Consider the following 115,343-nt stretch of genomic DNA (forward strand, 5'->3'; position numbering starts at 1 on the left):
AGTCCATGCTCAAATATAGAATCATAATCATAATAGAATTTCCACAATTCTTCTTCATTCACTTTTTTAAATTTTTCTCTAATATTTCCTGAACCAAAATAACTAGTATCAATATCAATAAATTCTTCATTTTTAAATTCCGACACTAGGGCGTTAATATACTTGAATGGAACGTGGCTTCCCTCAATTGAAGGTTTTTCATCAGCATAACGTCCGTAAATCAATTTGTATTGACCTATACCATAGTCTTGATATTCTCCCCATATATCATCGTGGTTCTGTTCCTCTAATAACAAGTATTTTGTCATCATATAATTTTCAATAATAGACCTCATAATTGTTCGACCAGATATGGTATATTCCAAATTATGATCCACTAATTCGATAAGCCTCTTATAAGAATATGTGGCAATCCCCAGAAGAACGAGCATTCTATTATCTAGTGGCCTTGTTTCTGTAAGTACTTGAGTATAGTAATTCAAAATATTATACACATGTTGTTTATATTTCTCTAAATCAATTGATTCATTTTCAGTAGGTTTAGTATCCACATAAAAGGCCTCACAATCTGTTAACAAACTTAACTTCTTCCAGAAATTCTGAACAAATTCAATGTTTGTCGATTCCTCTGAACCAAATCCTGTACTTATTACCATTTCTGTTGACCGAATACTCGGTCTATATAACTGCATTTTAGGATCTTCATGTGAAGTGAAGGCATAACGAGACATCGCCTCAGTAAAAGTACTGTCACTTTGAACATAGAATTTACCTGACAAAATAAATTTGTACAAAATCAGAAATCTTACATCAGTAGTAAGATTGCTATGTTGATCAGAAAGATCTTCAAGAATCTTATTTAGTATCTTAACGCGCTCTTGTATAGGGATATTATATCCCTTGATAGCTCTTAAGAATTCATCCGACTGATTCGAAAAAACTACCGAGAGCGGTTTTAATGATTCTATAACCTGTAACTCTTCCAATAACTTAAAAAAGGCTTTTTGCTTCTCATCAGATATAGTGAAAATTAATGATATTTTAGGATGATCAATTTCTTTTTCTTCATCCAATTCATGAAGATAGTCCAAAATCCTAAGACACTTTTCCATTTGAACTTTCCTATCTCCATTATTTACTATTAAGCCTAACCATATATACTCTGGCATCCGACCATAATACCATGATTCCTCCTTTAATAAATCTTGAAAATGCTGATTGAATGGAGCAATTAATTTTCCCTTTTCGAATTTATGCTCCGATAATTTACTTCGTTCTATCAACCCTTTTCTCCTCCCATTAATTCTTATTCTATAAATACATTGAAGTCCTTTTACCTTGCATGGTTAAATTACTTCGATATCCCAATCTTCGTCACTAAAACCAAGCTCATCTTGTTCTTTCTCCGTAAACAGCGATTCTTCATCATTTGTAAACATTCGCAAGTCTGCACCAACCTTAAGTGCGTCATATATTCCTTGTTCACTTGCCTCAACAACAATAGCATCGGTCTTTGCCTCTTTAAATGTTTTCCCCACTTTTCTCAGCAGATTCTCCGTTTCAACTAAGTTCAGCTTCATTGACAATGCAATACTAAATATTATATATGCTGGCACCTTTCTTGAACCATTAATATATCTACTAAGGGCAGATTCCTTGATTAAGCTCCGTATTTTAAAGTAGTGTGTTATATCTTTTTCAAACTTCAATTTACTCAAATAATGCCGAAAGCCTTCAACTTGATCATTGGTTTGTCATTTAATGGCCTCTTCAAATCTCATAAAACTCACTCTTGAAAATGTATGGCCAAACCCTGAATGTACATCCATTTCTGATTCAGTATTCCTTTTATATTCTGCACGATTTTTTCTACTTTTCTGCTAAATTCACCATTTTCAAAGATGGATTTGGCATTTAAGAGAATCTTTTTCAATTCCTTATTCATTGCTATTCCCCCAAGTATTCTTAGCTAAAAAGTATTGAAAACCACATTAAAGAATATCTACTGAATAGAACACATTTATAGTTTCTCACCAAGTAGGTTGCACGTTGAACCATCTTTTTTTAGATTGAATAAACTATTAATTTATTCTACCATCCCTGCTCAAAGTATTTCCTCATTTCTTTCTGATTAAGTACTTCAGTGCAACTTTCCCAATCAACTTTCCCCACTGAGCTATTATATCTATTTTCAAAAGGGTGTTTTTCTGGAACTTCATTAATCCGCTGTTTTGCCTTTTCAATATCGTTTAATGCAATATCCACCCACACATCTTCTAGGACATCTGGAAGTTGTCCAAACACTCCATGGATGTTTTTAAACCGTTCAGATAGCAGACTGTGTACTCTATCTTCAACTGAATCTTTATATCTAAGATTATAAATGTGAACAACATCATTTACTTGTCCAATACGTTGAATACGCCCTTTTCTTTGTTCTAATCTTGTTGGATTCCAAGGCAAGTCAAGATTTATTAAGGAACCTAACGTCTGTAGATTAAGACCTTCACTCGCTGAGTCAGTACCAATTAATAGTCTTAATTTACGTTGCTTTACTAATAATTTTATTTCCTCTTTTTCCTTTTTAGTAAAACTACCGTCTAAAAATACTCCTGATTTTTCTCCTCCTGCGTATAAACCAACGCTTTCACCTGGGAATGTTTCCGATAGCTTTTGAGCAACCCATTTAGCTGTATCAAAGTATTGAGAGAATATGATACATCCCTTTTCGAGCCATTTCCAATCAGTTAAAATTTCTACTACCTTTTCAAACTTCGGATCAGAGTTTTCATTAGTTTCTAAAGCCTTTACATACTTTACAAGCAGTTCTTCTTCATCAAAAGTGAGGTTTTTAATACCTTCTTCTATATATTGGCCATCCTCTTCTTCAGCCCAATCCGAATAAGATGTATTCCATTCATTAAGCATCTTTCTTCCTGTACTTAAACCCGCTACAACGGAGCTACCTATTCTCTTCAACAGTAGAGTTTTAAGAAAACCGCTACTTTTGCTTCTCTTCCCTAATAAATCACAAAATTCTTCTGCGAAATTATAAGCCTGTTTTAGATAGCCTTTTAGCGGAAGAGAATCATCATCAGATTCACCATGTAATTCCACTTCGATTTTCTGCAAATAAGGCTCGCCAGTTTCAGGGTTAATTTTGTTTTCTAAGTAGCTTCTCTCTCTTCTGACTACATGCCGAATATATGGATTAAATTTCTGGTAGAAGTCCTTGTCTAAAATATTTCCTATTCTTTTCTGATCTGGTTTTGAAAGGTCAAGTAAATTAGTATTTATAACAAATTGATCCTCTTTTAGTCCAAGTCTTCTCCTAATCATTCCAAAATTCATTTCATCTTCATGGGATGGTGGAAAAGGATTGCGTATCCACTCCCAATTTTCAGGATTGAAGAATTCCATCTTTTCTTCACCCATTATCAGCTTTAAACTTCTTGGAATTTGCTCTCTTTTACGCCACAACGAATATTTATTTCCAAGAACACTATCATTTTTTTGGCTTAAAATGTTCATTAAATCCCATAATTCGATTGGATAAAGCTGAATAGGTGTTGCAGTTGCTAGTAACATGCTTTTTGTACGCTTTGAGAGACTTAATAAAAAGTCGTAAAGATTATTCGGTTCAGGACTTTGATTTTCTTTCTTTTCACCTAAGTTTTTTCTTCTTGCTCTATGAGCTTCATCAACAATTACGCACTCGTATTCTTTAGATAGCAACTCTTCGATTATAGGAGATTTAGAAACAATAAGTCCCTGCGATATTATACCAATCTTCCTTGGACACTTCTTGATATCCTCTATTCCTCTATTCGGATAACTAAAGCCATTTTCATCTATCCACTCTTTTCCATCCCATACAGCGGAAGGTATGTTAAGTAATGTATTTAATTCATCTTGCCACTGCCATAAAAGTGCCTTAGGAACAATTACTAAAACTGGTTTTTCACCGTACAAAGCCATAAGCTGTGCTGACATCGCAAGTTGAATAGTTTTACCAAGTCCAACTTGATCAGCAAGAATATATCTTGCTCCATAACTTCGTTGGTGATCCCTAAAAGCTAAATTTACAAAATACTTTTGATGCTCCCATAATCCAAATTCTCCTCTGATTACTGGAGATTCTACTGTGGTTGATGCAGGATCAGGGTTTTCTTTCCATTTTTCTACTGTATCTATTACTTTGCGTTCTGAAATCCTTTTAATGTCCTCAACAATCACTTCTGGTAAAGGAACTGCTGTTTCATCATTCCAAAGTGCATCAAATTCTTCTTGTACCCATTCTACTGCATCTTTAGAGTCATCTTCCCAAATTAATTCGTAGTTAAGCTTCCAACCATTATAAGTTTCGTTTGCACTCCCTAAAAAGGTCGTTTGGCTCCCGTTTTCCAGTGTAATAATACCTGCTTTACCATGAATTAGACCAAACTTTTCATCTGGTACAACCCGTACTTCAAGTTTTCTACAAGAGAGTAATTCATATAGTTTTCTAAATCTCCTGGATGAATCAGGTAACTCTTCAGGCTTAAAATCAAACCATTCTTTTTTTATTGATGAGTGAGCAAGCCTGGCAGTTTCAACATCCTTTATGTCAAGGCTAGAATTACATATGACTCTTACTTTTCCCTCTATTTGTTCAATAGCCTCGCCCGCAACTTCTAAAATGGAGGAACTGAAGTATCCTGCAATTCTATCGTATCTTTTAGCATTCTTTAGTTTATTGTTCAAAAGAGAGGCATTTACAGCCTCTCTCCTTGTTGAATACCTTCGTATCATTTATTTTCCGCACCTACCTTAAATACCATCATTTCTCACTGCCCCTTGTAATAATCGTGCGTAGTATGCGTCATTCTGCCAATGCTTCATGTGTGAAATATTTTCAAACCTGGAAATAAACCCGAGAATTTCCATTATCGCAGAACGTTTATCCCAATACTCATTATCCTGATCATATTTTGCTTTCAAATAATTAATACCTTCTACTGTCGATTCTGCTTGAACACATTGATATAATGAAACTAAAACATGTCTCATTAAAGAACTTCCAAACACATCATTATCAACGCCTCTTGTTCGGTATTCTGTAGCAGTTTTCAGTCTAACTGAATTTGCCTTGAAGTTTTCAAACATATCTTTGTAATCCTTTACTCCAAAACCTCTTGCAAGCTCCTGGTAAGCACTCACTTGATATATATTACCCATTTCTAATTCAAGTCCTCGAATGAAGAAACGTTCTTCTGGAAGTAAATCCCTCCATACAAGACTATCCACTCCCTCTGGGATCAGATAATCATAGGCGATTTTAACTGCCTTATTAATTAAAGCTTCAATGGGATTTTCTTCATCAGAGTTCCTTGACTTGGATAATTCATATTGTACGTCAATACCTTCAATATCTTTATATGCTGTCAGGACCTTTAATGATGAAGCGTAAGCAGCTAATAAATAATCTGCATCTGTAAAGTTTGGATCTTCCTTATCATCAAGGTTTCTCATACTATCAATTTGAAATTGAACTTCTTTCTTTATCTTTCTATAAAGTTCATCCTGGAAAGCAATATCCTCAGAAGTTTGCTTTTTAAGAATTAACAATACTGTCCCTTTTACATAATTCCCTCCATCTTTTAATCCTCCTGATTCTGTTTCAGTGGCAATGTTCCATGCAGATACTACTCTTAAACCTGATGACCATAAGATCATCGCTAATTCAGCCCAAACTTTTGTATCTTGATGTGTAAACATGACAACTTGTGTACCATTGTCAGGCATTTTTTTAGAAAGGTTCTTGTATATATATATCATACTTTTATTAAATGATTCTCCAGTTCCTTTTACAGCCAAAACCCTTTTAGAATCTGAATACCATTCTGGAAAAATGTTTCTTATCATGTTTTTATCCCATGCTAAAAATAGCTCTGCTAATTCATGATAATGAACGGCATCCGCATATGGGGGATCAGTAATCCAAATATCACTTTCATATTCTACTTCGCTAGCATTAAGGGGTTTTATTATGGATTTTGAATTTATAGGATAACTATTAATGTTAAAAAACCAAATTGACTTGTAAAGTGTTAATCCTCTACATCCATAGTTAAACAACGTATTAAATGATTGATTATAAAATATATCTTTAACCGAAGGGCTTTTTCCTTTGTCCCATCTTGATAGTTTAGAGTTCCAATTAGCACATTTATTTATTCCTAGTAATGCAATAACTTTTTCCTTTCGATTCTCAGCAAATCTATCTGCAACTTCAAATAATAAGCCAGTTAGTAATAATTGCCTTGGATTGTACAAATTACTCCAATTAGTCCAACCCTTTTCATAAGTTAATTGATTGGTATTCCATCCTTTCTCTATTAAAGAATTAGGAAGATAACCTTTTTCCCTCCACTGGTTGAACCTTTCCCTTAGCAAAGCTTCAACTTTATGCTCATTTTCAATATCTTTTTCGTTTGGCTCTACAAAATGCCTTATTATTTTTTCGTTACCATTTGAATCGGTTATTACTTCCTCATATCTGATACAATAGAGCCTTTCTGTAAAAATATCAGTATCCTGATTCTTAAAATCAGTATTGTCCCATTTTCTTAATTCATTTGGTGTATTATACCTGTAATCTCTTAAAATCCCATCATCTTTATCTTTCCTTATACTTGGAATTGGAGTAGAGTTCATGCAATTCGGGCACTTCAACGAGTAATCATTAATAGTTACATTTTTTTCAGCTTGTTTTAACTCCTCGTTGGACACATTCTCTATAATTTTAATTTTATAATTCTTATTAATTGAGTCCTTTTCTAATCTTGCAATAGTATTGGTTGGTCCCCTTCCAATAATTAGTGTAGGAAGTAACGGTATTTTATACCTACACTCAGGGCAAGTTGTCTCATTACAATATAGATATGCATTACCTCTCCAACCCTGTTCGTTCTCTTCTATACCCCAAGATAAAATAATATTGTTTGTTTCCTCATAAACTTTATGTTGAAATTCTTGTAATTTAGCAATTTCCTCATGATTCGCACCAGCAATATTTAATGAGGCCCAAGTTAACAAAGAAGCCACTGGATTCAAGTCAGATGCATAAATATCAGCACCCATTCGACCTGCTTCAAAGGGTATGCTTCCACCACCAGCGAAGCAGTCGCCAATTCTTGGTACATGACCATATCTTTTTTCACCAAGTTGTCTTGTAAGTTCTTGAAGATTCGAAGCTGTTGTTTCTAAATGGTCATTGATTTCTTGCCATGCACTTTCTGGTAAATTTTTTATGTGTTCTGGTCTGTCACTGTATTTAAGCTTATCATCATAAGATAATCTATTGAAAACTAATTGTTGCAAATGATCCTTTTCTGTCTTCTTTATCTCTTTTCTGTAAGTTGGCTTATCTACAGTAGAGTTCGTTGAAAAATACTTTTCCTTTTCATTATTAGTTAGCAGTTGAAACACTTGCTTTGTAGGTATATTCTTTGACTTTCTCATTAATAATCCTTCATTATCCATTGTTAGTAATTTCAAGAATATATCCCTATCCTTATTTGGATTTTCGGAAATTGGGAGTAACAATCCTAGTATGGTAGCTCTAACAAGAATAAGAGGCTTTCGACCCCACCACTTTCCAAGTCCTGTTAAAGTTTGTCCTTGAACTGCCTTTCTTTCTTTATAACTTTCCTTCGATACCTTAGATACAGGAAATTGTGTTTCTATAAATGACTTACTATAATCCAACAAAGGATTTCTCCCCCTATTTTACATTTTTATAAAACATCTCAAACATATTTACCTGACTTTTATCTTCATCATCAATTGGGTTTTCTGTTAAAGCAAATCTAATCGCCTTCCTCCAACCTCTTTTATCATCAGCATGACCTGTAATTGCATTTGCCATAGTAAAGAGCCACCATCGCTCTTCTCTACTTAATCCTGACCAATTTTTTATTGCAGTAGATATTAGTTGGGGATCAGAGTCCTCAATTGCCCACATTAACAAAACCATTTCTTTACCTAATAACCTCTCAATTGGAACATGACCAATTTTAAACCTTCCTACTGTAACATCATTCTCTTTCAACCTGTTATTAAAAGAGGTTGTTAAAAAATCTTTTATTGAATTCCATTTATGTCGGTCCAATGTTACTCTCAGGTTGTCTTCAACAATCCCTGTTTCTTGATTTTCAGATTCATCCCAATCAAATCGTTCATAAACCGCAACATCCTCATTGGGGCTTCTAGGCGTTACAAGTAAAAAATGATGTTTAGATTCTTGAGGTAAATAGCCAAAACCTAACGCCCTTTTTTTCGTCATTAAACTGCCTCCTTATTGGCTTATACTATTTCTGTATGACTCCAAACTGCCTTTGTTTTCAGCAACCCAATCCTCAAAATTTTGACCTCTCTCAAAGATACACTTTTCTATATCCATAGAAACTTCAACGTTTTTATCAGTAAAGAATACATTTCTCAATTCATCTAATTGCTTCACAAATGAATTAGTTTCATGGAGAGCATAATTATCAAATGAAAGTTCTAACCAACTTTGTTGCATTGAATCCGTCTTCTCAAATACTTGCAAACTAACTCCTGACACTTTTGCCCTATGTTTGTTTAGTAGCTCCAACTGTTTATATACCTCGGCTGTTGTTGATGCGTTTAAAGTCTTATTTAATGTTAGTTGTTTTTCTTTATCGATTTCAATTTTTGTCTCTGTTATTGGAATTGAGAGTGGTTCCGAAAATATACCTAAATCTTCGTGTACTGCTATTGCTTGTAAAAACTTTGTCCCTTTTGGCACTTCAATAACGTCATTGTATACTCCACCGCTATTCTTCGGGTTTGAACCATCAGTAGTATATTTAATGGTTACTTTAGGTGAGGATGCTTTTAGCTCAATGTAATTACTCCCATTTTTATCAAATGTGTCGTATTGTAATTGAACATTATTTTTCCAATGTGTTATCGCTCCTGTAGCATGTTTCCCTGACGAATCAACACATAAAAATGTTAATGCCAATTCTGTAGTCTTAAATGCGTTAAAATCCTTCACCTCTAATGAACCTGGGGTTGCATCACCATTTATTTCATAATAAACTTTATCCCCATTTTGCTTAGTGATTTTTAATGTTACTTCTCCAGTGTCTTCATCCCTGTCTATTTCACGCACATTTACTGATGTCTCAGGTGCAGGAGGCTCTTTATCGAGATAGCCACCCTCTTCAATCCAAATTCCTTTTTTCAAACATTCATTTTTTAGATCTTCCAATGCTTGTGGATGGTGCCATGACCAAGATGTTGTGGTTGCTGCACGTTCTTTTAAATCTATCCATCTCATTTGCCGAGAAGTAAATATACGTGCTTCAAATTTCCTTCTAAATGTTTCACTTGAAGTATCCTTATCAAATTTCATTACCTCGATAAGCACGTTTCGTATTTGTTCTTCAGCATCAAAGTTATTGTTCTTAAATTCCATTTTGAAATCATTAGATTCAAAACCATCCTCTGTTGGATAGTAAAGAGTAATGAATGTTTCTCTTGATGTTTGTAATAGATTCAGTCCAACTTTATGTAAAATAAACTGTGCTTGTTGGTATTGTGCATCACTCTCTGGAATTTTGTCTTCATTTTCCATTCTATTTATTATAGATTGAATTGCTTTTAACTGTTTTGAAACTTCTAATAAATTTTCCATTGAATTCCTTTGGCCAGTTAAAAACATGACCCTGTTTTTATATTTAACATTGTCATAAAACTCGGTTAAATCTTTTTGCAATCCAACTCCGTTTGGGTTAGGTTCAAACAAAATTAATGTAATTTTATCTTGTTTAATTTCAATTTCGTCAATAGCAGGAAAGACTTCTACTTCCTGATAACAATCTTTTAGTTTAGGTACAAACTTCTCTCCTAACACTTTTTTGATCTCTTGCTTTGCAATTTCGTCTGAATATGTGTCAACTAAGGAAAGTAGTTCAGCATTTACGTTTTTTACATCTTTAAAAAATAAACGATTATCTCGATCGGTATATAAGTACCATGCTTTCACCTTAAACTGTTCTAAAGCACCTTTAATATCAGTAATGTTTCTTCCTGGTTTAGCCATTACCCCGACTGCTTCTTGTAGTGATAAGCCGACTATTGCACCAGTAACATCACCTAATGAAGAAACTAAAAGTAATTTACTTAAGTCTTGCATATCCTGACTACCTGTTACTGAATCAATCTCCTCAGCCGCCGCCTTGCCCTGTTGGGCTATATCATGGGAAATCGCATTTGATAACCTTGGTTTAATACTCCTAACCATTGAAAACATTTCTGAATTATTTAAGTCCATATCAAACGCATTCAGTAAGTAATTGGATTTTGCCTTTGGATTATCACCCTTATATAAATTTTTAACCATGATTCTCGTAAGTCTAATGAATCCTCTAGTTTGTTGAAATCCAGGATTTTCCCTAAACCTAGCAAATAAATCCTTTAAAGAAGGGTGGAATGGGTAAGCATCCATAATTCCTGTATAGAGCTGGTCAGGTGACTGATTTGTATAGTTCATTTGTTTGGCTTCTTTGACTGCTTCTTTATATCCCATTGCGATTTCATGCTTTTCTTCTTCCGTTGCAGTTGTTTCAAACAATCGTTTCCTTAGAATATGGTACAAATCATCGGAGGTAGTTCCAACAGGCTCAATGTTGATGGAACTGCGACCAATTTCATTTTCCAATTCTTTAAAGGACTTTTGTATTAGTGCCGAACCTGTTTCATACGTTGCTTGGAGATCGGAGACTACCAAACAAACATTTGATAATTCTGCTTTTCCAAGAGCATTAAAGAGATTTGATAATGCATTAGTTGTAATATCCGCAAGAGTTCCTGTTCCAGACGGTATTGCCCTTACATATTGCAAATAAGTCGGTAATTCATCAAGTAAAATCAAAGTGGGTTGATCTTTTAGCAAGTTTATCCATGCTGATTGCCCAGGAGCCTTTAATGGTGCATAATAATCCTTAAATAACTCTTCTTTTCCCAGTTGTCTCGCTATCTCTCCCCAAATACCATATGGAATATCACTTTCACGTCCTGTATAAGAAACCACTCTTATTTCCTGTTCAAAACTAAATGAATCACCTAAGATCTCATTTCTCAGAGAAGGGTTTTTTGCCAATAGGCCAAGAGCAACCAAATTATGCGTCTTACCGCCACCCATTGCTTGTGTTAACTTAATAAGACCACTTTGTGACTTTCCCTCAAATCTTTTAAATGCAGTTTCAAATAAGTACTGCATGCCATCTGTTATGTATGTTTCTTTAAAGAATTCCTCCGCATCTATTGAATTATCAATTAAGTTTGCTAAATCCAATGTGTCATCTCTATTTGTTTCCTCAAATACACTTTCTCTCGGTTTACATGCTTCAAAAAGACTTTTCATAATTTGCCTCCTATTTGATAGTTATCAACGCAAAAAGTAATCAATAATCAATATTCAATATCCTTCTTACTATTTCCAGTCTTCTTTTACCACATTGCTGTTGAATAATTGTTGTAAACCTATCCCCTTTTACAAACTTATTTGGGTTGTTTTCATGTAACGCTTTAATGTATTCAATCATTTGTTGTTCAGAAATTTCATCATTCCAATGACTATCGACTATTTGATTTACCGCAGAAGCTAAGTGTCTTTGCGTTCTATAAAACAACTTTACTTCCAAAGATTTGCCCCCCTTTACAGACTATGCTTTTACTCTACTTTTATTTTACTCTTACTCACCGTAAATAACAATCGTAATTAGCTTTATTGTCCAATAAAAAAGGCTACCGATAACCTTTGAGTCTTAGTACAGTAGCCTTTAATATGTTCTATTACTTAGCGTTTTTCCCTTTTTTGCAATATTCCCTAAATAAATATTAATACCCTCTGTTGACCACATTGCCAGTAACATCCTTAGCCTTGTATCCATTTCAGAAACCTCCGATATTTTTCTATTCGAAAAATGTAAGAAGGTGAGTATCCGACTATATCAGACATGTCTTGTAATGTAAGGTTGTTCTGCAATCGATATTCATGTAACAGACCTCCAAAGCCTTATTGATTCTTTTCATTCTTTTCTCCTCAATCATATTTCATTCTCCTCCTATTAATAGTCACTGACAATTTGCCAGTACCTTGTTTTTATGAACCTCTTATTATAAGCACCTATGTTACCCCCTATAACTATAAATTGAAAAACAGTTATATTTCTTGTCTAGGAATCTACTATATAGAAATATTGAAAAAGACATACAAAAGTAAAGGAGTGATAGTGTTGAAAGAAGGAGAATTCATGATTTTATCAATGAAAGAGAAACTAAAAACTGTTAACAAAATGCTGGAGAAGGAGGACTTACTTTAATCTTAAAGGGTTTATATTTTAAACCAAATCTTACCTATTTATGATAAGGTTCCCCCCTAACAATCCTAAACCCCCGATACACCTGCTCCAACAAAACCAACCGCATCAACTGATGAGGAAACGTCAGCTTCGAAAAGGACAGCGCAAAATCACTCCGCTTTCGTACTTCATCACTAATCCCAAGCGACCCACCAATCACAAAAGCAATCTTACTCTTACCATACGTCGCAAGCTCATCCATTTTCGCGGCAAGACCTTCCGATGTCAGCATCTTTCCTTCAATCTCAAGCGTGATGACATACGTATCAGGTTTAATAGCGCCAAGGATTCGTTCGCCTTCCTTACGTTTCACCATGTCCATCTCCGCTTCACTCATCGTTTCCGGTGCTTTCTCATCAGCCAATTCGACAATGGAAACGTCGGCATAGCTCGATAGGCGCTTCAGATATTCCTGAGTGCCTTGCTTGAGGTATTTTTCCTTTAATTTACCGACAGAAATGATTGTTATTTTCATCTTCGTTCTTCCTCTCTATTTCCACGCGTAGTCGCTCTTATTATCTATCATATCCTGTTTCAGCCAAGATAGTAACGCATCCGTTTCATCACGTTTAAAGGTAGGGTACGCAGCCGCTTCCTCTAAAGTAAAAGGAGACACAACTGCTTTTATATTCTTCACTCTATCAAGAAGTAACTGATCCCTTTTCCGAGACAAAAGCACAAGCTTAGGAAGTGACTGATCTTTAAATCCTTCCACGACAAGTACATCTATTTTCATAAAGCAATAGAAATCAATCATCTGCTCCAGCGATAAATCAGGAGCTGAAAATTGAAAAACTCCTTCTCCTTCGACTCCTGCGATAGCCGCTCCGGCCCTGCGATGTTTTTCACTATCGGTATTACTAAATCCAAGGGGGATGCCACCATGTCCATGATGCTTAAGGGAACCCACTTTTAGGCCTGTTTCTGTGAACGTTTCAATTATTTTGGTCGAAAGGGTTGTTTTACCGCTATTTTTGTATCCGGTAATTTGGATGATTTTCATACTGTTTTCCCTCCTGATTCCCGCTGTAGAGCTATTTTCCCTTTATTTAAAGAAGTATTTTGTTTACTTTTATTAAAAACGGTTAATATACATAATATCACTTTAAAGGAGTGATGCGTTTATCACGGACCTGAAAGATAGATTGGTGGTCCAGATTGAGAATAAGCGATTGAAAATGTACGAGGCCTATACGAATGATGCCACTTATGAAAAACTAATAAATATATCACAGGAACTTGACCAATTGCTTAATCAATTAGCGACACTCAATCAAAAGAGAAAATAAGAAAAATAACTTCGTTGTAGGAATCATGTAACAGACTTGAGAATCGACCTACATAGAAACTGAAAACCGAACAAACATCTTGATTTGTTCGGTTTTTTCCTACCTATTTTTCAATCCCATTTGACACATTTGGAAAATTGACAGGTATTTTATTACTATTTTACAATCTGCACTTTCCGAATGGTACGATCTTCTACGTTGAGAATTTTAAAGGTAAGATTATCGCGTTCGAGTGTATCGCCGGCCTTTGGAAAGTCTTTGAACTCACTTAGTAAGTAGGCGGCAAGGACATCTTCTTCCTCTGGGATTTCAGTCTGGAATATCGTATTTAAGCGGTGTAACGTGACTTTCCCGTCACAGATTACTTTCGTCGGTGTGAGCTTTTCAATCAATGCTTCACTTTCCTCATCCATCTCATCATGAATCTCAAGTCCAATCATTCCCTCAATAATATCCTCGTGGGTAATGATGCCCTCTGTTCCGCCATATTCGTCCAGTACGATGGCTAAATGTCTGCGCTCTTTTGTCATCATTCGGAAAATCTCCTCAATCGGCTGAAATTCATAGACGATTAGTGGGTCAGAATCAATAAATTCCTCCAATTTTCGGCTCGGGTTCACGGACCAAGAGAGTAAGTATTTCGTATGCATGATTCCGACAATATTATCGATATCTTCTTCATATACGGGAAAACGGGTAAACCGGTTATCAATTGCAAAATCGCGCACTTCTTCATAGGTGGATGAGATCGGCAAGGCGACAATATCCACACGGGGGGTTTTCATAACGTCACGGACATTTAAATTGTAAAAGTCAAGTACACCTTTAATCCGGTATGATTCATCCGCTCGGAATGTCCCTTCCAGTCCAGCGAGATCCACTAGTGTCCGGAGCTCATCTTTTGACATAGAGACTTCCTCTTCTCCCTCTTTATGAAAACGGTTTGCGATAAGTTGCGAAATTTTCTCAAGTAACCAGATGATTGGTTTTAGTATTTTAATAATGCCTTGAATAATTGGGGATACTGCAGATGAAATTTCTTGCGGGATCGCTCGTGCTATTGTTTTTGGAATGATTTCAGCAAAAATAATAATCGCCAAAATAACAAGCGTTACAGCAAGAATGGTGTTCATGTTCGTATCCAGTGTCCAGTAAACAACAAGGGCAATGATGGAAAGATCGACAATATTATTGCCGATCACGTTCACGATATACAGTTCACCAGGATTTTCAATAATTCGCAGGAGCTTCTGTGCTTTTCGGTCCTCATTTTTTGCCTGGGTCTGTAATTTTACCTGATTTAACGAGGCAAGCGCTGTCTCACTCACAGAGAAGAAAATTGACAGAACGAATAGTAGAACGATGATCGCAATGATCACTTATTTTTCCTCCTTCAAGATACTTAAATCACGTCTAGGTAAAGAAAAGAAAACACGGTCCCGAAGGAATGTGCTTTCTTTTCGATTAAAATAAATTTTGAATGAATAGGCGAATGACATCCGCTCCGGCAACAAATGTACCTAAGGCACTGCCAAGGTTCGCTAATACGATGACGAGCAGGACGCGGGTTACTTTATTATCCCAAAATCCTTTAACACTAGTCACGTCATCCGCTAACGTTTCAAAATCACGGACGATCGGCTTTTTCATCCATGCTTGGACTAATCCGGCAAACCAACCAGCCGCAAGAAGCGGATTTAATGATGTAAATGGTGCTGCAACAATGGCTGTGAGTACGGCAAGTGGATGTCCAAGCGCAATGATCGTCCCAATACCTGCAAGCGACCCATTCCAGAGCAGCCAGCTCCAGACTTGCTGCATACCGGCATCTGGGTTTTGGAAAAAGGTCAACACGACGAGGGCGACAATGACAATTGGGATAGTCCAGCCGATGATTTTTGGAGCCTTTGATTTCGGCGGCCGCTTCGTCAACGCCTTCAGATCTTGATCTTTATGTATTTCTTTTGTAATTCCAGGGACATGTGCCGCTCCTAGCACAGCAACGACCTTGTCACCTGGTGCTTCTTTAATCTTCTGTGCCAAGTATTGGTCGCGTTCATCGATCAATGGTTTTTTAAGTTTCGGGAAGCTCTCGGTAATCTCTTGGAGCATCGCATTGATCGTATCCTGCTGCTTCATCTTCTCCAGTTCTTCTTCGGTAATTGTTTCATTACTGAAGATGCTAAAAATGATTTGGCTAAGCAGAGTTGCTTTTCCTTTGAAGCCGATATTTCCCCAGATTCGTGAAAAGGTGACTTGAATATTTCGATCGGCGAGGACCAATTCCGCTCCGACATCTTTAGCTGATTCAATTCCTTGAATCATTTCCTGACCTGCATTGATGCCAAACTGTTTTGCCATCCGTTTTTGGAAAGAGGAAATGGCTAGGTTCATAAGCAGTAGGGATGCCTTCTTTTGCTTAATGACTTTAAAAATATCCGTTTCCTGCCATTTGTTCCCATCGGATATCGATTGATAGCGCTGTTCGTCCAGTTCAATACAGACGGCGTCGGGTTTTTCTTGTTCAATAACATCTTTTACCTGTTCGGCACTCTGTTTGGAAACATGGGCCGTTCCGATTAGGATGATTTCTTTTCCGTTTATTTCTAATCGCGTTATATTATCCACAAGTATAGATTCCTTCCTTTAATTAATCCTGGGCATGATTATAAAACGAAACTCATTCAGTGGAATTCATTGCTTTTTCCCCTGAATGTTAATGGAGTGAATCAGGGTGTTAGTGGCCGTTTCTTTCGCTAAAATAGATTTGATTTCTTTCCCTATATCATAACGAAAGATTTTTCGGACAATGGCACCGTGAAAAAATGTTTATTACTTCTATAATAAACTAGCGTTGCTTGAAATTGAAATAAAATGTGCTTTTTTAGACGGTTCTTTTTTAAATTAGGTCTTTCTTTTTAAGAAGGAAATTTGTATGATTGAAATTAAACAGATAGCTTGGTAAAGGGTATCGGTATAAAGAGGGGGAGTAAGATGCTTGAATTAGCGTTGGATGAAGAAATTACATTAAGACATATTCAGGAATCAGATGCGGCTGAGTTGTTTAATCTGACGGAGAAATCACGTACGGAGCTCCGGGAGTGGTTACCATGGGTCGACGGGACACAGACAAGGCGAGATAGTTTAAAATTTATTCAGCATACGCTTGACGCATACAATGCAAAACGGGCATTGAACTGTGGAATTATTTATAAGGGAAAGCTTTGCGGGATGATCGGATTTAATTTGGTTGACTGGTCAAACCGGGTCGGTCATATTGGCTACTGGCTCGCTACAGATATGGTAGGGCGTGGAATTATGAGCCGGGCGGTGAGCGGGTTGATGCACTACGGTTTTTATGAGCTTGATTTGAATCGGATGGAGATTCGTGCAGCTGTCGAGAATCGGAGGAGCCGGGCGATTCCGGAACGGCTCGGGTTTAGGGAAGAAGGAACAATTCGTGAGGCTGAGTGGCTATATGATCATTTTGTCCACCATGTTGTCTACGGCATGCTACGATCGGAATGGGAATAAGGAGGTCTAACCCGTCCCAGAGTTTTGTCGATTGTTGTCGAACAGGTTACCGGTCTGTTTCTTGAAATTTGATGTCGATGACTTCCTCTGTTTTTTTCGTATAGCGGATGTCGATATAGACACCGAATTCCCGATCTTTCCCGCGGAGCCAAAGTTTAAATTTCTCCGTTGTCTCGCCATTTCTTGTAATCGCGCCGATATGCAAGTAATCGATGATTTTAGCATCCGGATATTTTTCCTTCGTTTTCTTCATGGCAACTTGGCCCCATTTGGCATAAGAAGGGGCTGGGGCTTCTTCTGCCGTAATAGGTTCGCTTGGCGCTGGATTTGTCACGATACCAATTGAGAAAAGCATGAGGGGAATGGTGAGTAGTAATTTCCACATATCATCAGCTCCTTTTTATATAGGTTGTGTTTTTTAGAGGCAATTTATGAGGAAAAAATAGAAAAAGCATATCCATCTCTATTTAAAGAGGGTGGATATGCTTTTTCTTAATTCATTTGGACGTTATGGAGCCTTGCAAAAATACCATTTTGTGCAATTAATTCGTCATGGGTTCCTTGTTCTTCAATTCCATTTTTCGTAACAACCATGATACGGTCTGCATTTTTAATCGTTGCAAGACGGTGGGCGATAACAAGTGTTGTCCGATTTTCCGCTAACTCATTCAGAGATTCTTGAATAATCCGCTCGGTCTCTGTGTCGAGCGCAGATGTCGCTTCATCGAGAATAAGGATAGGCGGATTTTTGAGGAACATACGAGCAATCGCAATCCGCTGCTTCTGTCCACCAGAAAGCTTGAGTCCACGCTCACCGATTTGTGTTTCATAACCGTTTGGAAGTTCTGCAATGAATTCTTCCATATGAGCACGGCGGGCTGCTTCATAAATTTCCTCATCGCTCGCATCAAGATTACCATAAGCGATATTTTCCTTCAGTGTCCCTGTAAATAGGAAAACATCTTGCTGAACGACACCGATATTCTTACGGAGAGACTCTTTCGTCATATCGCGAATATCAATACCATCTATAAAAATACTGCCGTCATCCACATCGTAGAAACGCGGAATCAAGGAAGATATCGTCGTTTTTCCGGCACCGGACGGACCTACGAAAGCCACAGTTTCTCCTGCGTGTACGTTTAAATTTAAATTATCGAGTACAGCTGGCTTATTTTCCTCATAACCAAATGTCACATTTTTAAATTCAATGTTACCTTGAAGTTTATCGACTTCTACTGCGTCTGGTCTGTTCTTCACATCCGGGTCCACATCAAGCATTTCAGTGAATCGTTTAAAACCAGCCATGCCTTTCGGATACAGCTCAAGAAGGGCAGTTATTTTATTGATCGGGGTCGTGAGTACGTTCGTTAAAAGAATAAAACTGACTAGTTCCCCGTACGTTAAGAGGTTATTGAAAGTGAGCCAAGCGCCAAATACAAGCACAAGCAGCGTCATGAGCCGCATGAGCAGATAGATGTTCGAGTGAACCGTCGCCATCACGCGGTACGCTCCAAGTTTAGCACGGCGGAATTTTTTATTATTTTCATTGAACCGGTTCATTTCAAACTGTTCATTCGTGAACGCTTGAACGACACGCACACCGGAAACAGCATCTTCCACACGTGCATTCACATCCGCAATATCCTCATACATCTTTTTCCACGAACGATTCATGCGAATATTCCCGTATGAAATGAGGAATATGAGGATTGGAATGGTAATTAACACAATAAGTGCGAGCATTGGATTAATCGTGAACATAATAAAGAATGCACCGAGAAATGTCATGATTGAAATGAAAAAGTCCTCTGGTCCATGGTGGGCGAGTTCTCCGAGATCAAAGAGATCTGTCGTAATCCGGCTAATCATATGGCCGGTCTTCGTATTATCGAAAAAGCGGAAAGACTGCTTCTGTACATGATGGAATAATTCATTCCGCATATCCGTTTCGATATTTACTCCTAGCTTATGGCCGAAGTAAGTTACAACATATTGAAGCAGGGTGCTGATGATGTACACAACCAAAAGCAACGCACCAACTGTTAGTATGATATTCCAGTCGTCACCCATCAAGAGGTCATCGATAAACCACTGGACGGCGAGTGGAAAAGCAAGCTCGAGAATAGCCACGATCATCGCTGCCGAGAAGTCGACAATAAATAGCCGTTTATGTGGCTTATAATAAGAGAAAAAACGTCGTATCAACGTGATGCACTTCCTTATCCTTTTTTATTGTATAAGAAACTATAAAGTAAAAATGCTGTGATAACTTTTGTATCGCGGGCTAGCCACGTCCGGCGCAAGCGCCTTTGTTAAAAAGTCTACTTGAAATTATATGCTTTGTTAGGGGGAGATTCAAGAAAGAAGATTATTGGTTGTGAATAAGTGAAAAGTTGTTGCGTGTTATTCACGTTGGGGAAAGTTTTCCCGTGGATAAATCGTGGATAAGCAGTTTTTCTTGTTGAAACTATGTGATTATCCCCAAAGTTATCCACATATGCACAAGTGTTCCTACTTATTTTGTTACGCAGCAAGTTTTCACTACTATATATAGATTCCGTGTGGAATTTTATCCACGGAATGTTAATAAGTTCGCTTTTTCTGTGGATAATGGGGTGTGTTTGACAGAAAGTTCAGTGGATAAGGTGCAGTAATTTGGATTACTGCACCTCTTTTTTCTGGGACAAATGCTCTGACCCCATGTCCCACTACTGAGCGGTGAGGGTTGCTTCGGTTTCGTGTAGCTGGCCGCCGCGGTAATAGGTGATGGTTAGGGTGTCGCCGATTTCTTTTTCTTGGAAGAGGATTTTTCTTAGATCAATGACATTCGTAATTGGTTCGCCGTTTAGTTCAACGATAACATCGAGCCGCTCGAGTCCGCTTTGATCGGCAGGGGACAGTGGCTGGACACTCCAAATATATACACCCCCGGTTACATCACTTGGCAATGATAATGTATTTTCCCATTCTTGATGGGGGATTTCATCTAACGAATAAACTTCAACTCCAAGGAAGGGGCGCTCGACTACTCCCGTTGTTTCAAGCTCTTGCATGATTGGCAAGGCATGGTCAATCGGAATTGCAAATCCAAGTCCTTCTACAGCTGCTTCATTTATCTTCATCGAATTAATGCCAATGAGCTGGCCGTAAATGTTGATAAGTGCGCCTCCACTATTTCCCGGGTTAATCGCGGCATCTGTTTGGATAACCTCTGCTTGCCAGTCAGGGCGCCCGTCCATGTCAAAGTCTTGGGGGATTGTTCGCTCTGTACCGCTAATTACACCTTGCGTAACCGTGCTGGAAAACATAAGCCCAAGAGGGTTGCCAATGGCGATTGCCGGCTCACCAACCTTTACATTGCCGGATACGCCAATTTCAATTGCCTCCTGAACGTTATCACTTGGCATCCGAATTACTGCTAGATCACTGAATAAATCACTGCCAACGACTTCCGCATCGAGATGGGTATCATCATAGAGGACGATCTCAATCTGATCGGCTCCTTCCACGACATGGTGATTCGTTACAATATACGCATTTCCATCTTCTATTTTATAAATAACTCCTGAACCAGTTCCAGCTTCAACGGAACCTTCCTCCAGCCAATAATGATTCTCCTTTTGAATATTTGTTACACCGACAACGGCCGGGGTAACCCGATCCACGACCTCCGTTATTTGGGTGGAGACGTCGACGCTTACAGATGTATTTTGCGGCTGTCCATCTAGCCCGTCATGAATTGTTTCTGTCATTCGGTCTGTTGTTGTTTGGGGAATCAGATTTGCTTTCATTAGTTCGGGAAGCGCGACTGAGACAATTAAAATACCGATAATGACACCTAAAAGCAGGGGAGTGAGCCAGTATAATTTCCTGCGCTCCCTCGATTTATAATAACCCATGCCCTAACCTCCTCTATATCTCTCTTTACTTACATGTAGTATTACCAAAAATCGCTTCTTCATAACGCCTTTTAGACTGGGACATTTGGGGTCAGAGCATTTGTCCCAGTGGGACAAGTGCTCTGACCCCAATGTCCCTGCAAAAAAACAGGCCAAGCAGGGGATTCCTGCTTAGCCTGTTCATATTACACTACATCATATAATTGGGTTGGTTCTTTTGGATCGGTGTCACATAGTTCGATATGGATGCCACGTTCTTCCAATATACGGGAGACGGACATGCGGGCAAGGTCTTTCATATTATTGTCCAAGCTCAAGTGAGCAAGATAGATTCGCTTCGTATTATTGTTAATGACGTCAGCTAGAGCGAGCCCTGAATCTTCATTGGACACATGACCAGAATCGCCTAGGATGCGTTGTTTTACACTCCATGGATATCTTCCCATCCGCAGCATGTCCACGTCATGATTCGCTTCAAAAATATAAGCATCTGCATCTTCCACTATTTTCTTAATCCGTTCCGACACATAACCTAAATCCGTAACAAGCGCTACTTTTTTTCCGCCACTATGAAACGTGTAAAATTGTGGTTCCGCAGCGTCGTGGGAGACACCGAAAGATTCAATGTCCATATCACCAAAGGTTTGAACTTCTTCCCGGTTAAAAACAAACTTTTGGTCAACAGTAAGCTTTCCGATCGAATGCTCCATCGCCTTCCACGTCTTTTCATTTGCATAGATCGGCAAATTATATTTCCGCGCAATTATCCCAAGCCCTTTTATATGATCACTATGTTCATGGGTTACTAAAATGCGGGAAAGCTCGCTCGGGTCAAGATGAGCTTTTTCAAATAACAAATCAATCTGCTTCCCACTCAAACCCGCATCGACAAGGATTTTTTCCTTTTTCGATTCAATATAAAAAGCATTCCCTGTACTCCCTGATGCGAGTACACTAAAGCGTAAACTCATTCTGTTTCACTCCGATTATCTAACTCTAATCTTTCTTCTAGAATAGGTAAGAAATTTTCCCTTAAATCATTTTCCTCATCCAACATATTCACCCGCATCATATGTTCACCAATGACGTTCAGTAAAAATTCCGTCTGATTGCTTTCATAAATGAGGCCTTCTATCGCATTGACAAAATGATCGCGCTCCTCATTCACTGACACTTTCCATGTCGGGGCAAATACTTGAATACCTTCTGCGGTAATCCGAGAATAATAGCCGATTTCTATATCCGACACATTATCTCCACGATGTAAATAATTTGCTTTGAAAAGCTGACCGATTACCTGCGTCGGCTGGTTCAACTGCACTGGCTCACCTTGCACTTCTGCCTTTCCAAGAATCGTCTGGCTATAGTGGGTTACTTCATTATCATCGTTCAGAAAGACGAGTAGCAAGCCATTTTCATTATAGTAAATGGGCCGGTTTTCCTTCTCTTGGAAAAACATCAATATATTCAATTCCTCATTCCACTCGGCAAAAACATATTCGTCCCCGTAAAGCACGTGAGGGAGAACCGCCGCTTCCAGCGCATCTTTGGACTTATTCGGTGAAAGCTTAACCGGACTATCCAATTGACTTATAATTAAATTATTATTAAAAACTTCTATCGTCTGACCTTCTAATTCATCCAATTCCTCAAGATCCTTATCTGATAATTCCCGTTGGACGACCGATATATAGGCAAGTTCGGTTACATCAACCGCTTTTGAATCATCGGTTATTTGTTCTGAAGCGAGCTGGTCTTCAATCGGTAATTCCTGATTGTCGAGATATCCGACATCTTGCTGTCGGTCGATAAAGGCAAAGATCAAATATATATTGAGGATGAGGAAGCTAAGGATGAATAATGTCTTAATATTTCCCCACTGCATCCTTAGTTCCCTCCCATTGGTTGCTTTTCTTCATCAAATATAATTTTTTGCCATGAATTATTTTCCTTTTTGTACCAAGCTGGAACCATCTCAAAGTATTCACTATCCTGTTCATCCTGCTGATATTTCAGTTCATAGCCTATTTTAACATCTTCTATATTCTCCATCGTAACATCCACATCGGATTCTAAAAGGTCAATGATGTTTTCTCCCGATGGCAGTTCATTTTCTCGCAGTTTGAATTCACTATCGAATAAATAAAGCGGCCGGTCATATTCAATCAGCTGCATACCATTTTGATAATTTCCCCATCTTTGCTGGATGGTGGCGAGCTTATGAATATTAAATACGGGATAACTTTTATAATACATTTGGTATGTTACTTGATTGTTATTCAAATTAACATCATCCAAGCGATAATCTTGGTTCAAGCGAGATGCATACGTCCAACCGCTATGATTATTAATATTGTTGATACTGCGATCAAGCAAATCCAGTTCACTAATAACACGATCCGGTTCGTCAGTTGACGGTGAAATATGACTAATATATTCCATCCGTTTGCCATTCTGATAGACACTCATCTGCCGGTTATCCGTAAAATAAGCTTCTCCAATCGTCTGTGAGTTGGTTTCCCGTACAACAGCAGGATTCGTGAATAGGATATTAACGAACAAAGCTGGTTGAATTTGAGTTGGTGTAATAGAATAGGAATCCATTTTTATCTTGCCGGCTGGAATATATACCGGGTTTGTCTGTTCATTTATAACAAGGTATTCCTGATATGTTTCTTTATCCAAGGTCTCCGTGTTGCGCCATAATTGATCATAGATCTCTGCATCATTAATCAAAGCGACGGCACGCTGGTCGGAAGTATCCGAACTAAACTCCAGCTGTAAGGACTTACTGTCATGAATAAAACTAATGTATATCCGCTTCATCGACCAATTCGGAAAAATAATATCATCTGACCCAAAATTAAACAGTGTGCCGAGCACTTTCATAGGAATTTCATCGGCAAATATGAGTTCTATTTTTTCCGGGGAGCGCTCAGTCGCTTCTTCACTATCAAGAACCTCATAATTGGAAATAACCCAATCTTGCATCTGATGAAACATTTGATCTTGGGATTTCGAATCTTGAAATCCAAAATAACCTGCGTCAGTGTGGAAAATAATATCTACAGGTTTAATCAGACTCCGCTTCGTTTCGTCATTTGATCCCCCTGCATCAATCTCACTATTTACAAACTCACTGCTAATCGTTTGGTTGGAGTTCGGTTGATAACTCCATAGCGTGTAAGATAAGAGAATACTGATTCCAATTAAGACAATGAGGATGAATGTTTTTACGGTTTCGAATTTCATCTGACGTCCCTCCGCTTCCTCTTAATGAGTGGGAGTGTAAAGTAAATCGTTGTCCCATGACCTTCTCTGCTTTTCGCCCATATTCGTCCATGGTGAGCTTCGACGAGTTCTTTTGTAATGGCAAGTCCAAGGCCTGTACCACCAAGCTTCCTCGTTCTCGCCCGGTCCGCCCGGTAAAAGCGGTCGAATATTTTTTCCAATCGGTCGTAAGGAATTCCCATCCCTTCGTCTTGCACCGAGATGAGCAAGTAATGGCGTTTATTTTCTACCCGGAGAACAATTTTGCCGCCTTCTGGAGAATACTTAATCGCATTTGAAATAATGTTATCAAGTACTTGAGTCATCTTATCTTTATCAATCCATACTTGATAATTCTTATTCGGCAATTCCCGTTTGATTGTCGTCGTCTCCGGCAAATTCATTTCAAAACGGTCGATGATCTGGTGGAAGTAATCGATAAAATCTGTTTCTTCCTTGTGGAGCTGGTATTCCTCTGCATCCATTCTGGAAAGCTGGAGAAGATCATTCACCATCCGGATCATCCGGTCGGTTTCATTTTGGGTAACTTCAAGGAATTTCGGTGCGATTTCCTTATCTTCCCAAGCTCCGTCCGCCAATGCTTCGAGATAACTTTTCATCGTCGTAAGCGGTGTCCGCAATTCATGAGAAACATTGGAAACAAAATCCCTGCGCTCTTGTTCAACCTTTTCATCTTCCGTTACATCATTCAACACAGTAATAAAACCATTTATTGCATCTTGGTCATCTTTTACTGTGGAAAAGTTAGTTCGGATGAGAAACGGCTGGTGATCATCGCTGAAATCAATAATCATCGAGCTATTCTCCCGGAGTTCAGATATATCGACAAGCTTTTCATCAAGCTGTAAAACATCAAGTAAATCATCACCAATCAAATCGTCCGGATTTTTCCCGAGGAGAATTCCCGCAGCTTCATTGATTAACGTGATTGATCCTTCTTGATCGGTTGCAATAACACCGTCTGACATATTGGATAGCACTGAACTGAGCTTAAAGCGTTCTTCTTCAATTGTTGCATAGGAATGTCTCAGTCGGCTGTTCAAGTCATTGAATGCTTCTGAAAGCTGACCGATTTCGTCTTTTCCATATACATTTACTTTCTGGGTGAAGTCACCTTTCGCCATTGCTTGGGCTTGTCTGCGCATTTCCTTAATCGGCTTCGTGATCGAGCGGGCAACAAGCACCCCAATAATGGCAGAGATTGCAACCGCAAGTAATGCCCCTTGTAAAAAGATTTTATTAATTTCATCCAGCTGCTTATAAACGCCCTCTAAGGACGATTCCAAGTAAATCGCACCGACTACGTTGTTCTCATTATCAAGAATCGGGTCGACGCGAACATAAACATATTCTCCGTTTTCATTGATGAAATCATCTTCCTTTGTCATATCAAAGAAAAGCACCTGTTGGATGATATCTCTCGTAATCCGCTGATTGATTTCCACGAGATTATTGTTCGTACCGATGATTCTACTTTGGCTGTTTACGACAATTACGTTCGTAAGGTCATCGGTGCTGAGCTCATTAACAATATCTTGAACTTCTGCCTCCGGACTCATTCCCTCTTCCGTTTCCGTCTGTTCACGGTTGTAAACACGTTCGAGATTATAGCTAAGAAGTTCCATTCGGCTGGAGACATTGTCCTTAAAGCTTTCTTCCAGGTTTTTGGAAAGCTGCCCGGTAAAAAATGTTCCGATGAGCTGGACAGCAAGTATCAGCAAGAGAATATAAATAATAATGAATTTTAATTGTATCGAACGAAAAAATCCGACTTTATGCATCACAACTACTCCTGATCAGGATTACGTAAATAATAACCAACTCCGCGCCGTGTCACAATCCAGGCCGGGTTACTTGGGTTCTCCTCAATTTTCTCACGCAGTCTTCTCACCGTAACGTCAACCGTACGCACATCTCCGAAATAGTCATAACCCCATACGGTTTCAAGTAAATGTTCTCGGGTCATAACTTGTCCAATGTGACGTGCAAGGTAGTGTAATAATTCGAACTCCCGGTGGGTCAGTTCGATTTGTTCTCCATCACGGGAAACAACGTAAGCATCCGGGTAAACGGTAAGACTTCCGATAACGATGTTTTTCGTCGGTTTCTCGGTTTCTTCCGGTAACTGCTGTCTACGCAAGTTCGCCTTCACCCGGGCAATGAGCTCGCGGTTACTGAATGGTTTCGTCACATAGTCATCCGCACCAAGTTCCAGGCCGAGTACTTTATCGATTTCCGAGTCCTTTGCGGTCAGCATGATAATCGGCATACTCTTTGTTTTCCTTACTTCACGCAGTACTTCATTTCCATCTTTATTTGGCAGCATAATATCGAGGAGGATGAGTTCGGGGTCTTCCTCTTCCGCCATACGTATTGCCTCGTCACCGTCATTGGCGACAATCACTTGGTAGCCTTCCTTTTCTAAATTAAACTTTAATATATCTGCAATTGGTTGTTCATCATCTACAACTAATATTTTTTGATTCATTTTTGCCACATCCTTTTCATGTAACGCTTTCCTCTATTTTAACGTACTTTTGCCAATCTGTCTGTACCTATTTGGTCGGAGAGCGGGGCCAGTGGGGTCAGAGCATTTGTCCCAGTCAAATGGGACAAATGCTCTGACCCCACTGGCCCACTCCAAGTCAAAAAAGCACGAGGCTTGTGCTCGTGCTTTATGCTTGGACGGGTGCTTGGGGAATGTCTTGTTTACTGTAGCGATATTCCAAGTCAACGAATTTGTTGTATTCTTTTACAAAGGCAAGTTCAACGGTACCGGTTGGACCGTTACGTTGCTTGGAAATGATGATTTCGATGATGTTTTGCTTTTCCGATTCCGAGTCATAGTAGTCGTCACGATATAGGAAACCAACAATATCGGCATCTTGCTCAATACTTCCAGATTCCCGGAGGTCGGACATCATCGGGCGTTTATCCTGACGGGATTCGACACCACGGGAAAGCTGCGATAGTGCGATTAAAGGCACTTCCAACTCTCTTGCCAGTCCTTTTAGAGAACGAGATATTTCGGAAACTTCCTGCTGTCTGTTCTCCTGGGAGCCGCTGCTTCCTTGGATAAGCTGTAAATAGTCAATCATAATCATTCCAAGACCATGTTCTTGTTTTAACCGGCGACATTTCGAACGGATTTCACTGACACGAACACCCGGTGTATCATCAATAAAAATCCCGGCATTTGATAGAGAACCCATCGCCATTGTCAGCTTGCCCCAGTCGTCTGCTTGGAGCTGGCCGCTCCTAAGTCGTTGGGAATCAATATTTCCCTCAGCACAGAGCATCCGCTGTACGAGCTGGTCCGCTCCCATCTCAAGACTGAAGATCGCGACATTATTTGCTGTTTTTACCGCAACGTTCTGCGCGACGTTCAGAGCAAAAGCTGTCTTACCAACAGAAGGGCGGGCGGCAATAATAATCAAGTCGTTGCGCTGGAAGCCACTCGTAATTCGGTCCAGTTCCTGATAACCAGTTGGAACACCGGTTATGTCTCCCTGATTTTCATGGAGCTGCTCAATTTTATCGTAAACGTCGATGAGGACGTCTTTAATATTTTTAAAGCCTTCACTGTTTTTTCTTCCGGAAACTTCGAGGATGGTCTTCTCCGCTTCATTTAGAACGTCATCGACCTCGTCCTCCCGCTCGAATCCTGAAGTTACGATATCTGTCGCGGCACGAATGAGTCGGCGCAGCAATGCCTTCTCTTCTACAATACGGCTATAATACTCAATATTCGCAGCGGTCGGTACACTTTCAGCTACTTGGGTGAGATACGTAACTCCACCTGCTTCTTCCAGCTGCTTCCGGTCATTTAAATAAGTGGTAACGGTAATAACGTCTATTGGCTCACCGCGGTCTGCCAGTTGCAACATCGCAGCGAAGATCCGTTGATGGCTTGCCCGGTAAAAGTCTTCCGGCATCAAGATTTCCGAGGCACTGGAGAAGCTTTCAGGCTGCAGAAAAATTGCTCCGATAACCGACTGTTCCGCTTCAATATTATGCGGCGGTGTACGGTCGATTGGTCCTTGATCCATGGTAGTTCCTCCTCTCTTTGTTGATTCATGAAGTAAAAAGGACTCACGTGAGATTCGTGAGTCGCAGGGCCGACTGATCAGAGTTTTCTGGGACAGTAGCTCTGACCCTAGTCCCACTATTTTTGTTCGGTGACGTGGACTTTGATTGAACCGGATACTTCTGGGTGGAGCTTGATTGGTACGGTTGTGTAGCCCAGAGCTCGGATTGGTTCGTCTAGTTCAATTTTTCGTCTGTCGATTTTATGTCCATAGTCTTTTGCTAACTTTTCTGCGATTTGTTTGTTTGTAATTGATCCGAATAGGCGTCCGCCTTCACCAGATTTTGCTTGCAATTCCACTGTTAAATCAGCAAGTTTATCTTTTAATTGAATCGCTTCTTCTTTTTCTTTCTGTTCTTGCTGGGCGTTCTTACGTTTCTTCGCATCAAGCGCCTTTAAATTTCCTGGTGTTGCTTCAATCGCCAATTTATTTTTTAAGAGATAGTTTATTGCATAGCCTTCCGCTACGTCTTTTACTTCCCCTTGCTTTCCTTTACCTTTTACATCTTTTACAAAAATCACTTTCATTTCGTTTCTCTCCCTTCGAAATATTCATCAATGATATCTTTTAACAATAATTCAACGTCTTCAACGCTTGTATCTTCTATTTGGGTTGCGGCATTCGTTAAATGTCCACCGCCATTCATTCGTTCCATAATGATCTGGACATTGATTTGTCCTAGCGAACGGGCGCTAACACCAACCCGGCCGTCCTCCCGCTCGGAAATAACGAAGGAGGCTGTCACCCCTGTCATTGTCAAGAGCGTATCGGCAGCTTGTGCAATCAGTACAGGGCCGTACGTTTCTCCAGGCTCTGCAGCAACAATTGCAATTTTGTCTCGGTAGATTTCGGTCCGTTCGATTAACTTGCTCCGCTGTAAATAAACACGGAGATCTTCTTTAAGTAATTGTTGGACGAGTACCGTATCTGCCCCCTTTGCTCGTAAGTAAGAGGCTGCATCAAACGTACGAGAACCTGTCCTTAACGTAAAGCTTTTCGTATCTACTATAATACCAGATAACAAGGCGGTTGCTTCAAGCATTTTTAATTTAATTGTTTTGGGCTGATATTCCAATAACTCCGTCACAAGCTCGGCGGTAGAAGATGCATATGGTTCCATATAAACAAGTGTCGGATTATCAATAAACTCTTCTCCGCGGCGATGGTGGTCAATAACCACTTTATATTCCGTCTTAGCGAGTAAAGCTGGCTCGGCGACCATAGACGGCTTATGCGTATCGACAATTACAATTAGACTCTGACTTGTAATGATATCTTCCGCTTTATCGGGGTCAATGAATCGTTCCCACAGTTCTTCATCTGCCTGGATCGCTTCGACTAACCGTTGTACACCTGTATCCACATCATCCGGATCAAAGACAATATAACCTTCGACACCATTTGCTTTTGCGATATTTAAAATCCCGATCGCTGCACCGACAGAGTCCATATCCGGTGATTTATGCCCCATAATAATGACTTTGTCGCTCACCTTCACAAGATCTGTCATTGCGTGGGAAATAACTCGCGCGCGGACACGGGTCCGCTTTTCCATTGGATTCGTCTTACCACCATAGAAACGAACCTTACCTGCTTCATCCCGAATTGCTACTTGATCCCCACCTCGGCCGAGTGCTAAGTCAAGACTAGATTGGGCAAGTTCACCAAGCTGTGGCAATGGAACGTCTCCTTGACCGACCCCGATACTTAGCGTGACATTCGTACTCTGTTCCCCGGTAATCTCCCGGATTTCATCCAGAATATCGAATTTCACTTCTTCTATCTGTCTTAAAATCTCTCTCGTTCCAATTGCGAGGAAACGTTCCTGGGAAGTGCGCTTCATATAAAGGCCATTCCGCTTCGCCCAATCATTAATGAGAGAGGTGACTTCTGAATTCAACAGACTTTTTGCCGTGTCATCCATCGGCAAGGTAATATCTTCATAATTATCGAGAAAAATGATAAACAAGACAGTCTTATCATTTTCATAAACGGTACGCAGTTGCTCCCGCTCCGTTTCATCAATGAAATAAACTAAGCGCTCATTTTTATTAATCTTTGTATGAAAATAGTATTCATCTAACTGAACAATCGTATCTTTTCTGTCTTCTTTAATGTCGGTAACTAATTCCTCGGACAAGAAATTAAGTGAAGAACCGATTACTTCGGCTTCATCCGTATTAAATTGTCGCATATAAGGATTCGCCCATTCGATTTTATAGTTCTCATCGTAAAGCACAATCCCAAAAGGAAGCTCACTTAAAGCCTCTTTGCCTACCATTTTTACGCGTGTTGAAATTAGCTTAATTTCATCTTGCAGCTCTTCCATTCGCTTATTTTCTCTTTGTATACTATAAGCTAATGAAGCGAGCAGCAGAACAGCCCCTACTATTCCAATTATCCACTCGTAATAAAAAAGGACGGCAAGCAAAATGGCGGATAGGATATAGATAATCCATATATGATTGTCTAATAATCGCTTCCTTTTCAACTCCGGCATAACTGTTCACTCCAATTTTGCTTCCATTAAAGGTTATTTATTTTTTTGAAGACGAGCCCTCAAATTTAACCCTATATCAATTATACCTAAGATTCTAACGAAATAAAGGAGAAATAATGGAAACAGGATGGTCAGCACAATACTTAAGATAGGAATTACCTTCGACCACTTCTTATAATGCGTAAAGAAGAAGATGAAAGAAAATCCTTGGATTACAAGCAGCATTTCTAAAATAATCAGTGCATTTTGTACACCGACATACATAATACTGTTCGGATCGGAACTGATCAAGGATGCGATAATGACGATTAAATAGAGCCAAATAATCGACGTCGGCAATTTTAAACTTCTAAATGGTGGAAAGTATAATTTTTTATTGTACATTCGGTTCAACAATTTATAACTAATCCACTGTGTTAGAAACGCTAAGAACACCGCGCTGATTGCAATGAAGGCTGGCATGAGCTTAATAAAGTACTGAATCTGCTCGATAAATAATGCCTCCATATCCACGGCTTCCCCTGATTCAAGACCTACCCCTTCCATAAGGGAAATATACCAATCCACTTGATCTGTTGCAATCGTTTCGATTTCCTGGACGAAATTCACACCCAGTAGAACTTGCGTGAAAGCAAGCGTAAATAACAGGCCCCCGATAAATCCTAACGTCCCGTAAGCCCATGTTTCATAAGCAGTCCGCTCTTTATTTATTGCATGTCCTATTAATAAACCTGCCGCTCCCATCATCAGTGTGAGCGGTAAGTAGATTACCGTCAGAATCATACTAATAAGAGAAGCGAAGACAACTACAAGCATTCCAGGCTTCACTCCATGTTTGGACGTATAGATGACAAAGGGAATTGGGAGTAGCACCATCATAAAGGTTGATAGAAAAGGTACTAAGGTACCGAACAGGAGAATAAGATATATTCCTGCTAGGAGTGCTCCTTCTGTCAGTTTTTTTGTATTGTTCATTTCTGGCATACACCTCAATTTTATATCTAATTATCACGGTACAACTATTCTTTAACTGCCCGCATCCAAGTAAGTGGAATCAAATCTACTCAGGCAGTAGAACACGGATAGTAACACCCTGATTAACTCCATTAGCATTCAGCTGGGCAATAAAACGCTCGCTGAATGAAGTTTTATTTTATGCTGTCCTCTTATCATAACATGAAAGCTATTTTTCTTTCGTGGTTAACGGTCGGAAATCTCAAACACGAACGAACAGATTTTTATTATTTTTATTGGGAAATCATTTTGTCACGTATTAACGGTCTGTAATACCCCCCACTTCTAAACATGAGAATAGCCTACATGTGAAGGTGGGGGAGGTACAGTCCGTAAATACCTGATTCGGTTCAACTAACATTCAGTGGGGGGAAGGAACCCCACTGAATGAAGTTTCACTTTATCCAAATGCCTCTATTTATTTCTTGTCGAAATTTCCCGAAATTATTTCCCGGGTAATAATTTACCGCATGATTTAACAGAACATTCATTCTAGTTGGATAGGTTTCCTTGGAAATAATTAATCACAATCAGAGCATTTCCTGCTGATTTCATCTATAATTAAGATGTATAAGTATGTTTAAATAAGGATGGAGCCAATGATTCTCATAGATGCATTTATTAATAGTTTAAAATTACCTAATAAAAATGCGATGTTCAAATTAAATCGAGTCGGAATGGATATCGTCGTATTCTACTTATTTATTTTGATTCTTATCGTCTCAATCCCACATCTTGTTCTGCAACTGCAAATGACAGATGGGCTTGCAGGTGGATTGCCAGTTATATTAAAATTAATCTATTTCTTTATGTTCTATTATTTACCACTGACAATCGCCGTATTCCTATTTATTTCCATCATGGCATATGTTGGGGTTGCAATTGCCAAACTGATGAAAAGGAAATTAAGGTATCAGATTATTTGGAAGCTGCTCGCTTTCACAACAACGATTCCTTTCTTTGCATATATGTTACTTGCATCACTTTTTCCAATCCGTGACAAGTACCTGCTACTAGCAATTGTTTATTCTTTCATTATGCTCATCTTCATGATCCTGAAATATCCAAAACGAAGAATAAGGAAGAAAGCTAAATAGAAATTTCTAGTTGGGGGTGTCCGTAAATTCAACCAAGGCAATTATTTATCTATATTATTTCAGTCTCACTTAATGCGTTAGGAAATAGTTTCATGATTGTAGCAAACTTTGGAAGTGCTCCCTGGACTTCCGCCGGAGAAAACTTAGCATATATCTTACCATTTTCCGTTGGGGTCTGTGTCATTATATTACATATGTTTTCCTTCCTGCTTAGTTACTTGATGAAAGTTAGACTCAGTTTGAAAATGATTGCTCAAAGTCTCATCCTCGCTTTTATATTTGGAGGCTTTATTGATTTATTCTTATACCTTCATCAGTTGGTCTACATTCCGGGTGATATGTTCATGCGTGGTTTGTACTTGTTTGTCGGCCTTAACTTCATTGCAATCGGAGTTAGTATTTATTTTCAAGCTGGATCTATTTACTTACCGACGGATTATTTATTGAAAGCATTCGGCAAGTTAATGAAAAATTATACAGTAGGAAATATCTTTTTTACAGCCGTACCGTTAGTAATTAGTATCGTCATTATTTTATATCGTTCAGAAATGACTGGGATCGGTATTGGTACTTTATTCTTCATGTTTGGGCTCGGATTTTTAATGGATATGTATAACCGGCTAATCCGTATCCGGAACATGGAAGTAAGAAGTAGTGATTAAGAAAGATAAAAACACCTCAAAACGAAGCGAAATCGTTTTGAGGTGTTTATTTTTATCTTACTCCGCAACAAACGGCAGAAGTGCCATTTGGCGAGCACGTTTGATAGCTACTGTTAGTTTACGCTGATATTTTGCAGAAGTTCCAGTTACACGACGAGGAAGAATTTTTCCACGTTCGGAAATGAAACGTCTTAATAAATCAACATCTTTATAGTCGATATGGGTAATACCGTTAGCTGTGAAATAACAAACTTTACGACGTCTACCACCACGTCCACGACGAGCTGCCATGAGCGATTACCTCCTTTGCTTTATTGTTTATTGTATTATTGATGTTCATCACGAACAGTTAAGTTAATTTTACAAGTGATTCTAATTACTATTAAAATGGCAAGTCATCATCCGAAATGTCAATTGGTTCTCCATTATTGCGGAATGGATCTTCCGTTGCTTGACCTTGACTCGGACCCTGGCCTTGATTTTGGTTCGGGCTTGGTTGGAACTGGCCTTGTCCACCAAACTGACTTTGATTTTGATTTTGAAATTGGTTCTGGTTCGGCTGGTATCCTGGTGCACCACCGCCTCTATCTTGAGAAGCATTTTTTGACTCCAGGAATTGAATGCTGTCTGCAACAACTTCAGTTACATAAACGGTTTTACCATCCTGACCTTCATACGTACGTGATTGCAAACGGCCATCAACACCGATCAAACTGCCTTTTCTCATAAAGTTTGCAAGGTTTTCCGCTTGGCGGCGCCACACGACACCATTAATAAAATCTGCCTCACGTTCTCCCTGCTGATTAGAAAAAGGACGGTTCACTGCGATATTGAAGTTAGCCACTGCTATTCCGTTTGGTGTATAACGTAAATCAGGATCCCTTGTTAACCTGCCTACTAATACGACACGATTTAACATCAGAACCACTCCTTATTATTGTTCATCTCGAATTGTCATATGACGGACAATATCATCAGAGAACTTAGCTAGACGGTCGAATTCGTTAACTGCTTCTTCACCGCCAGTGAAGTTAATGACAACATAATATCCATCGCGGTACTCATTGATTTCATAAGCAAGACGACGCTTGCCCATCTCATCAACTTTTGTGATCTCCGCGCCATTATCTGTAAGAATTTTGTTGAAACGCTCAATTAAGTTTGTTTGCGCCTCTTCTTCAATGTCTGGGCGGATGATATACATGGTTTCATATTTGTTCATCCGTTACACCTCCTTTTGGTCTTAGCGGCTTCCAGAATAACTCTGGGAGCAAGGAGCAATTTATAAAATATAATTACTCACAATAAGATATTATACCAAACTATTTTTCATTAAACAAGGTTTCGAGATCCTTTTTTTACGTTTATCCTAGAGCATTACACATTAAAGCGGAAATGGATCACATCGCCGTCCTGAACAATATAATCTTTTCCTTCTAAACGGATTCTCCCGTTTTCTCTTGCAATTGCCATTGAACCTGCTTCTAACAAATCATCATAAGATACCGTCTCAGCACGGATAAATCCTCTCTCAAAGTCTGTATGGATAATTCCTGCTGCTTGCGGTGCTTTAATTCCTTTTCTAAACGTCCAAGCGCGCACTTCCTGCTCACCTGCAGTAAAGTATGTGCCGAAGCCTAATAAATTGTAGGAGGCTTTGATAAGCTTATCAAGGCCTGACTCTGCAATGCCCAGTTCTTCTAGGAACATGTCCTTTTCGTCAGGATCCAGTTCAGCAATCTCTTCTTCAATTTTTGCACAAACGACTATGACTTCTGCATTTTCTTGCGCGGCATATTCTTTCACCTTTTGCACATTTTCATTCGCATCAGGGTCAGCAACTTCATCTTCTTTCACATTTGCAACATATAAGATTGGTTTGTTTGTAAGGAGATGCAGTCCTTTTACAATTTTATCCTGATCTTCATTGAATTCAACTGTACGTGCTGGCTGGTCATTTTCGAGTGCTTCTTTTAGCTTGGACAATACTTCGAATTCCTGTAATGAATCTTTATCCTTCTGTCTAGCTAGCTTTTCCACCCGCTGATAACGTTTCTCTACGGTTTCCAAGTCTGCTAAGATTAACTCTAGGTTAATGATCTCGATATCATCAATCGGATCGATTTTTCCAGATACGTGGGTAATATTCTCATCTTCAAAACAACGGACGACCTGACAAATGGCATCCACTTGACGAATATGGGATAGGAATTGGTTACCAAGTCCCTCTCCCTTACTTGCCCCTTTTACAATTCCAGCGATATCCGTAAATTCAAATGCGGTCGGTACCGTTTTCTTCGGTTTTACAAGTTCAGTTAATTTATCTAGACGCTCATCAGGTACTTCGACTACACCGACGTTTGGATCGATTGTTGCGAACGGATAGTTTGCTGCTTCAACCCCTGCCTGTGTAATAGCGTTGAATAATGTAGATTTTCCAACGTTCGGAAGCCCGACGATTCCTGCTGTAAGGCTCATTAAAATTCCACTCCTTAAGGATTTCTTTCGTGACGAACGCGTTCGTTACTCTAAGTATAGTATAAGTAATAGGAAAAGGAAAAAACTAAAAAAAGAAAAATAGGTAACAAATCGTACCTACTTTTATCATTTGCGTGCAATATTTACGTTTTCCTAGACTACTCTTCTATTATCATACTATCTAATTCAGATATTTATCAAATTTAATTCTTTTTCGGAAAAGTTAGAGGGACAAATGCTCCAATCCGCTGTCCGTGAATTTATTCAGCTTTCTCGAGGACTTTTTTCAGTTTTTTGGTAAATTCCCGGCGGGGGATCATGACGCTGTGATCGCAACCTTGGCATTTGATTCGGATATCCATACCCATACGGATGATCTTCCAGCGGTTTTCTCCACAAGGATGCGGTTTTTTCATTTCGACAATATCATTTAATGCAAACTCTTTATCCGCCAATCTGATGCCTCCTTTTTCATTCGTACAACGTGAAATAGTCTATCTCTATTATACCTATGTTTTAGTGTTTGTTACAATTAATATTCACCTATTATTCTTCCCTATTGGATAAAGGAGTAATTTTACTAATATATATAAATTCAATATTCCGTATAGTGGGTAAATAAAAGCAACAAGTTGGGTAAAGCTGATGAGACTGAATGGGAGCATAATCACTAACATAATCGTAGCCATTTTTAATAAAGAAAAACCGTATTTTTTATTTACTCTAGTAATCATTCCGAGTAAGGTCGCTGCAGCCGTTGTGTATATTGCAAGCCAAAGCATGAGCATCATCACGACGATTACAACTTGTCCATAATTATTAATGATTAAATAAAGCGGGATAGCAGGTAATTCCACTTGTTTGGCAAGCTCCGTTAAGCTTGTATTATAAATAAACGTGATAAACCCAAGAATGAGACCACTTGAAATCGAAGCAATATATATTTCCCCTTTGGATTTAATTCGATTGCCGATTGCCCCCAGAACGGCAATTAACGGTAAAATATTTAATGCAGTAAATGGAAAAGCGGCCGTCCAGTTATCCTGACTATCCCAATTACTTTGAAATGATATCTCTTCTCCTTTTATGAAAACAAGTAAAATAACAAAAAGCGCAATTATCAATAATGGCATTAATAATTGATTAATATTTAATAATTCACCAATTCCTTTACTAAAAATAATCATAAGACCTGCAAAAATAAAGACAGTTCCCCACCAGAACGGGATTCCAAATGACTCAAACGTCGCCCCACTCCCAGCAATCATCACGACAGTTACACAAAAAAGATAAATGAAAATTAAATAATCATAAACAACTGCCAACTTCTTTCCTGTTAATTGATGAAGAACTGGCACATAATTCGTACTCTGTAATTTATAACTGATATTTAAAATCGTTATCGTACATAATATAAAGAAACCCGTGAACAAAAGAATAGCAAGTCCACTTCCCGCACCAAAAAATTGCCAGATTTCCCTCCCAGACGCATAACCAGCCCCCATTACTGCACCTGTTATTAGAAACATATTTTTCATCCCTGCACGAACCATCCTTATTCCTCCGCTCACGATGTATAGTTTTCAGAAAAATGCCATATACTATACCAATATGTTTTTGGAGGATAAGCTATGAATCAGAAACCGTCCGAGCAAAAGAATTTCAACTATCGAATTCACTATAATGAAGAACAAGTTATCGATAAAGTTAGCGAAAAGATTATTTCCTGGTTCCCTAGATTACCGCGCGAATACATTGTCGTCTGTATTGGAACCGACCGTTCGACTGGGGATGCGCTTGGACCTTTAACCGGCACATTACTGACCGCAAAAAAACCACAACACTTTAATATTTATGGCACCCTCCATCAACCGGTTCATGCGACAAATTTAATGGAATATATCGCTGAAATTAAGAATAAGCATCGACATCCATTCATTATTGCAGTCGATGCCTGTTTAGGGAGAAATACGTCGATTGGGCATTTAATAACAGGTATTGGACCTTTAAAGCCTGGTGCAGCTTTAAAGAAAGCACTACCGGAGATTGGGGATATTCATCTTATAGGGGTTGTGAACTCTGGTGGTTTTATGGATCACGCAGTTTTACAAAGCACAAGATTATCGATGGTGATGGACATGGCGGAAACGATCGCTGAATTACTTAATATCATCGATCAACAACTAAGTCCTAGTTTTATCCGCCCTGCTGTACTACGCAATCATCCGGAAAGAAATCAAATGATTTAATATCATTTACCCTACTCTTCCTTGATTTCAACTTTATTTATTTGTATTCTCTTGTTAGAGTCATAGATAATAGTACACTTTATTATCTAAAAAAACTCTGACTGGAGGTTTTATCATCAATATAGAATGGGTAGTTATCGTTTCATTAATCATGAACGGTGTTCTTCTTCTGCTTATTTATGGACAAAGTAAACAAATAAATCGATTGGAGGAGCAGAACAAACAATCGCTTCACATAGAGAATGATGAGGAATTCATTCAATCGGTAAAAGAAAAGATTGCCACGGTTGGCGATGTGAAAACTGTAAAGTATGTACGTGAGGAAAAAGGTCTCTCGTTAATTGATGCTAAAAAATTCGTAGATCAGTTAAAATAGACAAAAAATAGAGCCACATTGTATAGTGACTCTATTTTTGTCTATCTTATGTAATCTAAAACAATTGAAAAGCATAATAAATCAGTACAACAAGTAATAGTGCAGGCATTAAGTTGGCAACTCGGATTTCTTTGATTTTCAATAAATTTAAACCGATTGCAACAATCAGCAAACCCCCGACCGATGTTATTTCAAGTATTAATCCTTCCAGCATAGCTTCTGGCACCCACTTTTCAATCTGGGTAGCAAATAAAGTAATCGCACCTTGGTATAGTATAAGCGGGATAACGGAAAAGAGAACGCCAAATCCTAATGTCGTCGTTAAAACGAGTGCTGTAAAACCATCAATAATACCTTTTGTAATAAGAACTTCATGGTCTCCCCTTATTCCACTATCAAGTGCTCCAATTATCGCCATCGCACCGATACAGAAAATCATCGTTCCTGTAATAAATCCTTGAGAAACACTGATTGTATCATTTTTTGTCGTGAATTTACTTCCTAACCACATACCCAATCTGTTTAAAGCATCCTCTATCCGAAAGAACTCCCCTATTATTGCACCAAACAATAAAGAAATGAGGACAATTACAATATTCTCAGTGGAAAAGGCCATTTGTAAACCAATCAAGATAACAGCAAGCCCAATCCCGTGCATAACCGTTTCTTTATATTTCTCTGGAATGCGAGTAAAAAACATCCCAAAAATACTTCCGATTACAATTAATAATCCATTCACAATTGTTCCAAACAGTACCATCATTTACACCTTCATGTTATTTACTTGTTCCACGTGGAACATAAAAAGAAATGCTTACACCTATCCGAATGTTTCACGTGGAACATCTTTAATGATCAGTTCACTTTTAAAGATTGCCTTTGGGCTGACCGCCTTTGATCCTTACGTGATTTTCATTTAAATGGATAAAGAAGGACCAACAATGGAGTCGTTGGTCCTTCCTCTTATTTTTCAAGAAATTCGATGATGCGTTGCAAATCATCATCATTGTAAAATTCAATTTCAATTTTACCTTTTTTCTTTCCTTGTTTTATCGTGACAGATGTTCCTAACCGATCACGCAGAATTGCTTCTCGTTCTTGAATAAATACGTTTTTCTTCGGTTTTTCCTTGCGCACCTGCTTCTTCTCATTTAATTCTATGACAAGTTTTTCCACTTGCCTTACATTCAGCTTCTCTTTACGGATTTTATCAACAAGCTGCATTAATTTACCTTTATCTTTTAAACCAATTAATGCTTTGCCATGGCCCATGGACAACTCACCATTATTAATATAAGCAACAACTTGTTCCGGCAAAGATAATAATCGAACAGTATTAGCAATGTGGGACCTGCTCTTCCCAAGACGTTTTGACAATTCTTCTTGAGTGATTTTGAGCTCATCCATTAGATTGCGATAAGCATGGGCTTCTTCTATCGGAGTCAAATCTTCCCGCTGCAAGTTCTCTAGCAAAGCAAGTTCCATCATTCGCTCATCGGAAAGTTCTTTTACGACGACTGGAATAGTTTCCATGCCAGCTTCTTTCGCTGCACGAAATCGTCTCTCCCCTACTACGATTTCATAACCTTTGATGCTTTTTCGTACAATTAAAGGCTGGATAATTCCGTATTCTAAAATACTTGTCTTTAACTCTTCAATCGCATCCGCATGAAATGTTTTCCTTGGTTGATACGGATTTGGGCGACATTCACTGATTGCTATTTCTTCGACCCTATGTTCTTCTTGCTCACCCATATCGGGAAAGTACACTTCTAGACCTCTACCCAACCCTTTCGCCACTCTGCATCACTTCCTTTGCTAATTCAAGATACACTTCTGCTCCCTTTGACTTCGGATCATAGTTTATAATTGGCTGGCCGTGACTCGGTGCTTCACTCAATCTTATATTTCGTGGAATGATAGATTTATACACCTTTTCCTGGAAATATTTTTTCACTTCGGCTACGACTTCAATTCCAAGGTTTGTTCGTGCATCAAGCATTGTTAGTAAAACACCTTCAATCATCAAATGCTTGTTTAAATGCTTCTGTACAAGTCTAATGGTGTTTAAGAGCTGACTTAACCCTTCTAAAGCGTAATACTCACATTGTACTGGAATGATGACGGAGTTGGAGGCGGTTAATGCGTTAAGCGTAAGAAGACCTAATGATGGTGGACAATCGATAATGATATAATCATATTCATCTTGAAGTTGTTCTAATGCTTTACTCAACCGCATTTCTCTCGACATAATCTGTACTAACTCTATTTCTGCTCCAGCAAGTTGAATCGTTGCAGGTATTATATCTAAGTTGACCATATCAGTGGAAACAATTACATCTTCTGCAGGAACTTCTTCAACAAGTACGTTATAAATACAGTGCGACACATCGGCTTTATTAACCCCTACCCCACTTGTTGCATTACCTTGTGGGTCTGTATCGATCAGAAGAACTTTATTTCCTAAAGAAGCCAGTCCCGCGCTCAAGTTGACTGAAGATGTAGTTTTTCCGACGCCACCTTTTTGATTTGCGATGGACATTATTTTTCCCATGTTGACACCTACCTAAAAAATATACTATTTATTTTATCATTAAATACTAGAGTTAGACTATTAATTTATTAATCTTATAGAAATTGATTCGAACTTACTAGTGAATAATCGAGTGGATTAAGCTGCTTAAATTCTTGCAGAAATACCCATCTCAAGCGAAAAGATGGGTATTCTAAATGGATACAAGCAATTTACAAGTATCATTACTGATTATTTTTCGGAATTTTAATCGTAATTTGATAGTAGTCATCCATCTCCTGCTCATTCGATTCGACTTTGACTCCGGTATCGGAAACCATCGAGAGGGATTGACGGATCGTGTTCATTGCAATGCGGATATCTTTATTAATTCCTTTTAATTGGGCCCGTTTCCGTTTCGGGGCTTCATTTTTCTCATTCAATGCAGCTATTCTTTCTTCCGTCTGTTTCACATTCAGGTCTTGTTCGATAATCAACTGCAGAATTTCCAATTGCTTTGTTTCGTCTTTCACTTTAATAAGCGCCCGTGCATGTCTTTCAGTTATCACTTTTTGTAAAAGCGCTTTTTGAACAGGTTCAGGTAACTTTAACAATCTTAATTTATTTGCGATCGTTGATTGATTTTTACCTAAACGTTGTGCAAGTGCTTCTTGTGTCAAGGAATGAAGCTCCAATAATTGGGCATATGCCCTTGCCTCCTCAATAACTGTAAGCTCCTCCCGCTGAAGGTTCTCAATTAAAGCTACAGAAGCCGTTTCCGTATCGGACATTTCACGAATGATTGCTGGTATTTGCTCCCATTCCAGGAAAGTTACCGCTCGCCATCTACGCTCACCAGCAATGAGTTCGTATCGTTCCCCATCCAGCTTTCTTACAACAATTGGCTGAATCATTCCATGCGTGTGAATGGTTTGCGCTAATTCTTGTATCTTTTCATCATCGAAAATCGTTCTTGGTTGAAATCGGTTTGGTTCAATTTTTTCAACTTCTAATTCGATGACTTCATTAGGGTGGAATTCTGTTTCTTCAGCCTTCGAATTCGATTTATCCCCTATTCCAAAAAACCGATTAAAAGGACTCACCACTAGTTGACACCACCTTACATACTTTTACGCTAAATTAGTGCATGATGTTAAAATGTTCCACGTGAAACATTTTATCTTACTCTATGAGTCTCTGATCTCTCTATCTTCTAATATTCTACCATAATTACGTAATAAAAGGACCTATTTCGTAATATTTATACGTGTTCCATTAATAAAGTACAATCTAACCGTATCCCTATCTGGAAAAAAAGAATTGCCCACTAATGTTCATCAGCGGGCAAAAGTTTTATTCGATTGGATTTTTATTCGGTGTGCCAGGTTTGCGTGGATATTTCTTCGGTGTTTTTCTACGTTTTTCAATCCAATAGATTGTTCTTTCGCTATCTTCTTGTGGCAATGTGAACGTTTTTTGATCAATTGTTTTGCCACCGAATAATTCAATTGCATTTTTTGCAATTTCGAGTTCCTCTTCAGCCTGAGCTCCTTTTAAAGCAACGAATATACCGTTTTTCTTCACTAGTGGTAAGCAAAGTTCACTTAATACGGACATTCTTGCAACAGCGCGGGCCGTTACAATATCATAATTCTCCCGGAACTTTGCATTCTTCCCGAAACTCTCTGCGCGATCATGGTAAAAAGATACGCCTTCAAGATCTAGCGCAGTAGCAAGATGATTCAGGAAGACAATTCGTTTTTGTAAGGAATCCACGATTGTTACTTTCAATTGCGGGAAGCAAATTTTTAATGGAATGCTGGGAAATCCCGCTCCAGCACCTATATCGCAAATTGTTTGTTCACCGGAAAAATCTTGATAGAATGCAGGAGTAATTGAATCATAAAAATGCTTCAAATAAACCTCCTCTTCAGCGGTAATTGCTGTAAGGTTCACTTTTTCATTCCATTCCACCAAGGTTTCGTAATAAATAGCGAATTGATTCATCTGTTCAGCGGTTAATTCAATCCCCTGCTCCGAGAGTGCTTGTCGAAACTGTTCTGGATTCATCTAAAGATTACGCTCCTTTACACTCGTGTTAACGTGCTTGTTTAGTTAGCAACTCTTGCTATATTCCCTTGTTCAATATAAACAAGCAAAATTGAAATGTCGGCTGGGTTTACGCCGGATATCCGGGATGCTTGCCCAACTGATAATGGCCGAATTCTCTTCAGCTTCTCTTTCGCTTCTGAAGCAAGGCCATTGATTTCGTCATAATCGATATCCTCAGGGATTTTCTTATCTTCCATCTTCATCATTCGCTCGACTTGTTCGTTCGACTTTTTAATATATCCTTCATATTTGATCCGAATATAGACCTGTTCACGTGCTTCTTCATCTAATGCCTCGTTCGATTCAATTATTTGATCGATAAAGTTATAGTTTACTTCCGGACGTTTCAACAAGTCATATGCATTTGTTGCATCTTTTAATGGTGTTGAATGGATTGTCTCAAGTAGATGATTCGCTTGTTCTGGTTTAATAATAATTTTTTTCAATCGTTTCAGCTCTTCTTTTACGAGTCGTTTCTTTTCCATTAATTTGTTATAGCGTTCTTCAGAGATCAAGCCGATTTCATAACCGATTTCTGTTAATCTCATATCCGCATTGTCATGACGGAGAAGCAAGCGATATTCGGCACGGGATGTTAATAAACGGTATGGTTCATTCGTCCCTTTTGTTACGAGGTCGTCAATAAGTACACCGATATAGCCCTGCGAACGGTCAAGAATAACGGGTTCTTTTCCAAGGACCTTTGAAGCAGCGTTAATTCCTGCCATTATTCCTTGACCAGCCGCCTCTTCATATCCGGATGTACCGTTAATTTGCCCAGCGGTAAAGAGACCTGGGATGCTCTTCGTTTCAAGTGTCGGCCATAATTGTGTTGGTGTGACGACATCATACTCAATTGCATAGCCTGGACGCATAATTTCTGCTTTCTCCAGTCCTGGGATTGTTTTAATCATTTCATACTGAATGTTTTCCGGTAGAGAAGTCGATAACCCTTGAACATAAACTTCTTCCGTATCTCTTCCTTCAGGTTCAAGGAAAATTTGATGACGGGGTTTATCGTCAAAACGGACAATTTTATCCTCGATCGATGGACAATAACGTGCACCTGTCCCTCGCTTCACACCAGAATACATGGAGGAAAGTCCTAAATTATTGTTAATGATTCCATGTGTGTTTTCATTCGTGTGTGTTAACCAGCATGGTAGCTGGTCGATAATTTTCGTCGTTGTTTCATAAGAGAAATTACGCGGATTCTCATCTCCTGGTTGAATTTCCGTTTTCGAGTAATCAATCGTATGACTATTTACCCGTGGAGGGGTACCTGTTTTGAATCGCTTCAGTTTAAAACCAAGTTCCTCCAGATTTTCGGAAAGATTCACGGAAACACGCTGATTATTTGGACCACTTTCATATTCCAAATGACCCATTAATACTTTTCCGCGCATAAAAGTTCCTGTTGTAATGATAACTGCTTCAGCACGGTATTCCGCTTCCGTTTCCGTCACAACACCTTTACAAATACCGTCCTCAATGATTAGTGAATCAACCATTCCTTGACGAAGGGTTAAGTTTTCCTGATTCTCTACCAGTTTTCTCATTTCCTTCATGTAGACGGTTTTGTCAGCTTGTGCCCGTAAAGCTTGTACAGCAGGTCCTTTTCTTGTATTTAACATTCGCATTTGAATGGATGCTTTATCAATTACCTTCCCCATGACACCACCGAGGGCATCTATTTCGCGAACAACAATCCCTTTTGCCGGTCCGCCGATGGAAGGATTACATGGCATAAATGCAAGCATATCAATATTAAGAGTTAGCATCAGCGTTTTTGCGCCTCTTTTTGCTGCAGCAACTGCCGCTTCAACCCCGGCATGGCCTGCCCCAACAACGATTATATCGTAATTTCCTGCGTTAAAACTCATTTCATTCACCCTTTCTATGCTCAAAAGTGGAAGCGCCCTTGCAGGCTAAAAACGCGATTCGTTTCGCAACGCCTGGGACTGCGATTACTCGTCCCACCGAAGAGCGTTTGCACTAGCACATCCTGTGCGTCGTAGCGACGTACGGACTTCCTATTTTACCCGTACGAGATAAAGGAAACATGCCCCTTTAGGGGTCTGTTGAGCTTTAGCCCGTAATTAAGCGGCCTTCCTTTAGTTTCGAGCTGATGTTGAATTATCGCGTCATGAGGTGAAGGAAGTCTCGCTAGTCGCTGGGCGCTGGAACTGGACGTGGCCTAAAATATTTTCATCCACAATTGAACATTTATATGATTTTTATACTATCCTCTAAACAAGGTTTTATTTTCCTAAACAGAATTGAGAAAACAACTGGTCGATGAGACTGTCGCTTGCTGTATCTCCAACAATTTCACCTAAAATCTCCCACGTTCTCGTTACATCAATCTGAACAATATCAAGTGGCATTCCTAGTTCAATTCCTTCCATGGCATCCTCAAGCGCCTGCTTTGCTTGCTTAAGGAGCTGGATATGGCGAATATTGGAGACATAAGTCATATCGCCTGTATCGATTTCACCTTCGAAAAAGGTTGACGCAATTGCTTTTTCTAACTTATCTACTCCTTCTTCCACTACTAAAGAAGTCGTAATTACTGGACGGTCTCCTGCTAATTCCTTCACCTTTTCGAGGTCAACTTTTTGTTCCAAATCGGTCTTATTGACGATTACAATATAATCAAGTCCTTGTACCGTTTCGAATAATTTCATATCCTCTTCTGTTAACTCTTCATTGAAGTTTAATACGAAAAGGATTAAATCCGATTCTTGCAATACTTGACGGGAACGCTCGACACCGATTTTTTCAACAATATCTTCTGTCTCTCTAATACCTGCAGTATCAACGAGACGAAGCGGTACACCGCGGACATTCACATATTCTTCAATTATATCACGAGTTGTTCCTGGAACATCGGTGACAATTGCTTTATTTTCCTGAACGAGGGTATTCATCAAAGAGGATTTTCCAACGTTTGGACGGCCTATGATCGCAGTAGCAATCCCTTCACGGAGTATTTTCCCTTGATTGGCCACTTCAAGCAGCTCATTGATCCGCTTGTGGACTTCTCTTGAATTCGTCCGCATCATTTCATGACTCATCTCTTCAACATCATCATATTCCGGATAATCGATATTTACTTCCACATGAGCAACGGTTTCGAGAAGTTCCTGACGTAATTCAGTAATCAGTTTCGATAATCTCCCGTCCATTTGCTTCACTGCAACAGACATTGCTTTATCTGTTTTCGCGCGGATCAAGTCCATGACAGCTTCCGCTTGCGATAAATCTATTCTTCCATTAAGAAAAGCACGTTTTGTAAATTCCCCAGGCTCTGCCAGACGTGCTCCTTTTGACAATATAATATCTAATACTTTATTAACTGCTACCATTCCACCATGGCAATTGATTTCTACTATATCTTCACGCGTAAAAGTTTTCGGTGCCCGCATAACAGAAACCATTACTTCATCTACAATGTCGCGCGTGTCAGGGTCGACAATTCTCCCATAATTAATTGTATGGGTTGCTATCTCACGAAGATCCTTACCTGTAAAAAGTTCATTTGTGATGGTGATTGCTTCCGGCCCGCTCAAACGCACGATCGCAATTGCACCTTCTCCAATTGGTGTTGAAATCGCAGTAATTGTATCTGTCGTCATTGCTACACCTCCAACTAGTTTTATCATTAAATTAGTGCACTATCTAGTAAACGTCACTAACAAAAAAGAATAACACAAATCACCAAGAAAATAAAGTTATCCACATCAACTTTTCTTGGATGATAACGCTTTGAAGTTATTGCATACTATCCACATGTGGATAATCAAATTGGGACAAATGCTCTGACCCCATGTCCCAATTTTTAAGGCATAAAAAAATCACCCTGTTTTCAAGGGTGATTGCAGGTTTATTTATTTATGGTTTGATCACAATATGCCGGTGTGGTTCCTGTCCATCGGAATAGGTTGTGATGCCATCTGATTCTTGGAGTGCGCTATGAATGATTTTTCTTTCAAAAGCTGGCATCGGTTCGAGTGCGACTTTTTTATTTAAGCGTTTCGCTTTATCCGCCATTTTATGGGCGAGCGATTCAAGCGTTTCGCGTCTGCGCTCTCGGTACCCTTCCGCATCCAAGGTTACGGTATAATATGTTTCTTTCTGTTTATTGATTGCAAGATGAGCTAAATACTGTAAGGCATTGAGTGTTTGTCCGCGTTTCCCAATGAGAATTGCGATATTTTCGCCATCCATTTGGAAAGTTACATGATTCTCTTCTACCGTTGATGTAATTTCAACGTTAACATTCATATTTCTTGTAACTTCTTTCAAGAAATTCTCCGTTTCCTTAATTGGATCTAGTTTTACCTTAACTTTAACGATTGCCGGCTTTGCTCCAATTAAACCAAGAATTCCTTTTCTACCTTCATCGATAATCTCAATTTCAACACGGTCCTCAGTCGTGTCTAACTGCTGTAGAGCTGATTGTACAGCTTCTTCAACTGTTGAACCGCTAGCAGTTATTTCTCTCACTTTTTGTCTCCTCCAGTATCGGTATTCGTCATCATTGGTTTATTGATTAGTAATGTTTGTAAAACCATAAAGATATTACCTGTTACCCAGTATAGCGCAAGTGCTGCTGGGAAGAAGAACGACATAACACCAATCATGATTGGCATCATATAAAGCATTAAATTCATTTGCATCGCCATTTGTGGATTCTGCGATGCTGCTGTATTTGTTGACATCATTATCTTTTGCTGGAGGAATGTGAATCCAGCAACGAGAAATGGTAAAACATAGTCTGGTGAACCGAGTTCGAACCATAAGAAATTGTACTGACTGATTTCTGTTGTCCGTCTGATTGCATGGAACATCGCAATTAAGACTGGCATTTGAACAAAAATTGGTAAACACCCTGCCAGCGGATTCACACCATTTCGCTGGAACAGCTCCATCGTTTCCTGCTGTAATTTTTGTTGGGTGTTAGCATCTTTTGAACTGTATTTTTTCTGCAGCTCTTGCAATTTCGGTTGAATTTCCTGCATTGCTTTTGAACTTTTTATTTGTTTTATACTTAATGGTAAAATTAATAGACGAATTAATATAGTAACGATAATAATTGAAAGACCATAACTATTATTGAAGATTTCAGCTAATTTTATGATGACCCATGAAAGCGGATATACAAAAATCGTGTTCCAAATTCCTTCACTTTCTGCAGTGATTGGTTGATCGATTTCATTACAGCCTGCAAGCATCAACGCAAGTCCAATCATGGCAAATAGCAGTATATATTTTTTGCGCAACATTTTTCCTCCTTAGCATGTACGTGAAACTCTATTTGCTATTTTATCCTAATTGCGAATAAGATTCTATGTTTAACTTGTTTTTTATTTATTTTTCAAAAGTCGCTGCTTATATAATAAATGGCTTAAACTTTTCTTCATTTCATAGAAGCCCATATTTTTCGTAGGTTGCCTCGCAATAATGACCATATCTACTGTCGGTTTAATGTCTGCTTCCAGTTCATGGAAGGCTTGGCGCAAATAGCGTTTAATCTGATTTCTTTTCACGGCATTACCGATTTTTTTCCCGACAGATAGGCCAATCCGAAAGTGTTCTTGTCCCGGTTTTTCGGCATAATAAATGACAAGCTGACGGTTTGCGAATGATTTTCCGTGCTTGAATATGTATTGAAATTCGTTATTTTTTTTAATCCGATATGCTTTTTTCATTACACTTCACCTTTATTGCTCTCTAGCTTGTCTTATATTTATGAAGCACTCTTTTAAGGAAGTCCTTAAACGAGCGCTTCCACTTTTCTAATAAAAAAACCACTGATTTGTCAGTGGCTTATGCGGATAATACTTTTCTTCCTTTGCGACGGCGACGTGCTAAAACTTTACGTCCATTTTTTGTAGCCATACGTGCACGGAAGCCATGTACTTTTTTACGCTTACGGTTACTTGGTTGGTATGTTCTTTTCATTTACTGCACCTCCCTAGGGATTCTAATATCTAAAGTTTAATTTTTAACTAATCCAGTAGACGGTCTTACTAATTATACGTAATACATATACCTCATGTCAACATTAAATTTTTCACGCTCTTCCTCACTTCATTTCCACTTGTTATATAACACAAAAAACCGCATTTATAACCTACCAACAACTTATACACACCCTTGATTTTCAACCAACCAGATTATTCGACGACTATCGACAATTTACTCACATGATAAACGCATGTTGATACTTTTTTATAAACATGCAGGGAGTTATGTGGATAACTATCGAAAACCCATTGCACCATTAGTTTTTATTTGGTATTATTATTATGTTTTCTTCTGTGGAAAACTAATTACACTTATTTTTTATTCACAGGCTGTGGATATCTTTGTGGATAGTCATTCACAGCTTCTTTATTATTTTTTCCACAGAATTGTGGATATAGTTTATAAATCATGCTAAACTTTAAGGACTACATATTCATTCATCCACAGGCTTTTTTAGAACAAAGGCGCAAGCGCCCTTGCAGGTTAAAAACGCGACGTCCTGTCGCAACACCTGCACTAGCACATCCTGTGCGTCGTAGCAACGTACAAACTGTGCCTCCTAGGATAGGAGGTAGTTCGATGTTGCCCCAGGACGGGGCGAATTTAATCGGACTTCCCCTTTACCGGAATGAGATAAAGGAAACATGCCCCTTTAGGGGTATGCCGATGTTGGGACTTGGCCCGTTCTTAGTCGGCCTTCCTTTTCTCTCTGAGTGGACGTTGAACTTCACCACAAGGGTATAACGGCGACTAACCCTCACAAAGACCACTCGGCAAGTCTTCTTTATCGATTGGAGGAGTGTGAAGTTTGATAGTTGCTGGGCGCAGAGCGGACGTGGCTAGCTCTGGATATCTAAGTTACCCACAGCCATTATATCTTTTAGTTTCCTATGTATCTAAAAAGATTGGCATTCACCTCCTTTTTTTACTGCCAGTTTGGCAATTAAGGGAGGCTATTTTAACCTGTCTACAAAATCTACTACTATATAACCTATCAACTCAGAAAGGAGTGAATTCCCAATTGGAAAATATTGAAGAGCTGTGGCAAGCTGCGTTAGAAAAAATTGAAGAAAAGGTCAGTAAGCCAAGTTTTGATACATGGTTGAAAAATACAGAAGCCGTAGAGCTAAACCAGACAACTTTGATTGTATCTGCACCGAATGAATTTGCGAGAGATTGGCTAGAAAACCAATATACGAATGTCATTAATGAAGTGTTGGAAGAAGTAACTGGATCAAGACTTGAAACAAAGTTCATTATTCCTGATCCTTCACCACCTGCAGAAGAAGCTAAACAAACAAGACAAGAATCAACTTCACCTTCGAACCACAATGACTTTCCTAACTCCATGCTGAATGAAAAGTATACATTTGATACATTTGTAATTGGAGCTGGGAACCGGTTCGCGCATGCTGCTTCCCTAGCTGTAGCTGAAGCTCCTGCGAAAGCTTATAACCCGCTGTTTATATACGGTGGAGTTGGGCTTGGGAAAACCCATTTAATGCATGCAATTGGCCACTATGTAAGAGAGCATAATCCTGATGCGAAGGTTGCCTATGTCACTTCTGAGAAATTCACGAACGAATTCATCAATGCAATCATGGATAATAAATCGAATGCCTTCCGCAATAAATATCGAAATATTGATGTCCTATTAATAGATGATATTCAATTTATTGCTGGAAAAGAATCAACTCAAGAAGAATTTTTCCATACGTTTAATGCATTACATGAAGAAAGTAAGCAAATTATCATCTCTAGTGACCGTCCACCGAAAGAAATTCCGACATTGGAAGACAGGTTGCGTTCCCGCTTTGAATGGGGCCTCATAACAGATATAACCCCACCGGATCTCGAGACGAGAATCGCAATTCTAAATAAAAAGGCAAAAGCAGAAGGGCTTGAAATACCGAACGAAGTCATGCTTTATATTGCAAATCAAATCAATACGAACATCCGTGAATTAGAAGGTGCATTGATACGTGTCGTTGCCTATTCTTCTCTTGTCAATCAAGATATTGATGCAGCCCTTGCCGCAGAAGCATTGAAAGATATTATTCCTAGCAATAAGCCAAAAGAAATTACCGTAGAAGGAATTCAAGAAATCGTTTCAAGGAAATATAACATTCGTATGGAAGACTTTGCTGCGAAGAAACGGACAAAATCAATCGCTTTTCCAAGGCAAATTGCCATGTATCTCTCAAGAGAAATGACTGATCTTTCTTTACCGAAAATTGGAGACGAGTTTGGGGGGCGTGATCATACAACTGTTATACATGCCCATGAAAAGATTTCAAAAATGATTGCAGATGATACTTCTTTCAGTCAAGAAATCGATGAAATAATAGAAACGATCAAATCAATTTAACGGGATACCTGTGTATACTGTTTATAAGCTTTCACAATTATAAACAGATTGTCAACATGTGCAAAACTATACGAAACAAGATATCAAGATACTTATCCACATATCAACAGGCCTTATTACTATTATTACTGTTTTTTATAATAAATAATATATATAGAGAGAACTTCCGCTAGGAGGATAAATTCATGAAATTTACAATCAAACGAGATTTATTAATAACTGCTGTTCAAGATGTAATGAAAGCAATCTCTGCACGACCTGTCATTCCAATTCTTTCTGGAATGAAAATTGAAGCAAGCATTCACGGTATTACATTAACAGGAAGTGATTCCGATATTTCGATCGAATCTTTTATTCCTAGTGAAGAAAATGGAAATGTAAATGTTGAAAACATTGAACCTGGAATAATTGTGCTTCAAGCGAGATATTTCCCTGATATTGTAAGGAAATTACCACAAGATACAGTAGACTTCATTGTAGAAGAAAACTATCAAGTAAAAATCAGTTCAGGTAAATCAGAATTTACGCTTGTTGGTCAAAATGCAGAAGAATATCCGCATCTTCCAAGACTTGAAGCAGAGACAAGTTTTGAAATGCCGATTCCTTTATTTAAAAATATGATCAAACAGACTGTATTTGCTGTATCAACGATGGAAACACGTCCAATATTAACTGGTGTAAATATTAAATTAGAGAATAATGAACTTACTTTCACGGCAACAGACAGTCACCGCTTAGCAATGCGAAAAACAGCTATTGAAGCGGCTGAAGTTGAGTTTCATAATGTGGTTGTACCTGGAAAAAGTTTAAATGAATTAAATAAAATCTTGGATGATACCGAAGAGACCGTTGAAATCAATGTAACGAATAACCAAATTCTTTTCAGGACGAAGCATTTAAGTTTCCTCTCTCGTTTGCTTGATGGAAATTATCCGGAAACTTCCCGACTTATCCCAGAAGAAAGAAAAACAAGAATCGCCGTGAATACAAAAGAATTATTAAATACAATCGATAGAGCTTCTCTACTTGCAAGAGAAGAAAGAAATAATGTCGTTAAACTTACAACACAAGGAAGTTCCATTGTAGAAATTACAAGTAACTCACCGGAAGTAGGAAATGTTCATGAGGAAATTGTTGTAGAAACGATTGAAGGAGAAGAATTGAAGATCTCTTTCAGCTCGAAATATATGATGGACGCACTAAAATCAATGGAATATGATGAAGTGATTATCGACTTTACTGGAGCTATGCGCCCATTTGTAATCATTCCAAAAGAAGATGACTCGATTTTACAATTAATTTTACCAGTCCGGACCTATTAATTTCATAAAGACTAAGTGAAAAAACTCTTATCCACATGTGGATAAGAGTTTTTTCTAACTTGAACAAAAGCGCAAGTGATGATACAAGCTTTGCGCAGTACCGAACTTTATAATCCTTCAATGGAAAATTTGCCGAACGTCTATGTAAAGCTTAGTGATATTTATAATCTTCGTGAAGAAAGTCAACATCAGCTGAAGAAAAATAAGTTTGTACCTGGATAGACACCCGCACCTTTGTTCAATTTAAAACAAAAAATAAGCCATTTTGAGAAGTTTTTGCCCCTCCCCAGTGGATTACCTTTCAAAATGGTGAAAACTTTAGTAAAATAGGTTTATAGAGTTTTTAACGGTAAATACTAAAACTAACAAGTCTTTTACAGGAAATACTATTCCATTTTTTCCCATAAGACGAAAAGAAAACATGGTGATGAATGATATGCAGGAAAAAGTAAACATAACAACGGAATATATAACGCTTGGTCAGTTGATTAAAGTTCTTAATATCCTTGAATCCGGCGGGATGGTCAAAGCTTATCTAAAAGATGTCGGGGCTAATGTAAACGGAGAATTGGAACATCGCCGCGGCCGGAAACTGTATCCAGGTGACACGGTCGAAATCGAAGGAAATGCTTATATCGTAAGTGCCGAGGACTAGATTGCATGCATATCGAACAGCTAGTCCTTAAAAACTTTAGAAATTATGATGAGCTCACCCTTACATTTGATGATAAGGTCAATGTCATTATCGGGGAGAATGCCCAAGGCAAGACAAATCTCATGGAAGCAATCTATTGTCTAGCCTTTACAAAGTCTCACCGGACAACGAAGGAAAAAGAACTTATTCAATGGGACAAAGAATATGCTAAAATAGAAGGTAGAGTAAAAAAGAAAAGTCAGGTCCTTCCCCTTGAGATGATTATCTCGACGAAGGGAAAGAAAGCAAAACTAAATCATCTGGAGCAACGCAGATTAAGTGATTTCATTGGTGCACTCAATGTCGTCATGTTTGCCCCCGAGGATCTGACGCTTGTAAAAGGTCCTCCCCAAGCCCGCAGACGGTTTATTGATATGGAGCTCGGGCAAATCCAGGCGACATATATTTATCATTTAGCACAGTATCAAAAAATTTTAAAACAGCGCAATTCTCTTCTGAAACAATTACAGCGCCAGGCTAGTACTCAAGTTACCATGCTTGAGATCCTTACCGACCAGTTGATCCAGCATGCTGCGATCATTTTAGCGAAACGGTTCAGCTTTTTAAAACTGTTAAGAAAATGGGCAGCACCGCTTCATCATCAAATCAGTCAAGAACTTGAAGAGCTGGAAATTAAATACGATGCAAGTGTCGATGTATCTGAGCAGGATAGCGAAGAAGAAATCGAAACGGCTTTTCAGAATAAATTCGAAGAGATACAAGAAAAGGAAATCGAACGTGGAACAAGTCTGATTGGTCCCCACCGCGATGATTTAATCTTTTACGTGAATGGGATGGATGTTCAGACTTATGGCTCCCAAGGGCAACAACGTACAACCGCCCTTTCTTTAAAACTCGCAGAAATCGAATTGATTCACCATGAAGTCGGCGAATATCCGATTTTACTGTTAGATGATGTATTAAGTGAGCTGGATGACTTTAGACAATCCCATTTATTAAATACCATTCAAGGAAAAGTACAGACCTTTGTTTCGACAACAAGCGTTGATGGTATTCATCATGAAACATTGAAAGAAGCAGAATTGTTCCGAGTAACAAATGGAACTGTAACTGTAGAAAAGCACTAAAGGAGGTCCTAACTTACCTTATGTTTATTGATATAGGAAATGGGAATGTCATACAATCCTCAACAATTATTGCAATAATTGATTACGAGCTCATCTCCTCATCTGTGCTCTTACAAGAAATGATAGACAATGCCAATCAGGAAAAAACACTAAAGGGACCTACTAACCATGCGAAATCAATGATGGTCACAACAGAAGGAACCTACGTCAGCACCCTATCGGTAGCAACCCTAAAAAAACGCACAAGCATCATAGCAACCATCAAACACATGGAAGACTATTACTAGCATCTTGCTATTTTTATCACGTATTAACGGTATAATTTCTCTTTAAACTGATGTAGTATATAAGCGTTTTTCTGGGAGCATTTCCGATGCCTTGAGAAACCCCAATGGGGACCCTAGAAAGAAAGTCACCATACAGCAAAATAAATTTAAGTAAGCTTTTAAAATAGAAATGAGTGAGAGATTTATGGAAGAAAATGTATCTAATAATCAATCCTATGACGCCGAACAAATTCAGGTCTTGGAAGGCCTCGAAGCGGTTCGTAAACGTCCCGGAATGTACATCGGATCCACAAGTGCAAGAGGACTCCACCACCTTGTCTGGGAAATTGTTGACAACAGTATCGATGAAGCCCTTGCCGGATACTGTGACCACATCCAAGTGATCATTGAAAAAGACAACAGCATCACCGTAAAAGATAACGGTCGTGGAATTCCCGTTGACATCCAAAAGAAAACTGGCCGACCAGCAGTTGAAGTCATTATGACGGTTCTTCATGCCGGCGGTAAATTCGGTGGTGGCGGTTATAAAGTTTCCGGTGGACTCCACGGCGTTGGTGCATCCGTTGTAAATGCTCTTTCCAGTAGTCTTGAAGTATACGTACACCGTGACGGGAAAATCTACTCTATTGAATTTGAAAAAGGTAAAGTCGTGAAAGAACTTGGTGTCGTTGGTGAAACCGAGATTCAAGGAACTGAAATCCACTTCACACCAGACCCGGAGATTTTCACAGATACAACGGAATTTGAATTTGAAATATTAGAGCAGCGTCTCCGTGAACTCGCCTTTTTAAATAAAGGTCTTACAATCACAATAGAAGATAAACGAGAAGACAGAGAGCCTGTCAGCTATTACTACGAAGGCGGAATTAACTCTTACGTTGAATATATTAACCAAAATAAGGATGTACTTCATGAACCGTTTTATGCTAATGGCTCTACCCAAGGTATTGAGGTTGAAATATCGGTCCAGTACAATGACGGATTTGCCTCGAATCTTTATTCTTTCGCTAACAATATTCATACGTATGAAGGTGGAACACATGAAGTTGGTTTCCGTACTGCTTTAACCCGTGTAATTAATGAATATGCCCGTAGAAACGGATTATTAAAAGAAAATGAAACAAACTTGACCGGGGACGATGTTCGTGAAGGAATGACTGCAATTGTGTCGATCAAGCACCCGGACCCGCAATTTGAAGGTCAAACGAAAACCAAGCTAGGAAATAGTGAAGTACGTACAGTTACCGATCAAGTTTTCAGTGAAACGTTCCAAACGTTCCTCCTTGAGAATCCAACGGTTGGCCGTATTATAGTCGATAAAGGACTGATGGCTTCAAGGGCAAGACTTGCTGCGAAAAAGGCAAGAGAGCTTACGAGAAGAAAGAGTGCGCTTGAAGTTTCGAACTTACCAGGTAAACTTGCCGACTGTTCCTCGAAAGATGCATCTATTAGTGAGCTGTATATCGTGGAGGGGAACTCTGCCGGTGGGTCTGCTAAGGCTGGTAGGGACAGACATTTCCAAGCAATCCTGCCACTAAGAGGTAAGATTCTGAACGTGGAAAAAGCAAGACTCGACCGAATCTTATCCAACGCAGAAATCCGTTCGATGATTACTGCGATTGGTACTGGAATTGGTGAAGAATTCGATATTGAAAAAGCACGTTACCATAAAATCGTAATTATGACGGACGCTGATGTGGATGGTGCTCATATCCGCACCTTGCTGCTTACCTTCTTCTTCCGGTATATGCGTCCTTTAATTGATCACGGATATATCTATATTGCACAGCCACCGCTTTTCCAAATTAAACAAGGGAAAAATGTGCAATACGTTTATAGTGACGAGGAATTGCAAGACTCATTGACTGAACTGCCGGAAGCACCAAAGCCAATTATCCAGCGTTATAAAGGACTGGGTGAAATGGATGCAGATCAACTTTGGGAGACAACGATGAATCCAGAAAACCGCACTTTGCTTCAAGTGCAGCTGACAGATGCGATTGAAGCGGATCAGGTCTTTGATATGCTCATGGGCGATAATGTAGAACCACGCCGGAACTATATTGAACAAAATGCAAAATACGTTCAAAACTTGGATATATAGAATTTGGAAATGAAGAGGACTGGGGCAATTTGCTCCCCTCTTTCGTTTCTTCTGTAGATAGAAAACTATAAGAACAAAGTGCTGTGGATAACTATGAACACTGGCATTACCCACGTCCGCTCTGCGCCCACCAACTAGCAAACTTCACACTCCTCCAATCGATAAAGAAGACTTGCCGAGTGGTCTTTGTGAGGCTTAGTCGCCCTTATACCCTTGTGGTGAAAGTCAACATCAACTCACTATCGTCGCCTGAGTTTCCTTTATCTCATTCCGGAGTGCTCCAGTTTGTACGTTGCTACGACGCACAGGATGTGCTAGTGCAGGTGTTGCGACAGGACGTCGCGTTTTTAACCTGCAAGGGCGCTTGCGCCTTTGTTCTACGGGGAAAATGAGTTTTCCCGACTAGGAGGTAACAGAAATGGCTGAAGAACACAGGAATGTACAGGAAATAAATATTAGTCAGGAAATGCGGACATCTTTCCTTGATTATTCAATGAGTGTTATTGTATCGAGGGCTTTACCCGATGTACGCGACGGCATGAAGCCGGTTCACCGCAGGATCATCTATGCGATGAATGATTTAGGCATGACCCCGGATAAAGCATATAAAAAATCCGCCCGTATCGTCGGTGAAGTAATCGGTAAGTATCACCCGCATGGTGACTCTGCCGTTTATGACACGATGGTGCGGATGGCACAGGATTTCAGCTATCGTCATATGCTTGTCGATGGTCATGGGAACTTTGGTTCGGTTGATGGTGACCAAGCTGCGGCAATGCGTTATACTGAGGCAAGACTATCAAAAATATCAATGGAATTAGTCCGTGATTTGAATAAAGATACGGTTGATTTCAGAGATAACTATGATGGTTCAGAGCGGGAACCAGCTGTTTTCCCTGCCCGTTTTCCTAACTTGCTAGTGAATGGAACGTCAGGGATTGCGGTCGGAATGGCAACGAATATCCCGCCTCATAACTTAGGTGAGACAATTGACGCAGTCCTCGCTTTATCGAAGGATGAAGAGATTACAATCGAGGAATTGATGGAATATCTACCGGGACCAGACTTCCCGACAGCGGGAATCATCATTGGCAGAAGCGGTATTCGTAAAGCCTATGAAACAGGCAGAGGCTCGATTACAATGCGAGCAAAAGTTGATATTGAAGAGCATGCGAATGGCAAGTCAACAATCATCGTGACCGAATTGCCATATCAAGTGAATAAAGCGAGACTCGTAGAAAAGATTGCCGAGCTTGTCCGTGATAAACGAATTGACGGCATTACCGATTTACGTGACGAATCAAGCCGTGAAGGTATGCGTATTGTCATGGAAATCCGCCGGGATGCCAATGCGAATGTTATTTTAAACAATTTATATAAATTTACCGCCTTGCAAACGACATTTGGTGTGAACACATTAGCACTTGTCGACGGGCAGCCGCGAATATTAAATATTAAACAGTGTCTCGAGCATTATCTCACCCACCAGGTTGAGGTCATTGAAAGGCGTACTGCTTTTGAATTGAAGAAAGCAGAAGCCCGTGCTCATATTTTAGAAGGGTTGCGGATTGCGCTTGATAATCTTGATGCTGTCATTAACTTGATTCGTAATTCGAAAACAACTGAAATTGCCCGTGAAGGGTTAATGACACAATTCAATTTATCAGAGAAACAGGCCCAGGCCATTCTTGATATGCGACTCCAGCGCTTAACTGGCTTGGAGAGGGAAAAAATTGAAAATGAATATAATGAATTGCTCGCACTGATTGCTGAGTTGAAAGCAATCCTTGCTGATGAAGAGAAAGTACTTGAAATCATCCGTGAAGAATTAACGGAAATTAAAGAGCGTTACAGTAATGAACGTCGTACAGAAATTGTTGCTGGCGGGATTGGCTTTTTCGAGGATGAGGACTTAATTCCGGAAGAAAATATCGTCATCACCCTCACCCATCACGGCTACATTAAACGCTTGCCAGCTTCGACGTATCGTACACAACGCCGGGGCGGCCGAGGTATTCAAGGAATGGGAACGAATGAAGACGACTTTGTTGAACAACTCGTCTCTTGTTCGACCCACGATACGATTCTCTTTTTCACGAATCGTGGAAAGGTTTATCGCTTGAAAGGATATGAAATTCCTGAATTCAGTCGAACTGCAAAAGGAATTCCAATCATCAACTTACTGCAAGTGGAAAATGACGAATGGATCAATGCAGTCATTGCGGTGGAAGAGTATGATAAAGAAGCGTATCTTATTTTTACGACGAAATATGGAATTGCAAAACGTACATCACTTTCCATGTTTGCGAACATCCGTCGTGGCGGTTTGATTGCTGTTCATCTACGTGATGAAGATGAACTGATTTCCGTTCGTTTATCTAATGGGAAGAAAGATATTATGATTGCAACCAAAAATGGTTATCTGATCCGCTTTGAAGAAGAGCAGATTCGCCCGATGGGAAGAACAGCAGCCGGAGTGAAAGGTATTTCCTTACGGGATGATGATGAAGTCGTCTCGATGGAAATCATTGAGCCTGGTGCAAACATTCTTCATGTGACGGAGAATGGTTACGGTAAACAGACGCCTGAAGAAGAGTACCGTAGAATTAATCGTGGCGGTAAAGGTGTCCTGACATGCAGAATTACGGATAAAACTGGTAAAGTCGTGAAGGTGAAAACAGTGACAGGTGAAGAAGACCTGATGCTCATAACGATTGCTGGTGTCTTAATCCGGATCCCAGTTGAAGAGATTTCCGAAACGGGAAGAAATGCAATGGGAGTTCGTCTCATTCGCTTGCAAGATAAGGAGCAGGTTGCGACCGTTGCTAAGATTGATGATGAAGAGGATTTGGAAATTGAAGAAGATGACTCCTCGTCAGAAGGTGAAACGGAGACGGTAATCGACCATGACAGCGACAACGCGGAAACATCAGCAATAGATGAAGATCTAAATGATGAAGATATAGAAGAATAACGGTGTTGAAAGTGACTCGGGATAAACGGATACAACTATACGTTTTAGGCGAGTCACTTTTCCCATTTTAAATTGGAGGCAGGAGTATGCGTGTACATCCAACCCAATTAGTTGCAGGTAACGTGCTTTTACGGGATGTGAAGGGTAAATCTGGTCACCCGATTATGAAAGAGGGTACGATTTTAACGAATGAACATATCACCGTCTTACATAAATTTCTAATTGAATCCGTAGAAGTCTCGAACAGGTTAGAAAACGGTGAAGCATTTATCGCGAAAGAACATGTAAAGTCTAAGGAACAGCCAAAACCCGTGGAAAGGAATATTTACCTTGAAGCAGAAGAGTCTCGCTCCTTCCCTGCCCATTACTTGGAGGTAGTGCGGGATTATAAACAATTCTTCGCAGATTGGAATAACGGTGTTCCCATCGATATGGTAAAGGTAAGACAATCTATTCTGCCGCTGCTTGAACGAATTGGGGAATTAGACATGGAAATATTCACCCTGCATCAATATGGGGCAGCGGAAGATTATATTTATCACCATAGTGTTGCTGTCAGTCTTCTCGCCGCATTTTTAGGAAAAGAGTTAGGCTATCGTAAAGGAGAATGGATTCAGCTTGGAGTTGCCGGCTATCTTGCGGATGCTGGAATGACCCGAATTGATTCTGATATCCTGACAAAAGGTGGACCACTGACCGAGCAGCAAGTACAAGATATGAGAAATCACTCGACGTACTCTTACCGGATGGTGGAAAATTTGACTGGCTTATCGAAAACAGGGAAAATCGCTATTCTTCAACACCATGAACGGATGGACGGGAGCGGTTATCCACTAGGGATACGCAATGAACAGATCAATACCTTTGCCCGGATACTAGCTGTTTGTGATACATATCATGCAATGACAAGTGATCGCATGTTTAAAGCGAAACAATCCATTTTTAAAGCACTGGATGAGCTATTTCAGGAGCGTTATACAAAGTTAGATCTGGAGATTGTCCACTCTTTTATTGAAAGTTTGGCGAAGCGGGCCGTCGGAAAAACCGTCCACCTGACGAATCATAAGACAGGGGAAATTGTGTACTTTGATGACGATCACCCTGCATCTCCTTTAGTGAAATTACATGAAACCGGTGAAATCATTAGCTTACAGATGAATCCTGAATTACAAATTGAGGAGATTATTTTAGATTAGGTGGGTTTGGCGGGGATTAATCCCCGGAGGTAGTATTGTATCTTTGTGGAGCAGCTTGGTGGTAATGGAGAAGGTTTAATCACCTGAAAATCGTAGCATCCAGCCAGCATTCCCGGTAGATAACAGAGTCCCTAATCCTCTAAAAACACTGATTTATAATCATTTCGGTAGGTTAGAGCCCTTATTTATTGTATAAGAAACTATAAAATACTAATATCCAATACAGATAATCTTTACGAATGAAACAGGAGGCACTATGAATAATCAATCTTTTACTCCAGTCATCATTGGAACGGATATTAACGCCTATAATATGGCGATATCCTTCCATGAAGCCTATGATATTCATCCCATTCTTGTTGGCAAACAGGAAATGGGATTTACAAGCTTTAGTACAATCCCAGAGCGGATTGACATACACCCCGATATAACGGATAAAGGGAGATTCGTCCCGATTCTAAAAGAACTCGCGGAAAACTTACAAAATCGCAATCATCCGTTAGTGCTCGTTGGTACGAATGATGCGTACGTCCGCTTGATTATTGAAAATGAAGAAGAACTGAAGAAATATTATCGTTTCAACTATATATCCGAAGACCTGATGAATCGGCTGCAGAAGAAAGCAAACTTCTATAAACTTTGCGAGGAGTATGGAATTGATACACCGACGACATACTTCTATGACTGTAAAGACGATAGCCCGTTCACAGAAGAAATGACATACCCTGTCATTATTAAACCGAGTAATGGAATTGAATATTATAAACATCCGTTCACAGGTCAAGAGAAGGTCTATCGGGTAAATACGCCAGAAGAAACTGATAAGGTCATCCAAATGATTAAGAATAGCGGTTACCGGGATGAACTGATTATTCAGGATTATATTCCGGGAGACGATACGTACATGTGGGATTCAGTTCTTTATTTAAACTCGAAAAGTAAGACTGAACTTGTTACATTTGGACAAGTTGTTTTGCAAGAGCATACGGCAACAGCAATCGGTAATTACACGTCTGTTCTTACCCGTTACAACGAGGAAATGATGAAGAAATTACAGCAATTTCTAGAGACGGTTGGCTATGTCGGTTTTGCCAATTTCGATATAAAGTATGATGAGCGCGACGGGAAATTTAAAATCTTTGAAGTCAATATCCGTCAAGGTCGATCCAGTTATTATGTAACAGCACTCGGACATAATATGGCAACATATATTGTCGATGATGTTCTTCATGATAAGGAAAAACCGACGACTTATTTAAATGAGGAATATCTATTTTCCGTTGTACCACGGATTGTGCTAAATAACTTTGTCGAAAATGAAGCAGTGAAGCAAGATGTTAAGCGGCTTGTTAAGGAGAAAAAATGGGGTAACCCCCTCTTTTACAAAAAGGATAAGAGCTTCAAGCGTAAATTCTATATGCTGCTCAGACAAATTAACTATTACCGGAAATATAAAAATAATAAATGGTAAAATCCCCAGAATACCCTGGGGATTTTTTCTAGCGATAGTACTAAATTCCAGCTGGGAGAATTTCGAATCTACTTACTATTCCTATTAAATTCGAACTGGTTGAAAAACGTCAAGAATTGGCGTAAAGTAAATAAAAATAGCTAAGCTAAACGAGAAAGATTGAAGAATATATTAGGAGGCCAGGACGAATATGCGTGAAGATAAATTTGGGAAAGAAGGCTTAACGTTTGATGATGTGCTGCTTATTCCTGCCCATTCACAAGTACTGCCAAATGAAGTGGAACTAGGAACACAATTATCCGAGACATTGAAGTTGAAGTCCCCTTTCATTAGTGCTGGAATGGATACTGTTACAGAAGCAGAAATGGCAATTGCAATGGCACGTCAAGGCGGTTTCGGAGTCATCCATAAAAATATGTCCATTGAAGAACAAGCGGAAATGGTTGACCGGGTAAAACGTTCCGAGAGTGGAGTAATTACGAATCCATTTTTTTTAACACCAGAGCATCAAGTCTATGACGCTGAACATCTCATGGGTAAATTCCGTATTTCCGGTGTACCGATTGTGAATGATATCGAGGAGCAAAAGCTTGTCGGTATTTTAACGAACCGTGACTTGCGCTTTATCCAGGATTATTCTATCCAGATTTCTAAAGTGATGACTAGTGAAAATCTTGTCACTGCTCCAGTAGGTACAACATTGAACGAAGCAGAAAAGTTACTGCAGCAGCATAAGATTGAGAAGCTTCCACTCGTAGATGAAAATGGTATACTGAAAGGTCTTATCACGATTAAAGATATTGAGAAAGTTATCGAATTTCCGAACTCTGCGAAGGATTCTCAAGGAAGATTGCTTGTAGCAGCTGCAGTTGGAGTAACGGGAGATGCGATGAACCGAATTGAGAAGCTCGTGGAGGCAGGAGCTGACGCCATTGTAATTGATACAGCTCATGGTCACTCAGAAGGTGTACTGGAACAATTGAAAAAGGTGCGAGCAGCTTATCCGGATCTTGACATTATTGCAGGGAACGTTGCAACAGCAGAAGGAACCGTAGCTTTAATTAAAGCTGGTGCATCAATTGTTAAAGTTGGAATTGGACCTGGTTCGATCTGTACAACACGAGTTGTAGCAGGTGTTGGAGTACCACAAATTTCAGCTGTTTATGAATGTGCAAAAGCAGCTCAAGAATACAATGTACCTGTTATTGCCGATGGTGGAATCAAATATTCCGGCGATATTGTAAAAGCAATTGCGGCAGGCGCACATGCGGTAATGCTCGGCAGTATGTTCGCAGGTACAACGGAAAGCCCTGGTGAAACAGAAATTTACCAAGGCAGAAAATATAAAGTTTATCGTGGCATGGGGTCTCTTGGCGCTATGAAAGCAGGTTCCAAAGATCGCTACTTCCAGGGTGATACGGAAGATGCGAAGAAACTTGTACCAGAAGGAATTGAAGGACGTGTCCCTTATAAAGGCGCACTTGCGGATATTTCCCATCAATTAATCGGTGGTTTACGTTCTGGAATGGGTTACTGTGGAACAGCAACGATTGAAGACTTACGCAAGAATGCGCAATTCGTCAAGATCACGAATGCCGGCCTCCGTGAAAGCCATCCACACGATGTGCAAATCACAAAAGAAGCTCCGAACTATTCGGTACAATAACTTTTGATAAAGCAAGCACTTATTTTTCTTGAAGGTCACACGCAAACCTAATAGAAAAATAGGTGCTTTTTTCTATCCTAAATTAGGCAGAATGGATGAAGTAGGTCGGATATAAAAAATGTTAAAATCAGGACAGAGGTCCGTCTATTTTTTTTGATGAAAATATGATAGAATATCTAGGTGCTACAATATAAATTTTTTAATCATGTTGGAGGTAAAATAAGTTGATTCAAGTAACTAAAAAAACTGTGTCAGGAATACTCACCTTTGTACTACTGATCACATCGTTCATGATACAGCCGCTCACAACCCATGCAGAAAGTACCCTCGATTTAAACGCAGAGTCTGCCATCTTAGTTGATGCGGGTACTGGAAAAGTTCTTTATGCGAAAAACGCAGATATTGCCCTTCCTCCAGCAAGTATGACGAAAATGATGACGGAATATCTTGTGCTTGAAGCGATCAATGAAGGAAAGATCGACTGGGATACAACAACTCAAATCAGCGATTATGCATATAAGATTTCAGCTAATGAGCTCTTTTCAGGAGTTGGTTTAACACAAGATAAAGATTATGCCGTACGCGACTTATATAACGCGATGGCCGTCTTCTCTGATAATGCGACAACGATTGCACTTGCTGAATTAATCGCAGGTTCAGAAACAGAATTTGTTAAGATGATGAATGATAAGGCTGAGGAATTAGGCCTTTCCGAATATAAATTTGTAAACAGCTCAGGTTTGGATAATGATTCCTTGGGAGATGACATGCCTAAGGGAACGGACCCGAATGCAAGTAACCTTCTATCTGCGCGCTCTGCAGCTCAGCTTGCCTATCATTTAGTCAATGATTTTCCGGAAGCTTTAGAGATTTCTAGTCAGACAGAAGTGGAATTTGAAGATTACAAGATTGAAAACTTAAACTGGATGCTTCCTCATGAAGCAACATTTCTACAATCCTTCCATTATGAAGGAGTCGACGGATTGAAGACAGGTAATACGGATCTTGCTGGCTATACGTTCACTGGTACAGCTGAAAGAGATGGAACCCGTCTAATTACAGTTGTAATGAAGACTGGTTCAAAAGAAGAGCGCTTCAGAGAAACAGCAAAATTACTCGACTATGGTTTCAATAATTTCGCATCTGAAGAATTATTCCCGGCTGGTCACCAGCTGGAAGATAAAGGAACTCTTCCTGTAGCTAAAGGAAAAGAAAAAGAAGTAAGTGTCTCAATTAGTGAAGGAATTGCTATTCCAATCCAGTCTGAAGAAGCAGAGTTATATAGTTTGGAATACAATATCGATGAAGAGAAATTAAATGATAACGGAGAAATTGTAGCGCCAATTGAGAAGGGTGAAAAACTCGGTACCGCAACACTTGTTTACGAAGGTGAAGCAACCGACCATGGTTATATATTTGATCAGGAATCCGTCGTTGTTGACGTGGTTAGTGATGAAGCAGTTGAAAAAGCGAACTGGTTCATGCTTACTCTAGGTGCAATTGGTGACTTCTTCGGTAATGTCTTTACAACAGCAGTAGATTGGATCAAAGGATTGTTTTAATCGAAGTAAAGTGTATGTGAGCTGCGGATTTAGGATAGGATATGTTATACATGCTTGCTTTTTTAAAGTAAATCAGCTATGATGGTAGCAAATCAGATGGATTAAAGGTACTGACAGGAAATAGTAGCGGTTATTTCTTCTGTAGAGAGTCGATGGTTGGTGTGAATCGACGTTGAAATGCTGTGAATCCATCCTTGAACTGGTTTATCGAACAGGACTCGTTCCAGAGTAAATAAACCCGGGATCTCTGCACCGTTAATGCAGATCAAGCCGGAAGAGATAATCTCTTCAACAAGGGTGGCAACGCGGGAATATAAACTCTCGTCCCTATTATTGGGATGGGAGTTTTTTTGATTTTAAATATTTAATAATAAATAAAAGGAGGAAAAGCAAATGTTGGACATGAAATTTTTACGGAACAATTATGAAGAAGTGAAAGCGAAACTTCAGCACCGAGGTGAAGACTTATCAGAGCTGGATACGTTTGGTGAACTCGATGAAAAACGCCGGAAATTGATTGCTGAAACAGAACAGTTGAAAGCAAAGAGAAATGCTGCGACACAAGAGATAGCTAAGCTAAAGAAAGAGAAAAAAGATGCGGATGCTGCAATTCAGGAAATGCGTCAAGTCGGTGAAGAGATTTCCAAACTTGATAAAGAATTGAGGGAAATAGAAGAAAAGTTGGAACAGGTCATGTATTCCATTCCAAACATCCCTCATGAAAGTGTACCGATTGGCGAGGATGAAGAGGATAATGTCGTCCAGCGTACGTGGGGTGAGCAGCCGGAATTCGATTTCGAGGTGCAGCCGCATTGGGACATTGCGGCGAACTTGAAGATTTTAGATTTTGAACGGGCCGCTAAAGTGACCGGTAGCCGCTTTGTTTTCTACACGGGACTTGGTGCAAGACTTGAGCGTGCATTATTGAACTTCATGATGGACTATCATGCGGATAACCACGGCTATAAAGAGATTCTTCCGCCATATATTGTTAATCGCATGAGTATGATTGGTACAGGACAGCTACCGAAATTTGCAGAGGATGCATTTAAACTAGAGGAATGGGACTATTATTTAATTCCGACTTCAGAGGTACCTGTTACGAACTATCACCGTGATGAGATCATGCTTGATTTACCAAAACAATATGTTGCTTACAGTGCGAATTTCCGGTCAGAAGCGGGCTCAGCCGGGCGTGATACTAGAGGTTTGATACGTCAGCATCAATTTAATAAAGTCGAGCTTGTTCACTTTGTTAAACCTGAAGATTCTTATGACACATTAGAGAAACTAACCGGTCACGCGGAGAAAATTCTACAGGAATTAGAATTACCTTACCGTGTGATGAGCATGTGTACTGGCGATTTAGGTTTTACTGCTGCGAAGAAATACGATATTGAAGTATGGATTCCAAGTCAAGCTACGTACCGTGAGATTTCTTCTTGCTCTAACTTTGAAGATTTCCAAGCAAGACGCGCCGGCATCCGTTTCCGCCGTGATAAGAACGCGAAACCGGAATACGTGCACACATTGAACGGATCTGGGCTGGCTGTTGGCCGTACGGTTACTGCTATTTTAGAAAATAACCAGCAGGAAGATGGCTCTGTTATCGTACCGAAAGCACTCATTCCTTATATGGGTGGAAAAGAAGTTATTAAATAAAGTTTGTTGGCACTGGCTGGCTCTAAAATGTCCAGCTAGTGCTTTTTATCACGGATTAACGGTCTGTAATCCCCCCACTGAATGAGTTTCACTTTATCATAAATTTTACGAAATGGATTGACAAGCATAAAATATTTATGGTATATTATATCTTGTGATTACGGAGGTATACCCAAGTCTGGCTGAAGGGGTCGGTCTTGAAAACCGAAAGGCGGGTCAAACCGCGCGGGGGTTCGAATCCCTCTACCTCCTCCATTTTTTATAAATCTTCAATCCTTTGAAACGCTTGTTCTTACTGAATGAAGCGTTTTTTTGCTATTTTCCGCTCGAGTTCACGATATTATACTTAGGCTAAAAATTGAAATGTTTGAGATCATGATTAACGTTACCTACTTCTGAAATCCCCTCTTGACAAAGCGCGCGATTCACTTTACTATTAACAGAAATAACATACACTCTAGACGATGATCAGACTAGTAGTATGAGAACTGTCCGACAGAAAATGGGATTCACCGGCTGAAAGATCCCTACGCACAAGCTTGTATGAACCTACCTGGGAGTCGTTAGCGATAAACTAACCGCAGGAAACTGTGTTATCAATGAAGAGAGGGCAATTTATTGCCAAAAATAGGTGGTACCGCGGAGCTGATTCCGTCCTTGTTTCAGGGATGGGATCAGCTTTTTTAGTTGTGAGTTTTTATCACGTATTAACGGTCTGTAATCCCCCTCCTCTAAACATGAGGGAAACCCAATATGTGAAGGCTGGGGACAAACAGTCCGTAAATCCCTGATTCTGTTCAACTAACATTCAGTGGGGAGGGAAGGCATTCCCCACTGAATGAAGTTTCACTTTATCAGGAAAAAGAAAAGAAGAGGTGTTCAAATTGTGTAAACGTATTGTTTTTGTAGGCTGTGGTTCAATGGCTGAAGCGATAATGGCTGGTATGCTGCAGACGAAGACAGTAGATAAAAATGATATTTATGTAACGAATAAACAGGATGAGGGGCGATTGGGTAATATCGAGGCTACGTATGGAGTGCAAACTTCTTATGATAAAGAAAAACTTCTTGATCTCGCAGACGTTGTTATTTTAGCAATGAAGCCGAAAGATTTAGCGGAATCCCTCGATGAAATACGTCCATTTATAAGAGAAGAGCAGCTCATCATTTCAGTTCTTGCAGGCATTATGACAGAAACAATAGAGGAGATAATTGGCAAAAGAAATGCTGTCGTCCGAGCAATGCCAAATACATCTGCGCAGATTGGTTATTCGGCTACTGCGATTGCAGCTGGAAAATATGTCGATCAGGAGAAAATCAATATTGCGGAGAGGTTATTTCAGTCGATTGGAGTAACGAAGGTCGTTGCTGAGGACGATATGCATACGGTGACAGCCATTTCCGGGAGCGGCCCAGCGTTTATCTATTACTTTGTCGAAGCGATGACGACAGCAGCGCTAGAAGCCGGTATGGACGAACAGACGGCTGATGCACTTATTACCCAGACCATTATAGGTGCTGGAAAGATGTTGGAACAGTCCGGGGAACCAGCGTCAGTTTTAAGAGAAAATATTACGAGTGTAGGCGGAACAACTGCAGCCGGGTTAGAAACGCTTAAAGCAAATGAATTCGAGAAAATTATTATCGCCTGTATCGAAAGCGCCCGAAATCGCTCCATTGATCTTGGGAGAACGTTTTAAGTATAGAAAAAAGACAGGGAAAAAATTACCCTGTCTTTACTTTCTCCTCTTGGTTTTTCTTCCTAACTTTTGTATAATAATAATGTTAACTATTTTTCTTCACTATGGCTCCGTAGCTCAGGGGATAGAGCGTCAGTTTCCTAAACTGTGCGTCGCAGGTTCGAATCCTGCCGGGGCCGCTTTAACTTTTCATTTATCCACATGTGGATAAATGATTTTTTATTTTGTGACCAAACTCATATCGTAATAATCAATTATTAAAAATCACAGGAGGAATTTTTCCTGTGATTTTCTTCTTTTAGTGGACCGATTCCGAAACTATTCAGCTAAATTACTTTTAAAGTGTCACAAAATGTTCTAAAATGGATGTAAGTTCGTAAAAGATTTACATTATTTTATGTAATAAGAAATGTTAACGGTTACAAATAAAGGAGAGGTGAATGATGGATATGAAACCAATTCCCGCAAGAGAAGGGAACTACAACTTACAGGATTATGAAGCATACAGAGAGAACTTTTCTTGGGAAGATGTGAAGCAGCATCTTAGTATGCAGCAGACGGGAAAGGTAAACATGGCATATGAAGCGCTGGATCGCCATGCAGAAGACCCGGAGAAAAGGGACAAGCTCGCATTAATTTATTCGAGCCCGGACCGGGAGGAAACATTCACATTTCTTGAATTAAGTAAGCACAGTAACAAGTTTGCGAATGTACTTCGAAAATATAACGTACGTAAGGGAGACCGTGTATTTCTTTTCATGCCGCGTAGTCCAGAGTTTTATGCCGCCTTTTTTGGGATTTTAAAAACAGGTGCAGTTGCCGGACCACTCTTTGAAGCATTTATGGAGCAGGCCGTACGCGATCGGTTAGAAGATAGTGAAGCAAGCACACTCATTACAACAGCCGAACTATTGGAGCGTGTCCCTTATACGGAACTCCCTCACTTGGAAAACATTATAATTGTTGGTGAGGATTCGAATAAAGAAGGAAAGTTCATCAGCTTTGAAGAAGAGATGAAAGCTGCACCTGAGGAATTTGAAATGGAATGGGTCAATTTAGAGGACGGGATGCTTCTGCATTATACGTCCGGTTCCACTGGTAGGCCTAAAGGGGTTTATCATGTGCATAACGCAATGATTCAGCATTATGCGACAGCTGAGTGGGTCCTTGATTTGATGCCGGATGATGTTTATTGGTGTACGGCAGACCCAGGCTGGGTGACTGGGACAAGCTATGGTATTTTTGCGCCATGGCTCCACGGGGTGACAAATGTCGTCCGTGGAGGCAGATTTACACCGGAATCTTGGTATGAAACATTGGAAAAATACAAAGTAACGGTTTGGTATACTGCTCCTACAGCACTTCGTATGCTTGTGAGCCATGGGGAAGATAAAGTAAAACAGTATGATTTATCCGCTTTACGTCATATTTTAAGTGTTGGTGAGCCGCTCAACCCGGAAGTGATTACGTGGGGATTGCGTGCCTTTGGTTTACGGATTCATGATACATGGTGGATGACGGAAACGGGCGCACAAATGATTGTGAATCTCCCGTGTAATGAAATTCGCCCAGGCTCTATGGGGAAACCAATTCCTGGCGTTGAAGCGTCAATCATTGATCATGAGGGAAATGAACTGCCGCCGAATCAGATGGGTAACCTTGCTATTAAAGCCGGGTGGCCAGCAATGATGCGCCAAATTTGGAATAACCCGGGTAAATATGAAAGTTATTTTATCAACGGCTGGTATATTTCCGGAGACAGTGCTTACCGGGATGAAGATGGTTATTTCTGGTTCCAAGGGCGTCTAGATGACGTGATTAATACGTCTGGAGAGCGGGTTGGACCATTTGAAGTCGAATCAAAACTTATTGAACATCCTGCCGTCGCGGAAGCTGGAGTTATTGGAAAACCTGACCCAGAACGTGGAGAAATTATTAAAGCATTTATTACACTAAATGACGGGTATGAGGAATCAGAGGATTTACTTCAAGATATCCGCAAATTTGTTAAAACAGGTTTGAGTGCGCATGCCGAGCCAAGGGAAATTGAAATCAAAGATACGATTCCAAAAACGAGAAGCGGAAAAATTATGCGCCGCCTCTTGAAATCATGGGAGCTTGGACTGCCGACTGGAGATACATCTACATTAGAAAGCTAAATAAAGTTAAAAAATCCTGCATAGATAAAGATGCAGGGTTTTTTATTAACTCAACTTTCGTACCTAAAACATTTGATTCGTTCAGATCTGTGAAGCGCTCGTAGCGGATGAAATATATACCTTGACTAGGTCATTCAAACAAGAGAAAACACCTCAACTTTTGGTATAGTCGATTTGACTAGAATTACTACCAAAAAGAAGAGGTGTCTCCTACTCTGATAGCGAATAACAATCAAAATAAGCAACTGCCAAATGAAATAAAATCGACATTTAAAGAATTGAAGGTTTTTTAAATTCTTACGTGATGCCGGTATTGCGAAGTCTTTCGTTTTTTCTTGCGCTTAATTCTCTTAAACTAGGAAATGGATTATTGGAAATCTTAAAACAACAGCTGTCAGCAGATTCTCTTTAATGATATGATAAATATAGAATAAGTACATAAAGAGCAGAGGGAAGGTAACAAAATGATTAAAAAAATCAATGTCTTTCTCTGTATTTTTCTAGTAGGTCTATGTTTTCCCAACACGCTTTCAGCTACGGAAAATACAACACCATCCGGTATCCCGATTGAAGGGTTGGAGGAATTTGTAGACAAGTATGCAGAAGAGTATATAGGAGATACAGTATCAGGCGCAGCAATTATTGCTATCAAAGACAACCAGATCGTCTTATCTAAAGGCTATGGTTACGCTGATGTAGAAAATCAAATACCGATGGATCCAGAGACAACCGTTCTGGAATGGGGCTCTATTACGAAATTATTCGTCTGGGTCTCCGCTATGCAGCTGGCTGAGCAAGGGAAGCTAGATTTAGAGGAGGACGTTAGATCCTATTTGCCAGAGGGCTTTCTGACCAAATTAAACTTTGAAGAGCCTATTACGATGCTAAACTTAATGCATCATAACGCAGGCTTTGAAGAGTATATTTTTGATTTGTTATTTGATTCTCCGGAGCAATTGGAATCTTTGGAGGAATCCTTGAAATTAGCGGAACCGGAGCAGGTTTATAAGCCCGGGGAAGGTTGTTGCCTATTCCAATTATTCTACTTCTCTAGCAGCCTATATTATCGAAGGCATTACTGGTCAGCCATTTTATGAGTATGTTGATGAGCATATTTTTAAAAAATTAGGGATGAACCATTCCACCATGCATTTGCCTGTTGAAGATAATGAAGAAATTACACTTAATAAAGGAAAGAGTTATTTAACAGGAGAGGGCGGTAAATTTACAGAATCAGAGTCTTATTATATTTCCATGTACCCGAGCGGAGGAATAAATGGTACTGCGCTAGATTTAGCGAAGTTTGCACAGGCTTTGATTTCACCTGAATCAGAAAAAACTTCTTTATTCCAAGAAAGTCAAACACAATCCGAGCTGCTTTCAACAAGTTATTCTCCTGAGGAAGGTGTTCCAGGGCTTGCCCACGGTTTTTGGGAATATGATGGTGAATATAGAGGATTAATGCATTCAGGTAATACGGTTGCTTATTCTAGTAACATGCAGATTGTGCCGGAGGATAATTTTGCTATTATCGTTTTAACCAATCAGGCAGATGAACTATACCTTACATTTGGACTAATGGATGAATTAGTGGGAAAGGGATATCAAACCATACAAGAAAATCTTCCTTCAGCATCTGAGGTAGAGGGAACCTATCTAACGGCACGCCGTACATACAATGGGTTTATGAATCTTTATGCATATTTGGCACAATTAGATGTTCAATCTATTAATGACAATGAAATTGCATTAGATTTAGCGGGTTTTAAAGCAACTTATATACAAACAAGTCCTTATGTATATAAGCTAAAAGGCGGAGATGATATCTTTATACCAAACAATGTCATGTTTTTTCACGTGAATGATGAAAAGGCAGAGCAAATTTCAACTACTTATGCCGATTATGTGGCTATGGATAAAAGCAAACCTTTTCTTCTTATAAGCTTGGGGCTGTTTATTTGGTTTATGGTGTATTTCCTGATTTCTCCTTTTGTTTTAATCGTGCTGGCATTTTTGCGAAGGAGACGAAAACAAAAAACAGCGGCAGCTACAAAATGGAACGGAGTATTGACGCTCTCAGGTACAGCATTGGCAGTTAATATAGTGTTATTGATTATACGTATGTTGTCTAAACCAATGCGGACATACTCAGAGATGCTTCTTCACTTTATAGGAAATTATGTTTTTACTGTAATCAGTTTAATCTCCGTTGTCATGTTAATTATATTTTGGAAAAAGGCATCCCTTTCGAAATGGCAAAAGGTTGGATATATACTGACTTGTATCAGCAGCATACTATTTATTGCTTGGCTGATTATTTGGCAAATGTATTCTTGAAACAGCTGATTTATCACGTATGTTAGAAATGCAAAAAACATCCTTTTCTTTGTTTGTGCTGCGTGATATCGTAGGAAACAAAGAAAGGATGAACTTTATTCTGCTATGTTCATTGGACAGAAAGTTGAATGTAATTAAGTTTTTAACTTGAGTGATTATTGCTAAGCATTAAATTTATTACATATAACAATTTTTAAAGAGGTTATGCATTTGAACGAATTAGTAAATGAAATTCTTACTAAATATGATACGAGACGTGCTGAGGCTCCTTATCTTGTTGGTGTCGATGGATTAGGTGGAGCTGGAAAAACAACGTTGGTCCAACAACTGAAAGCGGAACTGGAAAGTACAGCCAAAGTTGTTGTGCTTCATATGGACAATCATATTGTAGAGAGAAATAAACGGTACGACACAGGATATGAAGAATGGTATGAGTATTATTTTCTGCAATGGGATATTGAAATGTTGGAAGAAGAGTTATTTAAAAAAGTTTATAACAACGAATCTAAGCTTACCCTTCCATTTTATGATATATCAGTCGACCAACATAAAAGAAATACAATATCTATCTCAGAAGACTCAATCATCCTAATAGAAGGTATTTTTCTTCAAAGGAAAGAATGGAAACCTTATTTTGACTTTATTGTTTTTGTAAATTGTTCAAAGGAAAAAAGGTTTGCTAGAATTGTAAAAAGGGATACATATCTGGGCGATAACCAAATAATATTGGAAAAATATAAAAAACGCTATTGGTTAGCGGAAGACTATTATCTGGAAACGGAAAATCCGGTGAAATCGGCGGATATCGTATACAATTGCCTGTAACAGTTTCCAAAATATTAAACGGTTGATGAAAAAAAGGAAGATATACATGAATCGTAAAACTAATGATGAAGAAGCTGCCATCTCCCATTACTATCCGGGGACAAATATTAAAATGCAGCCTGGTGACGTGCTCTATTCCCATAAGTATGCCCTTTCTTCATTTTTAGTCGGGCATACCGGAATTGTCGGTATGAATTACCGTATTTATCATGTGAATCGCTGGAAGGAATTTGGCCACGCTGACAGCATGCCAATCTATCTCTCCCGTCACCGGAAGGGCGAATTAATCACCATTCTTCGCCACTCTAATGAACAGGAAGCGATTCACTCGACAAAATGGGCTATGCAGCATTATGACAAGGTACAACGCTATACGTATGTACGCGATTTAACCCGGTTGGACGCTAATTATTGCTCCAAATTCATCTGGCAAGCCTTTTACTTCGGCACGGAAGGACAGGTGGATTTACTGCAGAAAAGAAAAAGAAAGTCTTATAAAAAATTCGTGATGCCTGGTGCAATTTATCGCCGTCTCGAAAAAATTGCAAGCTTTGAAAATACACTGTACCAGTAATATGGGAATGTTTTAGAAATCATGAAATGGGAAAACCTTATTATGTACAATCATAATAAAGGAGTTGCTAATGATGGGTAAAAAAATTGCTACAGTCATTACAGACCTATTTGAGGACTCGGAATATACAGATCCGGCAAAGGAATTTGAAGATGCCGGACATGAAGTAGTTACAATCGGAGCAAAAAAAGGTGATACGGTCATTGGTAAACAGAAGAACGCCAAGGTTGCGATTGAATATGGAATTGATGACGCGGATCCGAATGATTTTGATGCCCTCTTTATTCCGGGTGGTTTCTCACCAGACCAATTACGGGCGGATGATCGATTTGTTAAGTTCGCCAAGCATTTCATGGATGAGAAAAAACCGGTCTTTGCGATCTGCCATGGACCACAGTTACTAATTACGGCAAAAACGCTTGAAGGCCGTGATGCAACAGGCTATAAATCAATTCAAGTCGACATGGAGTATGCAGGTGCAAAAGTAAGAGATGAGGAAGTTGTCGTTTGCCAGAACCAGCTCGTAACAAGCCGACAGCCAGATGATATTCCAGCATTTACTCGAGAATCATTGAATGTATTGAAATAAGTGAAACACTCTCTCAAGTCTTTTTCTTGAGAGAGTGTTTTTCAAATCTTATATCGGTTCAATATTTGCCTTCATGACGGAACGCATTAAATAGAGTGCATAATCATTTGTATCATTCTCCTCAGACGCCATACAGTTCTTCGGAATATGCAAGTTCATTTTGTACATATAAGCATCCTTTGCCGTGAATAAAATACAAATATCCCCTGCTATTCCCGCAAGAATGAGCGAATATCGATTCAGATCGGTTAGCAGCGAATGAAGCGGTGTCTGGAAAAAAGCGGAATGCTGTGGTTTAATCAAGAAATAATCGTCATTATCCGGTTTCAGCGCTTCTATTATTTCTTTACTATTATGATTCGTACACTGTCTAATAATTTTATTAAAATCTGCTTGCCATAATCCATAATGGTCATTAACATAGATGACAGGCAGATCGTTTTCCTTTGCAATTGTCTTTAGCTTGATTAGATTTGGTAAAATCATCTTTGTATTCCTTAATAATTTATCCCCACCGGAAAAATTAAAATCATTAATAATATCAACGAAAACAACCGCCGTATCTTCCAAAGTCTGCATCATCTTTGCCCCTTTGTGAAATAATGTCTAAAATGAATGTTTAATTAATTATTTCCTTATCTGATAAATTCAAACTTATAAAGAAATGTTGGGTTAATTTATGTCTGATGAAAAATTTATGCAAGCAGCGATAAATGAAGCATTAAAAGCCAGAGATGTAGATGAGGTGCCAATTGGTGCAGTAATCGTCCTGAACGGGGAAATTATTGCAAGCGGATATAACCTCCGGGAAACATCACAGCAGACCCTTTCTCATGCTGAGCTTACTGCAATTGAAGCAGCAAATGAAAAAATAGGCAGCTGGCGTCTGGAAGATTGTACACTATACGTCACCTTGGAACCGTGTCCCATGTGTGCAGGGGCAATCGTGCAGTCAAGGATGAAACGTGTTGTATATGGTGCTCCAGATCCGAAAGCAGGTTGTGCGGGAACATTATTCAATCTACTGGACGAACCACGTTTCAATCATCAAGTTGAAGTAACGAGCGGTGTCCTGCAGGAAGAATGTGCGAGCTTGCTTACTGACTTTTTCAAAGCACTTCGGAAGAGGAAAAGTAAGTGATCCTAGCTTTGTTGTTTCATGAAATGTTTTCCATTGCAAATTGAATCGGAAAACGTTATAATGGGACTTACCGTGCTAAGCGGGGAGGTAGCGGTGCCCTGTACTCGCAATCCGCTATAGCGAGGCTGAATCCCTTGCCGAGGTATGGCGACTGTATGGTCTGCCTTAGTGAATTGGTGTTGACGTTCAGGTCCTGCGCAACAGGAACCCACGAACCCTGTCAGGTCCGGAAGGAAGCAGCAGTAAGTGGTCATTCGTGTGTGCCGCGGGGAAGCCTAAGCTGAGCCATGAAGCTAAGAAGCGCATATGGACGTCGTATCGACGTGAGGTGCACGGTATACATATTTCGTGAGCAACGACTTTAGACATCACAAAACGGTGTTGTCTAGAGTCGTTTTTTATTTATCAATCGTATCATGATAAACTAACGGTAGATCTAATACTCCTCCTTGTTGTAGAAACAAATTGTCTGAACAACAAGACGAATAAAGTAATAGAATACACGAAAATTTTATATCGCAGTGATAAATTTACTTATGACACTACTGCAGGTTAACATACGGAATATGTCGCTTATTTCTTCAAGTTAAATCCGGGCAACCGTTGTTAAAATGGTTTCATTATGTATCGTTTAAAATTTAAGGAGGTACTGAAATGGGTAAAATCATTGAATTAAATCAAAGTCACTATGACGAGATATTTTCGTTATCCCAATTTGCATTCCAATATGAATTAACAGAAGAGGAATTACATAGAAAAAAGGAAGAAGCAAAAAGGTATACCATATGGGGAATGATGGATGGGGAAAAGCTCGCTGCCAAGCTGCATTTGATTCCATTATCTGTATCTATTAATAACAGTCCCTTTCAGATGGGAGGGATAGCTTCAGTCGCTACATGGCCGGAATATCGCAGGAAGGGAATGGTAAAGGAACTTCTCCTTCATGCATTGCAGACAATGAAAGCACAAGGACAGACCATTTCTTTCCTCCATCCATTTTCTGCTCCATTCTACCGTCAATACGGCTGGGAGATGGCTTTTGCAGAAAAGCATTACGAAATACCAATGAAAAATTTAAAACAGAATTGGGATGGGAAAGGCTATGTCAGAAGAACGAATAGCGACATACCTTTATTGGACTCTATTTACCGCAAGTATATAAAGAATTATAATGGCGCCATCCTGCGAGATGAAAAATGGTGGAAACAACGAGTACTAAAAGGTCAGCGTATGATTGCAGTCTCCTATAATGAAGAGAACCAAGCAGAAGGATATATTATTTATCAGCTAAAAGACCGGGTGTTCAAGGCCGATGAGGTTGTCTACTGTACAACGAATGGACTTAAGGTTTTATTGCAATTTATCGCAAATCATGACTCCATGGCTGAAAAGGTAGAAATGGTTGTTCCAGAAAATGATTTATTACCATTACTCGTGAATGAACCGCGCTTCCAGCAAAACATTATACCGTACTTCATGGCAAGAATTGTTGATGTGGAAGCTTTTTTAAAACAATACATGCGTAGTATTCAGGAAGAATTTGGTACTTTATCTATTAGACTTGAAGATTCTTTTATAAAAGAGAACACAGGAATATATATTCTTCATGAGGTGGATGGGGAAATTGATATCGTCTACGAGCCAATCATGAATAATATAAAAGATCCGGGGATAAGCTGTTCGGTACAACAACTTTCTTCAATGCTCTTAGGTTACCAACGACCGGAAGATCTATACAATTTGGGGCTCATTAGTGGAAATGCTCAAGCAGTTGAATTGTTGGAACAGATTATTCCAAGAAAACAGACGTATTTTCCGGATTTTTTCTAAATGAATGATTGGAAGACTATTTTACAAGCAATAGAATAAATAGTTCGGTTGTAAAGTAAAAATTGAGTGTACAAGCTTAAAATCAAGGTAAATCGTATACTGTTAGGTAACAAAAAACATATAAAAACCGTAAAGGGTCTAGCTTCCCTCTACGGTTTTTATAATCTGATGTCTCATTATTCAATAACCGTTATGATAAGTACATTTTATCACAAAGTTGATTACCTTTTTCTTAACTCGTTTAAATCTGGAATACTATTGTAAATATCTGATACCTTTTGTAAAATCTCTAACTTTGCCTTATCCCCGCCATTTCCCGTCACAGCAGTATTGACAAATCCGTAAATTAAACTTAACAAAGATTTAGCATTTCTTCTGTAAGCTGATTAACAGCAACCGTAAAAATATGAAGCAGAACAAACAATAAATACACTAGCGAATGATTTCCCGTACATATTCCTAATTGTTCCACATGGGACAATTCTTTTAAGGATGCTGCAATAATGACAACAAACCCCTGTGAATCGCCCCTCTTTTTATTAAAGTGTTTTCGTCATAATTAAATCTACTTGCTCATCACCGCCCATAAAAAAAGAATGAACGCCAGTTTTAACGAATCCTAATCTTTTATAAAAAGCAATCGCATTTTCATTCTTTTCCCATACACCTAACCAAATTTTATTTTTATGGAGGGATTCCGCAATTTCTAAAGCTTTATTGAATAAATACTTTCCTAGGCCATTTCGATGGAATGCCTTTTTTATGTAGATTCTTTCAATTTCAAGTGTATCTTCCCCCATTTCCTCCGTTTGGGCATCATCGATATTCACCTTTAAATACCCGGCAAGGTCTCCGTGAAAATAAAGGAAAAAGAATTGTGAGGAAGGGTTCAATAGTTCTTTTTTCAATTGTGCCGGATGATAAGCTTGATCCATATAAGCTTTCATATTTTCTGGCGTATTGTGATCTTTAAAAGTATCATTAAATGTTTCATAACTAATTTCTCGAAGCTCCTGCAGATTCTCTATACTGCATGGTTGTAGGTGTATTATCATCGTAAAATTCAGCTCCTATCTTTTTATCGAGATTTTTCCTCGAATCATTTGAAAACTAATGATCGCAATCCAGATTGTAAATAACAGACCGATCACTTCATTAAAATTGTGCATATTTTGTTTTGCTTGCATTAGGAAGAACCAAGCGACGAAATAACCAAATGCCTGGATTGCTCCAACGATACACCCAAATATACCAAGCTTTTTAAAGGAATTAAATGAAAATAGACCAAGTGAATGAATAATGATCCAGCAGCTTAAGCAAAGGTTGGCTAGAATATACATACTGACCGAAAGTCCGCCTTCTAGCATGGCCCATTCATACAACAAGACAGCAAAAGAATGGGTCACCGTATCTTCCGTTGTGCGGTACAAGTTAAAAGCATATTCGACGGTCACTGCTTGAAGCATCAAGGATAAGCCATACAATATAAATCCGGAACATCCTGCAACTAATGCGATAGTATTTTTTAATCGAAACTCTTTCAATTCTTTAAAATGGACGTACAGACCAATCGGTAAAAGGACGGATAGCAACATGACTAAGGCTTTACTTCCATGGTCCAAGCCTAAAAGTCCTGGAAAACGACTGTAATATGCGATGCCTGTCTGTGCCATCGTGGCTTTATCCGTGATGGCCACAGGATTTAACTGATTAAATATAAGATGAATGACCATCCAAATTATTAGAATGGAAACGTGTATGAAACCAGCCCAACCAATTGCCTTCAAGATTCCTCCTCCTATGTCGCTTGTCTATCGCGAGTTGTATTTATTAAATATAATAGAATATCCATTAAATAAAAAAGTCCTGTAAGAAGCTTTTTATTTAATGGATATGTTAAGCTGTTCTAAATCAATTACCAAACCAAGGTTTTTCATTAAATCATAGCCAATGATTCCGTCCATCTCCACCCCATAATCCATGGAACTTAATTCAATTAATACGTTCTCTAACTTTAGGCTCTTACCTCTAAAGATTACAAATGCTTCTATAAACGGCAATTCAGCAATTTCCATAATTTTAATCATACTTATCTTATTCCCGCCCGTGTTTTTTCTTGAATATTAAGTTTCTTTCTGGAAGTATGAAAAAAAATATAATTCGCGTCTTGGTTTTTGCTTTTGTAGTTCTGCATGCCTCCGGAAAGCTTCCATCGAATCGTCAAAGTAGTCAATTACAGCTATATCATCAATCATCCGGTAGTTATTGTCTGAATGAGCCTTAATCGCTTCAAAAACAACCCATTTATTTGGATAAGTTAACCTAACCTCTTCCCATAACATGCTTTAACCTCCTTAAACAATTCATTCCTAATCATAATATTATCAGGTAATAGATAAAACTTTAAGATGAATTAATAGTTTATCAAATAATATATTTTAACTTTTGAATTCCTTTGAATTAGCATTGAGTATCTTCTTTAAAGTCGAATGGATATTTTGCAAGGTTAATAAAATAAACCCGAGCATAACAAATGTGACGATTTCTCCCGTAACGATCGAAAGTCCTGCTAATAGCACAGCATATATAACGTAAAACCAGTTATTCAAGTGCAATCACCTCCCTAATACTTTAATTATCTACAAAATGCTCTTGATTTATTAGAATTAATCAAACATCCTATTTTGAATGTATTGGGTGGACACAGTGTTCACTCGGTATCGGAGTACTAGCTACAAGTGGTCGTATCGCACTTCTTTTTGGATATTTAATAAAGCTTGTGTATCTTCTAGTTTTCCTGTTCTAACCCTGGCCTTTCCCGTTACAGCCATAGACTATTCCCCTTTTATCCATGTCTTCTTAATCTACAAGACTAGCTATTAATTCCGTATAAGTTGCTGCCCATTCTGAAAAGGATAAAGAATTATCCCAAGTAGCTGTTTTCGTTGCCTTTCCATTACCCCAATCTAAAACTCTCTGGTGTAGCATATGTACCTTTAAGCGACTCTTTATGAAATTCCTACCACTCCATCCTTCAAAATATTTGTTTAGCATATGCTTTGCAATCCCTGTTTCATTATGGTTGAGGTAATAGGTCACCATTTTAATTAAATCTGAAACCGGATCTGCAAAATAAGAATTTGTAAAGTCAAATACACCACTAATGCGCCAGCCGCTTTCCCCCGAATTTACAAGGAAGTTACCAGGCTTGAAATCTCCCATTATAAAAGTTGGTGAGTCCAGGCTATGAAAGGCTTCCTCAGCTTCGGCTAGTAGTGACCGAGACCACTCTATATCCTCATCGGTGATTGTTGAATATTTTTTCGCGTCTTCCAGCCAGAACATTATCCGCTGGAAAATCCAGTCAGTATAGGTAGGCTTAAAAGGAGTAATCTTCATTGTTTCTGTATGAAGCTCACCGAAGTCAGCTACTTTCCATTTATGGAAGATAGCTAATGTGCTAGCGATTGATTCAGCTATTTGTAATTTGTTTTCTTTCGTGAGTGTATTTTTCAGCAGTTTAGAATCAATATGCTCCCCAGGTAAGTGTGGCATAAGGGCGTAACTCCAACCGAAAATATCAGAAGAATTATCGATGAGGTAAGGGATTGGAACCGGCGTATCTGTTCTTTTCACGATATTTTCAATAAAAAACTTTTCCTCTTCCAATTGTCCGTGATAAAGCGGATTTCCTTTTAAAATAAAATCCCCTTTTGTAGAGGAAACGAACATCGTTTGCCCCATTGCACCTAGCTCTGTTTTTCTGGATGAAATGAGAGTGCCTAGATTAAATCGATCAAGCATTGCTTGAAGCTGGTTATGATGTATGGTACCGAGCTTTTTGGATGCAAAAATTATTTTAGACGTCATGTTCACTCACCTGTTATTTATTTTGTTTAAATTCCCTAGGATGGAGGGTATTTCCTGCAAATCATCGATAATAAAGTCTGCTTGCGGATGATTCCATTGATCGTCTCATTTCCAAATCGCCTTCATACCGACATATTGAGCAGCTTTCACGTCGTTTTCCGGATGATCCCCGACAAAAATACTTTCATCCGGCAAGACGTTCAGTGCCTTGAGTTTCTATTCTTTCTCTTTCCAATTCAAATTCTCGCTCCCACTCTTCCGACCACGGAATTAAATAGACTTCCCCTTTTGGTAGTCCGAGCATAGGCTCCCTCCTTACTTGGATTCGACTGTATACTCTATTTCTTCTTCAAATAACTCACCAGTCACTGTTTCCCATGCTACTGTAATTGTTATATTGCTAATCTCATCACGCAATTTGTCAACATCAAAATCAGGCAGATTGATAATTAATGGAAAAGAAGTGAAAGACTCATCTAAATCCCTGCGTTCACCGGATGCTCCAATACGAAATGATTTAGGAAAATTTATTTCATATGAAAAGTTCCGTAGTTGATCGCTGCCTAGATATTCCAACGTCCCATTCCCAATCTTTTCATGTTCACCTAGTTCATAATTTATTGTAGACTCCCATGTATCACTACTTCCTTCAGCCTTTGTAATTTGTTGTCCAGAACAACCTGTGAGCAACATTATAGTGATAAACAGTATTAAATTGAATCTGCTTTTTACCATTTTTTCTCCTTTCTTTTCCGGTCAAAAAGTCTTTGCTGGCTTAAGCGTATCTGTCCATGCTCTCAAACAGATGATTATATTCATAGGCATCATATATTACAGCGGGATATTGGTTAGTATTGTAATCGATCTTCACGGCATAATGAGAATAACTGCATTACTTGTTTCCTTATCTTGGCATCCCCCCGGATAATTATTGCTTTTTCTCTAACTCTTGCACCCTACTTTCCAATTCCATTATCTTTTCGCTTAATTCATCTGTTGGTTTTTTCATTCGTTGAGTCAATCCTCCAATTATGCCAAGTACAGCTATAATCACGATGACTAACCCTATTGCAAACATAAGGATGATCTCCATTTTATTAACTCCTTTCTGATTGAACACAATTGTTTCATGTATTCGGTAATTTCAGTCTACATGAAATGATCGTTTAAAGGAATAGTTTCTAAATGGAAAGAAAACAGAAAATGAATTTCCTCATCTAAGTTTTTCAGGATGTTACCCTTCATCAGTTCACAATCACCCCCTAAATCGGGTATAATTAGAAGTAGAATGTAGAGGAGAGTCTGTATCATGAGCTATCAAGCTTTATATCGCGTTTGGCGGCCTCAAGTCTTCGAGGACGTTGTTGGACAAACACATATTACACGTACCCTGAAGAATGCTATCCGTGAGCAGAAGTTTTCGCATGCTTATTTATTCACCGGACCTCGTGGAACAGGAAAAACGAGTGCAGCGAAGATTTTTGCGAAAACGATTAACTGTGAACAAAATCCAGATGGAGAGCCGTGCAATGAATGTAATGCATGTCGCGGGATTCAGGATGGGTCAATTTCCGATATTATTGAGATTGACGCTGCGTCGAACACGAGTGTCGATGATATTCGAGAAATCCGTGATAAAGTAAAATATGCACCGAGTGCCGTTTCCTATAAGGTTTATATTATTGATGAGGTTCATATGATCTCTGTGAACGCATTTAATGCGCTCTTAAAAACTTTGGAGGAGCCACCACAGCATGTCGTGTTTATTTTGGCGACGACCGAACCACATAAAATTCCACTGACAATCATTTCCCGCTGTCAACGTTTTGATTTTAAACCAATATCCAATGAAGCAATTGTCGGCCGGATGAAAACAATCGTTCAAACAGATGAACAGAACGTGACTGACGAAGCACTGGATGCGATTGCCCGGACGGCAGAAGGTGGGATGCGTGATGCGCTAAGTATTCTAGACCAGGCGATTTCCTATAGTAGTGAAGAGGTTACGTTAGAGGATGTGCTCGCTGTAACAGGCGGGGTTTCTCAAGGAATTTTAACGGAAATTACAAAAGCAATGGTAGAAAAGGATGTACAGCATGCAATCAAGCTGCTCGATACGATCATCCAGGAAGGGAAAGACCCTGGACGTTTCGTGTACGATCTCATCTACTTCATGCGTGATCTGCTGCTCTATAAGAGTAATCCGGACTTGGAAGGAATGCTTGAGCGCGCCCGGGTCGATGAAGCTTTCCGTGAATTGGCAGAACTAGCACCGGTTGACTGGATTCAAGAGGCGATCACCCGTCTGAACACATGCCAGCAGGAAATCAAGTGGAGCAACAGTCCGAAAGTATATATTGAAATTGCGATTTTAACGATTACGAATGGGTCTGATGCTGTAGGGAATCAAACTGCAGTGGCAAGTGATGAAGTACTTCGTTTAACCGAGAAGCTTGCACAGGTTGAGAAGCAACTTGCCCGCATGAAGGAACAGCCGCCGGTCGCTGCAAGTGAGCCGGTACCGCAGCGCGAGCAAAGACGTGCTCCGTCCCGTGGATCAAAGAGCAGCTTTAAAGTTCCAACTGAACAGATCTATGCTGTTTTAAGGGCAGCAGAGAAGCAGGAGTTACGCCAAGTACAAGGAAACTGGGCGAACTTTTTAGAAAGGCTTAAAGGCACGAATGCCCCGGCCCATGCAACGATTCAGGACAGTAAGCCAGTTGCAGCTTCACCGGACGCGCTCGTTGTTGCATTTAAATATGAGATTCACTGTAATCTTTTCCTCGATAATAGGGAATTGGTTGAATCTGTTCTCGCAAGTGTCGTAGGAAAACAGCTGCAAATTATTCCAATCCCTGAGGCAAATTGGCTGGAGGTCAGGCAAGCATTTCTCGATTCTCATGAAAAGGATAAGCCTGAGGAAAATGAAGTGAAACAAAGTGACCCGCTCGTTGAAGAAGCAAGGAAACTTGTCGGTGATGATTTATTAGAAATAGAAGAGTAAGACTCTTTTTTAAAAAATATAAGAAATGATAATGAGGAGGTATTTCCATGAGAGGAAATATGAATAATATGATGAAACAAATGCAGAAAATGCAGAAGAAAATGATGAAGGCGCAAGAAGAACTACATGAAATGACGTTTGAGGCTTCTGCCGGCGGTGGTATGGTAACTGTAACGGCAAACGGCAAGAAAGAAGTCACAGATGTAGAAATTAAAGAAGAAGTAGTCGATCCAGATGATGTTGAAATGCTGCAAGATTTAATCATCGCTGCAACGAATGATGTGTTGAAGCAAATCGATGATAAAACAGAAGCAACGATGGGACAGTTTACAAAAGGCTTAAATATGCCTGGAATGTTTTAATAAACGCGTTTCGACGGGTAATCCCACTCGTATGAATCGCTTTCGGCTTTGAAGTACCTGTTTTTACACGTCCGGCCAAGCGCCCAGCAGCTAGTAAGCTTCAAACTCGTTGCTAAACGGGTGCTTGCGTCTTTGTATTAAACAGGTGCTTTTTGCCCTTATCGTTTAGGAGGCATAATGAATGTATTACCCAGAACCGATATCAAAGCTGATGGATAGCTTTATGAAACTGCCAGGAATTGGCCCGAAAACTGCTGTTCGTCTGGCTTTTTATGTTTTGAATATGAAGGACGATGATGTCTTGGACTTCGCGAATGCATTAGTGAATGCGAAGCGCGAACTGACCCACTGCTCAATTTGTGGCCATATTACAGATAAGGAAATCTGTGCAGTCTGCTCGGATTCAAGTCGGGATGGGTCGATTATTTGTGTGGTGGAAGATCCGAAAGACGTCATTGCAATGGAGAAAATGAAGGAATTCAATGGTAAGTATCATGTTCTTCACGGTGCAATTTCACCGATGGATGGAATTGGACCAGAAGATATTAATGTCCCTGATCTAATAAATCGCTTGAAAGATGAAGAGGTTGAAGAGCTGATTCTGGCGACCAATGCCAATATAGAAGGGGAAGCAACTGCAATGTATATTTCCCGATTAGTGAAGCCATCTGGCATTCGTACGACAAGAATCGCCCACGGACTTCCGGTAGGCGGAGACTTGGAATATGCGGATGAAGTGACACTATCAAGAGCATTAGAAGGAAGAAGAGATTTATAAGATTGGGTGAAGAACATGGCAAGAAAGCTGAAAAAGAAACATGTGGATGCGGAGTTACTTGATAGTATTTTTGCTTTAGAAAGGGAATGGAAGCAAATTCGCGAGCTGGGGATGAGAAGCATCGATCGGACCTTGGAAAGTATAGCCGCAGAACGAGTCGCACAGGCAAAATACTTATACTTGCTCCGCGAAGCAAGACGCCGCAATGTAAATGCATTACATGTACAAGATAAGAAATGAACAGACGCCTGGACGTCTGTTTTTTGTTCAAAGATAAGAAACTATAAAATAAAGATGCTGTGATAACCTCACAGGTGCAGCCAGATATCTTTTCATTTGGCGTCTTGGCTGCAGAAGCATACACGCAGGGGCCCCATGTCAAGTTTTTCGGAACTCATACCGAGAGTATGTGTAGGTACTTTAATCGTTAAGCACACGGCACGAAGGCAAAAATACTCTACGACGGTGAGCATCCTGATATCCGTGGGTTTTCATACTAAAGTTAATCGAACGCGAGTTTTTTACAGATATTCCGTGGACTAACATTAAAACAAACAACAGCGAGATATTTGCTGTTGTTTGTTAACTTTTGTATTTAATCAAAAAACAAATTTTTAGTTTCGATTTTAAAGTTTTCAAATAGTCTAGAAGTCGCTATCTCGTTCTCGTTGACTAAATCAAATTGCACCTCTGCATTTTCATCAAGCGTATAAATCATTATGCGGTTTTTCATTGGATCAACAATCCAATATTCCTTAACTCCATATTCCATATAAAGATTTAGCTTTCTTACTAAGTCGTGAGATTTATTTGATGGACTTAATATTTCAATGATAAATTCTGGTGCTCCTACATATTCATTTTCAGTGAATTTTTCAGGATTACATGTCACAAATAAGTCAGGAACAACTCTTTTATTTTTATTTTTATTATTCTCGTTTTGTTCAAACATTACATCCGTTGGTGCAGAAAACACTTCACAACCGCTATTTTTTAATGAATTATGAAGTTCTCCGTGAAGAAAAGACGATATCCTTTGATGTTTTATACTTGGAGATGGGGACATGTAAATAATTCCATCAATATATTCCAATATTTTATCCGTTTGTTGTTGTTTCTCTTCGAATTCTTCATAGGTGTTGAAATTTTTGTCTGTTAAACTCAAATCAATCACCATCCTTATTTAAATTATAGCCGAATTCTTATTATAAATAAATTATATACACCTATTAATTTTGCCATCCAAAACAGGAATTTACAATGTGTTTTTAATCAAACTTTATTTCAAAGCTACAGGTGATTGGGGATGTTAAGTTATCTCAACAAGAAATCTTTGATGAATTGTTAAAAAAACTTAAATACATGGAAAGAAAAATATGATGTTAAGCGAATTGGTTTGTTTCGGTTCCTACAGCCACAAGGAGCAAAAAGATTCCAACGACATTGATGTGATTTGCGCCTTTGATCTGGAAAAGTCCCACCATTGGCAGGACTATTCGTTTGTTTTACCGCGGTATTCTTGATACAGCCAAATAACTAAGATAGAAAGTAGAATTACCGTTGTGAGTGGCACAATCCATAATCTTTCTACCGCTAGATTCCAGCCGATCAGCATAATCGCAATGGAGATGACTGGCGACATGACGTAATAGGCTTTTGACTGATAAAACCAACCATATGGAAAGAAGTGCGCCCCTGTAATAATCGCAAAAATAATAACAGCAATTTCCGTATTTGTGCCAATCGCCCAAAAAAGGATAGGAAAATAGACAAATTGAGCGATATTTAAAATTAAACCGAGGGTGCTTAAAGGATTCCCTTCTAATTTCCAATCAGCTTTCAGAAGGTGATTAAAAGCAATTGAAAGTGGGAACATAACCCCCGTCGCAAATAACATACCAATTGTTTTATAATAAATATCGAGATTTGTTAAAAAGATGACTGTGATGATCATCCAAACAACTAACCCAGCTGCTAGAAAGCCAATTCCACTTTTCCCCCTAATGGATAGCTCATTTCTTATCTCAGCGAAATTCAGAATTTCCACCTCCCACCATTGTCTGACATTCTAAGAATACCACCATAAAAGAATTATTGGAATACTCTCTATCCCTTTCACTTCTATAAATATTTCCAGCGCATATATATAAGATGACCGGGACACGGGGTCAGAGCAACTGTCCCATTTGGAGCATTAATTTTAATGTCGAAGGAGTGTAAGAAATGAGTTCAACTTTAATCATTGTCATTATGATTTCCGTTATTGTGTTGCTCCTCACCATTGGAGCACCTGTCAAGCCAATGAAAATAATTGGACAAGGGTCTGTGAAACTAGTAATTGGCGTTTTATTAATATTCTTCGTCAACGTATTCGGAGCAAACTTCGGCATCCACGTCCCAATTAACCTATTCACCGCCCTCGTCTCCGGCCTACTTGGACTATTCGGTGTCGGATCCCTCGTAGCCCTCCATGTCTTCATTCTGTAAAACTGGGACATGGGGTCAGAGCATTTGTCCCGATTCCGCCCAATTGTGTGCACATTCTATTTACCTTCTTGCCTCCATATGCCCATTTTTATTATGAAAATAGCATTTTTCACATTTTGTGAATAAGATACATGAGATTAGGAGATACTATGCTCATGGAGGTGGGGAGATGGAAGCTAAAGTGCTGAAACACTGTGGAATCTGTGAGGAAGATAAAGAGCATGGGATTCATTTATACACGATGTTTATCTGCAAGGAGTGCGAATATAATATAATCCACACAGAACCACGCGAAGAGAAATACCGTTACTATGTGAAAAAACTAAAAAATGTAAACCAGCAACAGTTATTTTCCTAGAGTCTTTGTTTTCGCAAAGGCTTTTTATTTTGCATTATTATCTAAAAGACAAAGACAGGAAACTTTTGCAAGTCAGTTATCAGCATGGTATTCTGGATGAGAGTTTTCTTTTTAACCTTCTGAATAGTCATAATTGATTTGTCCATATGAAAAAGAGGTGATTAGATGAGGAAAATTTTACTTACATTGATTGTCATGGTTACCGTGCTTTTCGGTTGTCAAAGTAATACGTCTGAGGAGCGGAATGATGGCGGTTTTCTCTGGAAAGTAGAAAATGAGGACACGACTGTATATCTGCAAGGTACGATTCATGTAGGCAATGAAGATTTCTATCCATTGAATAAAAGAATTGAGGATGCTTATGAAGAATCTGATGTTGTTCTGCCTGAAATTGATTTGAATGAGGTCGATCCTAGCATTTCTCAAACGTTGATGATGGAGCTTGCCATGTACGAAGACGGCCAGACGATAGCTGATGATTTAACCGAGGATACATATGCAGATTTAGAGGAAATCCTTCAAGAGAATGGCATGAGCATCGAAATGGTTCAGCAATTCAGGCCGTGGTTCATGGAAATGCTGCTGATGGAATTTGCGCTGGAGGAGACGGAATATAGTGCAGAATATGCGGTGGACCAATATTTTTTAGACCGAGCGGCCGAGGATGGAAAAGAAATCCGAGAACTGGAATCATTTGAAGAACAGCTCTTGATGCTATCAGGATTCTCCGATGAATTACAACTCGAAATGCTGGAAAATGCTATTTTAAATTATGATGATATGGCGGAAGAGTTAGATGAAATCACCGCACACTGGCTGAGTGGTGCAACGGAAGAATTGAGTGGAACAACTGATGTTGAGGAAACTTTTGAAGGCTATGAAGAATACATGGAGGAAATGAATACGAATCGTAATATTGGCATGGCAGACACGATTCTTGAACTGCTTGAAGAAGATAGCGGTGAAACGTACTTCGTCTTTGTCGGTGCGATGCATATGGTGGAAGAACCAAGCATTGTTTCGTTGATTGAAGATGATGGTTATGAGGTTGAACATATTTATTGAGCGGAACCCCTTTTAGACATTTTTCTAAAAGGGGCTTTTTCGTTGTTATGCAGGATTTCCCGCTTTGACGGATATGAGGATAGAATGACAATTAAATGAAGAAAGGGACAAATAGCTAGACCACTAGATCCATCAAGCACACCCCCACCCGGACCTGCTCTATGTTAAACTATACCTAACAGGAGGTACCCACCAATGAAGCAAAAAAACATCCCGATTTTACATATGCTGGAGGAATTCACCGAAACCAACCCACTTTCCTTCCATGTGCCTGGCCATAAAAATGGTGTAGTATTTCCAGAACAAGCGCAGACATATTATGAGCACATTTTGAAGCTTGATGTGACTGAACTTCCAGGCCTCGACGACTTGCACGCGCCCCAAGAAGCAATTGCTGAAGCGGAAGAGCTCGCAACTGAGTTTTTCCAAACGGATCATACCTTCTTCTTGATCAATGGGAGTACGGTAGGTAATCTTGCCATGATCCTCGCAACCTGTAAGCAAGGAGAGAAGGTCATTGTCCAGCGCAACTGTCATAAATCCATCATGAATGGCCTTGAACTCGCTGGTGCGCAGCCAATTTTTATCGCACCGGAATACGACTCAGAAGTTCATAGGTTCACAAGTCCAGCATACGAGACACTCGCGGACACACTTGCTGAATATCCAGATGCAAAAGCTGTTATTCTGACGTACCCAGACTACTTCGGACGGACGTATGATATAAAAGCAATGATTGAACTCGCTCATAAAAACGACATCCTTGTTCTTGTTGATGAAGCACATGGAGTCCACTTTAGTCTAGGAAATCCGTTTCCGTCTACCGCCTTAAAACTTGGTGCAGACGTTGTTGTACACTCCGCCCATAAAATGGCTCCAGCAATGACAATGGCTTCTTATTTACATATTAAGTCAACACGTGTCACGAAAGAAAGCCTAGCTTACAGATTACAAATGCTTCAATCAAGTAGCCCATCTTATCCGCTCATGGCTTCTCTAGATATCGCGCGCTATTTTCTTGCCAATCAGACGGAGGAAACGATTCAGAAAGCACTTACTGCCGCGGAAGAAATCAAAGCACTATTCGCATCCGAAACATTCGACAAATGGGAACTTATCCCATCCAACGATCCATTAAAATTAACAATTCAGCTGAAAGATGGGTATACTGCAAAAGAGGCTGCCATGCTCTTTGAAGCGCAAGGAATATACCCGGAGCTTGTGACGGAGCGGCAAATTCTTTTTATTTTTGGGCTTGCCCCATTTACCGAATGGAATCGCTTGAAAAAAGTCATCCGTTCTGTCAATGAAAAATTAAAAAACGAGCGAAATCATGCTACAATAGAGGTAGTAAATTTTTTTACTAGCAAATGGCAAGAATTAGCTTTGTCCTATAGAGAGATGGAAGGATTGGAAACTAAACTCATCCCCTTAGAAGCAAGTATCGGGGAAGTTGCCGCCGAGCCAGTTATTCCTTACCCGCCGGGAATTCCTTTTATATTAAAAGGAGAAGTTGTGACCCACGAGCATATCCAAGCAATCAAACAGCTCACTGCCCGTGGTGTACGAATTCAACAGCGGAATGAAGGTATCCGTATTTTTAAGTAATAACCTGAAGGAGAAAAAGCAGTGAAGGGAAAATTCATAACGTTTGAAGGTGTGGAAGGCGCGGGAAAGACGTCCGTTCTCCACGCATTAACTGATAAATTAACAGACTTGGGCTATGAGGTTGTAGCAACAAGAGAGCCGGGTGGAATTGACATTGCGGAACAAATCCGCACGATTCTCCATGACCGTGCGAACACGAAGATGGAGGAACGCACAGAAGCATTACTCTATGCCGCCGCCCGCAGACAGCATCTGGTAGAGAAAGTCCTTCCTGCACTCGACGAAGGAAAAATTGTGCTCTGTGATCGTTTTATCGATTCAAGCCTTGCCTACCAAGGGTATGCCCGGGGCCTTGGAATGGAGGAAGTGTTCCAGATTAATCAATTTGCCATCCAGGATGTGATGCCGAACCTAACATTATTATTTGATATCGCTCCAAAAAAGGGATTAGAGCGGATTGCGGCGAATAAGAATAGAGAGAAGAACCGTTTAGATCTAGAGACAATTGCTTTCCATGAAAAAGTGTATGAAGGTTATCAATTGCTTCATGAGCAGTATCCAAACCGCATTCAAAAAATTAATGCCAACCAGGCCTTCCAAGATGTTGAGAGAAGTGCATTGGATTGTATTTTAGCTTATTTAAAATAAGAAGGGAGACTAAACCAATGAAATTAATTTTTGCTGTGCTTCAAGACAAAGATTCCACCCGACTCGTTAATGCGCTGGCGGAAGAAGATTTCAAAACAACGAAACTTGCTTCAACAGGAGGATTTTTAAAAGAAGGTAATACGACTTTAATGATTGGTTGTAATGACGATGAAGTTGATGCAGCTCTAGATATTATTAAAGAAAATTGCTCCCAGCGTGAACAAATGGTTGCTCCAATTTCACCAATGGGAGGAAGCGCCGATTCATATATCCCGAAGCCAGTTAAAGTCGAAGTTGGTGGTGCAACCGTCTTTGTCGTACCGATTGAATCATTTATTCAATTCTAAAACGAACAAAGGCGCAAGCGCCTTTACAGGATAAGTCGTTTTACAAAGCCGTAAGAAGATTACTAATAGAGGCTTACTCAAAAAGTAATTCATTTGGGCTTTGCTGGGCACTGGTGCTGGACGTGGCCATTGCTCGCAATTTTAGTAATACAGAGGATTTTATTTTAAAGTAAAAGCATAAAAATGGAAGGAGTGGAGAAGGAATGAAAATCAGCCAGGAAATAAAATCGCAGACAGAAGTAAAGATCCCTAGGCCAATTCATGCGGAGACCCAGTCCTTCCAAAAATTAGTACAATCTGAATCTCAGAATTTGAAACAGCAAGAACTACAGCAATTAATACAAAACATTTCAAAGCAAGGGGAAAAATTAGCACACTACCGCACGATGCGGGAGCTTGTTAAATTTAAACGAATGATCAAAGGATTTTTACAAGAAACAGTCTCGACCGGTTATAAATTACAACACGGACATTCGTTCAGTTTCGATGGCAGCAGCCGTAAGCTGACGATTATTAAAGAGCTTGATGACAAGCTATTGGAACTCACAGAAGAAGTGATGAATCAGGAAAAGAAGACGGTAGATATCCTTGACCTTATAGGCGAAATCAAGGGTTTACTGATTAACATATATACGTAACAAAAGCGGAAGCGCCCGTTCAGCGACGTACAGATTGGACTGATCCGCAGGAGATAAAGGAAACATGCCCCTTTAGGGGTATGCCGTTGTTGGGCTTTAGACCGAATTTAAACGGCCCTCCTTTAGTTTTGAGCTGATGTTGACTTATCGACGGAGGAGAAGGAAATCTGCTAGTCGCTGGGCGCTAGAGCTAGACGTAACAAAAGCGGAAGCGCTAGATGATAAGGAAGGATACCCATGAATACTTGGTCTGAATTAACAGAAATACAGCCAATGGCAACTCAGATTCTCACAAACAGTATAGAAAAAGGCCGAATTTCTCATGCGTATCTTTTGCAAGGTGAACGAGGAACTGGAAAAGAACAGATCGCCCTTGTCATGGCAAAGAGTCTATTCTGTGAAAATAGACAAGGGGCAGAGCCTTGTAACACCTGTACGAATTGTAAACGAATCACTTCTGGCAACCATCCGGACGTTCATTGGATTGAGCCAGAAGGTTTATCCATATCGAAGGAGCAGGTGCAGCATTTGCAAAAGGAATTCTCCTACTCAGGGATGGAATCCAATCAGAAGGTGTATGTTGTTAAACATGCGGACCGGATGACGGTAAATGCAGCGAACAGTCTCCTAAAGTTTTTAGAAGAACCGAGTAAACAGACGACAGCAATGATGCTTACGGAGAACAGTGGAGCGATTCTAGCAACGATTCGTTCTCGTTGTCAGGTCATTGATTTAAAACCCCTCAATCCTATCCAATTCCGGAAACAATTGGTTACAGAAGGGATGCGGGAGCAGGATGCTACCTTGATGAGCGCTCTGACGAATAATTTGGATGATGCGTTCCAGGTTGTCCAAGACGAATGGTTTGTGGAAGCAAGAAAGCTAGTGTTACAATTAATTGAAATGCTCACCACGAATCAAGAGAATGTTTATCTCTATCTCCACAGTAAATGGCTTGCACATTTTAAAGAGAGAGATGATCACGACCGAGGGCTTGATATATTACTCCTTGCCCTGCGTGACGTCCTCTATTACCATATTGGGAATGAGGATGCGATGACCGTTTTCAAACCGGCGGATGCATTACTCGAGAAGAGCTCGATGAAATTTTCACAACATCATTTATCGAAACTGCTTGATTACGTCATCCAGGCAAAACGGAAACTCTCACAAAATGTCCAGCCTACATTAGTAATGGAGCAGCTCGTACTGAAAATGAAGAGGTGAAAAAAAATAGAATGATAGAAGTAATTGGTGTCCGCTTTAAAAAGGCGGGTAAAATATATTATTTTGACCCAGGGGAAGAACAGATTACACCGGACAGTTATGTAATTGTAGAAACAATTCGCGGGATCGAGTTTGGGAAAGTTGTTATTGCGAGTAAGCTGGTGGACGAGGAAGATGTTGTCCTTCCGCTCAAGAAAGTGATTCGAGTAGCGACCGATGAAGATAAACGCACCGTTGTCGAGAATCAGAAACAAGCCCAGAAAGCAATGGAAGCCTGTTCTGTAAAGGTCATAGAACATGAACTGGAGATGAATATGGTTGATGTGGAATATACATTTGACCGGAATAAAATCATCTTCTATTTCACGGCAGACGGCCGGATCGATTTCCGTAATCTTGTGAAAGACCTCGCAGCGATGTTCAAGACAAGAATCGAATTACGGCAAATTGGTGTCCGTGACGAAGCGAAAATGCTTGGCGGTATTGGTCCATGTGGACGAATGCTTTGTTGTTCGACCTTTTTAGGTGACTTTGAGCCGGTATCGATTAAAATGGCAAAAGATCAAAATTTGTCCCTTAATCCAGCGAAGATTTCTGGATTATGTGGCCGCTTGATGTGTTGCCTAAAGTATGAAAATGATCATTATGAAGAAGCTAAAAGAGAACTTCCAGACTTTGGCGAAACGATTAAAACGCCACACGGTAAGGGCAAGGTTATTGGTTTAAATATCTTGGAAAAACTCGTACACATAGAATTAAAAGAACAAGAACGTACGATTGAATATACATTGGATGAAATGATCGAAGAAGGAATGTTAGCGCAGGCCACAAAGTAGTGAAGAGGTGAGTGGGCGTGAATAATAGGGAAATATTTGACCAGGTTGCCGATATGGAAAAGCAAATTGGTGAACTATATGAACGACTTGGCGAATTGAAAGGGCAACTGAGTAGCGTGCTTGAAGAAAATCATCGCCTGCAAGTAGAGAATCACAATTTGCGCAATCATTTAGAGCAAACGAATCAGGAAAAAGAAAAACAGAAGCAAAACAGTAAAGATGAAGATGCGAAAGAATACTTACCAGGTGAAGGCCGTGACAACCTCGCAAGGCTTTACGATGAAGGTTTTCATATTTGTAATTTAGAATTTGGAAGTCCACGACAAAATGAAGATTGTATTTTTTGTCTGGATTTCTTTGCAAAGAGAAAATAATGAACTAGCTAAAACTGTCCTATTTTATAATAGGGCAGTTTTCTCACGGATTAACGGACTGTAATATCCCCATCCCTAAACATGAGGAAAACCCAAAATGTGAAGGTGGGGATAAACAGTCCGTAAATCCCTGCTTCTGTTCAACTAACATTCATTGGGGGAAGGAACCCCCAATGAATGAAGTTTCACTTTATCACGGATTAACGGTCTGTAATATCCCCATCCCTAAACATGAGGAAAACCCAAAATGTGAAGGGTGGGGATAAACAGTCCGTAAATCCCTGATTCTGTTCAACTAACATTCATTGGGGGGAAGGAATCCCCACTGAATGAAGTTTCACTTTCTCACGGATTAACGGACTGTAATATCCCCACTATTTATTAAGGTGTTAGCATAGAAAGGATTCAAATATGGTAAAACTATATGGTGACGAACGACTCGATTACTTATTGGCCGATGAGTCGATGAAAATTATCCAGAGCCCAACAGCATTTGCCTTTTCACTTGATGCAGTATTGCTTGCCCATTTTGCAAGTATTCCAATCAAACGTGGGACAATCCTCGATTTATGTACGGGAAATGCCGTCATTCCTTTACTATTGTCGAAAAGGAGCAATGCGAAAATTACAGGTGTGGAAATCCAAGAACGGATTTATCAAATGGCAGAGCGAAGTATTACGTTAAATAATCTTCATGATCAGCTTTCTGTCATCCACGGCGATTTAAAGGAAATGCTGCCAGTGCTTGGTCATAGCAGTTTTGATGTAGTAACGTGTAACCCACCTTATTTCCGTTCGCCAAAAGCAACGGAGCATAACGAAAATGAATACCTCACGATTGCAAGGCATGAGGTCTATTGTACGTTAGAGGATGTTGTTAAAGCATGTAAATTACACGTCCGCCCAGGCGGAAAAGTTGCAATGGTTCACCGGCCGGGTAGACTCGTCGATATTATTGCACTCTTCCGGCAGGAAAGAATAGAACCCAAACGGATCCAGTTTGTTTATCCGAAGCATGGAAAAGAAGCGAACATGCTACTAGTCGAAGGGATTCGCGACGGGAAACCGGATATCAAAATTCTTCCTCCACTATATATTTATAATGACGATGGAAGCTATACGGAGGAAGCTAGGAGCATTATCTATGGCTAAAGCACATCTCGTTTACATGTTGAAATGTAAGGATAATACGTTATATACAGGCTATACAAACGACCTTGCCCACCGGCTCATGATGCATGAATCAGGGAAAGGGGCAAAATATACCCGAGGCCGGGGTCCCTTTCAAGTGGTACATACAGAGGAATTTCCGACAAAGGAAGAAGCGTTACAACGGGAATATGAAATCAAGCAGCTCTCACGTCTTCAGAAGAAAGCGTTAATCGAGGCTAATAGAAAGAAGTGTGTGCGGAAATGATGATTCAAAAAAGCTTTGCAAATGAAATAGAAGGTGCCATTATCCTTGTTCCGACACCGATTGGGAATTTAGAGGATATTACGTACCGAGCGTTGAATACATTAAAGACGGCGACTGTTATTGCTGCAGAGGATACGCGCAATACGAGGAAACTCCTCAATTATTTTGAAATTACCACCCCACTTACGAGTTATCATGAATATACGAAGAAAGAAAAAATAGAAAAGCTGATCAACGAAGCGGAAAGAGGAGCCAAAATCGCTGTTGTGAGTGATGCGGGAATGCCTGCCATTTCTGATCCGGGTACGGATATTGTTGAAGCCGCATTGGAGCGTAATATTAAAGTCATTGTTTTACCAGGCGCAAACGCTGCCCTTAGTGCTCTTGTCGGTTCAGGACTTTCCACTAATGAATTTTATTTTTACGGATTTTTGCCACGGAAGAAAAAAGAAATGGTGGAAGTACTTGAACGGTTAAGATCAATCCCAGCAACGCTCCTATTCTATGAATCCCCATTCCGGGTAAAACAAACACTGAATGTTCTACATGAAACATTAGGAAATAGAGAAATTGCATTAGCCCGCGAACTTACGAAACGTTTTGAGGAATATATTCGTGGAACAATGGAAGAAGTGCTCACTTGGACGGAAACAAATGAATTGAAGGGTGAATTCGTCATCGTTGTAGAAGGAGCAAGTGAGGATGAGTCAGATACTTTAGGGGACTGGTGGACGGGGCTCGATATGAAAGAGCATGTCGAACACTATATGGATAAGGAAAGATTATCGAGTAAGGAGGCAATTAAGCAAACAGCAGTAGACCGAGGAATTCCGAAGCGGGAAGTCTACCAAAATTATCATATTCAGAAATAGAAGTTACACAAAAATAAAACTGGGTGCAGATTCAACCCAGTTCATTTATTTTTAGAGCTTATGAAGGAACTTACCCATATTGGGTAGTAATAATCAGTTAACTAAGCGGGATTCAATTTCCTTAATTAGCGCGGCGGCTCCATCTTTACTTAGGATGAGTTTGCCACCCGCGAGAAGCAAGTTATCATCGGATACTTCACCAGTAATCTGACACTCCATCCGAGATTCATATTTCCGTAAAATAATTTTGTCATCATCCACATAAATTTCAATCGGATCTTTTTCGTGGATATCCAGTGTACGTCTTAACTCGATTGGGATTACGACTCTCCCAAGCTCATCGACTTTGCGAACAATTCCAGTAGATTTCATATTTTTATCCTCCCCAGATAATGTTGGAAATGGCGCTTTTTATATGTACGCTGCCAATTTCCTTGTTTTCTTTATCTAAATAATCGCAGATATTTTATATTTATCTATATATTCTGCAATTACTGATAACTCTAGTTAAACCAAAAGAATACAAATAGCAACATCTTTACTTAGCAATAGAATAACAACATCACTAAATAATGTCAATTTTATTTCTCAAAATATTCATTAGTTAGAAAATTGATGAATCCATTTGTCGAAAACAATCTTATATTTGTGGTTTAGACAGTTATAACCAATTTCAATTTTCGCTTTTGTAAAACCCTAACTACCACGCCCAGATCCAGCACCTGGCGACTAGCAAGACTTCCTTTACCTCATGACGCGATAAAGGAGACTTGCCGATTGGCTAAGACATGAGGCTTAGCACTTTTGCGGTATTTGGCAAATTCTTATATAATCGTTACAATAGATTTTAGGTAGAAAGATACTAATGAGGAGGTTCACCATGGGTAATTCGAAAAACACCTTTTATATAACAACACCCATTTATTATCCAAGTGGAAAGCTACATATTGGTAATGCGTATTCCACAATCGCCTGTGACGTCATGGCGCGGTATAAACGAATGACGGGATATGATGTGTTCTATCTTACGGGAAGTGATGAACACGGGCAAAAAATTGAACAAAAAGCAGAAGAATTGAATGTTTCGCCGCAAGCCTACGTAGACGAAATGGCAGAAGGAATGAAGAAACTTTGGAAGTTGCTTGAAATTAGCAACGATAAATTCATCCGTACAACCGAGCCAACCCATAAAAAAGTCGTACAGGATATATTTGAACGTTTCCTTGAACAAGGTGATATTTATCTTGATGAGTATGAAGGCTGGTATTCTATTCCAGATGAAACGTTCTATACAGAAACACAATTAGTCGATGTGGAATACGATGAGAACGGAAATATCGTTGCTGGAAAATCCCCAGACAGTGGACATCCAGTTGAACTGATCAAAGAGGAATCGTATTTCTTTAAAATGAGTAAGTATGCAGACCGCTTACTCGAATATTACGAAGCACATCCTGAATTCATTCAACCGGAATCCCGTAAAAATGAAATGATCAATAACTTTATTAAGCCGGGATTGGAAGACTTGGCAGTATCGCGTACCGTCTTTTCTTGGGGTATCCCTGTTCCAAGCAATCCGAAGCATGTCGTGTACGTGTGGATTGATGCTTTAACGAACTATATTACCGCACTTGGATACGGTACGGAAAATGATGAGCTATTTAATAAATACTGGCCGGCAGATGTTCATATGGTTGGTAAAGAAATTGTCCGTTTCCATACAATTTACTGGCCAATTATGTTGATGGCCCTTGATTTACCGTTACCGAAGCAAGTCTTCGCCCATGGCTGGCTACTAATGAAAGACGGGAAAATGTCGAAATCAAAAGGGAACGTCGTCTATCCAGAAATGCTTGTTGAACGCTACGGATTAGATGCGCTGCGCTATTACTTGATGCGTGAGGTTGCTTTTGGAAGTGATGGGGTCTTTACTCCAGAAGATTTCGTTTCCCGTGTCAACTTCGACCTTGCGAATGACCTAGGGAACCTACTTAATCGTACGGTCGCAATGATTAATAAATATCTGGACGGACAAGTTCCAAGCTATAAAGGGAACGTTACCGCATTTGATGAAGACTTAAAACAGACAGCGGCAGAAGCGATTGCAGATTATCAGACAGAGATGGAGAAAATGCAGTTCAGTAGTGCGCTCGCCTCTGTATGGCGTCTGATCTCCCGTGCGAATAAATATATTGATGAAACCGAGCCGTGGAAGATTGCAAAAGAGGAAGACAAACAGGCGGAACTGGCAAGTGTTATGATTCATTTGGCGGAAAGCTTGCGAATTGCTGCATCCTTGCTACAACCGTTCCTCACTCACGCACCGAAAAAGATTTTCGAACAGCTTGGGTTGAATATTGATACAGCAGGTAATTGGAAAGACATTCAATTTGGGAACTTCCCTGAAAATGTTACAGTCATTAAAAAAGGAACACCAATATTCCCTCGTCTTGATGTAGAAGAAGAAGCGGAGTATATCCGTTCCCAAATGGCTGGTGATACTGCTGAAGAAGAATGGGATCCAGAAGAAACGGAGCTTGTCTCAAGCAAAGAGAAACAGATTAAAATTGATCAATTTGACCGTGTAGAACTGAAGGTTGCGGAAGTGATCGAATGCGCTAAAGTGGAAGGCGCGGACAAGTTGCTGAAATTCCGCCTTGATGCGGGCGATAAAGCACATCGTCAGATTTTATCCGGGATTGCTGAGCACTATCCGAATCCGGAAGAATTAATTGGTAAAAAGGTAGTAATTGTCGCGAATTTGAAACCACGTAAAATGCGCGGAGAAGTGAGTCAAGGTATGATTCTTTCTGCAGAAGCTGACGGGAAACTTACCGTTGTTGAAGCACCTCAAGACGTACCAAACGGTTCATTAATATCGTAAACCAATAAAAAAAGAATTACCCTGCCACATGGAGCAGGGTTTCTTTTCTTTACATTAAGGAGCTGAAAGAATGTTATTTGATACACATGTCCACCTGAATGCTTGGCAATTTAAAGAAGACCGCGAAGAAACGATTCAGCGTGCCTTTGACGCAGGGGTTACGCATATGACCGTTGTTGGCTTTGACCATGAAACGATTCCCCTTGCGATTGAAATAGCAGAACAGTATGAGACGATTTATGCAGCTATTGGGTGGCACCCAGTCGATGCGATCGATATGACAGATAAAGAATTAACTTGGATTGAAGAATTATCGGAGCATCCAAAAGTTGTTGCTATCGGTGAAATGGGGCTTGATTATCACTGGGATAAATCCCCGAAAGACGTTCAAGCTGAAGTGTTTCGGAAACAGATACGACTGGCGAAAAAATTAGACATGCCGATTATTATCCATAATCGGGAAGCTACGGAAGATATTATTCAAATTCTTGAAGAAGAAAAGGCCCATACGGTTGGTGGCATTATGCACTGTTACAATGATTCCGTCCAATATGTCGAACGCTGTTTAGATATGAATTTTTATATTTCGTTAGGTGGTCCGGTCACATTTAAAAATGCCCCGCTGCCAAAAGAAGTAGCGAAGGAAGTGCCTTTAGACCGCTTATTGATTGAAACCGATGCACCTTATCTCGCACCGCATCCGAACCGCGGAAAGCGCAATGAACCAGCTTATGTTAAGCTTGTTGCGGAGAAAATTGCTGAGCTGCGGGGGATAACGCTTGAAGAAGTTGCTGAAGCGACAACGAAAAATGCAATTCATGTTTATAATATAGAATCAAAATAAAAAAGATGGGACGGCTGGAGATCAAGTCTCTATCACGTATTAACGGTCTGTAACACCCCCCACCTCTAAACATGAGGGAAGCCCAAGATGTCAAGGCGTGGATATACAGTCCGTAAATCCCTGATTCTGTTCAACTAACATTCAGTGGGGAGGTAAGGAGTTCTCCACTGAATGAAGTTTCACTTTATCTGTCCCAACCGATTTACTCATCATCTTGATACAACTCTATCACTTTAGAAATGAAACTTTTCGTCGCAGGTGATGCTTGGTCAGTATGTGCAATGTCGATTATCCGGTATGCTTCCTTTTCAAATTCAAGTGGGATTATATGATGCAGTTCTCCAGTGATTACTCTATCTTCTAGACCGTCAAAATCATCTTCAACAAAAATCCCCGGATAACTCCGCTTAAATGCTTTAAAAATCGTTGGCATCCAGTTTGTCGTAACACTTGAAAAAGTTCCGACCTTAATACAACCTGTTTCCATTCCGACTAATGCGGCCGCTTCCTCGAACAAGATATTATTTATATTGATGATTTTCCGTGTATATTCGTAAATTTTCTCTCCTTCTCTTGTTAAACTAATCCCAGAACGATTACGGACTAACAGGTGGAATCCTAATTCATCGCTCTCCATTATGAAAGTAATTAATGGTCTAGTTAATATAAATTTGTTTTGTTAATCATTCTCTGTTTAAATTAAAATGAAGTCAAGTAAAGGATGTGAGATTGTTATGAAGAAAAGAATAATAGATATTATTTTTCTTATTATAGGTTCTTTAATATTTGCCCTATCGATTAATCTTTTTGTTATACCAAATGAGCTCGGTGAAGGGGGAGTAACGGGGTTAACGATTATATTTTACTATATGTTCGAATGGTCACCCGGACTCGTTAACCTCATATTAAACTCATTTCTACTCGTCGTAGGTTACCGGTTTTTAGGAAAAACAACAACCGTTTATACGATTATTACGATATTATTCTTTTCGCTATTTTTGCATCTAACAGAGAGCTGGAATGTTGATTCAAATGAGATTATTATTAATGCGATATTTGGCGGGGTCTTTGCAGGTGTCGGGATTGGTTTAATTATTAGAGTCGGGGGTACGACTGCGGGAACGGCAATTCTTGCTAGTATCACGAATAAATATTTGGGATGGAGTATCAGTTATGGCCTGTTATTCTTTGATTTAATTGTTGTCATGGGGTCTTACTTTATCATTGGGGTAGAGAAAGTAATGTTGACCGTTCTTATGCTATACATTGGAACAAAAGTAATGGAATTCATTATTGAGGGTTTAAATCCGAAAAAAGCTGCTACAATTATAACTAAAAATCCAGATGAAATTGCCGAACAGGTAAATCTATCAATTGGTAGAGGTGTTACCGTCTTTTCTGGGCATGGATATTATACGAAAGACACAAAAGAAATTCTTTATATCATTATTAGCAAACAAGAAGTGATTAAATTAAAGAGAATTGTAAAAGAAAAGGATCAAGATGCTTTCGTTGCAATCCATGATGTGCGGGACGTGTTTGGCGAAGGATTTATGGATATTTCAAAGACATAATAAAAGTTGGGAAGAAGGATTAGGATGTATAAAGGATATTTCATTGATTTAGATGGTACTGCTTATCGTGGAAAAGAGGTTATTCTGGAAACATTAGAGTTTGTAAAAAAACTACATGACAGAGAAATACCTTATTTGTTTTTAACAAATAATTCAACAAAGACACCACAAATGGTTGTAGAAGCATTGAAGTCATTTGGCTACCCGGTTACAGAAGAACAAATTTATACATCTTCGCTGGCGACTGCTCAGTATGTTTATGACCAGAACCCGAATGCAAGAATTTATATGATTGGTGAAATCGGTCTTCAGTCAGCACTGACGGAGAAAGGGCTGACTCTTGTTGAACAAGGAGAAGAAGCCGATTATGTTGTATTTGGACTGGACCGTGAAATAAATTATGAAAAATACTTTCAAGCCTGTTTAGCAATCTATAATGGAGCAACCTTTATTGTAACGAATGGGGACTTGGCGCTTCCGACAGAACGAGGGTTAATGCCGGGAAATGGTGCGCTGGCATCTGTTATTAGTGCTTCTACAGGTATGGAACCTATTTTTATTGGTAAACCAAATAGTACCATTATGGAAAAGGCTGTAGATTTAATAGGTCTTTCAAGAAAAGATGTAGCGATGATTGGTGATAATTATTTTACGGATATTTTAGCAGGAATACACGCAGGAATTCCAACCATTTACATTGAGGGTGGCTTTTCAAAACGAGAAGATGTTTTGACATATGACGTACAGCCGACTCATGTATTGAAAGACTTATCGCAGTTTGAAATCTAGATGTGCTGTATATTCTAAAAATAACTCATAGATATAAAGGGATGGCTCGCATAATGACTTTTATAACAGGTACCCACCTCTTTATCGATGGTGGATATTCTGTAATCTAAATAAAAAGGCTGGGATTTCGTTATATCTCGGCCTTTTTCCTTTAGTTCTCCTATATTTCCTCTACTAAGAAAAAACCTTTGTAAAACTATGTCGGAACTCCTTCATTTCTGTTATATAAATGTAAACAATGTCTTATTTCCAGAAACATCCATCCCCTAATAAGCTAGAATTTACATGCTAAACACTATTAATCTGAATACAAAGACAATTTTGTAACCCTTGCCTCCCAACGGATTAGAGGCTATGAAATATATCTACAATCGAACTGTAATTGAATTGTAATTTGATTGTAAACGGAATAGCTTTGACTTTACATATACGTATTAATATAATCGGTTTCGTACAAGGAGGCAGGAGCATGAAAATTTTTCATAAGCTTATGCTAGCATCAAAAGCGAAAATGGTTCTTTCGAGTATTGGTGTCTTAGCACTTGTTTTATTTACGAGCTTACTAGTAGTTGAAGCAACAAAAAAAGAAGTAATCATCGTAGACAATGGAGAAGAACAAGTTGTGAACACCCACAAAAACACAGTGGCAGAACTATTTTCAGAAGTGGGAATTGCAGTTGGTGCCCATGATGACTTATCACATGAGGAAGAAGCACCAATTGAAAACGGAATGACAATCGATTATAAGACAGCAAAGCAGGTAACCGTTTCAATTGACGGGAAGCCTGAGAGTTTCTATACAACAGAAGATACTGTATTAGCATTTTTAAAACAGCAAGATCTAACCTTCTCCCAGTATGACGAGGTTTCCCATGAAGATGGCGCGTTCATTGAGGACGGCATGGAAATTGATGTGAAGCAGGCATTTGATGTTACAGTCGTCGATGGCGGTAAGGAGCTAACCATTCCTGCCACTGGTGGCACAGTAGAAGAATTGCTAGAGGAGAATGACATCGAGCTGAATAATGCTGATAAGGTGAAGCCGGCTTTAGACAAGAAGGTAAAGAAGGACACGACTGTTGATATTGTTCGTGTGACAACAGAGACGGTGGAAAAAGAAGAAGCAGTTGCTTTTGAAACGGAGAAACAAAAAGACAGCACACTGCAAAAAGGGGAAGAAAAGGTCATTACCCAAGGAGAAGATGGCCAAGTTGTAAAGAAGTATAAGATTACAAAAGAAAATGGGGAAGAAGTTTCCCGGGAAATAATTGAGGAAGAAGTTACGAAAGAGAGCAAGAACCATGTAGTAGCAATCGGTACGAAAGAGCCTGTCCAAGAAGCGGATCCAGGGCTTGTTACACTTGCTAACAAATCGGAGGAGTCACAGAGTAGCGGGGAAACGCTAACAGTAACTGCAAGTGCATTCACCGCTTCCTGTAGTGGTTGCTCGGGTGTTACGACTACTGGAATCAATTTAAAAGCCAACCCAGATCAAAAAGTAATCGCAGTGGACCCAAATGTCATTCCGCTTGGCACAAAAGTATGGGTGGAAGGCTATGGGGAAGCTGTAGCTGGAGACACTGGCGGTGCGATCCGTGGAAACCGTATCGATGTGCATGTCCCGAATCAGGGGGCAGCATATGATTGGGGAGTACGTACGGTACAAGTGAAAATCATAGACTAATACTTATTTTAGGAATTATGCTCTTCTCATGGTAAAATCATGGGAAGAGCTTTATTTACGTGGAGGGCGAGTTTTGAAGATAAAAGAAATCATCGTCGTGGAAGGTAGAGACGACACAGCTAAAATTAATCAGGCAATTCAAGCGGATACGATTGAGACGAACGGTTCAGCGGTTAATAAAGAAATCATTAACCGAATCCGTCACGCGCAAGAAAAGCGGGGCGTTATTATTTTCACCGATCCCGATTATCCCGGCCAGCGTATTCGCCACATCATAGACCAGGCCGTTCCCGGTTGTAAGCATGCATTTCTTACCCAGGACGAGGCACGGGCGAAAAATGCGCATAACAGGAGTTTGGGCATTGAACACGCTAGACCGGAAACAATAAGAGAAGCACTACGTAAAGTATATGAACTCACCGAAGAAACTCGAGGAGAAATCACAAAAGAAGATCTTCTCATCAATCGCCTCATCGGTGTAAGAGAAGCAAGTGAACGTAGAAAACAGCTAGGGGAACATTTGAAAATTGGCCATACGAACGGGAAACAATTGTTGAAACGATTAAATCAGTTCCAGATTTCCAAAGAAGAGTTCGAAGCGGCAGTAGAAGCCATCCAGCAGGAGGATTGACATGTCAACCAAATATATTGCAACCCCATCGAAGACGAAAGAAATTCTGAAAAAATATGCCTTCGCTTTCAAAAAGAGTTTAGGACAGAATTTTATTATTGATGTAAACATCTTACAAAATATTTTAAAGCATGCAGGTGTGGATAAAGATTCAGGTGTCATCGAAATCGGTCCGGGAATCGGTGCTTTGACTGAGCAACTTGCAATCCATGCGGACAAAGTTGTCGCTTTTGAAATCGATCAGCGCCTATTGCCGATTTTAGATGACACTTTAGAGGCCTATTCCAATATTGAAATTATCCATCAAGACATATTAGAAGCAGATGTCACTGAGGTAATCAGAGAACAATTCAAAGAAAATCAGCCGATCCGCATCGTCGCTAATCTGCCATATTATATTACAACACCGATTCTTTTGAAATTGCTCCATGACCGGTTGCCGGTTGAAAGTATTACCGTTATGATTCAAAAAGAAGTGGCAGAGCGGATGGCGGCTGAACCAAATAGCAAAAGTTACGGCTCCTTAACGATTGCTATTCAGTATTATACGGATGCGGAAGTGGTCATGAATGTGCCGAAGACCGTATTTAATCCGCAGCCGAATGTTGATTCAGGTATTCTAAAGTTGGAGTTACGTAAAGAGCCACCAGTCTATGTAGAGGATGAGGATTTCTTTTTCCGAATTGTTAAGGCGAGCTTTGCCCAGCGGAGGAAGACGTTACGAAATAATTTAGCAAACCTATTTACGGATATGAATAAGACGGAGATCCAGGAAGTAATGGACCAGGCTGGGATTGACGGTGGCAGACGGGGCGAATCCTTGAACATGGAGGAATTTGCACAGCTTGCTAATGTGTTTTATAAAGAAATAAATAGATAAATGAAAATACGGCAGAATGCATCGAAGCATCCTGCCGTATTTTCTTTTATCATGAATAAAATAATGGTAACCTTTAATTTAAAAATACTTGTAAAAACAAAAAGACTGGCGAGAGCTATAACGTGTATTAGTACTTATGACGCATATTATTTAGATTTAAAGATTTAAACGAACGCTTGGAAGTGACCGGTAAGAGTAGGTCCCATCCTACTTTTATTCTATTCTCCTATCTAACAACGCATAAGCCCCAATCGCAAGCTCAATCGCCTGCCGATTCGTCGGATTCATAAAATCTTCTCCCATCAGTTCCTCAATCTTTTCCAAGCGATGGTATAATGTTTGCCTCACAATGGATAGCCGTTCCGATGTTTCCTTTTTAGATCCCATCGTTTCCAAGTACACAGCAAGTGTCTGCAGTAAATCATTCTTCGTTTGTTGTTGATGATCTAGCAGCGGCCCTAAGTAATCCGAGACATATGCCTCCAATTCTTGCTTAGGGAGGTTGATCAGCAACCGGTAAATCCCAATATCCTCAAAAAACAAGATATCTAGAATATCCATTTTTTGAATTGCTAGTACCGCACTTGCTTCATCATAACACTTACTTAATTTTGAATAATCCTTTTGCAGACTGCTAACGCCAATATAACAGTCTTTCCCTCGGAAAATATTATCTTTATGACTGTTTTTAATCGCTTCCGTAATCAATGTGAACGTGTTAGTGTCGCTAGTTGCATAACTGCTCTTATAATACGAAGCAATTACAGCAATATTATTCTTCGTAATGGAGATCGCAGGGAAGAAATTATATCTTTTAAAAATGGAGCGGAGAATAATCGATTGCTGGAGCTTTATCTCTTCCCAATCCTCATCTCTTATCTCCTTATGATAAGAGCTATTTTCAATCATGATTAAGCGGTAATAAAGGTTCTCAGCCGGAGCAGGTAAAAACTTTAATGCAGCACTCGATTCATATTCCTCTCCGTGCAATAACTGTTGCACCAGATTCTCTTCTTGATTCTGTTTTCTTTCCTCGATTGTTTTATTCCTTAGCATTATCTGGGCAATGGCTAAAGTGGCACGGTCAATAATGGAGAAAGCGAACTCATCCAACTCCCCGCTTCGTTGTTGAATATAGAGATCCCCCCAAGAAGAGCCGAGCCCTTTAATTGGGAAAGCAGTGTAGTAGTCACCATGGAGAAGGACTTCATGATAGGGCTCGACTTCTCTTTTTTCGTTAATTAGAGAAAGGATAGATTCCGCTTGGTCTTTGTTTCTAAGTGGATAGTAGAATAACTGTTTATCATCAGAAATAAGTAAAACATTCAAACGGAAAGATTCATATAGTTTCTTTAGTATTTTCAAAATTCCGTTCGGTTCTAAAGACAATTCGTTAAACGCATTGGAAAGGTCATGGAGATGCTTTAGTTGTTCATGGTGACTATTAATAATGATCGTATGTAAATCCTGGGTAATATCTACAAATTTCACGACATCTGGGAATATAATAATTGGAAAATCATGATGATTAGCGAATTCAATAATCGCAGGTTCAATTTCCTGAACATGAGTCCCGAGTTCCATACAGAGCCCCGCAACTTCCAGTTCAATCAATTTCTTTAACTTAGAGATCCCATCTTTAGAATCAAGTGGCATATTAGAGCCAGTTGTTAAAATAAGCTCCCCGCCATTGATAAATGAATCAAACGCTTCCATTTCCAGAATGTGTGTCCATTTAATCTCTCGGTCGACTCCCTTTTCACCAGTAATTAAGGTGGCTCCTTTAAATAACTTTCGCTTTAAGATATCTCTTACCGTTACCTTAAAATTCCCCATCAGTTCCCCTCCAAATTGTAAAATAAATTTCCTAATAATTTTACTTTATATAAGATGATATTATTTTCGGAACAATGTAAACTTAATTATGGAATGGGACCCGAGGTATGTCAACCCAAGTAGTTGAATAACGTTACAATCACATGTTAAATACAACAGAATATACAGACTGTACATTTCGTCAAAAAATATTTTTATTATGGAAGGGAGACATTGAAATGAAAGCGCTGCAACAAACAGAAAAGTTATCACTGGAAGAAATGGATCGTCAGTATGTTTGGCACCATATTTCTCCTTATCGAGAAGAAGGAGCAACAATGATTGTTGAGAAAGGCGAAGGTTCCTGGATTACCGATCAGAATGGCAATCGTTATTTAGACGGTATGTCTGGACTATGGTGTGTGAATGTCGGTTACGGACGGGAGGAATTAGCTGAGGCTGCTGCAGAACAAATAAAGAAAATCGCCTACACGCCAATGACGAATAGTCACGAGCCAGCGATTGAACTGGCAGCAAAGGTCAATAGCATGCTGAATGATGACTATGTGATGTTCTATTCCAACAGTGGATCGGACGCGAATGAGGTTGCGTTTAAAATCGCTCGCCAATATCACCAGCAAAACGGAGACCCGAACCGTTACAAAGTGATTTCCCGTTATCGTGCATATCATGGCAGTTCGATGGGGGCTCTTTCAGCAACAGGGCAAGCTTTAAGAAAATATAAATATGAGCCACTTTCATCTGGTTTCTTACATGTTTCTCCACCGGATAACTACCGTAAACCGGATAACGTAACGGTAGAAGAATACAACTTACAAAAGGCAAGAGAAATTGAAGAGACGATCAATTATGAGCAAAAGGAATCCATCGCAGCAGTAATTATGGAACCGCTTATAACTGGAGGCGGAGTCATTATGCCTCATGAAGTGTATGCCCAGGAAGTGGAGCGTATTTGTGAGCGTCACGGCGTCTTACTCATAATTGATGAGGTCATTTGTGGTTTCGGTCGAACTGGTAAAGCATTCGGTCACCAGCAGTTCAACATTAAGCCAGATATCATTACAATGGCAAAAGGTTTAACGAGTGCGTATTTACCGTTATCAATTACGGCTGTTCGTAAAGATATTTACGAAGCATTTAAAGGAACGGAAGATAATCAACATTTCCGTCACGTGAACACGTTCGGCGGTAATCCAGCAGCTTGTGCCGTTGCTCTTAAAAATATTGAGATTATGGAACGGGAAAGTCTGTTTGAACGCTCCGAACAACTGGGTGCGAAGCTATTGCAAGGATTAAAAGAGCTGGAGAATCACCCCAACGTTGGCAATGTTCGTGGACTCGGCTTACTAGCTGGAATTGAAATTGTAGAAGATAAAGAAACGAAGGAACCAGCTCCCAATGACCGGGTTGCCAAGCTTATCGCGAGCTGTAAAGCGAAAGGATTAATCATTGGTCGGAACGGAGATACGGTTGCAGGGCAGAACAACATTTTAACACTTAGTCCACCGTTATCTTCAACAGATGAAGACATTGATTTCATCCTGCAAGTTCTGAATGAAGTATTTGCCGAAAATAAATAGCGCAAGGAAGAGTCTCAGAAGGGAAGTATTGGAAGCAATTGAAAAAGTATTATCGTAAACACATAGAAGGAGGAATTTCACGTGGCACAAACAGCAGTAGAAGTATTAAAAAACTATATTGGTGGTAAATGGGTGGAAGCAAATACAGATAAGTCGGAGCCGGTTTACAACCCGGCGACTGGAGAAGTTATCGCGCATGTGCCGATTTCATCCATTGAAGATGTGGAACATGCAGTAGAAACGGCAAACGAAGCATTCCAGGAGTGGAAGGAGTTAGCGGTACCACGCCGTGCACGGATTCTATTTAAATATCAGCAGTTATTAGTAGATAATTGGGATGAGCTTGCCCGCCTCATCACGATTGAAAATGGGAAAAACTTCGCGGAAGCTCAAGGTGAAGTTCAACGCGGCATTGAAAATATCGAGTTTGCAGCAGGTGCACCTTCACTTATGATGGGTGACTCGCTTCCATCGATTGCAACAGGGCTTGAATCAGGGGTGTATCGTTACCCAATCGGCGTAATCGGCGGAATCACACCATTCAACTTCCCGATGATGGTTCCTGCCTGGATGTTCCCAATGGCAATCGCTACTGGAAATACATTCGTATTGAAGCCGTCTGAACGGACACCACTACTTGCGAACCGTTTAGCAGAGCTTTTAGAAGAAGCAGGTTTGCCGGCAGGGGTATTCAATATTGTCCACGGTGCCCATGATGTTGTAAATGGTTTAATTGACCATGAAAAAGTAGCAGCAATTTCGTTCGTCGGTTCCCAGCCGGTAGCAGAGTATGTTTATAAGCGGGGAACGGATAAGCTGAAGCGTGTTCAAGCGTTGGCTGGTGCGAAAAACCACTCGATTGTATTAGGTGATGCGAACTTGGAGAACGCAGCGACACAAATTCTAAATGCAGCATTTGGTTCAGCTGGAGAGCGCTGCATGGCAGCATCTGTCGTCGCGGTAGAGGAATCAGTGGCAGATGAGTTTATCGCTTTATTAAAGCAAAAAGCGGATGACGTTCAAATCGGCAACGGTTTAGACGAAGGAATTTTCCTCGGACCGGTTATCCGTGAACAGCATAAAGAACGTACGTTAAGTTATATTGAAAAAGGTGAGAAAGAAGGAGCAAAACTTGTCCGTGATGGACGTAAAGACGAAGCGGTGAAAGAAGCAGGCTACTTTGTCGGCCCAACGATTTTTGACAATGTCACGCCGAACATGAAAATCTGGCAAGATGAAATTTTCGCACCCGTCCTTTCAATCTCTCGCGTGAAAGATTTAGATGAAGCAGTGGAGCTTTCCAACAAGTCCCGCTTTGCAAACGGTGCATGTATCTTCACGAAAGATGGTGGAAGCGTGCGCCAGTTTAGAGAAACAATTGATGCAGGTATGTTAGGAGTGAATATCGGAGTTCCAGCCCCAATGGCATTCTTCCCGTTCTCCGGCTGGAAGGATTCCTTCTACGGTGACTTGCATGCGAATGGAAAAGATGGACTCAACTTCTATACGCGTAAGAAGGTTATTACGACGAGATGGGTGTAAAATGAATCATTGTTTGAATGAAAAGCGCAGGATTATTTCTTGCGCTTTTTTCCTGTTTCGAGCGTTATTTAAGCCGAATGATGATAAAATAAAGGGATAGGCTACGAATAGTTGAAAGGAGAATGTAAATGGCTAAACACCGTATATATACGATGAGCTTTTCAAGTGTATATCCCCACTATATAACGAAAGCAGAGAAAAAAGATCGCACAAAGGAAGAGGTCGATGAAATCATTCGCTGGCTGACAGGCTATAGCCAAGACGAACTAGAAGCACATCTCGAAAAACAAACGGACTTTGAAACATTCTTTGCGGAAGCTCCGAAATTGAATCCTTCGCGTTCTTTGATTAAAGGTGTCATCTGCGGCGTTCGAGTAGAAGAAATTGAGGAACCATTGATGCAGGAAATTCGCTATATGGATAAACTGATTGATGAATTGGCGAAAGGGAAAAAGATGGAGAAGATTTTACTGACACCAGCCCCGCTCTAACTGATTTTAAATAAAACCCATACTCCCTTTATAAAAAAGGAAGTATGGGTTTATTATTTCGTAACCTTATCCAGTATTTCCAATTAGCGTACCTTTAATCCCACGAACGAACTGAGATCCTCTTCGTTCGTTTGATTAGACAGCCTTTAATCCCACCAACGATCTGGAATCAGCTTCATTCGTTTGATTAGACAGCCTCTAATCCCACGAACAATCTGGAATCAGCTTCATTCGTTTGATTAGACAGCCTCTAATCCCACGAACAATCTGGAATCAGCTTCCTTCGTTTGATTAGGCCTCTAATCCCGCGAACAAATAGAAATCAACTCCCTTCGTTCGATTAGAACTCCTCCATCACCTCGAACAAAGTCTTGAGATCGTATCCATACCTATAATTAATGAATTATTGGTTTCACTAATTATACCGGAGGGTGGCTTACTGTTTCAGACTGCGAAAGTTGTATGAATTAAAAAAGGTACTGCATATCCGAAGATGCAGTACCCATATTTCATGTAAGTGTTTTAAGCCTTGTTCACCAATTGATCAATAAACTCAACAACCTCATCCGTCGTACTCATCGCCAACAATTCTTCCTTATGGGAAGCAATCTGTTCTTTTGAGAGCTTGCTTAATTGTGTCCGGGCAGGGAGGATGGATGTTGCACTCATGCTGAATTCATCTAGTCCAAGTCCTAACAGAATCGGAATAGCAATCGGGTCTCCAGCCATTTCACCGCACATGCCGGCCCATTTCCCTTCTTTGTGAGCTGCTTCAATCACATTATTGACTAAGTTCAAGATTGCCGGATGGTACGGTTGATAGAGATAAGAAACCTGTTCATTCATCCGGTCAGCAGCCATTGTATATTGGATAAGGTCATTCGTTCCAATACTGAAGAAGTCGACTTCTTTGGCAAATTGTGCAGCAGTTACAGCCGTAGATGGAATTTCGACCATAATTCCGACTTCGATATTCTCGGCAACTTTAATACCTTCAGCTGCTAAATTTTCCTTTTCATCGAGTAGGATTCCTTTTGCCCGACGGAATTCTTCCAGTGTTGCAATCATCGGGAACATGATTTTTAAGTTCCCAAAGGCACTTGCCCGGAGGAGGGCACGTAACTGCGGGCGGAAAACATCTTCATTTTCCAGGCAGAAACGAATCGCACGGAAGCCTAGGAATGGGTTTAATTCTTTCGGCAAATCCATGTAGTCCAGCTCTTTATCGCCCCCGATATCTAGCGTACGGACGACAACTGGTTTGTCACCCATCTGTTCAAGCACGGATTTATATGCTTCGAATTGTTCTTCTTCAGATGGCAGTTCACTTTTACCCATGTATAGGAATTCAGTCCGGTAAAGGCCGACACCTTCTGCTCCGTTATGAAGTGCACCTGCTACGTCATCTGGAGTGCCAATATTCGCTGCAAGTTCGACTTGAGCACCGTCTTTTGTAATAGTAGGCTCGTCTTTTAATTTAGCCCACTCTTCACGTTGTTTCGCGTAAGCCTCTTGTTTTTCTCTATATGTTGCCAGTTCCTCATCGGTTGGATGGACGATGACGTTACCTTCTAGTCCATCAATAATGATGAGA

Annotated in this window: 113 protein-coding genes, 2 tRNA genes, 1 other RNA gene and 1 other annotated feature (1 of these 117 cut by a window edge); of the genes, 58 read left to right on the plus strand and 58 right to left on the minus strand. The window is 39.6% G+C overall.

Annotated elements, in window-relative coordinates:
* The 11 genes from IEX94_RS09160 to mobB form a co-directional block, all read right to left on the minus strand.
* On the minus strand, window positions 1–1,283 hold a 1,283-nt coding region (locus tag IEX94_RS09160), incomplete at its 3' end, for a DUF5677 domain-containing protein (protein WP_188856932.1).
* Window positions 1,284–1,346: 63 nt separating this feature from the next.
* On the minus strand, window positions 1,347–1,718 hold the full coding sequence (locus IEX94_RS19745) for a hypothetical protein (RefSeq protein WP_229782652.1): 372 nt from the start codon (window positions 1,716–1,718) through the stop codon (window positions 1,347–1,349).
* A 68-nt stretch (window positions 1,719–1,786) separates the two neighbouring features.
* Entirely contained in the window at window positions 1,787–1,945 is a 159-nt protein-coding gene (locus tag IEX94_RS19750) for a hypothetical protein (protein ID WP_229782653.1), read from the minus strand.
* 146 nt (window positions 1,946–2,091) lie between these two features.
* On the minus strand, window positions 2,092–4,791 hold the full coding sequence (locus IEX94_RS09170; RefSeq protein ID WP_188856933.1) for a phospholipase D-like domain-containing anti-phage protein: 2,700 nt from the start codon (window positions 4,789–4,791) through the stop codon (window positions 2,092–2,094).
* Between the two features lie 18 nt (window positions 4,792–4,809).
* Window positions 4,810–7,752, minus strand: coding sequence for an anti-phage-associated DUF1156 domain-containing protein (locus IEX94_RS09175; protein WP_188856934.1), 2,943 nt, complete (start codon window positions 7,750–7,752; stop codon window positions 4,810–4,812).
* Between the two features lie 13 nt (window positions 7,753–7,765).
* Entirely contained in the window at window positions 7,766–8,326 is a 561-nt protein-coding gene (locus IEX94_RS09180) for a DUF3780 domain-containing protein (protein ID WP_188856935.1), read from the minus strand.
* A 12-nt stretch (window positions 8,327–8,338) separates the two neighbouring features.
* Entirely contained in the window at window positions 8,339–11,437 is a 3,099-nt protein-coding gene (locus tag IEX94_RS09185; protein ID WP_188856936.1) for a DUF499 family protein, read from the minus strand.
* 40 nt (window positions 11,438–11,477) lie between these two features.
* Window positions 11,478–11,717 carry a TIGR04540 family protein gene (locus tag IEX94_RS09190; RefSeq protein ID WP_188856937.1) on the minus strand — a complete coding sequence of 80 codons (240 nt, stop codon included), beginning with the start codon at window positions 11,715–11,717 and terminating at the stop codon, window positions 11,478–11,480.
* Window positions 11,718–11,950: 233 nt separating this feature from the next.
* Entirely contained in the window at window positions 11,951–12,034 is an 84-nt protein-coding gene (locus IEX94_RS20270) for a hypothetical protein (RefSeq protein WP_373290823.1), read from the minus strand.
* A 398-nt stretch (window positions 12,035–12,432) separates the two neighbouring features.
* The gene (rlmH, locus tag IEX94_RS09200) at window positions 12,433–12,912 is read right to left on the minus strand and encodes a 23S rRNA (pseudouridine(1915)-N(3))-methyltransferase RlmH (protein WP_188856938.1); all 480 of its coding nucleotides are present in this window, start codon (window positions 12,910–12,912) and stop codon (window positions 12,433–12,435) included.
* Between the two features lie 15 nt (window positions 12,913–12,927).
* On the minus strand, window positions 12,928–13,440 hold the full coding sequence (gene mobB / locus IEX94_RS09205; protein WP_188856939.1) for a molybdopterin-guanine dinucleotide biosynthesis protein B: 513 nt from the start codon (window positions 13,438–13,440) through the stop codon (window positions 12,928–12,930).
* A 145-nt stretch (window positions 13,441–13,585) separates the two neighbouring features.
* Between mobB and IEX94_RS09210 the strand changes: the two genes are divergently transcribed.
* The gene (locus tag IEX94_RS09210) at window positions 13,586–13,726 is read left to right on the plus strand and encodes an aspartyl-phosphate phosphatase Spo0E family protein (protein ID WP_232334324.1); all 141 of its coding nucleotides are present in this window, start codon (window positions 13,586–13,588) and stop codon (window positions 13,724–13,726) included.
* A gap of 155 nt (window positions 13,727–13,881) precedes the next feature.
* Here the strand turns inward: IEX94_RS09210 and IEX94_RS09215 are convergent, their stop codons facing one another.
* Together IEX94_RS09215 and IEX94_RS09220 are read right to left on the minus strand one after the other, a co-directional pair.
* Window positions 13,882–15,105: a hemolysin family protein gene (locus IEX94_RS09215; RefSeq protein WP_188856940.1), complete on the minus strand. Its 1,224-nt coding sequence runs from the start codon at window positions 15,103–15,105 to the stop codon at window positions 13,882–13,884.
* Window positions 15,106–15,190: 85 nt separating this feature from the next.
* Window positions 15,191–16,360, minus strand: coding sequence for a TraB/GumN family protein (locus IEX94_RS09220; RefSeq protein WP_188857022.1), 1,170 nt, complete (start codon window positions 16,358–16,360; stop codon window positions 15,191–15,193).
* Between the two features lie 360 nt (window positions 16,361–16,720).
* Between IEX94_RS09220 and IEX94_RS09225 the strand changes: the two genes are divergently transcribed.
* Entirely contained in the window at window positions 16,721–17,260 is a 540-nt protein-coding gene (locus IEX94_RS09225) for a GNAT family N-acetyltransferase (protein WP_188856941.1), read from the plus strand.
* A 46-nt stretch (window positions 17,261–17,306) separates the two neighbouring features.
* Here the strand turns inward: IEX94_RS09225 and IEX94_RS09230 are convergent, their stop codons facing one another.
* The 12 genes from IEX94_RS09230 to IEX94_RS09285 form a co-directional block, all read right to left on the minus strand.
* Window positions 17,307–17,645: a DUF3889 domain-containing protein gene (locus IEX94_RS09230; protein ID WP_188856942.1), complete on the minus strand. Its 339-nt coding sequence runs from the start codon at window positions 17,643–17,645 to the stop codon at window positions 17,307–17,309.
* Between the two features lie 107 nt (window positions 17,646–17,752).
* Entirely contained in the window at window positions 17,753–19,468 is a 1,716-nt protein-coding gene (locus IEX94_RS09235) for an ABC transporter ATP-binding protein (RefSeq protein ID WP_156855370.1), read from the minus strand.
* 503 nt (window positions 19,469–19,971) lie between these two features.
* Window positions 19,972–21,162 carry a S1C family serine protease gene (locus tag IEX94_RS09240; protein ID WP_156855369.1) on the minus strand — a complete coding sequence of 397 codons (1,191 nt, stop codon included), beginning with the start codon at window positions 21,160–21,162 and terminating at the stop codon, window positions 19,972–19,974.
* Between the two features lie 185 nt (window positions 21,163–21,347).
* A complete protein-coding gene (locus IEX94_RS09245) occupies window positions 21,348–22,133 on the minus strand; it encodes an MBL fold metallo-hydrolase (RefSeq protein ID WP_188856943.1) in 786 nt (261 codons plus the stop codon).
* Window positions 22,130–23,047, minus strand: coding sequence for a two-component system regulatory protein YycI (locus tag IEX94_RS09250; protein ID WP_188856944.1), 918 nt, complete (start codon window positions 23,045–23,047; stop codon window positions 22,130–22,132). Before IEX94_RS09250 ends, IEX94_RS09245 begins: the two co-directional genes overlap by 4 nt.
* 2 nt (window positions 23,048–23,049) lie before the next feature.
* A complete protein-coding gene (locus IEX94_RS09255) occupies window positions 23,050–24,414 on the minus strand; it encodes a YycH family regulatory protein (protein WP_156855366.1) in 1,365 nt (454 codons plus the stop codon).
* Complete coding sequence (gene walK / locus IEX94_RS09260) at window positions 24,411–26,234, minus strand: cell wall metabolism sensor histidine kinase WalK (protein WP_156855365.1); 1,824 nt, start codon at window positions 26,232–26,234, stop codon at window positions 24,411–24,413. Before walK ends, IEX94_RS09255 begins: the two co-directional genes overlap by 4 nt.
* 5 nt (window positions 26,235–26,239) lie before the next feature.
* On the minus strand, window positions 26,240–26,941 hold the full coding sequence (yycF, locus tag IEX94_RS09265; protein WP_156855364.1) for a response regulator YycF: 702 nt from the start codon (window positions 26,939–26,941) through the stop codon (window positions 26,240–26,242).
* 187 nt (window positions 26,942–27,128) lie between these two features.
* Window positions 27,129–28,502 carry a replicative DNA helicase gene (gene dnaB, locus IEX94_RS09270; protein ID WP_188856945.1) on the minus strand — a complete coding sequence of 458 codons (1,374 nt, stop codon included), beginning with the start codon at window positions 28,500–28,502 and terminating at the stop codon, window positions 27,129–27,131.
* A 116-nt stretch (window positions 28,503–28,618) separates the two neighbouring features.
* Window positions 28,619–29,068 (minus strand): 50S ribosomal protein L9, encoded by a 450-nt coding sequence (gene rplI / locus IEX94_RS09275; RefSeq protein WP_188856946.1) that lies wholly within the window; start codon window positions 29,066–29,068, stop codon window positions 28,619–28,621.
* Complete coding sequence (locus tag IEX94_RS09280; RefSeq protein WP_156855351.1) at window positions 29,065–31,041, minus strand: DHH family phosphoesterase; 1,977 nt, start codon at window positions 31,039–31,041, stop codon at window positions 29,065–29,067. Before IEX94_RS09280 ends, rplI begins: the two co-directional genes overlap by 4 nt.
* A 33-nt stretch (window positions 31,042–31,074) precedes the next feature.
* Complete coding sequence (locus IEX94_RS09285) at window positions 31,075–32,016, minus strand: YybS family protein (RefSeq protein WP_188856947.1); 942 nt, start codon at window positions 32,014–32,016, stop codon at window positions 31,075–31,077.
* A 638-nt stretch (window positions 32,017–32,654) separates the two neighbouring features.
* On the opposite strand from IEX94_RS09285, the gene IEX94_RS09290 reads away from it, so the two are divergent.
* Window positions 32,655–33,152 (plus strand): DUF1189 family protein, encoded by a 498-nt coding sequence (locus IEX94_RS09290; protein ID WP_156855349.1) that lies wholly within the window; start codon window positions 32,655–32,657, stop codon window positions 33,150–33,152.
* Between the two features lie 47 nt (window positions 33,153–33,199).
* On the plus strand, window positions 33,200–33,814 hold the full coding sequence (locus IEX94_RS09295) for a DUF6198 family protein (protein ID WP_505817508.1): 615 nt from the start codon (window positions 33,200–33,202) through the stop codon (window positions 33,812–33,814).
* 57 nt (window positions 33,815–33,871) lie between these two features.
* Here IEX94_RS09295 and rpsR read toward each other — a convergent pair whose 3' ends face one another.
* The 6 genes from rpsR to IEX94_RS09325 all read right to left on the minus strand — a co-directional run bounded on the left by rpsR (window position 33,872) and on the right by IEX94_RS09325 (window position 37,845).
* Complete coding sequence (gene rpsR / locus IEX94_RS09300; protein WP_188856948.1) at window positions 33,872–34,105, minus strand: 30S ribosomal protein S18; 234 nt, start codon at window positions 34,103–34,105, stop codon at window positions 33,872–33,874.
* A 91-nt stretch (window positions 34,106–34,196) separates the two neighbouring features.
* Entirely contained in the window at window positions 34,197–34,733 is a 537-nt protein-coding gene (ssb, locus tag IEX94_RS09305) for a single-stranded DNA-binding protein (protein ID WP_188856949.1), read from the minus strand.
* Between the two features lie 15 nt (window positions 34,734–34,748).
* Window positions 34,749–35,036 carry a 30S ribosomal protein S6 gene (gene rpsF, locus IEX94_RS09310; RefSeq protein ID WP_156855345.1) on the minus strand — a complete coding sequence of 96 codons (288 nt, stop codon included), beginning with the start codon at window positions 35,034–35,036 and terminating at the stop codon, window positions 34,749–34,751.
* 155 nt (window positions 35,037–35,191) lie between these two features.
* Complete coding sequence (gene ychF / locus IEX94_RS09315; protein ID WP_188856950.1) at window positions 35,192–36,292, minus strand: redox-regulated ATPase YchF; 1,101 nt, start codon at window positions 36,290–36,292, stop codon at window positions 35,192–35,194.
* Window positions 36,293–36,552: 260 nt separating this feature from the next.
* A complete protein-coding gene (locus IEX94_RS09320) occupies window positions 36,553–36,747 on the minus strand; it encodes a DUF951 domain-containing protein (RefSeq protein ID WP_156855343.1) in 195 nt (64 codons plus the stop codon).
* Window positions 36,748–36,831: 84 nt separating this feature from the next.
* Complete coding sequence (locus tag IEX94_RS09325) at window positions 36,832–37,845, minus strand: YkvI family membrane protein (RefSeq protein ID WP_156855342.1); 1,014 nt, start codon at window positions 37,843–37,845, stop codon at window positions 36,832–36,834.
* A 78-nt stretch (window positions 37,846–37,923) separates the two neighbouring features.
* Here IEX94_RS09325 and yyaC point away from each other — a divergent pair, with 78 nt between their 5' ends.
* Window positions 37,924–38,541: a spore protease YyaC gene (gene yyaC, locus IEX94_RS09330; RefSeq protein ID WP_188856951.1), complete on the plus strand. Its 618-nt coding sequence runs from the start codon at window positions 37,924–37,926 to the stop codon at window positions 38,539–38,541.
* Window positions 38,542–38,692: 151 nt separating this feature from the next.
* A complete protein-coding gene (locus tag IEX94_RS09335) occupies window positions 38,693–38,917 on the plus strand; it encodes a hypothetical protein (RefSeq protein WP_156855340.1) in 225 nt (74 codons plus the stop codon).
* Window positions 38,918–38,972: 55 nt separating this feature from the next.
* On the opposite strand, the gene IEX94_RS09340 is transcribed toward IEX94_RS09335, so the two are convergent.
* From IEX94_RS09340 to rpmH, 11 genes are all read right to left on the minus strand, one after another.
* Window positions 38,973–39,677 (minus strand): DUF554 domain-containing protein, encoded by a 705-nt coding sequence (locus IEX94_RS09340; protein WP_188856952.1) that lies wholly within the window; start codon window positions 39,675–39,677, stop codon window positions 38,973–38,975.
* A 203-nt stretch (window positions 39,678–39,880) separates the two neighbouring features.
* Window positions 39,881–40,717, minus strand: a complete 837-nt coding sequence (locus IEX94_RS09345) for a ParB/RepB/Spo0J family partition protein (protein WP_156855339.1) — start codon at window positions 40,715–40,717, stop codon at window positions 39,881–39,883.
* Window positions 40,698–41,471 (minus strand): ParA family protein, encoded by a 774-nt coding sequence (locus tag IEX94_RS09350; RefSeq protein ID WP_188856953.1) that lies wholly within the window; start codon window positions 41,469–41,471, stop codon window positions 40,698–40,700. Before IEX94_RS09350 ends, IEX94_RS09345 begins: the two co-directional genes overlap by 20 nt.
* 203 nt (window positions 41,472–41,674) lie before the next feature.
* Window positions 41,675–42,535: a nucleoid occlusion protein gene (gene noc / locus IEX94_RS09355; RefSeq protein ID WP_188856954.1), complete on the minus strand. Its 861-nt coding sequence runs from the start codon at window positions 42,533–42,535 to the stop codon at window positions 41,675–41,677.
* Window positions 42,536–42,782: 247 nt separating this feature from the next.
* On the minus strand, window positions 42,783–43,499 hold the full coding sequence (gene rsmG, locus IEX94_RS09360; protein ID WP_156855336.1) for a 16S rRNA (guanine(527)-N(7))-methyltransferase RsmG: 717 nt from the start codon (window positions 43,497–43,499) through the stop codon (window positions 42,783–42,785).
* A gap of 41 nt (window positions 43,500–43,540) precedes the next feature.
* On the minus strand, window positions 43,541–45,424 hold the full coding sequence (gene mnmG / locus IEX94_RS09365) for a tRNA uridine-5-carboxymethylaminomethyl(34) synthesis enzyme MnmG (RefSeq protein WP_156855335.1): 1,884 nt from the start codon (window positions 45,422–45,424) through the stop codon (window positions 43,541–43,543).
* A 378-nt stretch (window positions 45,425–45,802) separates the two neighbouring features.
* On the minus strand, window positions 45,803–47,179 hold the full coding sequence (gene mnmE, locus IEX94_RS09370) for a tRNA uridine-5-carboxymethylaminomethyl(34) synthesis GTPase MnmE (protein WP_188856955.1): 1,377 nt from the start codon (window positions 47,177–47,179) through the stop codon (window positions 45,803–45,805).
* A gap of 256 nt (window positions 47,180–47,435) precedes the next feature.
* Window positions 47,436–48,050, minus strand: a complete 615-nt coding sequence (gene jag / locus IEX94_RS09375) for an RNA-binding cell elongation regulator Jag/EloR (RefSeq protein ID WP_156855333.1) — start codon at window positions 48,048–48,050, stop codon at window positions 47,436–47,438.
* Window positions 48,047–48,826, minus strand: coding sequence for a membrane protein insertase YidC (gene yidC / locus IEX94_RS09380; protein ID WP_188856956.1), 780 nt, complete (start codon window positions 48,824–48,826; stop codon window positions 48,047–48,049). The genes jag and yidC overlap by 4 nt, the downstream gene beginning before the upstream one ends.
* A gap of 84 nt (window positions 48,827–48,910) precedes the next feature.
* Window positions 48,911–49,255, minus strand: a complete 345-nt coding sequence (rnpA, locus tag IEX94_RS09385; protein ID WP_156855332.1) for a ribonuclease P protein component — start codon at window positions 49,253–49,255, stop codon at window positions 48,911–48,913.
* A gap of 118 nt (window positions 49,256–49,373) precedes the next feature.
* The gene (gene rpmH / locus IEX94_RS09390; protein WP_156855331.1) at window positions 49,374–49,508 is read right to left on the minus strand and encodes a 50S ribosomal protein L34; all 135 of its coding nucleotides are present in this window, start codon (window positions 49,506–49,508) and stop codon (window positions 49,374–49,376) included.
* 645 nt (window positions 49,509–50,153) lie between these two features.
* Between rpmH and IEX94_RS09395 the strand changes: the two genes are divergently transcribed.
* The 22 genes from IEX94_RS09395 (at window position 50,154) to IEX94_RS09505 (ending at window position 76,152) form a co-directional block, all read left to right on the plus strand.
* Window positions 50,154–50,318 (plus strand): hypothetical protein, encoded by a 165-nt coding sequence (locus tag IEX94_RS09395; protein WP_188856957.1) that lies wholly within the window; start codon window positions 50,154–50,156, stop codon window positions 50,316–50,318.
* 277 nt (window positions 50,319–50,595) lie between these two features.
* Window positions 50,596–51,942 (plus strand): chromosomal replication initiator protein DnaA, encoded by a 1,347-nt coding sequence (gene dnaA, locus IEX94_RS09400; protein ID WP_188856958.1) that lies wholly within the window; start codon window positions 50,596–50,598, stop codon window positions 51,940–51,942.
* A gap of 185 nt (window positions 51,943–52,127) precedes the next feature.
* On the plus strand, window positions 52,128–53,264 hold the full coding sequence (gene dnaN / locus IEX94_RS09405) for a DNA polymerase III subunit beta (RefSeq protein ID WP_188856959.1): 1,137 nt from the start codon (window positions 52,128–52,130) through the stop codon (window positions 53,262–53,264).
* A 436-nt stretch (window positions 53,265–53,700) separates the two neighbouring features.
* Window positions 53,701–53,919 (plus strand): S4 domain-containing protein YaaA, encoded by a 219-nt coding sequence (gene yaaA / locus IEX94_RS09415; protein ID WP_156855361.1) that lies wholly within the window; start codon window positions 53,701–53,703, stop codon window positions 53,917–53,919.
* A gap of 5 nt (window positions 53,920–53,924) precedes the next feature.
* A complete protein-coding gene (gene recF, locus IEX94_RS09420; RefSeq protein WP_188856961.1) occupies window positions 53,925–55,046 on the plus strand; it encodes a DNA replication/repair protein RecF in 1,122 nt (373 codons plus the stop codon).
* A gap of 20 nt (window positions 55,047–55,066) precedes the next feature.
* A complete protein-coding gene (gene remB, locus IEX94_RS09425) occupies window positions 55,067–55,333 on the plus strand; it encodes an extracellular matrix regulator RemB (RefSeq protein ID WP_188856962.1) in 267 nt (88 codons plus the stop codon).
* A gap of 184 nt (window positions 55,334–55,517) precedes the next feature.
* A complete protein-coding gene (gene gyrB / locus IEX94_RS09430; RefSeq protein ID WP_188857024.1) occupies window positions 55,518–57,437 on the plus strand; it encodes a DNA topoisomerase (ATP-hydrolyzing) subunit B in 1,920 nt (639 codons plus the stop codon).
* 418 nt (window positions 57,438–57,855) lie between these two features.
* On the plus strand, window positions 57,856–60,411 hold the full coding sequence (gene gyrA / locus IEX94_RS09435; RefSeq protein ID WP_188856963.1) for a DNA gyrase subunit A: 2,556 nt from the start codon (window positions 57,856–57,858) through the stop codon (window positions 60,409–60,411).
* An 86-nt stretch (window positions 60,412–60,497) separates the two neighbouring features.
* On the plus strand, window positions 60,498–61,607 hold the full coding sequence (locus IEX94_RS09440; protein WP_188856964.1) for an HD-GYP domain-containing protein: 1,110 nt from the start codon (window positions 60,498–60,500) through the stop codon (window positions 61,605–61,607).
* A gap of 256 nt (window positions 61,608–61,863) precedes the next feature.
* Window positions 61,864–63,078, plus strand: a complete 1,215-nt coding sequence (locus IEX94_RS09445; protein WP_156855324.1) for a carboxylate--amine ligase — start codon at window positions 61,864–61,866, stop codon at window positions 63,076–63,078.
* Between the two features lie 190 nt (window positions 63,079–63,268).
* Window positions 63,269–64,744, plus strand: a complete 1,476-nt coding sequence (guaB, locus tag IEX94_RS09450; RefSeq protein ID WP_156855323.1) for an IMP dehydrogenase — start codon at window positions 63,269–63,271, stop codon at window positions 64,742–64,744.
* Window positions 64,745–64,968: 224 nt separating this feature from the next.
* Window positions 64,969–66,306: a serine hydrolase gene (locus IEX94_RS09455; protein ID WP_373290821.1), complete on the plus strand. Its 1,338-nt coding sequence runs from the start codon at window positions 64,969–64,971 to the stop codon at window positions 66,304–66,306.
* A gap of 101 nt (window positions 66,307–66,407) precedes the next feature.
* Window positions 66,408–66,638: a binding site (T-box leader), on the plus strand.
* Between the two features lie 61 nt (window positions 66,639–66,699).
* Complete coding sequence (gene serS, locus IEX94_RS09460) at window positions 66,700–67,968, plus strand: serine--tRNA ligase (RefSeq protein WP_188856965.1); 1,269 nt, start codon at window positions 66,700–66,702, stop codon at window positions 67,966–67,968.
* 162 nt (window positions 67,969–68,130) lie between these two features.
* Window positions 68,131–68,223: transfer RNA gene (locus tag IEX94_RS09465), tRNA-Ser, on the plus strand.
* Window positions 68,224–68,852: 629 nt separating this feature from the next.
* Window positions 68,853–69,668, plus strand: a complete 816-nt coding sequence (gene proC, locus IEX94_RS09470) for a pyrroline-5-carboxylate reductase (RefSeq protein WP_188856966.1) — start codon at window positions 68,853–68,855, stop codon at window positions 69,666–69,668.
* Window positions 69,669–69,774: 106 nt separating this feature from the next.
* A tRNA-Arg gene (locus IEX94_RS09475) sits at window positions 69,775–69,847 on the plus strand.
* A 264-nt stretch (window positions 69,848–70,111) separates the two neighbouring features.
* Window positions 70,112–71,827: an acetate--CoA ligase gene (acsA, locus tag IEX94_RS09480; RefSeq protein WP_188856967.1), complete on the plus strand. Its 1,716-nt coding sequence runs from the start codon at window positions 70,112–70,114 to the stop codon at window positions 71,825–71,827.
* 464 nt (window positions 71,828–72,291) lie between these two features.
* Window positions 72,292–72,924 carry a serine hydrolase domain-containing protein gene (locus IEX94_RS20005; protein ID WP_188856968.1) on the plus strand — a complete coding sequence of 211 codons (633 nt, stop codon included), beginning with the start codon at window positions 72,292–72,294 and terminating at the stop codon, window positions 72,922–72,924.
* Window positions 72,893–74,164: a serine hydrolase domain-containing protein gene (locus tag IEX94_RS09490; protein ID WP_268239588.1), complete on the plus strand. Its 1,272-nt coding sequence runs from the start codon at window positions 72,893–72,895 to the stop codon at window positions 74,162–74,164. Before IEX94_RS20005 ends, IEX94_RS09490 begins: the two co-directional genes overlap by 32 nt.
* Before the next feature lie 204 nt (window positions 74,165–74,368).
* Window positions 74,369–74,989, plus strand: a complete 621-nt coding sequence (locus IEX94_RS09495) for a kinase (RefSeq protein ID WP_188856969.1) — start codon at window positions 74,369–74,371, stop codon at window positions 74,987–74,989.
* Window positions 74,990–75,035: 46 nt separating this feature from the next.
* Complete coding sequence (locus tag IEX94_RS09500) at window positions 75,036–75,563, plus strand: hypothetical protein (RefSeq protein ID WP_188856970.1); 528 nt, start codon at window positions 75,036–75,038, stop codon at window positions 75,561–75,563.
* Window positions 75,564–75,636: 73 nt separating this feature from the next.
* Window positions 75,637–76,152: a type 1 glutamine amidotransferase domain-containing protein gene (locus IEX94_RS09505; protein WP_188856971.1), complete on the plus strand. Its 516-nt coding sequence runs from the start codon at window positions 75,637–75,639 to the stop codon at window positions 76,150–76,152.
* A gap of 48 nt (window positions 76,153–76,200) precedes the next feature.
* On the opposite strand, the gene IEX94_RS09510 is transcribed toward IEX94_RS09505, so the two are convergent.
* A complete protein-coding gene (locus tag IEX94_RS09510; RefSeq protein WP_188856972.1) occupies window positions 76,201–76,734 on the minus strand; it encodes a cysteine hydrolase family protein in 534 nt (177 codons plus the stop codon).
* 97 nt (window positions 76,735–76,831) lie between these two features.
* On the opposite strand from IEX94_RS09510, the gene tadA reads away from it, so the two are divergent.
* The 3 genes from tadA (at window position 76,832) to IEX94_RS09525 (ending at window position 79,123) form a co-directional block, all read left to right on the plus strand.
* Window positions 76,832–77,293 carry a tRNA adenosine(34) deaminase TadA gene (gene tadA / locus IEX94_RS09515; protein ID WP_188856973.1) on the plus strand — a complete coding sequence of 154 codons (462 nt, stop codon included), beginning with the start codon at window positions 76,832–76,834 and terminating at the stop codon, window positions 77,291–77,293.
* A 70-nt stretch (window positions 77,294–77,363) separates the two neighbouring features.
* An RNA gene (gene ffs, locus IEX94_RS09520) (signal recognition particle sRNA large type) lies at window positions 77,364–77,629 on the plus strand.
* Between the two features lie 318 nt (window positions 77,630–77,947).
* Window positions 77,948–79,123, plus strand: coding sequence for a GNAT family N-acetyltransferase (locus IEX94_RS09525; RefSeq protein WP_188856974.1), 1,176 nt, complete (start codon window positions 77,948–77,950; stop codon window positions 79,121–79,123).
* Window positions 79,124–79,662: 539 nt separating this feature from the next.
* On the opposite strand, the gene paiA is transcribed toward IEX94_RS09525, so the two are convergent.
* The 9 genes from paiA to IEX94_RS09575 form a co-directional block, all read right to left on the minus strand.
* Window positions 79,663–80,178, minus strand: coding sequence for a spermidine/spermine N(1)-acetyltransferase (gene paiA, locus IEX94_RS09535; protein ID WP_188856976.1), 516 nt, complete (start codon window positions 80,176–80,178; stop codon window positions 79,663–79,665).
* Window positions 80,179–80,193: 15 nt separating this feature from the next.
* Complete coding sequence (locus IEX94_RS09540; RefSeq protein WP_188856977.1) at window positions 80,194–80,910, minus strand: hypothetical protein; 717 nt, start codon at window positions 80,908–80,910, stop codon at window positions 80,194–80,196.
* Window positions 80,911–81,003: 93 nt separating this feature from the next.
* On the minus strand, window positions 81,004–81,210 hold the full coding sequence (locus IEX94_RS09545; RefSeq protein WP_188856978.1) for a hypothetical protein: 207 nt from the start codon (window positions 81,208–81,210) through the stop codon (window positions 81,004–81,006).
* A 36-nt stretch (window positions 81,211–81,246) separates the two neighbouring features.
* The gene (locus IEX94_RS09550; protein ID WP_229782655.1) at window positions 81,247–81,465 is read right to left on the minus strand and encodes a hypothetical protein; all 219 of its coding nucleotides are present in this window, start codon (window positions 81,463–81,465) and stop codon (window positions 81,247–81,249) included.
* Between the two features lie 96 nt (window positions 81,466–81,561).
* Complete coding sequence (locus IEX94_RS09555) at window positions 81,562–81,732, minus strand: hypothetical protein (protein ID WP_188856979.1); 171 nt, start codon at window positions 81,730–81,732, stop codon at window positions 81,562–81,564.
* Window positions 81,733–81,982: 250 nt separating this feature from the next.
* Entirely contained in the window at window positions 81,983–82,993 is a 1,011-nt protein-coding gene (locus IEX94_RS09560; protein WP_188856980.1) for an aminoglycoside phosphotransferase family protein, read from the minus strand.
* Between the two features lie 105 nt (window positions 82,994–83,098).
* Window positions 83,099–83,188 (minus strand): HAD hydrolase-like protein, encoded by a 90-nt coding sequence (locus IEX94_RS19755; protein ID WP_229782656.1) that lies wholly within the window; start codon window positions 83,186–83,188, stop codon window positions 83,099–83,101.
* A gap of 120 nt (window positions 83,189–83,308) precedes the next feature.
* Window positions 83,309–83,728 carry a hypothetical protein gene (locus tag IEX94_RS09570; RefSeq protein ID WP_188856981.1) on the minus strand — a complete coding sequence of 140 codons (420 nt, stop codon included), beginning with the start codon at window positions 83,726–83,728 and terminating at the stop codon, window positions 83,309–83,311.
* Window positions 83,729–83,921: 193 nt separating this feature from the next.
* Window positions 83,922–84,086: a hypothetical protein gene (locus IEX94_RS09575; protein ID WP_188856982.1), complete on the minus strand. Its 165-nt coding sequence runs from the start codon at window positions 84,084–84,086 to the stop codon at window positions 83,922–83,924.
* A gap of 216 nt (window positions 84,087–84,302) precedes the next feature.
* On the opposite strand from IEX94_RS09575, the gene dnaX reads away from it, so the two are divergent.
* The 4 genes from dnaX (at window position 84,303) to IEX94_RS09595 (ending at window position 87,377) form a co-directional block, all read left to right on the plus strand.
* Entirely contained in the window at window positions 84,303–85,997 is a 1,695-nt protein-coding gene (gene dnaX, locus IEX94_RS09580; protein WP_188856983.1) for a DNA polymerase III subunit gamma/tau, read from the plus strand.
* A gap of 47 nt (window positions 85,998–86,044) precedes the next feature.
* The gene (locus IEX94_RS09585) at window positions 86,045–86,359 is read left to right on the plus strand and encodes a YbaB/EbfC family nucleoid-associated protein (RefSeq protein WP_156855302.1); all 315 of its coding nucleotides are present in this window, start codon (window positions 86,045–86,047) and stop codon (window positions 86,357–86,359) included.
* 181 nt (window positions 86,360–86,540) lie between these two features.
* A complete protein-coding gene (recR, locus tag IEX94_RS09590; RefSeq protein ID WP_188856984.1) occupies window positions 86,541–87,137 on the plus strand; it encodes a recombination mediator RecR in 597 nt (198 codons plus the stop codon).
* 15 nt (window positions 87,138–87,152) lie between these two features.
* Window positions 87,153–87,377, plus strand: coding sequence for a YaaL family protein (locus IEX94_RS09595; RefSeq protein ID WP_188856985.1), 225 nt, complete (start codon window positions 87,153–87,155; stop codon window positions 87,375–87,377).
* 355 nt (window positions 87,378–87,732) lie between these two features.
* On the opposite strand, the gene IEX94_RS09600 is transcribed toward IEX94_RS09595, so the two are convergent.
* Both IEX94_RS09600 and IEX94_RS09605 read right to left on the minus strand, forming a co-directional pair.
* Entirely contained in the window at window positions 87,733–88,302 is a 570-nt protein-coding gene (locus IEX94_RS09600) for a Uma2 family endonuclease (protein ID WP_229782657.1), read from the minus strand.
* A gap of 327 nt (window positions 88,303–88,629) precedes the next feature.
* Complete coding sequence (locus tag IEX94_RS09605; RefSeq protein ID WP_188856987.1) at window positions 88,630–89,184, minus strand: DUF7010 family protein; 555 nt, start codon at window positions 89,182–89,184, stop codon at window positions 88,630–88,632.
* Window positions 89,185–89,360: 176 nt separating this feature from the next.
* On the opposite strand from IEX94_RS09605, the gene IEX94_RS09610 reads away from it, so the two are divergent.
* From IEX94_RS09610 to rsmI, 13 genes are all read left to right on the plus strand, one after another.
* The gene (locus IEX94_RS09610; protein WP_188856988.1) at window positions 89,361–89,624 is read left to right on the plus strand and encodes a pro-sigmaK processing inhibitor BofA family protein; all 264 of its coding nucleotides are present in this window, start codon (window positions 89,361–89,363) and stop codon (window positions 89,622–89,624) included.
* Window positions 89,625–89,793: 169 nt separating this feature from the next.
* A complete protein-coding gene (locus IEX94_RS09615; RefSeq protein ID WP_188856989.1) occupies window positions 89,794–89,982 on the plus strand; it encodes a sigma factor G inhibitor Gin in 189 nt (62 codons plus the stop codon).
* Window positions 89,983–90,147: 165 nt separating this feature from the next.
* Window positions 90,148–91,047 (plus strand): TraB/GumN family protein, encoded by a 900-nt coding sequence (locus IEX94_RS09620; protein WP_188856990.1) that lies wholly within the window; start codon window positions 90,148–90,150, stop codon window positions 91,045–91,047.
* 195 nt (window positions 91,048–91,242) lie between these two features.
* Window positions 91,243–92,655, plus strand: coding sequence for an aminotransferase class I/II-fold pyridoxal phosphate-dependent enzyme (locus IEX94_RS09625; protein ID WP_188856991.1), 1,413 nt, complete (start codon window positions 91,243–91,245; stop codon window positions 92,653–92,655).
* A 21-nt stretch (window positions 92,656–92,676) separates the two neighbouring features.
* Complete coding sequence (tmk, locus tag IEX94_RS09630) at window positions 92,677–93,303, plus strand: dTMP kinase (RefSeq protein WP_188856992.1); 627 nt, start codon at window positions 92,677–92,679, stop codon at window positions 93,301–93,303.
* A 17-nt stretch (window positions 93,304–93,320) separates the two neighbouring features.
* Complete coding sequence (darA, locus tag IEX94_RS09635) at window positions 93,321–93,650, plus strand: cyclic di-AMP receptor DarA (RefSeq protein WP_156855292.1); 330 nt, start codon at window positions 93,321–93,323, stop codon at window positions 93,648–93,650.
* A 203-nt stretch (window positions 93,651–93,853) separates the two neighbouring features.
* Window positions 93,854–94,288 (plus strand): YaaR family protein, encoded by a 435-nt coding sequence (locus tag IEX94_RS09640; RefSeq protein ID WP_156855291.1) that lies wholly within the window; start codon window positions 93,854–93,856, stop codon window positions 94,286–94,288.
* Between the two features lie 237 nt (window positions 94,289–94,525).
* Entirely contained in the window at window positions 94,526–95,515 is a 990-nt protein-coding gene (holB, locus tag IEX94_RS09645) for a DNA polymerase III subunit delta' (RefSeq protein ID WP_188856993.1), read from the plus strand.
* Between the two features lie 11 nt (window positions 95,516–95,526).
* Window positions 95,527–96,351: a PSP1 domain-containing protein gene (locus tag IEX94_RS09650; RefSeq protein WP_188857027.1), complete on the plus strand. Its 825-nt coding sequence runs from the start codon at window positions 95,527–95,529 to the stop codon at window positions 96,349–96,351.
* A 17-nt stretch (window positions 96,352–96,368) separates the two neighbouring features.
* Complete coding sequence (gene yabA / locus IEX94_RS09655) at window positions 96,369–96,725, plus strand: DNA replication initiation control protein YabA (protein WP_188856994.1); 357 nt, start codon at window positions 96,369–96,371, stop codon at window positions 96,723–96,725.
* Between the two features lie 411 nt (window positions 96,726–97,136).
* Window positions 97,137–97,877 carry a tRNA1(Val) (adenine(37)-N6)-methyltransferase gene (locus IEX94_RS09660; protein WP_188856995.1) on the plus strand — a complete coding sequence of 247 codons (741 nt, stop codon included), beginning with the start codon at window positions 97,137–97,139 and terminating at the stop codon, window positions 97,875–97,877.
* Window positions 97,870–98,142, plus strand: a complete 273-nt coding sequence (locus IEX94_RS09665; protein WP_188856996.1) for a GIY-YIG nuclease family protein — start codon at window positions 97,870–97,872, stop codon at window positions 98,140–98,142. The genes IEX94_RS09660 and IEX94_RS09665 overlap by 8 nt, the downstream gene beginning before the upstream one ends.
* Window positions 98,139–99,014 (plus strand): 16S rRNA (cytidine(1402)-2'-O)-methyltransferase, encoded by an 876-nt coding sequence (rsmI, locus tag IEX94_RS09670; protein WP_188856997.1) that lies wholly within the window; start codon window positions 98,139–98,141, stop codon window positions 99,012–99,014. Before IEX94_RS09665 ends, rsmI begins: the two co-directional genes overlap by 4 nt.
* A 93-nt stretch (window positions 99,015–99,107) precedes the next feature.
* On the opposite strand, the gene abrB is transcribed toward rsmI, so the two are convergent.
* Window positions 99,108–99,386, minus strand: a complete 279-nt coding sequence (abrB, locus tag IEX94_RS09675) for a transition state genes transcriptional regulator AbrB (RefSeq protein WP_188856998.1) — start codon at window positions 99,384–99,386, stop codon at window positions 99,108–99,110.
* A 508-nt stretch (window positions 99,387–99,894) separates the two neighbouring features.
* Between abrB and metG the strand changes: the two genes are divergently transcribed.
* Window positions 99,895–101,898, plus strand: coding sequence for a methionine--tRNA ligase (metG, locus tag IEX94_RS09680; RefSeq protein ID WP_188856999.1), 2,004 nt, complete (start codon window positions 99,895–99,897; stop codon window positions 101,896–101,898).
* A gap of 70 nt (window positions 101,899–101,968) precedes the next feature.
* Window positions 101,969–102,742, plus strand: a complete 774-nt coding sequence (locus IEX94_RS09685) for a TatD family hydrolase (RefSeq protein ID WP_188857000.1) — start codon at window positions 101,969–101,971, stop codon at window positions 102,740–102,742.
* A gap of 202 nt (window positions 102,743–102,944) precedes the next feature.
* Here the strand turns inward: IEX94_RS09685 and IEX94_RS09690 are convergent, their stop codons facing one another.
* Window positions 102,945–103,379, minus strand: a complete 435-nt coding sequence (locus tag IEX94_RS09690) for a LysR family transcriptional regulator (RefSeq protein ID WP_188857001.1) — start codon at window positions 103,377–103,379, stop codon at window positions 102,945–102,947.
* A 97-nt stretch (window positions 103,380–103,476) separates the two neighbouring features.
* Here IEX94_RS09690 and IEX94_RS09695 point away from each other — a divergent pair, with 97 nt between their 5' ends.
* The 5 genes from IEX94_RS09695 to rsmA all read left to right on the plus strand — a co-directional run bounded on the left by IEX94_RS09695 (window position 103,477) and on the right by rsmA (window position 108,300).
* Window positions 103,477–104,316 (plus strand): YitT family protein, encoded by an 840-nt coding sequence (locus IEX94_RS09695; protein ID WP_188857002.1) that lies wholly within the window; start codon window positions 103,477–103,479, stop codon window positions 104,314–104,316.
* A gap of 24 nt (window positions 104,317–104,340) precedes the next feature.
* Entirely contained in the window at window positions 104,341–105,105 is a 765-nt protein-coding gene (gene nucF, locus IEX94_RS09700) for a 5' nucleotidase NucF (protein WP_188857003.1), read from the plus strand.
* Window positions 105,106–105,574: 469 nt separating this feature from the next.
* Complete coding sequence (locus IEX94_RS09705) at window positions 105,575–106,789, plus strand: resuscitation-promoting factor (RefSeq protein ID WP_188857004.1); 1,215 nt, start codon at window positions 105,575–105,577, stop codon at window positions 106,787–106,789.
* Window positions 106,790–106,862: 73 nt separating this feature from the next.
* Window positions 106,863–107,420, plus strand: coding sequence for a ribonuclease M5 (gene rnmV, locus IEX94_RS09710; RefSeq protein WP_188857005.1), 558 nt, complete (start codon window positions 106,863–106,865; stop codon window positions 107,418–107,420).
* Between the two features lies 1 nt (window position 107,421).
* Entirely contained in the window at window positions 107,422–108,300 is an 879-nt protein-coding gene (rsmA, locus tag IEX94_RS09715; RefSeq protein ID WP_188857006.1) for a 16S rRNA (adenine(1518)-N(6)/adenine(1519)-N(6))-dimethyltransferase RsmA, read from the plus strand.
* 213 nt (window positions 108,301–108,513) lie between these two features.
* Here rsmA and IEX94_RS09720 read toward each other — a convergent pair whose 3' ends face one another.
* A complete protein-coding gene (locus IEX94_RS09720) occupies window positions 108,514–110,136 on the minus strand; it encodes a PucR family transcriptional regulator (RefSeq protein WP_188857007.1) in 1,623 nt (540 codons plus the stop codon).
* Between the two features lie 218 nt (window positions 110,137–110,354).
* Between IEX94_RS09720 and IEX94_RS09725 the strand changes: the two genes are divergently transcribed.
* The 3 genes from IEX94_RS09725 to IEX94_RS09735 all read left to right on the plus strand — a co-directional run bounded on the left by IEX94_RS09725 (window position 110,355) and on the right by IEX94_RS09735 (window position 113,749).
* Window positions 110,355–111,716 carry an aspartate aminotransferase family protein gene (locus IEX94_RS09725; protein ID WP_188857008.1) on the plus strand — a complete coding sequence of 454 codons (1,362 nt, stop codon included), beginning with the start codon at window positions 110,355–110,357 and terminating at the stop codon, window positions 111,714–111,716.
* A gap of 81 nt (window positions 111,717–111,797) precedes the next feature.
* Window positions 111,798–113,258, plus strand: coding sequence for a CoA-acylating methylmalonate-semialdehyde dehydrogenase (locus IEX94_RS09730; protein ID WP_188857009.1), 1,461 nt, complete (start codon window positions 111,798–111,800; stop codon window positions 113,256–113,258).
* Between the two features lie 128 nt (window positions 113,259–113,386).
* Complete coding sequence (locus IEX94_RS09735) at window positions 113,387–113,749, plus strand: DUF2200 domain-containing protein (RefSeq protein WP_188857010.1); 363 nt, start codon at window positions 113,387–113,389, stop codon at window positions 113,747–113,749.
* 522 nt (window positions 113,750–114,271) lie between these two features.
* On the opposite strand, the gene ptsP is transcribed toward IEX94_RS09735, so the two are convergent.
* Window positions 114,272–115,343 carry the 3' portion of a phosphoenolpyruvate--protein phosphotransferase gene (ptsP, locus tag IEX94_RS09740; RefSeq protein WP_188857011.1) on the minus strand. The gene runs 650 nt beyond the window's last position, so only the last 1,072 of its 1,722 coding nucleotides appear in the window; its start codon lies off the right edge, out of view; it ends in the stop codon at window positions 114,272–114,274.

Origin of the sequence: Oceanobacillus indicireducens (assembly GCF_014647195.1) — a bacterium.
GTDB lineage: Bacteria > Bacillota > Bacilli > Bacillales > Amphibacillaceae > Oceanobacillus > Oceanobacillus indicireducens.

What these genes read in the sequence shown, in the direction of transcription:
- IEX94_RS19750 (WP_229782653.1), bottom strand. Translation starts at nt 1,945, where the DNA reads ATGAATAAGGAATTGAAAAAGATTCTCTTAAATGCCAAATCCATCTTT.
- IEX94_RS09170 (WP_188856933.1), bottom strand. Translation starts at nt 4,791, where the DNA reads ATGATACGAAGGTATTCAACAAGGAGAGAGGCTGTAAATGCCTCTCTT.
- IEX94_RS09180 (WP_188856935.1), bottom strand. Translation starts at nt 8,326, where the DNA reads ATGACGAAAAAAAGGGCGTTAGGTTTTGGCTATTTACCTCAAGAATCT.
- IEX94_RS09185 (WP_188856936.1), bottom strand. Translation starts at nt 11,437, where the DNA reads ATGAAAAGTCTTTTTGAAGCATGTAAACCGAGAGAAAGTGTATTTGAG.
- IEX94_RS20270 (WP_373290823.1), bottom strand. Translation starts at nt 12,034, where the DNA reads ATGTCTGATATAGTCGGATACTCACCTTCTTACATTTTTCGAATAGAA.
- rlmH (WP_188856938.1), bottom strand. Translation starts at nt 12,912, where the DNA reads ATGAAAATAACAATCATTTCTGTCGGTAAATTAAAGGAAAAATACCTC.
- mobB (WP_188856939.1), bottom strand. Translation starts at nt 13,440, where the DNA reads ATGAAAATCATCCAAATTACCGGATACAAAAATAGCGGTAAAACAACC.
- IEX94_RS09225 (WP_188856941.1), top strand. Translation starts at nt 16,721, where the DNA reads ATGCTTGAATTAGCGTTGGATGAAGAAATTACATTAAGACATATTCAG.
- IEX94_RS09230 (WP_188856942.1), bottom strand. Translation starts at nt 17,645, where the DNA reads ATGTGGAAATTACTACTCACCATTCCCCTCATGCTTTTCTCAATTGGT.
- IEX94_RS09240 (WP_156855369.1), bottom strand. Translation starts at nt 21,162, where the DNA reads ATGGGTTATTATAAATCGAGGGAGCGCAGGAAATTATACTGGCTCACT.
- IEX94_RS09245 (WP_188856943.1), bottom strand. Translation starts at nt 22,133, where the DNA reads ATGAGTTTACGCTTTAGTGTACTCGCATCAGGGAGTACAGGGAATGCT.
- IEX94_RS09250 (WP_188856944.1), bottom strand. Translation starts at nt 23,047, where the DNA reads ATGCAGTGGGGAAATATTAAGACATTATTCATCCTTAGCTTCCTCATC.
- IEX94_RS09255 (WP_156855366.1), bottom strand. Translation starts at nt 24,414, where the DNA reads ATGAAATTCGAAACCGTAAAAACATTCATCCTCATTGTCTTAATTGGA.
- walK (WP_156855365.1), bottom strand. Translation starts at nt 26,234, where the DNA reads ATGCATAAAGTCGGATTTTTTCGTTCGATACAATTAAAATTCATTATT.
- yycF (WP_156855364.1), bottom strand. Translation starts at nt 26,941, where the DNA reads ATGAATCAAAAAATATTAGTTGTAGATGATGAACAACCAATTGCAGAT.
- dnaB (WP_188856945.1), bottom strand. Translation starts at nt 28,502, where the DNA reads ATGGATCAAGGACCAATCGACCGTACACCGCCGCATAATATTGAAGCG.
- rplI (WP_188856946.1), bottom strand. Translation starts at nt 29,068, where the DNA reads ATGAAAGTGATTTTTGTAAAAGATGTAAAAGGTAAAGGAAAGCAAGGG.
- IEX94_RS09280 (WP_156855351.1), bottom strand. Translation starts at nt 31,041, where the DNA reads ATGCCGGAGTTGAAAAGGAAGCGATTATTAGACAATCATATATGGATT.
- IEX94_RS09285 (WP_188856947.1), bottom strand. Translation starts at nt 32,016, where the DNA reads ATGAACAATACAAAAAAACTGACAGAAGGAGCACTCCTAGCAGGAATA.
- IEX94_RS09290 (WP_156855349.1), top strand. Translation starts at nt 32,655, where the DNA reads ATGATTCTCATAGATGCATTTATTAATAGTTTAAAATTACCTAATAAA.
- rpsR (WP_188856948.1), bottom strand. Translation starts at nt 34,105, where the DNA reads ATGGCAGCTCGTCGTGGACGTGGTGGTAGACGTCGTAAAGTTTGTTAT.
- ssb (WP_188856949.1), bottom strand. Translation starts at nt 34,733, where the DNA reads ATGTTAAATCGTGTCGTATTAGTAGGCAGGTTAACAAGGGATCCTGAT.
- rpsF (WP_156855345.1), bottom strand. Translation starts at nt 35,036, where the DNA reads ATGAACAAATATGAAACCATGTATATCATCCGCCCAGACATTGAAGAA.
- ychF (WP_188856950.1), bottom strand. Translation starts at nt 36,292, where the DNA reads ATGAGCCTTACAGCAGGAATCGTCGGGCTTCCGAACGTTGGAAAATCT.
- IEX94_RS09325 (WP_156855342.1), bottom strand. Translation starts at nt 37,845, where the DNA reads ATGGTTCGTGCAGGGATGAAAAATATGTTTCTAATAACAGGTGCAGTA.
- yyaC (WP_188856951.1), top strand. Translation starts at nt 37,924, where the DNA reads ATGAATCAGAAACCGTCCGAGCAAAAGAATTTCAACTATCGAATTCAC.
- IEX94_RS09335 (WP_156855340.1), top strand. Translation starts at nt 38,693, where the DNA reads ATGAACGGTGTTCTTCTTCTGCTTATTTATGGACAAAGTAAACAAATA.
- IEX94_RS09340 (WP_188856952.1), bottom strand. Translation starts at nt 39,677, where the DNA reads ATGGTACTGTTTGGAACAATTGTGAATGGATTATTAATTGTAATCGGA.
- IEX94_RS09350 (WP_188856953.1), bottom strand. Translation starts at nt 41,471, where the DNA reads ATGGGAAAAATAATGTCCATCGCAAATCAAAAAGGTGGCGTCGGAAAA.
- rsmG (WP_156855336.1), bottom strand. Translation starts at nt 43,499, where the DNA reads ATGAATCCAGAACAGTTTCGACAAGCACTCTCGGAGCAGGGGATTGAA.
- mnmG (WP_156855335.1), bottom strand. Translation starts at nt 45,424, where the DNA reads ATGAGTTTTAACGCAGGAAATTACGATATAATCGTTGTTGGGGCAGGC.
- mnmE (WP_188856955.1), bottom strand. Translation starts at nt 47,179, where the DNA reads ATGACGACAGATACAATTACTGCGATTTCAACACCAATTGGAGAAGGT.
- rnpA (WP_156855332.1), bottom strand. Translation starts at nt 49,255, where the DNA reads ATGAAAAAAGCATATCGGATTAAAAAAAATAACGAATTTCAATACATA.
- rpmH (WP_156855331.1), bottom strand. Translation starts at nt 49,508, where the DNA reads ATGAAAAGAACATACCAACCAAGTAACCGTAAGCGTAAAAAAGTACAT.
- IEX94_RS09395 (WP_188856957.1), top strand. Translation starts at nt 50,154, where the DNA reads ATGTTGCCCCAGGACGGGGCGAATTTAATCGGACTTCCCCTTTACCGG.
- dnaN (WP_188856959.1), top strand. Translation starts at nt 52,128, where the DNA reads ATGAAATTTACAATCAAACGAGATTTATTAATAACTGCTGTTCAAGAT.
- yaaA (WP_156855361.1), top strand. Translation starts at nt 53,701, where the DNA reads ATGCAGGAAAAAGTAAACATAACAACGGAATATATAACGCTTGGTCAG.
- recF (WP_188856961.1), top strand. Translation starts at nt 53,925, where the DNA reads ATGCATATCGAACAGCTAGTCCTTAAAAACTTTAGAAATTATGATGAG.
- remB (WP_188856962.1), top strand. Translation starts at nt 55,067, where the DNA reads ATGTTTATTGATATAGGAAATGGGAATGTCATACAATCCTCAACAATT.
- gyrB (WP_188857024.1), top strand. Translation starts at nt 55,518, where the DNA reads ATGGAAGAAAATGTATCTAATAATCAATCCTATGACGCCGAACAAATT.
- gyrA (WP_188856963.1), top strand. Translation starts at nt 57,856, where the DNA reads ATGGCTGAAGAACACAGGAATGTACAGGAAATAAATATTAGTCAGGAA.
- IEX94_RS09440 (WP_188856964.1), top strand. Translation starts at nt 60,498, where the DNA reads ATGCGTGTACATCCAACCCAATTAGTTGCAGGTAACGTGCTTTTACGG.
- IEX94_RS09445 (WP_156855324.1), top strand. Translation starts at nt 61,864, where the DNA reads ATGAATAATCAATCTTTTACTCCAGTCATCATTGGAACGGATATTAAC.
- guaB (WP_156855323.1), top strand. Translation starts at nt 63,269, where the DNA reads ATGCGTGAAGATAAATTTGGGAAAGAAGGCTTAACGTTTGATGATGTG.
- serS (WP_188856965.1), top strand. Translation starts at nt 66,700, where the DNA reads ATGTTGGACATGAAATTTTTACGGAACAATTATGAAGAAGTGAAAGCG.
- acsA (WP_188856967.1), top strand. Translation starts at nt 70,112, where the DNA reads ATGGATATGAAACCAATTCCCGCAAGAGAAGGGAACTACAACTTACAG.
- IEX94_RS20005 (WP_188856968.1), top strand. Translation starts at nt 72,292, where the DNA reads ATGATTAAAAAAATCAATGTCTTTCTCTGTATTTTTCTAGTAGGTCTA.
- IEX94_RS09495 (WP_188856969.1), top strand. Translation starts at nt 74,369, where the DNA reads ATGCATTTGAACGAATTAGTAAATGAAATTCTTACTAAATATGATACG.
- IEX94_RS09500 (WP_188856970.1), top strand. Translation starts at nt 75,036, where the DNA reads ATGAATCGTAAAACTAATGATGAAGAAGCTGCCATCTCCCATTACTAT.
- IEX94_RS09505 (WP_188856971.1), top strand. Translation starts at nt 75,637, where the DNA reads ATGGGTAAAAAAATTGCTACAGTCATTACAGACCTATTTGAGGACTCG.
- IEX94_RS09510 (WP_188856972.1), bottom strand. Translation starts at nt 76,734, where the DNA reads ATGATGCAGACTTTGGAAGATACGGCGGTTGTTTTCGTTGATATTATT.
- tadA (WP_188856973.1), top strand. Translation starts at nt 76,832, where the DNA reads ATGTCTGATGAAAAATTTATGCAAGCAGCGATAAATGAAGCATTAAAA.
- IEX94_RS09525 (WP_188856974.1), top strand. Translation starts at nt 77,948, where the DNA reads ATGGGTAAAATCATTGAATTAAATCAAAGTCACTATGACGAGATATTT.
- paiA (WP_188856976.1), bottom strand. Translation starts at nt 80,178, where the DNA reads ATGATAATACACCTACAACCATGCAGTATAGAGAATCTGCAGGAGCTT.
- IEX94_RS09545 (WP_188856978.1), bottom strand. Translation starts at nt 81,210, where the DNA reads ATGATTAAAATTATGGAAATTGCTGAATTGCCGTTTATAGAAGCATTT.
- IEX94_RS09550 (WP_229782655.1), bottom strand. Translation starts at nt 81,465, where the DNA reads ATGTTATGGGAAGAGGTTAGGTTAACTTATCCAAATAAATGGGTTGTT.
- IEX94_RS09560 (WP_188856980.1), bottom strand. Translation starts at nt 82,993, where the DNA reads ATGACGTCTAAAATAATTTTTGCATCCAAAAAGCTCGGTACCATACAT.
- IEX94_RS09570 (WP_188856981.1), bottom strand. Translation starts at nt 83,728, where the DNA reads ATGGTAAAAAGCAGATTCAATTTAATACTGTTTATCACTATAATGTTG.
- IEX94_RS09575 (WP_188856982.1), bottom strand. Translation starts at nt 84,086, where the DNA reads ATGGAGATCATCCTTATGTTTGCAATAGGGTTAGTCATCGTGATTATA.
- dnaX (WP_188856983.1), top strand. Translation starts at nt 84,303, where the DNA reads ATGAGCTATCAAGCTTTATATCGCGTTTGGCGGCCTCAAGTCTTCGAG.
- IEX94_RS09585 (WP_156855302.1), top strand. Translation starts at nt 86,045, where the DNA reads ATGAGAGGAAATATGAATAATATGATGAAACAAATGCAGAAAATGCAG.
- recR (WP_188856984.1), top strand. Translation starts at nt 86,541, where the DNA reads ATGTATTACCCAGAACCGATATCAAAGCTGATGGATAGCTTTATGAAA.
- IEX94_RS09595 (WP_188856985.1), top strand. Translation starts at nt 87,153, where the DNA reads ATGGCAAGAAAGCTGAAAAAGAAACATGTGGATGCGGAGTTACTTGAT.
- IEX94_RS09610 (WP_188856988.1), top strand. Translation starts at nt 89,361, where the DNA reads ATGAGTTCAACTTTAATCATTGTCATTATGATTTCCGTTATTGTGTTG.
- IEX94_RS09615 (WP_188856989.1), top strand. Translation starts at nt 89,794, where the DNA reads ATGGAAGCTAAAGTGCTGAAACACTGTGGAATCTGTGAGGAAGATAAA.
- IEX94_RS09620 (WP_188856990.1), top strand. Translation starts at nt 90,148, where the DNA reads ATGAGGAAAATTTTACTTACATTGATTGTCATGGTTACCGTGCTTTTC.
- IEX94_RS09625 (WP_188856991.1), top strand. Translation starts at nt 91,243, where the DNA reads ATGAAGCAAAAAAACATCCCGATTTTACATATGCTGGAGGAATTCACC.
- darA (WP_156855292.1), top strand. Translation starts at nt 93,321, where the DNA reads ATGAAATTAATTTTTGCTGTGCTTCAAGACAAAGATTCCACCCGACTC.
- IEX94_RS09640 (WP_156855291.1), top strand. Translation starts at nt 93,854, where the DNA reads ATGAAAATCAGCCAGGAAATAAAATCGCAGACAGAAGTAAAGATCCCT.
- holB (WP_188856993.1), top strand. Translation starts at nt 94,526, where the DNA reads ATGAATACTTGGTCTGAATTAACAGAAATACAGCCAATGGCAACTCAG.
- IEX94_RS09650 (WP_188857027.1), top strand. Translation starts at nt 95,527, where the DNA reads ATGATAGAAGTAATTGGTGTCCGCTTTAAAAAGGCGGGTAAAATATAT.
- IEX94_RS09660 (WP_188856995.1), top strand. Translation starts at nt 97,137, where the DNA reads ATGGTAAAACTATATGGTGACGAACGACTCGATTACTTATTGGCCGAT.
- IEX94_RS09665 (WP_188856996.1), top strand. Translation starts at nt 97,870, where the DNA reads ATGGCTAAAGCACATCTCGTTTACATGTTGAAATGTAAGGATAATACG.
- rsmI (WP_188856997.1), top strand. Translation starts at nt 98,139, where the DNA reads ATGATGATTCAAAAAAGCTTTGCAAATGAAATAGAAGGTGCCATTATC.
- abrB (WP_188856998.1), bottom strand. Translation starts at nt 99,386, where the DNA reads ATGAAATCTACTGGAATTGTTCGCAAAGTCGATGAGCTTGGGAGAGTC.
- metG (WP_188856999.1), top strand. Translation starts at nt 99,895, where the DNA reads ATGGGTAATTCGAAAAACACCTTTTATATAACAACACCCATTTATTAT.
- IEX94_RS09685 (WP_188857000.1), top strand. Translation starts at nt 101,969, where the DNA reads ATGTTATTTGATACACATGTCCACCTGAATGCTTGGCAATTTAAAGAA.
- IEX94_RS09690 (WP_188857001.1), bottom strand. Translation starts at nt 103,379, where the DNA reads ATGGAGAGCGATGAATTAGGATTCCACCTGTTAGTCCGTAATCGTTCT.
- IEX94_RS09695 (WP_188857002.1), top strand. Translation starts at nt 103,477, where the DNA reads ATGAAGAAAAGAATAATAGATATTATTTTTCTTATTATAGGTTCTTTA.
- nucF (WP_188857003.1), top strand. Translation starts at nt 104,341, where the DNA reads ATGTATAAAGGATATTTCATTGATTTAGATGGTACTGCTTATCGTGGA.
- IEX94_RS09705 (WP_188857004.1), top strand. Translation starts at nt 105,575, where the DNA reads ATGAAAATTTTTCATAAGCTTATGCTAGCATCAAAAGCGAAAATGGTT.
- rsmA (WP_188857006.1), top strand. Translation starts at nt 107,422, where the DNA reads ATGTCAACCAAATATATTGCAACCCCATCGAAGACGAAAGAAATTCTG.
- IEX94_RS09720 (WP_188857007.1), bottom strand. Translation starts at nt 110,136, where the DNA reads ATGGGGAATTTTAAGGTAACGGTAAGAGATATCTTAAAGCGAAAGTTA.
- IEX94_RS09725 (WP_188857008.1), top strand. Translation starts at nt 110,355, where the DNA reads ATGAAAGCGCTGCAACAAACAGAAAAGTTATCACTGGAAGAAATGGAT.
- IEX94_RS09735 (WP_188857010.1), top strand. Translation starts at nt 113,387, where the DNA reads ATGGCTAAACACCGTATATATACGATGAGCTTTTCAAGTGTATATCCC.